Annotated in this window: 87 protein-coding genes and 6 pseudogenes (1 of these 93 running past the window's edge); 35 read left to right on the plus strand and 58 right to left on the minus strand. The window is 67.8% G+C overall.

Features of this window, described 5'->3' with window-relative positions; genetic code table 11:
• From AC0ZLC_RS05075 to AC0ZLC_RS05110, 8 genes are all read right to left on the minus strand, one after another.
• Window positions 1-42, minus strand: partial view of an SRPBCC family protein gene (locus tag AC0ZLC_RS05075; RefSeq protein WP_476750639.1) — the start only. 438 nt of this gene lie to the left of the window's left edge; only the first 42 of its 480 coding nucleotides appear in the window; the start codon lies at window positions 40-42; its stop codon lies off the left edge, out of view.
• Between the two features lies 1 nt (window position 43).
• On the minus strand, window positions 44-298 hold the full coding sequence (locus AC0ZLC_RS05080; RefSeq protein ID WP_476750640.1) for an acyl carrier protein: 255 nt from the start codon (window positions 296-298) through the stop codon (window positions 44-46).
• A gap of 35 nt (window positions 299-333) precedes the next feature.
• Complete coding sequence (locus AC0ZLC_RS05085; RefSeq protein WP_476750641.1) at window positions 334-1,584, minus strand: beta-ketoacyl synthase N-terminal-like domain-containing protein; 1,251 nt, start codon at window positions 1,582-1,584, stop codon at window positions 334-336.
• Window positions 1,581-2,849: a beta-ketoacyl-[acyl-carrier-protein] synthase family protein gene (locus tag AC0ZLC_RS05090; RefSeq protein WP_476750642.1), complete on the minus strand. Its 1,269-nt coding sequence runs from the start codon at window positions 2,847-2,849 to the stop codon at window positions 1,581-1,583. Before AC0ZLC_RS05090 ends, AC0ZLC_RS05085 begins: the two co-directional genes overlap by 4 nt.
• The gene (locus AC0ZLC_RS05095; protein ID WP_476750643.1) at window positions 2,846-3,289 is read right to left on the minus strand and encodes a cupin domain-containing protein; all 444 of its coding nucleotides are present in this window, start codon (window positions 3,287-3,289) and stop codon (window positions 2,846-2,848) included. Before AC0ZLC_RS05095 ends, AC0ZLC_RS05090 begins: the two co-directional genes overlap by 4 nt.
• A gap of 71 nt (window positions 3,290-3,360) precedes the next feature.
• Window positions 3,361-4,518: a SchA/CurD-like domain-containing protein gene (locus AC0ZLC_RS05100; protein ID WP_476750644.1), complete on the minus strand. Its 1,158-nt coding sequence runs from the start codon at window positions 4,516-4,518 to the stop codon at window positions 3,361-3,363.
• Between the two features lie 434 nt (window positions 4,519-4,952).
• Window positions 4,953-6,671 (minus strand): FAD-dependent oxidoreductase, encoded by a 1,719-nt coding sequence (locus AC0ZLC_RS05105; RefSeq protein WP_476750645.1) that lies wholly within the window; start codon window positions 6,669-6,671, stop codon window positions 4,953-4,955.
• 613 nt (window positions 6,672-7,284) lie between these two features.
• Entirely contained in the window at window positions 7,285-9,270 is a 1,986-nt protein-coding gene (locus AC0ZLC_RS05110) for a GH39 family glycosyl hydrolase (protein ID WP_476750646.1), read from the minus strand.
• Window positions 9,271-10,472: 1,202 nt separating this feature from the next.
• Between AC0ZLC_RS05110 and AC0ZLC_RS05115 the strand changes: the two genes are divergently transcribed.
• Entirely contained in the window at window positions 10,473-12,131 is a 1,659-nt protein-coding gene (locus AC0ZLC_RS05115) for a right-handed parallel beta-helix repeat-containing protein (protein ID WP_476750647.1), read from the plus strand.
• 403 nt (window positions 12,132-12,534) lie between these two features.
• Here AC0ZLC_RS05115 and AC0ZLC_RS05120 read toward each other — a convergent pair.
• Window positions 12,535-12,702: pseudogene (locus tag AC0ZLC_RS05120) on the minus strand (transcriptional regulator); the annotation flags it as partial.
• A 63-nt stretch (window positions 12,703-12,765) separates the two neighbouring features.
• Window positions 12,766-13,560 carry an SDR family NAD(P)-dependent oxidoreductase gene (locus tag AC0ZLC_RS05125; protein ID WP_476750648.1) on the minus strand — a complete coding sequence of 265 codons (795 nt, stop codon included), beginning with the start codon at window positions 13,558-13,560 and terminating at the stop codon, window positions 12,766-12,768.
• 403 nt (window positions 13,561-13,963) lie between these two features.
• On the opposite strand from AC0ZLC_RS05125, the gene AC0ZLC_RS05130 reads away from it, so the two are divergent.
• A complete protein-coding gene (locus AC0ZLC_RS05130; protein WP_476750649.1) occupies window positions 13,964-14,584 on the plus strand; it encodes a GntR family transcriptional regulator in 621 nt (206 codons plus the stop codon).
• 72 nt (window positions 14,585-14,656) lie between these two features.
• On the opposite strand, the gene AC0ZLC_RS05135 is transcribed toward AC0ZLC_RS05130, so the two are convergent.
• From AC0ZLC_RS05135 to AC0ZLC_RS05185, 11 genes are all read right to left on the minus strand, one after another.
• Window positions 14,657-15,724, minus strand: coding sequence for a (Fe-S)-binding protein (locus tag AC0ZLC_RS05135; protein ID WP_476750650.1), 1,068 nt, complete (start codon window positions 15,722-15,724; stop codon window positions 14,657-14,659).
• A complete protein-coding gene (locus tag AC0ZLC_RS05140; protein WP_476750651.1) occupies window positions 15,721-17,100 on the minus strand; it encodes an FAD-binding oxidoreductase in 1,380 nt (459 codons plus the stop codon). Before AC0ZLC_RS05140 ends, AC0ZLC_RS05135 begins: the two co-directional genes overlap by 4 nt.
• A 140-nt stretch (window positions 17,101-17,240) precedes the next feature.
• Window positions 17,241-17,978, minus strand: a complete 738-nt coding sequence (locus AC0ZLC_RS05145) for a ribonuclease activity regulator RraA (protein ID WP_476750652.1) — start codon at window positions 17,976-17,978, stop codon at window positions 17,241-17,243.
• The gene (locus tag AC0ZLC_RS05150) at window positions 17,975-18,799 is read right to left on the minus strand and encodes an SDR family NAD(P)-dependent oxidoreductase (RefSeq protein WP_476750653.1); all 825 of its coding nucleotides are present in this window, start codon (window positions 18,797-18,799) and stop codon (window positions 17,975-17,977) included. Before AC0ZLC_RS05150 ends, AC0ZLC_RS05145 begins: the two co-directional genes overlap by 4 nt.
• Window positions 18,796-19,956: a mandelate racemase/muconate lactonizing enzyme family protein gene (locus AC0ZLC_RS05155; RefSeq protein ID WP_476750654.1), complete on the minus strand. Its 1,161-nt coding sequence runs from the start codon at window positions 19,954-19,956 to the stop codon at window positions 18,796-18,798. Before AC0ZLC_RS05155 ends, AC0ZLC_RS05150 begins: the two co-directional genes overlap by 4 nt.
• Window positions 19,944-21,884, minus strand: coding sequence for a dipeptide ABC transporter ATP-binding protein (locus AC0ZLC_RS05160; protein ID WP_476750655.1), 1,941 nt, complete (start codon window positions 21,882-21,884; stop codon window positions 19,944-19,946). The genes AC0ZLC_RS05155 and AC0ZLC_RS05160 overlap by 13 nt, the downstream gene beginning before the upstream one ends.
• A gap of 14 nt (window positions 21,885-21,898) precedes the next feature.
• Window positions 21,899-23,470, minus strand: coding sequence for an ABC transporter substrate-binding protein (locus AC0ZLC_RS05165; protein ID WP_476750656.1), 1,572 nt, complete (start codon window positions 23,468-23,470; stop codon window positions 21,899-21,901).
• Between the two features lie 74 nt (window positions 23,471-23,544).
• Window positions 23,545-24,429, minus strand: a complete 885-nt coding sequence (locus tag AC0ZLC_RS05170) for an ABC transporter permease (protein WP_476750657.1) — start codon at window positions 24,427-24,429, stop codon at window positions 23,545-23,547.
• A gap of 11 nt (window positions 24,430-24,440) precedes the next feature.
• Entirely contained in the window at window positions 24,441-25,382 is a 942-nt protein-coding gene (locus AC0ZLC_RS05175; RefSeq protein ID WP_476750658.1) for an ABC transporter permease, read from the minus strand.
• Window positions 25,379-26,569 carry a hypothetical protein gene (locus tag AC0ZLC_RS05180; protein WP_476750659.1) on the minus strand — a complete coding sequence of 397 codons (1,191 nt, stop codon included), beginning with the start codon at window positions 26,567-26,569 and terminating at the stop codon, window positions 25,379-25,381. Before AC0ZLC_RS05180 ends, AC0ZLC_RS05175 begins: the two co-directional genes overlap by 4 nt.
• On the minus strand, window positions 26,566-27,258 hold the full coding sequence (locus tag AC0ZLC_RS05185; RefSeq protein WP_476750660.1) for a GntR family transcriptional regulator: 693 nt from the start codon (window positions 27,256-27,258) through the stop codon (window positions 26,566-26,568). The genes AC0ZLC_RS05180 and AC0ZLC_RS05185 overlap by 4 nt, the downstream gene beginning before the upstream one ends.
• 129 nt (window positions 27,259-27,387) lie before the next feature.
• Between AC0ZLC_RS05185 and AC0ZLC_RS05190 the strand changes: the two genes are divergently transcribed.
• Both AC0ZLC_RS05190 and AC0ZLC_RS05195 read left to right on the plus strand, forming a co-directional pair.
• A complete protein-coding gene (locus AC0ZLC_RS05190; protein ID WP_476750661.1) occupies window positions 27,388-28,857 on the plus strand; it encodes an aldehyde dehydrogenase (NADP(+)) in 1,470 nt (489 codons plus the stop codon).
• 79 nt (window positions 28,858-28,936) lie between these two features.
• Entirely contained in the window at window positions 28,937-29,410 is a 474-nt protein-coding gene (locus AC0ZLC_RS05195) for an ATP-binding protein (RefSeq protein ID WP_476750662.1), read from the plus strand.
• Between the two features lie 160 nt (window positions 29,411-29,570).
• On the opposite strand, the gene AC0ZLC_RS05200 is transcribed toward AC0ZLC_RS05195, so the two are convergent.
• Window positions 29,571-30,956: a sensor histidine kinase gene (locus AC0ZLC_RS05200; protein WP_476750663.1), complete on the minus strand. Its 1,386-nt coding sequence runs from the start codon at window positions 30,954-30,956 to the stop codon at window positions 29,571-29,573.
• Window positions 30,953-31,657 (minus strand): response regulator transcription factor, encoded by a 705-nt coding sequence (locus AC0ZLC_RS05205; protein WP_476750664.1) that lies wholly within the window; start codon window positions 31,655-31,657, stop codon window positions 30,953-30,955. The genes AC0ZLC_RS05200 and AC0ZLC_RS05205 overlap by 4 nt, the downstream gene beginning before the upstream one ends.
• A 419-nt stretch (window positions 31,658-32,076) precedes the next feature.
• Here AC0ZLC_RS05205 and AC0ZLC_RS05210 point away from each other — a divergent pair, with 419 nt between their 5' ends.
• A complete protein-coding gene (locus AC0ZLC_RS05210) occupies window positions 32,077-32,262 on the plus strand; it encodes a hypothetical protein (protein WP_476750665.1) in 186 nt (61 codons plus the stop codon).
• A gap of 134 nt (window positions 32,263-32,396) precedes the next feature.
• On the opposite strand, the gene AC0ZLC_RS05215 is transcribed toward AC0ZLC_RS05210, so the two are convergent.
• Window positions 32,397-32,984 carry a hypothetical protein gene (locus AC0ZLC_RS05215; protein ID WP_476750666.1) on the minus strand — a complete coding sequence of 196 codons (588 nt, stop codon included), beginning with the start codon at window positions 32,982-32,984 and terminating at the stop codon, window positions 32,397-32,399.
• A 493-nt stretch (window positions 32,985-33,477) separates the two neighbouring features.
• Complete coding sequence (locus tag AC0ZLC_RS05220; protein ID WP_476750667.1) at window positions 33,478-35,064, minus strand: CAP domain-containing protein; 1,587 nt, start codon at window positions 35,062-35,064, stop codon at window positions 33,478-33,480.
• Between the two features lie 2,103 nt (window positions 35,065-37,167).
• Here AC0ZLC_RS05220 and AC0ZLC_RS05225 point away from each other — a divergent pair.
• Window positions 37,168-37,473 carry a hypothetical protein gene (locus AC0ZLC_RS05225; protein ID WP_476750668.1) on the plus strand — a complete coding sequence of 102 codons (306 nt, stop codon included), beginning with the start codon at window positions 37,168-37,170 and terminating at the stop codon, window positions 37,471-37,473.
• A 114-nt stretch (window positions 37,474-37,587) separates the two neighbouring features.
• Here the strand turns inward: AC0ZLC_RS05225 and AC0ZLC_RS05230 are convergent, their stop codons facing one another.
• The 3 genes from AC0ZLC_RS05230 to AC0ZLC_RS05240 all read right to left on the minus strand — a co-directional run bounded on the left by AC0ZLC_RS05230 (window position 37,588) and on the right by AC0ZLC_RS05240 (window position 40,409).
• On the minus strand, window positions 37,588-38,244 hold the full coding sequence (locus AC0ZLC_RS05230) for a TetR/AcrR family transcriptional regulator (protein WP_476750669.1): 657 nt from the start codon (window positions 38,242-38,244) through the stop codon (window positions 37,588-37,590).
• Between the two features lie 670 nt (window positions 38,245-38,914).
• The gene (locus tag AC0ZLC_RS05235) at window positions 38,915-39,106 is read right to left on the minus strand and encodes a helix-turn-helix domain-containing protein (protein ID WP_476750670.1); all 192 of its coding nucleotides are present in this window, start codon (window positions 39,104-39,106) and stop codon (window positions 38,915-38,917) included.
• 214 nt (window positions 39,107-39,320) lie between these two features.
• Window positions 39,321-40,409, minus strand: coding sequence for a winged helix DNA-binding domain-containing protein (locus AC0ZLC_RS05240; protein WP_476750671.1), 1,089 nt, complete (start codon window positions 40,407-40,409; stop codon window positions 39,321-39,323).
• 1,071 nt (window positions 40,410-41,480) lie between these two features.
• Between AC0ZLC_RS05240 and AC0ZLC_RS05245 the strand changes: the two genes are divergently transcribed.
• The 7 genes from AC0ZLC_RS05245 (at window position 41,481) to AC0ZLC_RS05275 (ending at window position 50,292) form a co-directional block, all read left to right on the plus strand.
• Window positions 41,481-42,455, plus strand: coding sequence for a LacI family DNA-binding transcriptional regulator (locus AC0ZLC_RS05245; protein WP_476750672.1), 975 nt, complete (start codon window positions 41,481-41,483; stop codon window positions 42,453-42,455).
• A 164-nt stretch (window positions 42,456-42,619) separates the two neighbouring features.
• Complete coding sequence (locus tag AC0ZLC_RS05250) at window positions 42,620-42,829, plus strand: hypothetical protein (RefSeq protein WP_476750673.1); 210 nt, start codon at window positions 42,620-42,622, stop codon at window positions 42,827-42,829.
• Complete coding sequence (locus AC0ZLC_RS05255) at window positions 42,816-44,177, plus strand: ABC transporter substrate-binding protein (RefSeq protein WP_476750674.1); 1,362 nt, start codon at window positions 42,816-42,818, stop codon at window positions 44,175-44,177. The genes AC0ZLC_RS05250 and AC0ZLC_RS05255 overlap by 14 nt, the downstream gene beginning before the upstream one ends.
• Window positions 44,178-44,249: 72 nt before the next feature.
• A complete protein-coding gene (locus AC0ZLC_RS05260) occupies window positions 44,250-45,164 on the plus strand; it encodes a carbohydrate ABC transporter permease (RefSeq protein ID WP_476750675.1) in 915 nt (304 codons plus the stop codon).
• Complete coding sequence (locus AC0ZLC_RS05265) at window positions 45,161-46,060, plus strand: carbohydrate ABC transporter permease (RefSeq protein ID WP_476750676.1); 900 nt, start codon at window positions 45,161-45,163, stop codon at window positions 46,058-46,060. Before AC0ZLC_RS05260 ends, AC0ZLC_RS05265 begins: the two co-directional genes overlap by 4 nt.
• Entirely contained in the window at window positions 46,057-48,084 is a 2,028-nt protein-coding gene (locus AC0ZLC_RS05270; protein WP_476750677.1) for a beta-galactosidase, read from the plus strand. The genes AC0ZLC_RS05265 and AC0ZLC_RS05270 overlap by 4 nt, the downstream gene beginning before the upstream one ends.
• A gap of 57 nt (window positions 48,085-48,141) precedes the next feature.
• The gene (locus tag AC0ZLC_RS05275) at window positions 48,142-50,292 is read left to right on the plus strand and encodes an alpha-galactosidase (RefSeq protein WP_476750678.1); all 2,151 of its coding nucleotides are present in this window, start codon (window positions 48,142-48,144) and stop codon (window positions 50,290-50,292) included.
• Between the two features lie 16 nt (window positions 50,293-50,308).
• Here AC0ZLC_RS05275 and AC0ZLC_RS05280 read toward each other — a convergent pair whose 3' ends face one another.
• Window positions 50,309-50,482: a helix-turn-helix transcriptional regulator gene (locus tag AC0ZLC_RS05280; protein ID WP_476750679.1), complete on the minus strand. Its 174-nt coding sequence runs from the start codon at window positions 50,480-50,482 to the stop codon at window positions 50,309-50,311.
• Window positions 50,483-50,621: 139 nt separating this feature from the next.
• Window positions 50,622-51,455: a helix-turn-helix domain-containing protein gene (locus AC0ZLC_RS05285; protein WP_476750680.1), complete on the minus strand. Its 834-nt coding sequence runs from the start codon at window positions 51,453-51,455 to the stop codon at window positions 50,622-50,624.
• Between the two features lie 120 nt (window positions 51,456-51,575).
• On the opposite strand from AC0ZLC_RS05285, the gene AC0ZLC_RS05290 reads away from it, so the two are divergent.
• Window positions 51,576-52,496, plus strand: coding sequence for a phytanoyl-CoA dioxygenase family protein (locus AC0ZLC_RS05290; RefSeq protein ID WP_476750681.1), 921 nt, complete (start codon window positions 51,576-51,578; stop codon window positions 52,494-52,496).
• A gap of 305 nt (window positions 52,497-52,801) precedes the next feature.
• Window positions 52,802-53,356 (plus strand): TetR/AcrR family transcriptional regulator, encoded by a 555-nt coding sequence (locus AC0ZLC_RS05295; protein ID WP_476750682.1) that lies wholly within the window; start codon window positions 52,802-52,804, stop codon window positions 53,354-53,356.
• Window positions 53,357-53,366: 10 nt separating this feature from the next.
• On the opposite strand, the gene AC0ZLC_RS05300 is transcribed toward AC0ZLC_RS05295, so the two are convergent.
• From AC0ZLC_RS05300 to AC0ZLC_RS05310, 3 genes are all read right to left on the minus strand, one after another.
• Window positions 53,367-54,713, minus strand: a complete 1,347-nt coding sequence (locus tag AC0ZLC_RS05300) for an ADP-ribosylglycohydrolase family protein (RefSeq protein ID WP_476750683.1) — start codon at window positions 54,711-54,713, stop codon at window positions 53,367-53,369.
• A 48-nt stretch (window positions 54,714-54,761) separates the two neighbouring features.
• Window positions 54,762-55,922 (minus strand): glycoside hydrolase 5 family protein, encoded by a 1,161-nt coding sequence (locus AC0ZLC_RS05305; protein WP_476750684.1) that lies wholly within the window; start codon window positions 55,920-55,922, stop codon window positions 54,762-54,764.
• A gap of 235 nt (window positions 55,923-56,157) precedes the next feature.
• A complete protein-coding gene (locus tag AC0ZLC_RS05310) occupies window positions 56,158-57,393 on the minus strand; it encodes a polysaccharide pyruvyl transferase family protein (RefSeq protein WP_476750685.1) in 1,236 nt (411 codons plus the stop codon).
• 294 nt (window positions 57,394-57,687) lie between these two features.
• Between AC0ZLC_RS05310 and AC0ZLC_RS05315 the strand changes: the two are divergent.
• Window positions 57,688-57,873, plus strand: a pseudogene (locus AC0ZLC_RS05315) (helix-turn-helix domain-containing protein); the annotation flags it as partial.
• Between the two features lie 79 nt (window positions 57,874-57,952).
• On the opposite strand, the gene AC0ZLC_RS05320 reads toward AC0ZLC_RS05315, so the two are convergent.
• Complete coding sequence (locus AC0ZLC_RS05320) at window positions 57,953-58,765, minus strand: helix-turn-helix transcriptional regulator (protein WP_476750686.1); 813 nt, start codon at window positions 58,763-58,765, stop codon at window positions 57,953-57,955.
• A 104-nt stretch (window positions 58,766-58,869) separates the two neighbouring features.
• Here AC0ZLC_RS05320 and AC0ZLC_RS05325 point away from each other — a divergent pair, with 104 nt between their 5' ends.
• Window positions 58,870-59,640 carry a phytanoyl-CoA dioxygenase family protein gene (locus AC0ZLC_RS05325; RefSeq protein ID WP_476750687.1) on the plus strand — a complete coding sequence of 257 codons (771 nt, stop codon included), beginning with the start codon at window positions 58,870-58,872 and terminating at the stop codon, window positions 59,638-59,640.
• Between the two features lie 147 nt (window positions 59,641-59,787).
• Here AC0ZLC_RS05325 and AC0ZLC_RS05330 read toward each other — a convergent pair whose 3' ends face one another.
• From AC0ZLC_RS05330 to AC0ZLC_RS05355, 6 genes are all read right to left on the minus strand, one after another.
• The gene (locus tag AC0ZLC_RS05330) at window positions 59,788-60,795 is read right to left on the minus strand and encodes a hydroxyacid dehydrogenase (protein WP_476750688.1); all 1,008 of its coding nucleotides are present in this window, start codon (window positions 60,793-60,795) and stop codon (window positions 59,788-59,790) included.
• The gene (locus tag AC0ZLC_RS05335) at window positions 60,792-62,834 is read right to left on the minus strand and encodes a DUF2264 domain-containing protein (protein WP_476750689.1); all 2,043 of its coding nucleotides are present in this window, start codon (window positions 62,832-62,834) and stop codon (window positions 60,792-60,794) included. The genes AC0ZLC_RS05330 and AC0ZLC_RS05335 overlap by 4 nt, the downstream gene beginning before the upstream one ends.
• Window positions 62,835-62,917: 83 nt before the next feature.
• Complete coding sequence (locus AC0ZLC_RS05340; RefSeq protein WP_476750690.1) at window positions 62,918-64,498, minus strand: extracellular solute-binding protein; 1,581 nt, start codon at window positions 64,496-64,498, stop codon at window positions 62,918-62,920.
• A 130-nt stretch (window positions 64,499-64,628) separates the two neighbouring features.
• Window positions 64,629-65,537 carry a carbohydrate ABC transporter permease gene (locus tag AC0ZLC_RS05345; protein ID WP_476750691.1) on the minus strand — a complete coding sequence of 303 codons (909 nt, stop codon included), beginning with the start codon at window positions 65,535-65,537 and terminating at the stop codon, window positions 64,629-64,631.
• Complete coding sequence (locus AC0ZLC_RS05350) at window positions 65,534-66,475, minus strand: ABC transporter permease (protein ID WP_476750749.1); 942 nt, start codon at window positions 66,473-66,475, stop codon at window positions 65,534-65,536. The genes AC0ZLC_RS05345 and AC0ZLC_RS05350 overlap by 4 nt, the downstream gene beginning before the upstream one ends.
• Window positions 66,476-66,676: 201 nt before the next feature.
• Window positions 66,677-68,008 (minus strand): choice-of-anchor Q domain-containing protein, encoded by a 1,332-nt coding sequence (locus AC0ZLC_RS05355; protein WP_476750692.1) that lies wholly within the window; start codon window positions 68,006-68,008, stop codon window positions 66,677-66,679.
• A 354-nt stretch (window positions 68,009-68,362) separates the two neighbouring features.
• Here AC0ZLC_RS05355 and AC0ZLC_RS05360 point away from each other — a divergent pair, with 354 nt between their 5' ends.
• From AC0ZLC_RS05360 to AC0ZLC_RS05375, 4 genes are all read left to right on the plus strand, one after another.
• Complete coding sequence (locus tag AC0ZLC_RS05360; RefSeq protein WP_476750693.1) at window positions 68,363-69,286, plus strand: helix-turn-helix domain-containing protein; 924 nt, start codon at window positions 68,363-68,365, stop codon at window positions 69,284-69,286.
• A 425-nt stretch (window positions 69,287-69,711) separates the two neighbouring features.
• Window positions 69,712-69,924, plus strand: a complete 213-nt coding sequence (locus tag AC0ZLC_RS05365) for a hypothetical protein (RefSeq protein ID WP_476750694.1) — start codon at window positions 69,712-69,714, stop codon at window positions 69,922-69,924.
• A gap of 3 nt (window positions 69,925-69,927) precedes the next feature.
• Window positions 69,928-71,286 (plus strand): GH1 family beta-glucosidase, encoded by a 1,359-nt coding sequence (locus AC0ZLC_RS05370; protein ID WP_476750695.1) that lies wholly within the window; start codon window positions 69,928-69,930, stop codon window positions 71,284-71,286.
• A gap of 497 nt (window positions 71,287-71,783) precedes the next feature.
• Window positions 71,784-73,067, plus strand: coding sequence for a polysaccharide pyruvyl transferase family protein (locus tag AC0ZLC_RS05375; protein WP_476750696.1), 1,284 nt, complete (start codon window positions 71,784-71,786; stop codon window positions 73,065-73,067).
• 181 nt (window positions 73,068-73,248) lie between these two features.
• On the opposite strand, the gene AC0ZLC_RS05380 is transcribed toward AC0ZLC_RS05375, so the two are convergent.
• From AC0ZLC_RS05380 to AC0ZLC_RS05390, 3 genes are all read right to left on the minus strand, one after another.
• Entirely contained in the window at window positions 73,249-73,593 is a 345-nt protein-coding gene (locus AC0ZLC_RS05380) for a hypothetical protein (RefSeq protein WP_476750697.1), read from the minus strand.
• On the minus strand, window positions 73,590-74,186 hold the full coding sequence (locus tag AC0ZLC_RS05385) for a SigE family RNA polymerase sigma factor (RefSeq protein ID WP_476750698.1): 597 nt from the start codon (window positions 74,184-74,186) through the stop codon (window positions 73,590-73,592). The genes AC0ZLC_RS05380 and AC0ZLC_RS05385 overlap by 4 nt, the downstream gene beginning before the upstream one ends.
• An 89-nt stretch (window positions 74,187-74,275) precedes the next feature.
• Window positions 74,276-75,850 (minus strand): sodium:solute symporter family protein, encoded by a 1,575-nt coding sequence (locus AC0ZLC_RS05390; protein WP_476750699.1) that lies wholly within the window; start codon window positions 75,848-75,850, stop codon window positions 74,276-74,278.
• Between the two features lie 167 nt (window positions 75,851-76,017).
• On the opposite strand from AC0ZLC_RS05390, the gene AC0ZLC_RS05395 reads away from it, so the two are divergent.
• The 3 genes from AC0ZLC_RS05395 to AC0ZLC_RS05405 all read left to right on the plus strand — a co-directional run bounded on the left by AC0ZLC_RS05395 (window position 76,018) and on the right by AC0ZLC_RS05405 (window position 78,677).
• Entirely contained in the window at window positions 76,018-76,242 is a 225-nt protein-coding gene (locus AC0ZLC_RS05395; protein ID WP_476750700.1) for a DUF3311 domain-containing protein, read from the plus strand.
• 90 nt (window positions 76,243-76,332) lie between these two features.
• Window positions 76,333-78,489, plus strand: a complete 2,157-nt coding sequence (locus AC0ZLC_RS05400) for a carbon starvation CstA family protein (protein ID WP_476750750.1) — start codon at window positions 76,333-76,335, stop codon at window positions 78,487-78,489.
• Window positions 78,486-78,677, plus strand: a complete 192-nt coding sequence (locus tag AC0ZLC_RS05405; protein WP_476750701.1) for a YbdD/YjiX family protein — start codon at window positions 78,486-78,488, stop codon at window positions 78,675-78,677. The genes AC0ZLC_RS05400 and AC0ZLC_RS05405 overlap by 4 nt, the downstream gene beginning before the upstream one ends.
• A gap of 196 nt (window positions 78,678-78,873) precedes the next feature.
• Here the strand turns inward: AC0ZLC_RS05405 and AC0ZLC_RS05410 are convergent, their stop codons facing one another.
• Complete coding sequence (locus AC0ZLC_RS05410; RefSeq protein WP_476750702.1) at window positions 78,874-79,788, minus strand: phytanoyl-CoA dioxygenase family protein; 915 nt, start codon at window positions 79,786-79,788, stop codon at window positions 78,874-78,876.
• A gap of 73 nt (window positions 79,789-79,861) precedes the next feature.
• Between AC0ZLC_RS05410 and AC0ZLC_RS05415 the strand changes: the two genes are divergently transcribed.
• A complete protein-coding gene (locus AC0ZLC_RS05415; protein WP_476750703.1) occupies window positions 79,862-80,752 on the plus strand; it encodes a helix-turn-helix domain-containing protein in 891 nt (296 codons plus the stop codon).
• Window positions 80,753-81,196: 444 nt separating this feature from the next.
• Here the strand turns inward: AC0ZLC_RS05415 and AC0ZLC_RS05420 are convergent, their stop codons facing one another.
• The 9 genes from AC0ZLC_RS05420 to AC0ZLC_RS05460 all read right to left on the minus strand — a co-directional run bounded on the left by AC0ZLC_RS05420 (window position 81,197) and on the right by AC0ZLC_RS05460 (window position 94,655).
• The gene (locus AC0ZLC_RS05420; RefSeq protein ID WP_476750704.1) at window positions 81,197-82,243 is read right to left on the minus strand and encodes an ABC transporter ATP-binding protein; all 1,047 of its coding nucleotides are present in this window, start codon (window positions 82,241-82,243) and stop codon (window positions 81,197-81,199) included.
• Window positions 82,240-83,307: an ABC transporter permease gene (locus AC0ZLC_RS05425; RefSeq protein WP_476750705.1), complete on the minus strand. Its 1,068-nt coding sequence runs from the start codon at window positions 83,305-83,307 to the stop codon at window positions 82,240-82,242. The genes AC0ZLC_RS05420 and AC0ZLC_RS05425 overlap by 4 nt, the downstream gene beginning before the upstream one ends.
• A gap of 3 nt (window positions 83,308-83,310) precedes the next feature.
• Window positions 83,311-84,291 (minus strand): ABC transporter permease, encoded by a 981-nt coding sequence (locus tag AC0ZLC_RS05430; protein WP_476750706.1) that lies wholly within the window; start codon window positions 84,289-84,291, stop codon window positions 83,311-83,313.
• Window positions 84,288-85,421, minus strand: a complete 1,134-nt coding sequence (locus AC0ZLC_RS05435; protein WP_476750707.1) for an ABC transporter ATP-binding protein — start codon at window positions 85,419-85,421, stop codon at window positions 84,288-84,290. The genes AC0ZLC_RS05430 and AC0ZLC_RS05435 overlap by 4 nt, the downstream gene beginning before the upstream one ends.
• Window positions 85,422-85,435: 14 nt before the next feature.
• Window positions 85,436-87,109 (minus strand): ABC transporter substrate-binding protein, encoded by a 1,674-nt coding sequence (locus tag AC0ZLC_RS05440; RefSeq protein WP_476750708.1) that lies wholly within the window; start codon window positions 87,107-87,109, stop codon window positions 85,436-85,438.
• Window positions 87,110-87,264: 155 nt separating this feature from the next.
• Window positions 87,265-89,451: an alpha-galactosidase gene (locus tag AC0ZLC_RS05445; RefSeq protein ID WP_476750709.1), complete on the minus strand. Its 2,187-nt coding sequence runs from the start codon at window positions 89,449-89,451 to the stop codon at window positions 87,265-87,267.
• Window positions 89,452-89,568: 117 nt separating this feature from the next.
• Window positions 89,569-90,897 (minus strand): right-handed parallel beta-helix repeat-containing protein, encoded by a 1,329-nt coding sequence (locus AC0ZLC_RS05450; RefSeq protein ID WP_476750710.1) that lies wholly within the window; start codon window positions 90,895-90,897, stop codon window positions 89,569-89,571.
• 156 nt (window positions 90,898-91,053) lie between these two features.
• Complete coding sequence (locus AC0ZLC_RS05455; RefSeq protein ID WP_476750711.1) at window positions 91,054-92,274, minus strand: glycoside hydrolase 5 family protein; 1,221 nt, start codon at window positions 92,272-92,274, stop codon at window positions 91,054-91,056.
• Window positions 92,275-93,065: 791 nt separating this feature from the next.
• The gene (locus tag AC0ZLC_RS05460; RefSeq protein ID WP_476750712.1) at window positions 93,066-94,655 is read right to left on the minus strand and encodes a right-handed parallel beta-helix repeat-containing protein; all 1,590 of its coding nucleotides are present in this window, start codon (window positions 94,653-94,655) and stop codon (window positions 93,066-93,068) included.
• A 1,242-nt stretch (window positions 94,656-95,897) separates the two neighbouring features.
• On the opposite strand from AC0ZLC_RS05460, the gene AC0ZLC_RS05465 reads away from it, so the two are divergent.
• The 8 genes from AC0ZLC_RS05465 to AC0ZLC_RS05500 all read left to right on the plus strand — a co-directional run bounded on the left by AC0ZLC_RS05465 (window position 95,898) and on the right by AC0ZLC_RS05500 (window position 105,089).
• Window positions 95,898-97,385 (plus strand): sugar porter family MFS transporter, encoded by a 1,488-nt coding sequence (locus AC0ZLC_RS05465; protein WP_476750713.1) that lies wholly within the window; start codon window positions 95,898-95,900, stop codon window positions 97,383-97,385.
• Between the two features lie 97 nt (window positions 97,386-97,482).
• Window positions 97,483-98,262 (plus strand): DeoR/GlpR family DNA-binding transcription regulator, encoded by a 780-nt coding sequence (locus AC0ZLC_RS05470; protein WP_476750714.1) that lies wholly within the window; start codon window positions 97,483-97,485, stop codon window positions 98,260-98,262.
• 337 nt (window positions 98,263-98,599) lie between these two features.
• Window positions 98,600-99,649, plus strand: a complete 1,050-nt coding sequence (locus AC0ZLC_RS05475) for an SIS domain-containing protein (RefSeq protein ID WP_476750715.1) — start codon at window positions 98,600-98,602, stop codon at window positions 99,647-99,649.
• Entirely contained in the window at window positions 99,646-100,605 is a 960-nt protein-coding gene (locus tag AC0ZLC_RS05480; protein WP_476750716.1) for an ROK family protein, read from the plus strand. The genes AC0ZLC_RS05475 and AC0ZLC_RS05480 overlap by 4 nt, the downstream gene beginning before the upstream one ends.
• Window positions 100,606-102,137: 1,532 nt before the next feature.
• On the plus strand, window positions 102,138-102,716 hold the full coding sequence (locus AC0ZLC_RS05485; protein WP_476750717.1) for a TetR/AcrR family transcriptional regulator: 579 nt from the start codon (window positions 102,138-102,140) through the stop codon (window positions 102,714-102,716).
• Complete coding sequence (locus AC0ZLC_RS05490; protein ID WP_476750718.1) at window positions 102,713-103,552, plus strand: oxidoreductase; 840 nt, start codon at window positions 102,713-102,715, stop codon at window positions 103,550-103,552. The genes AC0ZLC_RS05485 and AC0ZLC_RS05490 overlap by 4 nt, the downstream gene beginning before the upstream one ends.
• Window positions 103,549-104,034: an SRPBCC family protein gene (locus AC0ZLC_RS05495; RefSeq protein WP_476750719.1), complete on the plus strand. Its 486-nt coding sequence runs from the start codon at window positions 103,549-103,551 to the stop codon at window positions 104,032-104,034. Before AC0ZLC_RS05490 ends, AC0ZLC_RS05495 begins: the two co-directional genes overlap by 4 nt.
• The gene (locus tag AC0ZLC_RS05500) at window positions 104,031-105,089 is read left to right on the plus strand and encodes a saccharopine dehydrogenase family protein (RefSeq protein WP_476750720.1); all 1,059 of its coding nucleotides are present in this window, start codon (window positions 104,031-104,033) and stop codon (window positions 105,087-105,089) included. Before AC0ZLC_RS05495 ends, AC0ZLC_RS05500 begins: the two co-directional genes overlap by 4 nt.
• 312 nt (window positions 105,090-105,401) lie before the next feature.
• Here AC0ZLC_RS05500 and AC0ZLC_RS05505 read toward each other — a convergent pair whose 3' ends face one another.
• From AC0ZLC_RS05505 to AC0ZLC_RS05520, 4 genes and pseudogenes are all read right to left on the minus strand, one after another.
• Window positions 105,402-105,632 (minus strand): hypothetical protein, encoded by a 231-nt coding sequence (locus AC0ZLC_RS05505; protein WP_476750721.1) that lies wholly within the window; start codon window positions 105,630-105,632, stop codon window positions 105,402-105,404.
• A 542-nt stretch (window positions 105,633-106,174) separates the two neighbouring features.
• Window positions 106,175-107,779: a protein-arginine deiminase domain-containing protein gene (locus AC0ZLC_RS05510; RefSeq protein ID WP_476750751.1), complete on the minus strand. Its 1,605-nt coding sequence runs from the start codon at window positions 107,777-107,779 to the stop codon at window positions 106,175-106,177.
• A 79-nt stretch (window positions 107,780-107,858) separates the two neighbouring features.
• Window positions 107,859-108,374: a GNAT family N-acetyltransferase gene (locus tag AC0ZLC_RS05515; protein WP_476750722.1), complete on the minus strand. Its 516-nt coding sequence runs from the start codon at window positions 108,372-108,374 to the stop codon at window positions 107,859-107,861.
• Window positions 108,371-108,836: pseudogene (locus tag AC0ZLC_RS05520) on the minus strand (transposase); the annotation flags it as partial. The pseudogene AC0ZLC_RS05520 and the gene AC0ZLC_RS05515, both read right to left, overlap by 4 nt.
• A 228-nt stretch (window positions 108,837-109,064) precedes the next feature.
• Here AC0ZLC_RS05520 and AC0ZLC_RS05525 point away from each other — a divergent pair.
• Window positions 109,065-109,603 (plus strand): annotated as a pseudogene (locus AC0ZLC_RS05525) (hypothetical protein).
• 31 nt (window positions 109,604-109,634) lie between these two features.
• Here AC0ZLC_RS05525 and AC0ZLC_RS05530 read toward each other — a convergent pair.
• Window positions 109,635-110,327: pseudogene (locus AC0ZLC_RS05530) on the minus strand (IS5 family transposase); the annotation flags it as partial.
• Between the two features lie 953 nt (window positions 110,328-111,280).
• Between AC0ZLC_RS05530 and AC0ZLC_RS05535 the strand changes: the two are divergent.
• Window positions 111,281-111,550: pseudogene (locus AC0ZLC_RS05535) on the plus strand (transposase); the annotation flags it as partial.
• Between the last annotated feature and the right edge of the window lie 159 nt (window positions 111,551-111,709).

Genomic DNA, 111,709 nt, shown 5'->3' on the forward strand with positions numbered 1-111,709 from the left:
CGGCGCCGCGATGGTGATCTCGTTCTGTGTGTGGCCGGTCATCTCACGCTCCTGTCATGAGGGCACTGTTGACGAGGTCGAGGAACTGCCGGGAGGACTTGGAGCGTTCGGCGTCGGTCGGCATCGGCGTGCCGTACCGGTTCTCCAGCTCGCCCACGATGCCCAGCAGCCCGAGCGAGTCCACGCCCAGGCGGTCGAAGGCCGCCCCGTCGCCGCGCAGTTCCTCCGGGGCGACGGTGACACCGGTGCACTTCTTCATGAGTTCGGCCAGCTCTTCCACAGTGATGCGGTCAGTCATGCCATTCCCTTCCTCTGCTGCTCCGCGGCGCCTCGCTACGAGGCGCCGGTGGCGCCGTGCCGCAGCACCAGCGCCGAGTTCGACCCCATGAGTCCCCGGCTCAGTACCAGCGCGGTGCGTACCTCGGCGGTACGCGCCTTGCCGGTCACGAGGTCGAGGTCGTGACAGATGTCGAAGACATTGGGGGTGGGCGGGATCAGGCCGTGCTCCATCGAGAGCACCGCGGCCGCGGTGTCCATCAGCGGCGCCGCGCAGTAGCCCCGGCCGATCCCCGTCTTCGGCGCGGTGACGGGCACCCGGGTGCCGTGGGCTCCGAGGACGTCGGCGATGGCCAGGGCCTCCGCGCGGTCCGCCTCCGGCACCCCGAGAGCGTCGGCGAAGACGACGTCGATCTCCTCGGGGGCGCAGCCGGCCTCCGCCAGGGCGCCCCGGACGGCCTGGGCGAGCCCCTCCCTGGACTCCTCCCAGCGGGAGGCTCCGGTGAAGGTCGCCGCGTGTCCGGCCACGTGGGCCCGCACGCGCGCCCCCCGCGCCCGGGCCGCGCCCTCCGCCTCCACCACGATCATCGCGCCGCCCTCCGCCGGCACGAAACCGCAGGCCCCGGACGTGAACGGGCGGTAGGCGCGGGTCGGTTCCTCGACCGTGCTGAGTTCCTGATAGCCGAGCTGGCAGACCACCGAGTACGGCGCGATCGGTGCCTCGGTCGCCCCCGCCACGATCACGTCGGTGCCGCGCAGCACGGCCCGTGCCGCGTGGGCGAGGGCGTCCAGACCGCCGGCCTCGTCGGCGGCGACGACGGAGCAGGGACCCTTGAAGCCACGGCGGATGGAGATCTGGCCGGTGCTGGCGGCATAGAACCAGGCGATGGACTGGTACGGGCCGACGTAACGGCTGCCCTTGCCCCACAACTGCTGGAGTTCGCGCTGTCCGAACTCACCGCCGCCGGAACCGGCCGCGGTGACCACGCCCACGGAGAACGGCGCGCCGTCGGTCTCGGGCCGGTGGAGCTGGGCGTCGTCCAGCGCGAGGTCGGCCGCGGCCATCGCGAAGTGCGTGAACCGGTCGGTCTGGACGAGGAAGCGCTCCTCGATCGCTGCCGACGGGTCGAAGTCGCGCACCTGGCCCGCCACCCGCAGCGGCAGATGTTCACAGCCGTCCCGGGTGACCCGGTCCAGGACGCTGATGCCCTCTCTGGTGGACTTCCAGAAGGTCTCGGTGCTGGCTCCGTTGGGCGCGACCACACCGATTCCCGTGACGGCCGCGCGCCGTGGTCGGGGTTCGCTCATCGTGTCTTCTCCCTCGGCCGGTTCATGACCACCGCGGACTGGAAGCCGCCGAATCCGCTGCCCACCGAGAGCACGCCCGCCAGCTTGCGCTCGCGGGCCACGCGCGGGACGTAGTCCAGGTCGCACTCGGGGTCGGGTGTCTCGTAGTTCGCGGTCGGCGGCACGACCTGGTGGGTGAGGGCCAGCACACAGGCGACGAGTTCGATCGCTCCGATGGCGCCCAGCGAGTGGCCGACCATCGACTTGATGGAACTCATGGGGGTGTCGTAGGCGTGCGGGCCCAGAACCCGTTTCACCGCGGCGGTCTCGTGACGGTCGTTCTGCTTGGTGCCCGACCCGTGCGCGTTGACGTAGTCGATCTCCGTGGGGTCGAGACGTGCGTGGTCGAGGGCGTCCTCGATGGCCCGGGCCATCTCAAGACCGTCGCTGGTCAGGCCGGTCATGTGGTAGGCGTTGCCGAACGTGGCGTATCCGCTCAGCTCGCAGTACACGTGGGCGCCGCGTGCCCTGGCATGCTCGAGCTCCTCCAGGACGAGCACGGCGCCGCCCTCGCCCATGACGAATCCGTCGCGGTCGGCGTCGAAGGGACGCGAGGCGTGCGCCGGGTCGTCGTTGTTCGGGGAGGTGGCCTTGATCGCGTCGAAGCACGCCATGGTGATCGGGGAGATCGGCGAGTCCGAGGCGCCGGCGATGCAGACGTCGGCCCGGCCCTCCGCCACGGTGTGGAAGGCGTACCCGACCGCGTCGAGCCCGGAGGTGCAGCCCGTGGAGACGGTCTGCACCGGGCCACGCGCCCCGAACCGCTCCGCCACGGTGGAGGCGAGTGTGCTGGGCGAGAAGGCCCGGTGCAGCTCCGGGCCCGCCTCCCGGTGGTCCACGTCCCAGCGCTGCCCCCCGTGGCTGACCAGGACGTAGTCCTTCTCGAGCCGGGTGGTGCCGCCGACCGCGGTGCCGAGCGAGACACCGACACGCCAGGGGTTCTCGGCGCCGAGGTCGAGACCGGAGTCCCGTACCGCTTCGTCCCCCGCGACCAGGGCGAACTGGATGTAGCGGTCGCCCCGTTCCACGTCCCGCACGTCCAGACCGTGGGCCGCGGGGTCGAAGTCGCACTCGGCGGCGATCCGGGAACGCAGACCGGCCGGGTCGAAGAACGTGATGGCCCGTGTCGCCGTGCGCCCGGCCGTCAGGAGGTCCCAGAACGCCGGTACGCCCGTACCACCGGGAGCGACGACGCCTATGCCGGTGACGGCCACTCGTCTCGTCATGACCGGACCTGGCGTCGCTCGGCCGCCTCGGCACCGACCACCGCGGACTCGGCGTCGGTCTCCTCGGTGTCGACGTGGCCCAGCGGCGGGCTGGGGGCCAGCGGACCCAGGTGGAAGACCATCCGGGCCTCCACCTTGCCGACGTTGCGGAAGCGGTGACGCACGTTGAGGGGGATGAGCAGCCCCTGCTCGGCCCGGAGCGGGTGCGGCTCACCGTCCAGGTCCACCTCCAGCTGCCCGCACACCACGTACACGAACTCCTCGGAGTACGGGTGGTAGTGCTCACCGATCCGGTCGCCGGGCTGGATGAGGGCCACGCCCATGAAACCACTGGTGGCGCCCACCGCGGTCGGAGTGAGCATGGCGCGCAGGTCGCCGCCACGCCGGGTGTTGGGCTCGGTCTCGTTGAGATCGATGATTCTGTGACGAGAAGTGATCACGACGTTCCTCCGATGATGTACTGCACCGGTGTGGGAGGGGCGGGGCACCGCCCCTCCCACGCGATGACGAATCAGGCGTCGGGCGACCGGCGGTCGGTGACGAGATCCATGCGCGCCAGTTCGAGGAAGCGCGCGAGACTGCCGTCCTTCGGCGCGGACGCGTTCGCCTCCGCGGCGTCGTCCACGAGCGTCGTCAGCTCGGCGACCTGCCCCGGGTCGGACAGACCCAGGACCTGGGCGGGGTCGGCGGTCTCGAGTCCGCCGCGCAGGTCGATCAGCCGTACGACGACGTCGTCGCGCTGGAAGATCGTGCTGCGCAGGACCGGGCTGCGCGCGTCGTCCGCGGCCGCCTCGTCCTGACGGGCCAGGAGTTCGGCCAGCTTCATGCCGCGGTCCGGCCGGGCCGGGTAGTACAGGGCGTACCGCTCGGCCTGCGCGTTCTGCCGTTCCGCCGTCACGTGGTGGACGGCCGGCAGTGCGGCCCTGGTGAAGAAGACCCGGGCGGACTCGGGGTCGTTGAGGTCCCGGTCCTGCTCCAGATGGGGGTTGATGGCCTCCTCGACCGCACGCACCTCGGGCTGCCTGGCGACGTGGCGCAGCGCGGCCAGCAGGTCGCCCCGCACCTCGACGGCCCGCACCACCCGGTTGCCGTGCATGAACAGCGAGGTGCGGCACAGCCGGGTGGTGTCGTCGACCCGCGGCTCGGGCGAGGCGTAGTCGGCGAGGATCTTGGCGACGATCTCCTCGCTGCCCGGCTTGACCGTGAACGTGAGCGCGTGCCGGATCACGCCGTCGCCGATCCTGGGTGCCGTCTGGAGCCGGCGCTGCGTCCGGTCGGCGCCTGTCGCCGGGCCACCGGTCTCGCGGACGACGTGGAAGCGCAGTGACCGGGTGTCGCGCACGCAGCTGTGCAGCGGCTCGACCATCCGTACGTGCTCCTCGCTGTTGACCCAGGCGAGGAACGGCGGGGCGCTCTCCCACTCGCTGGTGATGAGCCACTGCGAGGGGTTCTCGATCGACTGGCACAGCTGGTCGTTGACATGCCCGGGGACGGACGCGACCTGGTTGCACAGCTGTTCGTAGGCCTCGAGGAACTCCTGCTGGGCCCCGTCGTGGACGTCGACCAGGAGGACGACGCGAAGCGGGGAACCGTCGAACACGGACTGAGACACATGGTGCGACGCCTGTCGCGCCCGCGAACCTGCAACACGTTCGGACGTGGTGGTCATCCTGCGCACATCTCCTTCGCGGAGGGGGAAAGTGAACGTTGGCCGCGGTGAGGCGACGTCAGCGTTCCTCGATCCTGTGCCCGTCCCCGGGCATCGCGCGACTTGGATGAAGTAGGTGAGTGACTGGGCGGGTGGCGGTCGACCCGGATGAGTGAGGACGACCAGGACATCCGCATGGTCCTCAGCCTCCGGGCGCGGGCCCGCGCCCAGGCGACGCCCGCGTCTGCGCCGGCATCCCACCGGTCGCTTTGACGCCACAGCGGCGTCAAAGCGACCGTTCCGGTGATCGCACCGTTCGCGGACGGCCACGAGGCCGTAGGCGATCTGCCCGCAGTCGCCCGCGGTCCCAACACCGCGCGGGCGTGCGGACGGACGAGTGGAACCCGCGGTCTCAACACCGCGCGGGCGGACGGACGAGTGGAACCCGCGGGGGTTCAGACGACTGCCAGCCCCGTCCTCAGGACCCGGCGCAGCACCGCCTCGGCATCCGCCTCCGGGCCCTGCGACCGCCATACGACGAACCCGTCGGGCCGGACGAGTACGGCGCCCCCGGACACCGTGCCGTGGCGCTGGGCCCAGTCGGCGGCGTCCTCGGGCACCAGGTCGGCCCGGGCTCCGGTGCCCACCCGGTACGACGTGAGCGGGAGGGCCAGCCGGTCGGCGAGGCGGAGGGCGGCCTCGTGCCATTCGTTCGGCTCCACGGCGTCACTGAGCAGCACGAGGGACCGCTCGTAGAGGTCGAGCGTCGAGATCCGTTCGTCCCCGCGGCGCACCCACAGGTGAGGTGCCCTGCTGCCGGGTCCGCCGGTCAGGTCCAGGCTCTCGGGCACCACCGGGACCGTGGGATCGGCGTCGACGACTGCGCCCTGCGGATAGCGGTAGCCGAGGGCCACGTTGAGGATGCCTCGCTGAGGACCGCCGCCGCCCGCTCCGGGCGGCGGGGCGAATCCGGGATGGCTGTGTTCGGCCGATCGGGCGGCGGCCCGCGCGCTGGTGGCCTCGGCCACGGGACGGCGCTCGGCGTCGTAGGTGTCCAGCAGCTGCTCGCCCGCCCAGCCGTCGAGCACCGCGGCCAGCTTCCAGGCGAGGTTGTGCGCGTCCTGGATGCCGGTGTTGGATCCGAAGGCCCCGGTCGGGGACATCTCGTGAGCCGAGTCACCGGCCAGGAACACACGTCCCGCCCGGTAGCTGCGGGCGACCCGCTGAGCGGCGTGCCAGGGCGCCTTGCCGGTGATCTCCACGTCGAGGTCGGCGACCCCGACCGCCCGGCGGATGTGCTCGACGCACCGCTCGTCGGTGAAGTCCTCCAGGGTCTCCCCGTGTTCGGGGTGCCAGGGGGCGTGGAAGACCCAGTGCTCGCGGTTGTCCACCGGCAGCAGGGCGCCGTCGGCGTCCGGGCGGGTCAGGTAGCAGACGATGAAGTGACGGTCACCCACGACGTCCGCGAGCCGGCGGGAGCGGAAGGTCAGGCTGACGTTGTGGAACAGGTCCCCGGGTCCGCTCTGGGTGATACCGAGCTGCTCACGCACGGGACTGCGCGGGCCGTCCGCGGCGACGAGATAGTCCGCGCGGATGGTGGTGTGTTCACCCGTCTCACGGCTCTTGACCACCGCGGTGACACCGGTGGGGCCCTCGTCGAACGACATCAGCTCGGTGGCGAAGCGCAGATCGCCTCCGTGCCTGCGGGCGTGGTCGAGCAGGACCGGCTCGAGGTCGTTCTGGCTGCACAGGCACCAGGCGCTGGGGCTGAAGCGGGCCAGTCCGCCGCCCGGGTCGATGTCCCGGAAGAGCCACTCGCCCGCGTCACCGACCAGGGTGGGCGTCTGGAGGATGCCGTGGTTGTCGGCCAGGGTGGCGGCCGCCTCCTTGATCGCCTTCTCCACGCCCGCCACCCGGAACAGTTCCATCGTGCGGACGTTGTTGCCGCGGCCTCGCGGGTGGCGCGAAGTGCCCGCGTGGCGCTCCACCAGCACGTGTGGTACTCCCAGCCGTCCCAGGAACAACGAGGTCGCCAGGCCGACCAGAGAGCCGCCCACGATGAGGACCGGGACGCGGATGGTGCGGGGGTCCGTTTGTTCGGCTTGTTCGTTGAGCACTCTCGCCTCCAGCACGTCGATGCCGCCGACCCGGCCGGATACGGCGGAGATCCTCATGCATGCCCCATGGAGGTGACGGCGGCGCAGGCTTCACCCGCCTGCTTCGCGGCGCCGGGGACCGTCCAGCGCCGGTGGCTGCCGGGAAGACAGGCGGGCGGTTCAGTGCCAGACCTCGAGGACCGCGAAGGGGAGTCGCTCCGCGGTGGGCCGGGACGACGGCTCCTTCCAAGTGGCCAGGCGCCGCAGGCAGGTCGTGCCGGCACCGAAGCCCCAGCTCTTGGGGCAGGTACTCCCACACTGGACACCGGTGTGCAACACGAACAGGATCCCGCGCCGGTCTGCCGGTCCGGCACTCCTGGTCGGGCCCTTCACCCGCTCAGGGCCCGGATCGCGCAGCAACGGCTCAGTGAGCGAACACAGCTCATCCGAGACGGTCCAGGGCCGCGACTGTCCCTTCCCCGCGACGGACCGACCGGCAGACCAGGCTCAGCCGCAAGATCAACAGGTCTAGTCGGAGCCGGGAAGACGGCGCGCGTTCTTCTGTCGCTCCGGCGTTGTGCGAGCTCGGGGTCGAAGATCGATTCCGGCCGAGCCTTCGGAGTCCGTGGGAAGCTCGACCGGTAGTGCATGGGACCGGCCCCCGCCCTGCGTGGGCAGGGGCCGGCAGCCTCTAGAACTCGACGGCGGAACGGTCCGCGATCAGCACGGGAGAGTCGTACACGGGTACGTTCTTGAAGGTGTACCTGTCGCCCTGTTGTGACCAGTCCGAGGCGGGAATGTCGTAGACGGCACCCGTGCGTACATCCACGTAGACCGGATCCTTGAAGTTTCCGGCGGTGAACGTCAGGTCCGTCGCCGTGCGGGTGTTGCTTTCGCTGGGCCTGGCCGCTCCGGACCACACGCCGACGACCTGCCGACCGCCATTGCGCTTGGCGAAAGCTTGCACGGTCAGAGGCGTACTGGGTGAGGCACTCCAGTTGTAGTCAGGAATCGGCGTCACCGTGTTGTCGATGATCGAGGCAACGGTCTGGACCGCGTAGTAAGCGGGCTTCGCGTAGCGAATGCTCTTGTCGCTGTTGGTCTGCAGAAGACCCTTGCTGTTGATCTTCGAGGGGTAGTGAAGGTCCGAAATACTGAAGACGCTGCTGCTGATGCCACGTCCGAGATCGTTCAGAACTCGGCGTAGAACCCACTTCGTCTGGCTGAGTTCGGTCCAGTCCAGATCGCCGAGGGCGCCGAAGCTGCCGGGCCTGCTTGGTGCCCCGTTTTCACCCTGCCGCAGCACTGTCCCGGGATCGTACTGCTCGATCAGTGCCTTGACCCTCTCCACCTGCCCGTAGGTCCAGGCATCGTCGGGGTTGGGGTTGTACGGGTGGTAGCTGACACCATCCAGCAGGTCGGTCTTCTTCTGCTCCGAAAGGCGAACCAGGAAGTCCTTGACGTAGGCCACGTCTATACCGGCTTCAGCGGGCCCGTAGATGATGGACTTGGGTTGCTCTGCGCGGACGAGGTTGGCCGTGCGAATGAAGAAGTCGGTGTAGTCGTTCACCGGGATGCCGGCGAGATTGGGCTCGTTCCAGATCTCCCACTCGGTGACCTTGCCCTTGTAGCGCTTCACCGCGGCGCTCACCCAGGCATCCCACGCGGCCAGTGCTTCCTCTGAGTCGGGGATGTGACCGCCGAGCCCCGATCCGCCGCCGCCGGCGTAGAGGCCATTGCCGTACGACAACTGGACCCAGGGTTTGACTCCACGGCTGGCCGCATCATTGACGATCTTGTCGAGCCAGGTCCAGTCATAGACCCCCTTGGTCTTCTCCGTCCTTGCCCAACCCGCCTGCAGCCTGACGCGAGTGGCGCCAAGCTCGCCCAAGTAGGGAGCGAACGCCTGGTAGTTGGTGTAATCGCGGTCCAGTGTCTCCGCGCCGATGAGCAGTTTGGAGTCACCGACCTGCCGTGCTGTACGGGGAGCGACGGAACCGATGTGTGACCAGCCTTGAGGTGTGCCCTCGGTGACAGTGCGTACGTCATCCAGCCAAGCAGTGCCCGTGTCAGCGGTGGAGATGCCGGCCTGAAGGCCTTCCAGGGTGGTCGTCGTGGTCCGGAATGCCAGACGCGTCGCCTTCCGGGCGCCGTCGATGTACACGTCGGCGGTTGCGGTCGAGGGCTGAGCCACCACTCTGATGTCGTACCACCGGTCGGCCGCATAGGTCCCCAAGTCGACCCTGGTGCGGCCGTCGTACGTGTACAGGCGCCCGTTCGCGCCCATGGCCACGGTGACGCTGTGGCCGCCTGTGCTGTCGAGGTGTACGCCCACAGTCGCCGAGGGCTGGGCGGCGCGCAGCCGGAAACCCGCGATGACCGTCGACGGGGTGGTGCCGAAGGAGACGCTCGCCGTGACGGGAGCGTCGGTGGAGGTGTCTCGGAGACGCAGACTTCGGTCCACCGTGTTGGGGACCTCTTCCACCGTGGCAGCCCCCCCGGCAGTCGTCACAGACCACCCGGAAGGAACGGCGCCCGGCGAGGTGGCCTCAAAGTCGCCCGTGACATCGGAGGCGACCGCGGTTGAGGACGCGGCGGAAGTGATCAAGCCGCCGACCAGTGCGCTGGCGGCCAGGAGCGTGAGGGCTCTCCTGGGTGCAGGGGAGGAGGTGGTCACGTTGTTGCCTTCCTTCTGGGGTCAGCCGCAGACCAGTGGCCCTGGAGCCGGCACGCGGCGGTCCGGTGGGTCGTGTCGGGGAAGAGCGGGGCGGTGCAGTACGCCTTGTCGTCGCTGCTACCCGTGCGGGCACCGCGGCCGGAGATGGAGTACTCGCCCTTCAAGGCGCGCCTACTTCACTGCGAGGTTCAGCGGCATCACTGCTGGAGGCCTTGTGATGCCCGCTGCCCGGTGGGGACTGCTGGACTCGAGTTGGCAGGGGAGACAGCCACGGCCAGGAGGGGTGACGCGCGAAAGGGCAACGACTGGACTCGACGTGGCATGGCGGCATGCTGGTATATCAGGATGCCACGAAACAACCCTCTGGCGTCATGTACTTGAATTCGTGAGGCGCTGCAGCCGTAGCAATGGGCCACGTACGATGCCAAAAAGGGTGCCAGCAGCTGTCCGGCGGAGCGCATGTCATGCCTCAGAGCCGACCTCGCGTGGTAGCCGCAGGCGGCCCGACTCATTGATCAGGTCTGCGAGTTGAGTGAGCATCAGAAGGCGCGGACTGCTTGTCGGCTTCGTGGCGGAACGGGCTGTCTACACACTTTGAGGACACGTGGGCGCTCCGTTCAGCAGCGGCAGCAACGTGGTGACGTCGTTGCGAATGCCGCCGGTCGGCGACAGGGCAGATGCTCTGCCCGTGGGTGAAGACGTGGTGTTCTGCTGTCCGGACGTGCGCGGTCGACCGGGCCGGGCCGGCTTTGTGGCCGCGCCGGGGGCCCGCACACGGGAGGAGTTGATCACCGCAGGTCCAGTGCTGACCGGGATCATTTCCCGGCCACGGTGTGAGGGCGACCATGGCCGGAGTCGGTAGGCGCACGCTCGCACAACGATGTGATGGACAGTCAGAAGACTTACTCACTGTCCCCTCTTGTCGTCGCGGACCGCTTCTGCAACTGTCACCCGCGTAACTTGCGGTGCACAGACGGGACCTGGTCGGAGAGATCGGCGTATGTAGTTTCTCCTTCAGTGCACTACTCGACCCGGACTCCGGCGAACGCCACCGTGCGTACAGCTAGATGAGCCCGACCGGCTGTCCTGCCGAGTCGAGGGGTGCGCTGGTCCTGTCGCGATCGCAACCACCACGCCTGACCTTTGTTGTCGAGGCTGGACCTTTGGCCAAGCCCTGTGGGGTAGCCAAGGTGCATTCCCAAATGAGAAAGGCATCCATGAACCACCGCCGCATGCGCGCCCTGAAGTTGCCTCTGGCCGTCACTGCCGCTTTATTGCCGGCCGGTCTCCTGGCGGGCGCGGGCACGGCAACCGCCGCCGTCCATACGTATTACGTGAGTCCGTCCGGTTCGGACGGCAACTCGGGTACATCCGCTGGAAGGCCTTTCCGGACCCTGCAGAAGGCTGCGGACCTGACGCGACCGGGTGACACCGTTCTCCTCATGAGCGGCACCTTCCGCGAGGCTGCGCGGGGGCACGACGTAGTGAACATCACCCGCTCGGGCAGCCCAGGGAAGCCCGTCACTTACCGCGCAGCTCCCGGACAGAAGCCGATTATCAACCCGGTCCGCGCTTGGAATGGCATCAATATCTCAGGTGCCTCCTACATCACGGTGACCGGCCTCGAGATCAAGGGCAACAGTGCCAATCTTTCCCTGGCGGACGCGGAACGGCGTTCGAAGCCGAAGGAACCGGACTTCAACACCAACTGCCTGAACGCATCGAAGAACACGAAAACGGGAGCGGCGCCCCATCACATCACCATCACCGGGAACCACGTGCATCACTGCCCCGGGGCCGGCATCTCCGCGATCGATGCCGATCACGTGGTGATCGACCGCAACCAGGTGCACTCCAACTCCTGGTACACGGTTTATGCCACCAGTGGCATATCCATCCTGAGGGCGCTGGACTCAGACCGAGGCGACGGCAAGCAGTACAAGATCCGCATCACCGGGAACGTCTCCTACGACAATGAGACGAAGGTGAAGTGGGAATCATGCAACTGCTACTCCGACGGCAACGGCATCATCATCGACACCCTGAAGGGCAAGCCTGCGGGTACCGGCCCTGACTATCAGGGGCGCGTCCTGGTCGCCAACAATGTCTCGTTCAACAACGGCGGCTCCGGAATTCACTCCTTCAAGAGCCAGCATGTTGACATTGTCAACAACACGGCCTACAAGAACTCGCGCAGCACTCGCATGGCGGGCTACGCCGGAATCTACGCCGTCGACAGTCGAGACGTACGGCTTCTGAACAATGTCTCCTACGGGCGCCCCGGCGGACCCACCAACTCCAAGCACAAGAACGTCGACGTCACTTACGACTACAACCTGTACTTCAACGGCAAGAAGCCTGAGGTGCGGGGTCCTCACGACATTGCCGCAAATCCGAAGTTCGAGAAGGAAAGCACGGACCCGGCGTCTGCGGACTTCCGTCTCAAGAAGGGCTCGCCTGCAGCCGGCACCGGTACGCCCTTCCCGCAGGCCGCTACTGACTTCGCCGGAGTCCGCCGGTCGGACACCAGGCCTGACCGGGGTGCTCTGGCTCTCGCCGGCACGGCGTCGACTGATGAGACGGGACTTTCGGACGGCAGTACATCCGAAGCCCCCGCGGACAGGCCCATGACTGAGCCGGCACCGGTGCAGGAAAATGGTACGGGCAAGGAACAGGGCAGCGCCCGCGCTGAGGCGCAGGGCAAGGCCAGGGGAGAGGTGAAGAGCGATGACTCCGGAGACCTGGCGGAGACCGGCGCAGACCTCGCGCCGGCGGCAGCAGGCGTCCTCGTCCTCCTCGGCGGTGCCGCCCTCGTCTTCTTCACGCGGCGACGCAAGAATCCCCGCCACTCGAATCGGTAGGACTACTGACAGCAGCGACATCGCTCCCGGCGTGGCACGCGGCATCAAGAGCTGACTGCATCCACCGAGTTACGGTCCCAGTGCTACGCCGGGCTCACGGTGCATGATCCGTGAAACGGCCCCACTCGTCTGGTCCAGCTGAGGCTGGACCAGACGTTTCCGTACCGACCTCCGCCGAGGGCTTGAAGGTGGCCCCTGCCGGCCGAAGTCCTTCAGGCTCTGCTGTCGGCGGGGCAGCGTCATCCCGGTGCGGAGCGAGTAGTTACTGGCACACGCAACGGCGGCAGGCACCCTGCGCCGACAATGCAGGTCCGCCACGCGGCACGGACGGGTGGGCGAGTATCCGCCGGGACGGGGCCCGCCGGTCTGCGGTGCTCTACTCGTCGGTCTGCTGTTCAGGACGTATCCGGGTGCAGTAGTCGACGCTCACTCCGGCGAGCTGCGCGATCTCCTCGCGGCGCAGGCCCGCGACCCGGCGCCGGCCTCCGAAATCCGGCAGGGCAACGTCTTCGAGGTGTGAGAGGGAGCGGCGGGCGCGGAGGAACTCGCCCAGCTTGCCGGCTGCGCTCACGCGACGACTGTGGCCGGTCGTGATGGGTGGCTGCCCTGACGGGGCCAGGGCAGCCACCCACTGTCAGGAGGCGGGGATGGCGGTCACCAGGCCTCCGTCGACGGCGATGTCCTGGGCGGTGATGTAGGACGACCGTGGGGAGAGGAGGAAGGCCACGGTCTCGGCGATGTCCTCGGCCTGGCCGAGCCGCCTCAGCGGCACCTGGGCGCGGATGGCATCGTGCGAGGCAGGGTCCGGGTTGGCGGCGTCGAACATCTCGGTGACGATGTAGCCCGGGCTGACCGAGTTGACCCGGATGCCGCGCCCGGCGAGATCACTGGCCAGAGTGCGGGCCAGATTGTGGACGGCGGCCTTCGTGGCCGCGTACACCGGTGCGACTGCCAGGCCTCGGTGCAGGGTCCAGGAGGCATTGATCACGATGGAACCGCCACCTGCCACGTCGAGCAGCGGCAGCACCTTCTGGACCGTGAAGAACACCCCCTTGAAGTTGACGTCGACGCTGAGATCGAAGTCCTGCTCAGTGACCTCGCCACTGCGCTGGAACACGCCGACCCCGGCATTGGCGAACACCCCGTCCAGACGTCCGTGGCGTTCACGGATCAGGGCAGCCAAGCGGTCGAGATCGGTGAGGTTGGCGGAGTCGGCCCGGACTGTGAACAGACGGGCGCCCTGGTCGGACGCCTTGTGCAATTGTTCGGCTGCGCGGTCGAGGCGGGTATCGTCGCGGCCGGTGATGACGATATGGGCGCCGGCTTCCAGGAGCAGACGCGAGGTTGCCAGGCCCATCCCGCTGGTTCCGCCGGTGATCAGGACGACACGGTCGTGGAAACCCGTCACATTACTGTTGCTGTCGGTCATGACCACAGCTTCGCCGCGGGCCTTCGGGCCAGCCAGGGCCAGATGAACATGGGTCTCCCGGAGCCCCCTTACGCAGGCAGCCGAGACAGCCTCCACCACACCGCCCTGGACGTCCGACGCCTCGACGCGCACGACCCGTCTCCACGGCAACCCCGAAGGACTTCCGGAGCCAACCACTGCGGGGACCCCGTCCCTCCGCCGCTGCTCGTCTGCGAAGCTGTACAAAACGGTCTCCTCTGCTTTCGCCGAGTGAGAAAAGTGGTCCGTGTAGGTTGCACCTGGCGTCGCGGTATACCACGATCCCAGTATGTCGAACATGGATGCCACCCCGCGGGTCCCGGGCAGCCCCCCAGCCTCTGTCGTTCTCCCACCCCTGCGTCAGCCCGCATCCAGGACGGACCGGGTGCGCGACGCTCTGCGCCAAGCCATCCTTGAAGGCGCCCTCCAGCCTGGTCGTCCGCTGGTGGAGCGGGAGATCGCCGAGTTGTACGGGGTGTCGAAGACACCGGTGAGGGAAGCACTCAAGCAGTTGCAGTCATCCGGACTGGTAGTGATCAACGCCTACCAGGGTGTCAGTGTGCGCTCGCCGGACGACCTGCTCGTTCACGAGCTCTACACCGCACGCGCCACCACCGAACCGGCAGCTGTTCGCATGACGGCTGAGCGTCTGGGAGCCACTCGCCACGACGGCGCCCGTAAAGCGTTCGCGGACGCCGCGGCGCTTGTCGGTGCAGGCGAGACGCAAGGGCTCGGAGCGGCAAACCGCCGCTTCCACCGTGAGCTCTACACAGCTTGCGGTAACACGTTCCTGTGCAACTTCCTGGATCAGCTCCAGGACCTGACCGCATTTGTGGCAGGGCTGGGCTGGCGCTTGCGCGCAACGTTCGAGCAGGAAGCCTCCGAGCACGCAGCCATCCTGGAGGCGGTCGAGCAGGGAGACGCGGAGTTGGCTGAGCGACTGACTCGCCAGCACATCCGCAAGGCGGAAAACACGCTGGCGGGGGCTCTGACCGAAGGAACGTGATCATGATCCTGGAGCCGGGAACGCTGGTGTGGCCACCGCGAGGCGGCCACACCAGCGCGGTGACGGGCGCACTCACTCACGCAGCAGGAGGAAGTCCGCGATGTGAATGGCCCGCACAGCGGAGTGGCGGCGGCGAAGTCCCGTCTGCAACTGCCTGAGACATCCTGGATTGACCGCCACGACGTAGTCCACCTCTGCTGCGGCGATCTCATCGAGCTTGGCGTCCAGAATGGTCCGCGAATCCTTGGGCCTCAGCAGGGCATAAGTCCCTGCGGCACCGCAGCAAGTACCGGCAGACGGCAGCTCCACGTAATCAGCTACCTGCGAAAGCAGAGCTCTCGGCTCGGCGACAATGCCCAGCCCGTTTCGCAGGTGACACGAGTCCTGGAGGGCTACTCGAGCGCGCCGGCCTTCGAGGCGGACCTCTCCCGTGACCGCCTGCGGCGCAAGGTAGGAAGACAGCTCACGTACCCGTTCACGCCCGAGGACCGATGCGATGTGCGCAGCGCATCCACCGGACGTGGTCACGATCGTCCCAGTCAGATCCTGCCCCAGTTGCTTCGCCATGCGCTCGCCGGCTGCAAGATCACCGTTGTGTGCGTGCAGGGCCCCGCAGCAGCCTTGTCGAGCAGGCACCGACAACCCGCGGACCAGCGACCGCGCGGCGCGGCTGACACGCGGGAACAATATCCGCTCATAGCAGCCCAGCATCAGGGAATCCTGGTTGCCCTGGCCGTCGTGGGCAGCAGGTCGTCGGTCCCGTGCTGCCCCGCGAACCATTCCCAAGAGGCGTATGAGGCCGCGACGGGCGGCGATGAAACTCAGCACGGCCGCCAGCCAAGGGCGCTGGGTACCTTGCCATTGGTGATCCCGCCACTGTTCCAACAGGCTCCCGTACTCCACCCCGGCCGGACAGACGGGTTCGCAGGCGCGGCAACCGAGGCAGAACGAGGCCTGCTCTCTCAGAACGGGGTCGTTGGGGGAGAGTTCGCCGTCCTGGAGCGATCGCATGAGTGTGATCCGCCCGCGCGGTGACGAGGCTTCGTCGCCTGTCCGGGCATAGGTGGGGCAGGCCGGCAGACAGAACCCGCAGGAGATGCATCGCGAGAGTTGGTCCGCATTGAAGATCGGGTCCTTCATGAACCAAGCTTTCCGGGGTTGAGGATGCCGGCAGGATCAAAGGCTGTCTTGAGGCGGCGCAGGAGTGACATCTGGGCTTGACCGAGCTGCTGAGCCAAGTACGGCAGTTTGGCCGCGCCGACTCCGTGCTCGCCGGTGATGGTTCCATCCAGTTCCATGGCCGCAGAAAAGATGTCCTTGAATGCGAACTCCGCCCGCTGTACGGCTTCGGTGTCATCTGGTGAGTCGAGTACGCATGTGGGATGGAGGTTGCCGTCACCGGCGTGACCGAATGTCGCGATGGGGATGCTGTAACGGTCGGCGATCTCGCTGATCCGCTCGACCATTTCGGCAATGCGAGGCCGGGGGACGGTGGCGTCCTCAAGGATCGTCAGACCACCGAGCCGAGAGAGGGCGGGCAAGGTGCACCGACGAGCCGCCAGAAGTGCTTCCGCTTCCGTGACCTGCGCCGCGGTCGTGACCTCCAGTGCTCCGGCGACGACGCATGCGTCACTCATGCGAGCCAACGCCCCTTGCGTTGCCTCCGGCTCCCCGTCATCCCCGAAGAGCAGCAGAGCCCCGGCATCGGTCCGAAGCCCCAAGTGCGCGAAGTCCTCGACGGCGTTGATACACCAGCGATCGAGAAACTCGAGGGTCGCGGGCAGTAGACCACCGGCGATGATGGAAGTGACGGCCCGTCCTGCATCTGCCAGAGTGGGAAAGTACGCCACACCTGTGCCGCTGGCCTCCGGTGCTGGACGCAGAGCCACCGTTGCCTCGGTGATGACAGCCAGGGTTCCTTCGGATCCGGTCAACAGGCGTGTGAGGTCATAGCCGGCGACGTCCTTGTTCAGTCTGCCGCCCGTGCGGATGACCTCACCGGTGGGCAGAACGGCTTCGAGCCCCAGTACGTAGTTGCGCGTCACGCCGTACTTCAGGCCTCGAAGCCCTCCAGCGCAGGTCGCGATGGTGCCGCCCACGGTGGCCACGGTGCGGCTGCCAGGGTCCGGCGCCCACAGCAAGTCTTCCGCGGAAGCGGCGGAAGCCAGAGCGGCACTGGTCACTCCGGGCTGCACCCGGGCCAGGAGTTCGGGCGGACTGAGTTCGAGAATCCGGTTGAGCCGAGTGAGAGCCAGGACGATGCCGCCCTGCAGCGCTACGGTGCCCGCGCACAGATTCGACCCGGCTCCTCGAGGAACTACAGGAACTGTGCGTCGCGTGGCCAGCCGAAGCACCGCAGCAACTTCTTCGGTGCTGCTGGGGAAGACCACAGCATCCGGGCGTCTGAAGAACAAGGGAGTGGCGTCACGGCCGTAGGGCGTCAGTTCACCCTCGGAGTCCCGAACGTTGTCGGAGCCGACGATAGACCGCAGCTGTTGGTGGAGTGCAGCATCCATGAGGTGTCTCCGGTGCCGGTCGTTGCTGCGAAAACGCGTGCCTTCGCAGCAACGACCGGCGGGATTGCTAGAGCCGGGCCGTAGCCCAGTGGGTGACAAGGATCAGCGAGTCGTACATCGGCACGTCTCCCGGGCGGACCTCAGCTGCTGACCTCGACCGGCCCCCGAGCCTGGTCGTACGCCTGCAGAGTCCTTGCGTCAGCGGGATAAGTTCCCCGCAGGGGAGCGCCTTCGGCCACTCGCTGCTGCAGATAGGCCTCCAGCTGCTCCTGCTCGGCTGCCGCCCGGGCAATGACCGGCACGAGGTGGCGGGGGACACAGACCACGCCGTCACCGTCACCCACCATGACATCTCCCGGGTAGACCGGAACGCCGGCACAGCCGATGGGTACCTGCAGATCAACCGCGTGATGGAGGGCGAGGTTGGTCATGGCTGCGGCACCGGTCGCAAAGACCGGGAGGTCCAGTCGGCTGATGCCGTCGATGTCACGAAGAGTGCCGTCGGTGACGATGCCGCCCGCGCCGCGCGCTGCCATACGCGTCAGAAGGATGTGGCCGGCTGAAGCGGCGCGGCCGTCTCCGCGGCAGTCGATCACGAGCACCTGACCGGGGCCGACGAGTTCGACGGCCTTGCGCTGCGGGTGATCGTAGTCGTCGAAGACTTCCAGCACATCGATGTCCTCACGGGCCGGGATGTACCGCAGAGTGAATGCCTCACCGACCATCCTGGGAGCGTTCGGGCTCTGGGAGCGCAGTCCTGGAAGGAAAGTGTTGCGCAACCCGTGCTTGAAGAGCTGGGTAGTGATGGTGGCCGTGCTGGCACGGCCGAGCGCGGCGAGGTCGTGGGGGTCGAGCGGGGCCTGCTGCGACTCGGTCATGTGGTGTGCCCTTCGGAAGGAGAATGAGAAGTACTGGAAGCATCCAGAGAGGGGTCGGCTCCGGCAGGCCGGGCCTGAGCGGTGAGTCCGCCGTCCACCGTGATGACCTGACCGGTGACGTATGCGGCGTCAGCCGACGCGAGAAAGGTGACGACGCCGGCAACGTCCTCGCCCGTGCCGACGCGGCCTGTGGGGACCGGGGCTGCACGAGTCTGTTGTTCTTGTGCACTGAGTGCCGCGAAGCGGTCGTTGGCGATCGCGCCGGGAGCAACCCCGTTGACGCGGATTCCTTGCGGGGCGAGTTCGAGAGCGATCGCACGGGTAACCGCTTCCACGGCGCCCTTGGTGGCGTCATAGGCGATGCATCCGCGGTGCGCTCGTGTAGCGCCGATCGACGAGATGTTCACCATGCTGGAACCGGGCGGCATCAGGCGCGCTGCGGCGGCAGAGCAGAGGAACACCCCGCGCGCGTTCACCGCAAAGCTACGGTCCCAGTCATCCGGGTCGAGTTGCAGCAGACTCGTACGGCCGAGCATCGGAACAGCAGCGTTGTTCACCAGGACGTCGAGCCCGCCCAGTTCCTCCTGGGCGTGCACGACGAGTTCTTCGACCTGCCCTGCCTGGGACACGTCCCCGGGACAGGCAGCGGCACGGAAACCACGTCCGCGCAGTGCGGCCACAGCGGCCGCCGCTTCCTGTTCGTTGTCACTGTTGACGGCGACAGCGGCTCCTTCTGCGGCAAAGCGCTCGGCGATGGCGAAGCCGATGTTGCGTGCTCCTCCGGTGACCAGCACGACCTTGTCGTCGAAGCGGCCATTCACGACTGCGCCTTACGGTCCACCACTGCACCTGCGTCGGTCTTCGCCCACGTCAGCGGAGAGGCCGAGTCTTGAACCAGGTCGGGGTCCAGGCGCATGCCGAGGCCCAGGCCGCCCGGTACGTGCAGGTGGCCGCCGACGTAGCTCACCGGCTGCTCGACCACGTCACGTGTGTAGAGCAACGGCCCCACGGGGTCGCTCGGCACTGTCACCGCAGGCATGGCCATCGCCACATGTGCTGCCGCCGCGGTTCCGATCGAGAGTTCCTGAGTGGTGCCGATCAGGCAGGACTTGCCGGCTGCCTCGGCGATGGCGAAGATCCGGCGGGCAGGCGTGATGCCTCCGATGGCGATGACGCTCACATTGAACACATCGACCGCATCGGCGCCGACCAGGTCGAGCGCCCAGCGGTAGCCGTAGACGTGCTCACTGATGGGGACGGGGAGCCGGCCCCTGGCGTAGGCGAGGCCTCGCACGTCGTGATTGGGTGCCGGAGCCTCGACGAGATCGAATCCCACGTCATGGACGCGGTCGACGAAGTTGCAGGCTGCCTTGGAATCCAGCAGATTGGAAAAATCCAAGGACTTGATGGTGATGCGGTCACCGAAACGCTCACGGGCGGTCCGCAGGAACAGCTCATCCAACCGCAGGTCACGCCCCACATAGACCCGGAAGTACTGGAAACCTTCGGACAGCCGGCGCTCGACCATCGCCAGGTTCCGCTCGACGTCCTCTTCTTGCTGCTGGCGGAAGATGGGGTAGGCGATGGGTACCGAGTCGCGCACGGCGCCGCCCAGCAGGTCGCAGACCCGCAGGCCGAGGATCTTCGCCGAGAGGTCCCAGATGGCGATGTCCACACCGCATTTGATGGCGCGGCTCTTGTCGTAGATGTACCCGGCCTGGGGGAAATTGGCCTCCAGGCGGCGCTCGATCTCGGTCAGCTGCAGCGGATTGAGACCGACCAGCAGCTCGTTGAGAGTGGATTCCAGCTCAGGGACATCGAAGTGGAACCGGGGGAGGTGCTGCAGGTCGGACATCTCTCCCAGCCCGACGAGCGAGTCGTCGCTGGTGAAGATTTCCACGAGAACGTGCCCACAGGTGATGCTGTTGTGGCGGGGAGTGTTGATCGAAGTGAGCCGGACCCGAGTTATCTGGGCCATGCGGCGCTCCTTTCCTCATCGGGCGATGCCTGCATGGACGTACGGTCAAGCCGGCCGAGGCCGTCGCCTGCCGTGCCGGGGCTTGCCACCGAGGTGGGGTGGCCCGGCGCCATGGACAACAGTTCCCGGGTGTATTCGTGTGCAGGGGAGTCGTAAATCTGCTCGGCCGGCCCTTGTTCCACGAGCCGGCCGTTGCGCATGACTGCGATCCGGTGGGCTACAGACCTGACCACCGCCAGGTTGTGGGTGATGAACAAGTAGGCGATTCCGTGCTGAGCCTGCAGGTCAGCCAGCAGGTTCAGCACCTGTGCCTGGATCGAGACGTCGAGTGCGCTCACGGCCTCGTCGCAGACGATCAGCCGTGGACGCAACGCAAGGGCACGGGCGATGGCGATGCGCTGGCGCTGGCCTCCGGAGAAGGCTGAGGGAAAGCGGTTCAACGCCCCTGCATCCAACCCCACGTCGGCCAGCAGTCGTGCGAGGTCCGCCTCGGCGTGGTCCAGGCCGTGCACCCGCAATGGTTCGGCAAGCGTCTGCCGTACCGTCATCCGCGGGTCGAGACTGGCGTAGGGGTTCTGGAAAACCACCTGCACCTCCCGCTGGAGGCGCCGCAGTTCGGCTGAGTTCGGCCGGGTGACGTCGATGCCGTCGAAGCGCACCGTACCGCCGGTAGGGCGCTCCAGGCGCAGCAGCATCTTGGTCAGACTGGTCTTGCCCGAACCGGATTCACCCACGAGCGCCAGTGTCTGGCCTGGCATCACTCGCAGGCTCACCTGCTGTACGGCCTTCACATGGCTTGTCACGCGTCTGAAAGGTCCGCTGCGTTCGGGGTAGTGGAGTTCGACGGCCTCGAACTCAGCCAGTGCCTCGTCCGGCTCCGACCGGTTCGCGGAGCCTGCCGCGGACTTTGCCACCGTCATCGACGGGGAAGGAGCAGGGCGGTGAAGCCGCTCTTGTGGAGCATCGGCGAACAAACAGGCAGCCGCGTGATCATTGCTGAGCGGGATCAGCTCCGGCACCTTCTGCGTACAGTCCGACGTGGCGAGGGGACATCGAGGGGCGAAGGAGCACCCCGGGGGCCGCTCAGCCAGGTTCGGTGGCTGCCCTGTGACGGACGACAGGCGCTGCCGCGCGGGCGAATCGAGGCGCGGAGTTGCAGCAAGGAGCGCCTGGGTGTAAGGCATCCGTGGGTTCCCGAGGACCTCCGCGGTGGGCCCCGATTCCACGATGCGGCCTGCGTACATGACACACACACGGTCGGCCTGTTCGGCCACGACCCCCAGGTCATGGGTGATGAGGATCAGACCCATGCCGAGGTCGTCGCACAGGGACCTCAACATCGCGAGGATGCCGGCCTGGACACCGACGTCCAGTGCGGTCGTCGGTTCATCGGCGATCAGCAGCCGCGGGCGTGCGGCGATGGCCAACGCGATCGCCGCACGTTGGCGCATACCGCCGGACAGCTCGTGTGCGTACTGCTTGAGCCTGCGCTCGGGTTCGGTCATCCGGGCCAGCGCCAGCGACTCGATGGCGCGCCGACGTGCCTGGTCCCGGGTTACCGTTTCATGAGCGCGGACCGCGTCCATGATCTGAGTGCCGATGGTCAGCAGAGGATTGAGCGCGGAGCTCGGGTCCTGGAAGACCATGGCCACCTCTGCGCCCCGTGTGGCACGCCAGCCACGGCTGTCCAGGGTGCGGAGGTCGGTGTCCTCGAGGGTGATGCTTCCGGTCGTGCTGCATCCCGGAGGCTCAGGTGTGAGGCCGAGGAGACTCAGCGCAGTCACGGTCTTCCCGGATCCGGACTCGCCGACGACGGCGAGGATCTCGCCGGCGTTGACGTGGAAGGACACGCTGTCGACGGCCCGTACCGGCGGGCCTTGTGTCGGGTGGAAGGTGACTCCGAGGTCGGTGACGTGAAGAAGGCTCATGTGTGGGACGTCCTTCAGGAAGTCAGGTGGGCCTGGTCGAGGCGGACCTGGCCGTCGACGTTGAGAACAACGCCCTTCAGCCTGCTGCTGTTGATCAGAGGCGACTTCGGCTGGTGGAGGAAGATCCAGTAGTTCTGGTCGAGGAGCCGTCGCTGGATGTCGACGTAGATCTTCTTGCGTTCGGCCTGGTCTTCTGTGGTGCGGCCCTTTTCGAGCAGACCGTCCAGCTTGGTGTCCTTGATGCCCGACCAGTTGTTGGGTCCGGCACTGGAGAAGTACGGGTCGAAGGACAGGGAGGGGTCCAGGCGCGGAATGTCGATGACCAGCATGCCGGCGTCGAAGTCGTGCTTGAGGAGGCGCTCGAGCATCGTCTGGAACTCCAGGACCGCGACCTCGACAGTGAAGCCGGCCTTCTTCAGCTGGTTCTGCAACAGTTCGGCGATGGTGGGGTCCGGTGCACGACGCCTGGCCAGGAGCGTCACAGCCGCGCCCTTTCCCTTGGTTGCCCGTTCCAGGGCTTCACGTGCCGCGTCGGGGTTGTACGAGGGGACGGGGAGGCTGCCGTCGTAGAACCAGTCCTTTTTCGTGGCGAACGACGGTGCCACGTCGAACTCATTGCCGGCAGCTGCCTTGCCCACGGCCCGTACGTCGATTGCCTGAGCGAAGGCTGCCCTGACCGCCGGGTTGTCGAACGGAGGACGGGTCGTGTTGAGCGACACGTAATACGCGCGTCGCACACCCTCGTCCTTGATCGAAATGGAACTGTTCGACTCGAGCTGCTGGTACTCCTCCGGGGGGAGGGCGCGTACCAACTGCACTCCATCGGTGGACAGTTCTGCCCGCAGGACCTTCGCCTCGGTGACGAAGCGGTAGATCACCTTGTCCAGCTTGGGCAGCGCGCTGCCGTCGGACGCCTTCGCCCAGTAGCCCTTGTTGCGCTCCGCCGTCAGCTGGACCTTCGAGCGCCACAGCTTGAAGGTGAATGGACCGGTGCCCACGGGGTTGCGGCCGAAGTTGGCACCGTACTTGTCCACAGCCTTCGGGGAAACAATCATGCCGGGTTCATGCGCCAGGTGGGTCAGCAGCAGCGGGTCCGGGCTCTTGAGGCTGATCTTCACCGTAGAAGGCCCGAACGCCTTCACGGATTTGATCTTCGACAGCGCGCCGGCCTTGGTCGACTTCGTGGCCGGGTTCATCACCCGTTCGAGGTTGAAGACGACCGCCTTGGCGTCGAACGGTGTTCCGTCATGGAACTTCACGCCGTCACGCAGGGTGAAGGTGATGGAGCGGTCGTCCTTCTTCCAGCTCTTGGCCAGGGCGGGTTCGAATGAGCCGTCGCGGTCCTGGCGCAGGAGTGTGTCGTAGAAGAGGTTGAGCACGTTGCGGTCGGAGGAGATGGCAGCGCTCATCGCCGGGTCGAGGGTCAGTGGTTCGTTGTCGAAGCCCACTGTCAGGGTGCCTCCCGACGAGGCGCCGCCCGATGACCCCGAGGAGTTGCTGCAAGCGGCGACCGCGGAGATGGACATGGTCGCGAGGGTCCCCGCCAGCACCGTGCGGCGCGGGAGTGGGTTGGCTGGTAGTTGCATGACGAGCGTTTCCTTTGCGCGGTACGGACAGGTGGAGGTGTGGGGGAGGAGGTAGGCCGGGGCGTCCGGAGCGTTCAGCGAGGCGGGGAGAGCTCGGGACGGTGGGCGTCGAGGGCGTCCCGCAGGGCGTCCGCGAGGAGATTGAACGCCGCGACCGTCAACAGGATCGCGAGGCCGGGAAAGACGCTGAGAGCCCAGCTGGCGTTGAGGTGATCGGTTCCGCTGGCCACCATCGCCCCCCAACTCGGCTGGGGGGACTGGACGCTCAGTCCGAGGAAGCTGAGTGCGGCCTCCGCCATGATCGCCGTCGAGACCTGGAGAGCTGCGAACACCAGCAGCGTGCCGGCCAGATGGGGCAGCAGGTGGCGTCGCAGGATGTGGCGTTCCCGGATGCCGACGATGCGGGCGGCGGACACCCATTCCCGGGTTCTCAGCGACAGGACTTCACCACGTACCACCCGGGCGAAACGGGGTGTGGTCACGATGGCGATGGCGATGAGCGCGTTGACGAGTCCGGGGCCGAGGGCGGCTACGACGGTCAGAGCGAGGACGAGTAGCGGGAAGGCGATCAGCCCGTCGGCGGTACGCATGACCAGGGCGTCGACCCAGCCACCGCGATAGCCGGCTACCAGGCCCAGTACCGTGCCCACGACGAGGGCCACCACAATGGTCATGGCGGCGACCTGAAGAGTGACGGCGGCACCGGCCCAGACACGGGCCAGAGTGTCGCGGCCCAGTTCGTCGGTGCCCAGCCAGTGCCGGGCACTCGGATCGGCCAGAAGGTGCGAGGTGTCGGTGTCACTGATCGAGTCGCCCAGGAAGGGCTTCGTCGCTGCGGCGAGCACGATCAGGACCAGGACGGGGAACGCCAGCAGCGCACGGCGGTCATGCACGAGGCGCCGCAGGACGGGCCGCTGGAGCTTGGCATCGGGAGCGGGGGCATCGGTAGAGGTAGTCACCGTCGCGCCTCTCAGTACGTGATGCGCGGGTCGAGCCACGCATAGACGATGTCGGCGAAGAGGTTCACCAGCAGGACGAAGACCACGACCATCAGCACGGCGCCCTGCACGACGGGCAGGTCGCGGCTGAAGATCCCGTTGACGATCAGGGTCCCCATGCCCGGCACGGTGAAGACGGTCTCGGTGACGACGGTGGCGCTCATCAGCGCGCCGATCTGCAGGGCCAGGACCGTCACCACGGGGACGATCGCGTTCCGCAGCGCATACACCGACACGATGCGGCGCCGGGAGAGACCGGTTGCCTCCGCGGTGCGGATGTAGTCCTCGTTGAACGTCGCCAGCAGCGCGGCGCGCGTCTGACGCATTGTCACGGCCACCATCGACAGCCCGATCGTCAGAGCGGGCAGCACCATGTGCTCCAGGTTCGCGCCGGGACTGTCGCTGAAGGGTACGTAACCGGACGGAGGGAGAACCTTCAGCCACAGTCCGAAGACCAGGATCAGGATCGCGGCAAGGTAGAAGTGCGGTGCCGAGAGGGCCAGGACACTGGCCGAGTTGAGGGCGGCGTCCGTCTTCGTGCGCTTGCGTACGGCCGCGATGACACCGGCCGGGATGCCGAGGACGACAGCCAGCAGAAGAGCGATGATCCCCAGTTCCACTGTGGCGGCGAGGCGTTCGCTGATCATGGTCCCGACGGACTCGCTGGTGAGCCATGACTTGCCCAGGTCGCCTCGGAAGAGGCCGGTGAACCAGTCGATGAACTGCCGTGCCACGGGCGCGTCGAGACCGAGGTCGGAGCGCAGCGCAGCGCGGTCTTCGGCACTTGCTTCCTGACCGAGGATCTCCGAGGTGGGATCTCCGGGCATGAGGCGCAGGAGGATGAACAGCACCATCGACACGATGAGCACCACAGGCACCAGCTGCATGAGTCTGCGCAGAAGGTAGCCGGTCATCGGGCGGCCTCCGTTCCGGGGGAGAGGGTGACGCCGTCACCGCGTCGCCCGGCGCGCGGCAGCCGGCGCAGCCAGGACAGACGATCGGGCGGTGCGAGGTCGTAGGCGTACAGGGCGAGAGCGGCACAGGATTGTGTCGCCGTGGCTACTTCGGTCAATTCGGACTCGTTCACTGTGTGCAGGGCGGAAAGACTCCAGCCGGCTGTGACCGTTGCCCCCGTGCGAGTGGCCGCCGACACATCCGCGCGCAGGTCCTTGAGGTTGCCGGCGAGGTTGGTCACGGTCACTCCACCCGCAGCGGCGGCCAGATCGTCGAGGTCGCCTGCTGCCTTCCCGTCGCAGGCATAGGGATTCGTGGTGGTGCGGATGGACACCGGTAGCCGGGGGGCGGCTCCGGCCGCGGCCAGGACGAGGTCATGCGTGACGCGGGCGCGTACACCTCGGAGCAGGGACAGCGTCTCGCTGCCCAGCGCGGCCACCGCGTCTTCCTGCAGGCGATCACTCGGCGGGCGGGCGGAGGCGAACTGACTCCGCAGGGCTCCCCGTACTCGCACCTTGAGTTCCGCCGTGTCGATTCCGGCCGCCGTGAAGTGATCACCGCACGCCTGGCACAGGCACAGGGACAGCAGCCACCGGTCGACCGGACGCAGCGCGACCCCGAACTTGTCGTGAGCGCTCTGGTGGGCCCATCCCAGGTAGCCGAATGCCTCCAGTTCGAGTCCGCTGACCCCGGGCTGGGAAGCCGCGCCGGCGGCCAGGTCACGTGCGTAGCGGATGACTTCCGGCTGCGCCGGGCACAGCGCGTGCTGGTAGCGGTGCCCGAAGACGTTGAGCAGGGCCAGGTCAGGACGTGCACGTGCCAGCGGGGACTGGTGCAGGCCCACGAGCCAGGCTGTCACTCGTATGCCTGTACGAGTCAAGGCGGCGGTCGCCGTGGTTGCCTGGTCTCCCAGTACGGGGAGCGCCAGGGTGGAGCCGGCGGTTCCTCGTGAGTCGGCGGGCGTGAACCAGAGGCCCGCCGTGAAGTCGTCGACGCGGCCCGGTTCGCTGGTACTGAGAAGCCAGCGGCCCCCGTGGTAGGCGTACGCCAGGCGTACCCCGTCGACCCCGCTGCGGGCCAGCGTCTCGGCCTGCGCCGAGGCACCGGCACGGAAGGAGAGCGGATGGGCGAACACCTCGACCTTCATGTGGAAGCCCTCTCGATGTGGTCCAGGGCTGCGAGCACCGTGTGTTTGGCCTTCTCTATGTGGGCGTGCATCAGCCGCTCCGCCATCCCGGCGTTTCCACTTTCGACCGCATCGAGGATGGCCGCATGCTCGGCGGCTTCCTCCTGAAAGGTCGCATGGAGCCGCCAGCCGCGATCAGCGATGACTGCTGTCAAATCCTGGAGCTGGTCCAGGAACAGGCACAGCCGGGTATTGGCGCAGACGATGTACAGGGCTCGGTGGAACCGCCGGTTGGCCATGCCCAGCCCGGTGACGTCCGCGCCGTCCATCAACGCCGCCGCATCACCTAGAGCTCGCCGCGCCGAGTGGTGCACGCCCGCGCCGCGCACGTCGACCGCCATGCGTACAGCGGCGGGTTCGGTGGCGAGCCGGGCCGTATACAGCTGGCGGGCTGTCGCGCGGTCCGAAGAGCGGACGCTTACTCCCTGGAGGGCGTTGACGGAGACGAGTCCCGAGAAGCGCAGCTGCTTCAGGGCTTCCCGCACCGGTGTCTTGGACACGCCAAGCATCTGGGCCAGTTCCCGTTCCACCAGCGGTCGGCCGGGGGGCAGGGTGCCTTCCAGGATGGCTTGCCTCAATGCGTCCCGCACACGGTCGGTGCGCGACGCAGGCCGCCTCAGGGGCGGTAGAAGATCGATCGCAGTGGACACTTTTGCCCCCTTTTGTGTGGGCTCGCTCTCTGGCATGCTGACATCGTGGTATACCAGCATGCCAAGCGCAATACTTTGGTCTGCAGTTCTTTGGACACCTGCCGGAAACGCATCTGTAGTGAGGTTCCGATGACTTCTCAGCCCCTCGTCCCCTCCCAGCACGCACACGCCGACTCCCTCGACGATGTCGACCGTGCGGCCGCCGCGGCGGAATCCGCCGCTCGCGATCCCGCCGCTCTCGGGCTACCCGAGCGGGCCCGCCTGCTCCACGGCCTTGCCGACGCCCTGGCGGCCCAGGCCGACAAGCTGGTCGCGGTCGGACAGCAGGAGACAGGCCTCTCCCACGCACGCCTCACGACCGAAGTGCTACGCACCCAGGTCCAGTTGCGGATGTTCGCCGATATCGCAGAGGAAGGCGCCTTCCTCGACGCCATGATCGATCTGCCGGATCCGGCGGCCCTCCCGGCTCCCCGGCCTGACCTGCGCCGCATGCTGGTGCCGCTCGGCCCGGTGGCCGTCTTCGCGGCATCCAACTTCCCCTTCGCCTTCTCCGTGCTGGGCGGCGACACCGCCAGTGCGCTGGCAGCGGGCTGTCCCGTGGTCGTCAAGGCGCATGAAGGGCATCCGCGGCTCTCCTCCCTGACCGCGGAACTCGCCGCCGCGGTCCTGCCCGCCGGGGCACTCTCGGTGGTCTACGGCCGCGAGGCAGGACGCCGACTGGTCCAGGACCACCGGATACGGGCAGCCGGTTTCACGGGATCCACCGCCGGAGGCAGGGCGCTCTTCGACCTTGCCTGCGCACGTCCTGATCCCATCCCCTTCTACGGAGAACTGGGCTCCCTGAACCCGGTGATCGTCACGCCCGCAGCCCTGGCGGAGCGAGGACCCGAGCTCGCCCGTGAATACATCGCCTCGGTCACCTTCAGCCAGGGACAGCTGTGCACCAAGCCCGGCTTGTTGTTCCTGCCCGAGGGGCACGGCCTCACAGGGGTACTGACGAGCGAGGCGCAGGCGGTACCCGCGGCACCGATGCTCGGCCAGTGGATCTACGACGGATACCTGGCATCCGTCGACGCGGTCGGCCGGCACCCCGCGGTTCGCCTCCTCACCCCACCTGCGGCCCGGGCCGACGATCAGACCCTGGTGACTCCCACGCTGCTCAGCGTCCGCGCCAAGGACCTGTGCGCAGCGCCGGAACTCCTTCGAGAGTGCTTCGGGCCTGCCTCCCTCATCGTGGAGTACGGCTCCGACGAACAGCTGCTCCAGGCTCTCGCTCTGGTTCCGGGAAGCCTCACTGTCTCCGTCCAGGGCCGAGAAGGCCATGACGGCACGCTTGCCCGGCGAGTCATGTCCGCGGTGCCGGCCGGCCGGGTCCTGTGGAACAACTGGCCCACGGGCGTGGCCGTCAGCAGGGCCATGCAGCACGGGGGCCCCTGGCCGGCCACCACCTCTCCGCTCCACACCAGCGTCGGTGGGACGGCCGCAGCCCGGTGGCTGAGGCCCGTCGTCTACCAGAACCTTCCCGATGCGCTGCTCCCCCCTGCCCTGCAGCACGCCAACCCCCTGGACATTCCCCGCTGGCAGTCGCCGCGCACCTGACCCGCTCACCTCCAGCACGGCTCTGCTCACGCAGCCAACCGCCCCGGGGTCGGCGCGGGAGGACCAAGGAGAACGAGACATGCCCATCACCAGGCAACTCACCGCCTCGACCCGGCATCGCCCCTCGCCGGAAGACCGGACAGAGGCACTGCTCCCTCCTCCTGGCTGGCCCCTGGAGGCGGCGGACTTCCGAACAGGCGCGACCCGCGACGCCGCTGCCAAGTCGAGGACGTTCATACGCCGCCGGCTGCAGCGATGGCACCTGCCCAGTGACGTCACCGAGGCCGGCTCCCTCATCGTCTCGGAACTGACCACCAACGCCGTCCTGCACAGCATGGGTAATCAGATCACCGTGCGTATCCGAGTGGTGGCGCGCGGCGTCTTCATAGAGGTCTGCGACAACGGGGTCTGGCGTCCTCATGAACGACGCGCAGCGGAGGGCGACCTCGCCGAGTTCGGCCGCGGCCTGTCGCTGGTGAGTGCATGCGCAGTCGCGCATGGACACCAGAAGACCGCGAAGGGGACACGAGCCTGGGCCGTACTGGCCTGTTGAGGTGGAGCGACCCGGCGCATCTGCGGCACTCGGCGGGTGCGGCCCGCTCTCGGTAGCGCGAGACCTGCCGTCTCCGACGGCGTCTTCGACGCACCCCCGCGAAACCGCCCGGCAATGCACTCCACCGACGGCGCTTCGCCAACGTCGTCCCACGGGGTCCTCAAGAGCGCTTGAAAACGCCCGTACGGTGCCGTCTGCCGCGTCTGGGGCCTCGGGAGGACCGGCGTTTGTCGACCCGGCGGGTTGCGAGGCCGAACTCGACGCGGATACGCGTACCTCCGAGAGGGGATGTTTCGATGCTCATGGAACCGCTGCACACACTCGCGGCGCGTCGGGCGATGTCGAGTCCCAGGCCGGTCGAGCCTTCCGCGCTTTGGCCGCGTGTCAGTGCGTCTTCGGGGTCGCTGATGCCGGGTCCGCCGTCATCGATCAGGAACACCACGGTGTGAGCCGTACGGCGAACGCATACCTCGAAGGGCGTTCTACCGGGTGTGTGCCGGAAGACATTGCCGATCAAGGCGTCGGCCACCGCCGCAAGCTCCTCCACCGGTATCGCCACCGGTGTCGCCTCGCTCGTGATGCTGAGGCCGCACGGCCGCCCTTGGTTGGAGGCCAGCACTGACCAGAACTCCGCCCGCGCGGCGATGACCTGGGCCGCCTCACAGGCGGGGACGTCGGGTGCAGGGGGGCCTATGGCACTGAGGGCCAAGGGGGTCCGCGCCGCGGTGATGATGGCATCGAGCTCCGCCTCGAGGCTGGTGATGGCCGCGTCGAGACCGGTCGCGAGCTGGTCGCCGTGCGTGGCAGTGAGCCGTTCCGACTCCAGGTGGAGAGCCGTGAGCGGGGTGCGCAACCGGTGAGAGAGGTCCGCTATGAGTTCGCGCTCCATCGCGATGAGGCCCGTCATCTGGTCCGCCATGGCGTTGAACGCGGTTCCCACCTCCGCGAGCTCCGGCGGGCCGGCCGGCCGGACTCGTACCTCCAGTCGCCCTTCGCCCAGCGTCAGAGCCGCACGGGAGAGTTCTCGTGATGCCGCCACGACCCGGGTCCCGAGCCGATCCGCCACGAGCAGCGAGCCGGCGACGAGGGCCACCGCGAGCGCTCCCAGGACGGTCCAGGACGCGGTGACGCCGCGGTCGCGTTCCGCCCGGGGAATGAACGATTCGATGACGGCGGTACGGCCCTCCGGCAGGACGACGGCTTGGAGGTAGACAGGCCCGGCGTCGGTGTCGGTGGTGAAGGCCCGGTGCCCGGCGGCTGCCTCTCTCCAGACCTTGGGGGACACCCGTGCCGTGCCCACGAGTGCGCCACCGGGCAGGTGAACGCTGAGCCGGTCGGAGCCGTCCACGCTGGCGGCCGCCTGCGCCACCTGGTCCGGGCGGGTGGTCAGGGTGAGGACGGGGGCAAGAGCCGCAGCGCGTTGCTCGGCCGCGGTGGCGGCCCGGGACCGGGCTTCGCTCTGCACGAGCATGGCGAGAGGGATGAGGAAGGACAGGGCGATCATCGACGTGACGGCCAGGGCCAGGCCGGCCAGTGCCCGTCTCATTCAGGACTCACCAGTTTGATCCCGACTCCGCGTACGGTGTGCAGGTAGCGGGGCCGGGCGGCGCGTTCGCCGAGCTTGCGTCGCAGAGCCGACACGTGGACGTCGAGTGTCTGGTCCTCGACGTACGCCTGGCGCCAGACATCCGTGAGGACGCGTTGTCGGGAGACCACCCGGCCGGAGTGGCGCGCCAGGTACAGCAGCAGATCGAACTCGCGTCGGGTGAGCGGTACCTGGACTCCGTCCAGGTGTGCAGTACGTGCTCCGGGGTCGATCAGCAGTCCCCCCACTCGCACCGCGTCCGATGTGGCCTTCGCATAGGCGGTGCCCTGTGCTGCGCGGGATGTCGTCCTGCGCAGAACCGCACCGAGCCGAGCGAGGAGTTCGCCGCCGGAGAAGGGCTTGACGACGTAGTCGTCGGCGCCTGTGTTGAGAAGACGTATCACCTCTGCCTCTTCGTCGCGAGCAGTCGCGACCAGGACCGGCACTTGTGATATCCCTCGGATCATTCGCAAGACGTCGATACCGTCCAGGTCGGGCAGCCCCAGGTCGAGGATGACGATGTCGGGTGACCTCTGTGTCACCTCTCGGAGGGCCTCGAACCCGTGAGAGGTGCTGCGCACCACGTGACCCTGGCCACTGAGGAAATCGGTGAGGTGGGTGCGTATCGAGGGGTCGTCCTCGACGAGGAGTACGGATGCCATACCGGAGAAGTGTATCGGTGGTGGCCGCCGGGGCAGACGAAGTGTGGCGGCACAGCAGGCCAGTTGTGCGGCAGTATGGGTTGATGCACCGTTACCTGCGCAACGTCTCCCTGTGGGGAGCATGCACCGCGTTGAGCGTGACCGGAGTCAGCATCACAGTTCGCTTCGTCGACGATTCGACCCGGCCGAGTCCTCCGATAGCCGTGGACACACCCGAATCACCCTCGCCGCGGCAGCCCAAGGAGGTGTCTTCCACCTCGGCCCCGGCTCGTTCGACGGCGGCCCCGGTCACACCTCCGGCACGAGCCGCCAAGAGAACCACGCCCAGTGCTGTCTCCTCTCCCGCCGGTACTCCTACGAGCGACGCCTGTGCAGGGGGTGTCGGGGGGATTCGCACGGTGCAAACGACAGGTGGGCGCGTGGTGATGCGATTCGACGGCAATCGCGTGTGTCTGGTCTCTGCCGTCCCCGCCACGGAGTTCACGGTGGACATCAGCCGGTCGCCGCAACGGCTCGTGGTGACGTTCACGAGCCAACGGGCGACTGCCGAAGTCGTGGGCCAGGCGCCGGGAAACCAGGTTTCGATCCGGCAAGAGGCGGGTTGACTGCTGAGGACCAAGTCGGAGAATCGACGGACGTGGGCCCTGATCGCGCCCCTGCCGTACAGCGCCCGGAAGCTGATCCATGCTCTGGAGCTTCAGCTCGTGGCAGGGAAAAGTCCATCAAAGGCTGCGGCCGATCAGTGCTCCGCATAGGAATTGCCGAGATCGCCTTGTCGGGCCATGAAGCTACTCTCCGCTATGACGCGTTCCAGTGCTCTGCGCGCTACGGACGGCGGCAGGCGCTCCATGAGGGAAATGCGTGTGAGTCCGGTGACGCTCAGTTGCAATGTGCGGAGAGCTCGCAGATCCGCAGGCGAACACCGCTCTGTCGCGCCACCGGGATGAGGGCGCTGAGCCACCTTCTGCAGGACCAGAAGGGTCCCGCCGAGACTGTAGGCGTCGACAGCCTGCATGTGCGCGAAGCTCATGGGAGGGCTGGTCGTTTCATCCCTCGCCGCCTTGTCTGCCAGGGACAGCATGGAGGCGCTGACTCCGTACTCGGCGAACTGCACGTTGTCCTGATCGTCGACGAGTACGCACCACTGGTCCAGCCCGCCGTGACAGAGGCCGGCCGAGTGGAGAGCCTCGAGGTGGGCCGCGATCGTCATGGCCAGTTGCGCGGCCTGCACTCCGCACACGTGCGGCGTGCCGCTCAGCCGGGCCCCCAGAGTGAGGGCCGACCCGCGCGGTGTGACCGTCCAGAGGCTGTCGTCCTCGGCGAACACATCGAGGAGGGGGGCTACCAAGGCGGCGCCATCCCGAGCCGCACGATCGGTCTGCTCGCGTATCTTCCGGAGGAGAAGCTCCCGGACGGACTGGTCCGCGTCTGCGGGGAGGCGGTGTCGCCGTAGGGCCACGTGCCTCTGCTGATGGGAGTCCCAGGCGCGGAGGTCGGCATGGCGAGGGGCCCGGGGCGCCGCCTCGATCACGTATCGGCCTGCGGCAAGGACATGCGCGGGGTCCGGCGCTGCTGTCATGGTCGTCTCGCTTTCGAACAGTCAGGTGTCCGTAGGGTTCGCACTGCTCACCCGACCTGTCTCCGCAGGCGGAAGGCAGTGGGGAGGGCAACGGGTCGTGGTGGCGGGGTGGGCTGTGGCGCTGCCCGGCCCATGAGGTGGAAGCTAACGCGGCCACCTGGGGATCCGGTGGATCACACGCAGGTGGCCGCGAGTACCGGCAATGGAGCCGGTCAGGACGTGAGCGGGGGTGCGGTCGCCCTTACCGCCGCGTGCCGAAGTCCTGCGTCCACCACGGGCCGTTGCGGTCGGCGACGAAGCCGATGCCGATGTCCCGGAAGGTGCAGTTCAGGATGTTGCGACGGTGCCCGGAGCTGTTCATCCACGCGCTCATGACCTGCTGAGGACTGCGCTGCCCGCGAGCTATGTTCTCTCCCAGCGAGCTGAACTCGTAGCCGACCTTTCGGGCGCGCGTGGAGATCGTCGAACCGTCGGGGCCGGTGTGCGACAGCACGCCGTTGCGGGCCATGACGGCCGTGTAGGCCTGCGCCGCGCGGCTCAGGGACCGGTTCGTGACCAGAGGGCGGCAACCTGCCGCGCGCCGTTCCTGGTTGACGAGCTTCAGGACCTGCTTCTGCGTTTTGGCCAACGTCCCGGTCGGGGTGGTGGAGGAAGGCTTCGGGCGGGGCTTGGCCGCCTTGGAAGGCTTCGGCTGGGGGTCCGGCTTCTCGGAAGCCTGTGCCCCACCGGCGCCGATCTTCAAGCCCTGACGGGACAGGACCTCTGTGACGGGCTGGAAGAACGTGACGCCGCCTCGACGGCAGTTGCCGTTGCCGCCGGAGGTGAGGCCGACGCCGGAGGAACCGGAGAAGAGGGCGCCTCCGCTGTCGCCGGGCTCGGCGCAGACGTTCGTCTGCACGAGCCCCTGGACACGGCCCTGCGGGTAGGTGACGGTGGCGTTGAGCGCCAGTACAGATCCGGAATGCACGCCCGTGGTGCTGCCACTCCGGGTGACCTTCATGCCCACGAACGCGTCGACGGCCTTGGATATCGGCTGCTTCTTGCCGTTGTACAAGTCGACGGCGGACGGGTGGGAGGCCGCTGGGTTGTCGTAGCGAATGACGGCGAAGTCGTCGCCGGGGAAGCGGCTTTCGACGGTGGTGCCGATGAGCTTGCGCTGGGATGACGTTCCTTCACTCCAGCGAGCGCCGGTGCTTGAGCAGTGGCCGGCAGTGATGAGGAAGGCCTTGTTGCCCTTGGTCGCGTTGAAGCCGGCGGAACAGCGCGCACCGCCTGACACGATGGCGTCGCCGCCACTGACGAACGGCCGGAAGGTGCCCTCGATGCGCTGCACCTTCGTGGTGCCCTTCACGGACTTCAGGATGCGGTTGAGCGCCGTCCACTTCTGCCCCTTCACGGAGGCGTCCGCCGTGACCAGGACCCTGTTCGTCCGCGGCTCGATCGCCCAGGCGGTGCCCGGTATGCGGGTCCGGCTGAGGGTGGAGGCGGTGCGACGCAGGTCCTTGACCGAGTGAGAGACGGAGCGCGGCACGGCTCCCGCTTTGCGGACCGTCTCGGCATCGCCGCCGTCGGTCACGTTGACGACGAGTTCCCGGGTCTTCGGCTTGTAGTAGGCGCCGGCAGCGTCCTCACCCAGTCGCAGCTCCAGCCGTTCGGCCAGGCGCTGCGCCTCGAAGGTGTTGAGTTGTGCAGGTACCGGCGCGGCATCGGCGTGAGGCTGGACCACCGTGATGGTGCCGAGTGCGGCTGCCGCGACGGCTCCGGCACCGACGATCTTCATGGTGCGGGAGCGCCGGCGAGCCCGGAGACCCGATGATGACCTGGGCATGGAAAATCCTGCTCCTTCAAAGCTGAGAGTTGGATGTGCGGGAACGGAGGAACAACTCACCGTCGGCCGCCGGGAACTGTGAAACGGAAACCCGGGAGACGGATAAGTCACGGCCGCTTCCGGCGAAAGGGATCGCTCCGGCGGTGTCGATGCCGGCGACTGGATGACGAGGAGGCGTCATCTGCCCTCACGAACCGGTGCAGTGGCTCCTGTGGCGACACGTCACGCAGGCCTGGGCGGCAGCCCAGGGCATGCGCCGCTGTGTGGCTCGGCTCCGAGTTGTGGTCGTTCGGCGTCGTCTGCGCCTGGTGATGCCCTCGGCGTGACGGTGAGAGGGAGGGAGCATATGGCTTTCTCCGTTGCGTGTTCCGATCCTGTTGCAGCGCGTCATGCTCTGGTGCTAGTCGGTGTGTCGACGCGACGCGCAGTCTGAGTCATCGCTTGTGTGAGTGAAGTACGGGACTTCATGGAGCAACCGCTCCCGCAAGCTCGATGGGGCTGCGGTCGAACCGTAGCGCGGCACTCCGCTCGGATGTCCGGATAAGGCCCCAACTTAAGGTTGCGCTAATACTCCGCTCAGTCAGAGTTCAGCCCTGGAAGGTCGCCCGGTCGGACAAGGCGGGCCAGCGCCCCCTGCGAGCTTTTCCAAGTCTTTCGACGGTCCTCGATTCCGGGGACGCGGCCGTGTCTCCGGGCTGGAATGAGCGTCAGGTGCCGGCCGCCGGCACTGCCGGAAGGTCTCTGCGATCGAGGGGAAGGCTGCTTGCGCGGCCTCAATGCCGGTGTCGTTGCGCCGACGGAATCTGGCGGGGCGTCAGATCGTTGCCCCGTTGTCACGTCTTGCGGCTCCCCACCGCATATGCAAGTGTCACCACGGGACTCGGCCGTGCGGGAGAAGGCAAGAACGCGAGCGAGGCGCCAGGAGCTCGGTTTCGTCACGGTGTTGCGCTTCTCTTGCCAAATCGCCTGATATTCGCGGGAATTGTGCCCGGCTGGTGTCTCCGGGGCGAAACTCAAGCCTTTTCAGGAACGGATGCAGTGAATGTATTCGGAGCTTGTCTCGTAGCCGGGTAGCCGCTCGAGAGCCGCGCCGCTCTGTGCGGAGTCCACCCACACTCTCGTATCGCCATTGACGACTTCGAGTCTGCGCCGCCCCGTTTCCTTGTCGATGTGCAAGCAGACCTGTGATCGTGCTTCGGCGTGGGACGGCGCAGAGCTCGCCGGGGAACGCGCCGGTGCCTTCGACGGGGTGCGGTGAGGGCGGCTGGGCGAGGGCGTGGGTCGTGCGCTGCGAGGTGGGGTGACGGCTTGCGTGGGTGTCCTCGGGGTCACACTGGGCACTACGGGCGGTGAGGAGGGGATCCGGAGGGGTTCTCGCGGCGGCGGCGACTGCTGAGGGGCGCTGTGGGGGGACGACGGTGTCCACATGAGGGTTACTGCAGCCGTCGCCGCGCAGACACCGAGCAGGGCCGGCAGTAGGGGAATTCTCCTGATGGCCACGCGCCTCGACCTTCCCGGCAGGGAGGCGGAGGTTGAGGAGGCGGGTGCGGTCGAGTCGGCCTGCGTGTTCCGGCCGGCGAGGGCGTCGAGGTATTCCGGCCCTCCCCAGGCCAGGAGCCGGCTCGCCAGAGTGGCCCGGGGGGATTCTGCGAGCCGTCTCAGCTCTCGCACCGCATGGGCGCAGCCCGAGCACTCGAGGAGATGGTCCTCGAGGTCGTCGATGGGAGGCCGGCCCGACCACAGGGTTGCTTCGATCAGGCGCTGGAAACCCACACACGTGGATTCACCACTGCTCTGGAGCAGCCTCCTCAAATAGGGCCTTGACAAGGTCTGCACGGCGGACTCGGCGGAGGGGAGTGGGGCGTTCGGTGCGACGCCGAGGTACCGAGCCGTCTCACGAGGAGGTGCCTGCTCGACGACGGTGTACCACAGAGTCCCTTGAACGCGGACGGGCAGTTCGCGAAGGACCGTCGACAGCGTTGACCGGCTGCCCTGTTGCAGTGACGGGGAGAAGAGGGCCGCGTCGGGAGTCGCATGTGCATACTCGGTGAACTCGGATCCCAGCCGACGGCAGCGCGTGTCCGTGGTCCACTCGGCTGCCAATTGCAGCACCAGGGACAGCAGAAAGAGCCTGAAGTTCGTTCTAGGTATGTCACCGCTGCAGGCGAGCCGTTTCACCTGGGCGAACACCTGAGTGCCCAGCTGTTCTGCCGCTGCCGAATCCGCGGCACAGAGCCGCGCGAGCCTGCCGGCGGCTTCGCCGTGGCGCCGTTCCACTTCCTGCATCGCAGGCAGTGCCGTCGGGGCACCGGCACCTACCAGGTCCAGCAGCTCGTCGTCCGGCAGCTCGTGAAATGGCCTTTCCGGCTGCCGGATGGTCGAAGAATGCACGCACCGCTCCTCGTGTGACGTTCGTCGCCGAGGCGGACACCCTCACCCTCGGGCGCGTAGCAGCCAATGAGCGCGTCCTCGGCGATTTCTTCCTGCTCCCGCTGACGCTTCCGCGTCGTCATGGGCCGGCTTTCAGTTTCCGGAGATATCCAGTTCACTGATGACCGCAGCTACTATCCGCGACAGTTTCCGTGCCGCGAGAGTTGGCGCCCAGGCCGGCAGGATGAGGTGACTGATGGTCATGCGCACCGTGACGTCGGCGGCAAGCTCCAGTTGTTCCGTAGAAGCGTGCGGGTAGTGAACCCTGAACCACGCCTGGAGGAGTTCCTGAGCCGCGTCGAAGACCGGGTCGGGACGCGCGGTGAGATAGGGCAGCAAGCTGTCGGAGCCGTGTCGCGCGGCAGCGACGACCGCCTTGACGAGGGGGTTGCGTTCCGCCTCGGTGAGGACGAAGACCATAGCCCCCTCGAGGCTGGCGGCCAGCCCCGCGTCCGGGGCGCCGAGGTGTTCCGCCACACCGTGCAAGAGCTGCTGTGTTTCCTGGAGAACCAGAGCTTGCCCCAGTCCTGCCCGGTTCCCGAACGCCTTGTAAACAGAAGGACGTGAGACGTTGGCGCGTTCCGCCACGGCGGCCAGACTCACATTGTCCCATCCCGCCTCCGAGGCGAGTTGGTGTGCAGCGGCCAGGACTTGGCGACGCGTCTCCTTGCGCCATGCCACTCGTGGCGGATCCGGGGCGTTGTCGTCGTCCCTGGAATCTTGGCGCGCGCCACCTGCTGAATAGCTCATATCGACTTGCTTATCCTCAAGGAACCGAGTGCTGAACGAAGGCGGGGGAGGGGACAGGGGCCTGCCGTCATCGGGCCGCGCAGCTCGTGCGACCTTCAGGTCTTGGAGCGTTTCGCGCGTCATCGGTGGGATCGCACTGAGGAGTTGTTCGCTCCGTCACCACCTGCAGCCCCAACGCGGCTGTGCCGGCACCCCGTCGGCGACCTGGCGGCGGCACAGCGGGATCCGATGTCTCGCACCGGTCACCGTTACTGCGGCCCTGACTACGGAACGACATTTCCAGACGGCGTGTATCCGGGCAAGCAGTGACAGGGCGTCAATATTCTGATGCTGCGTCATACCCTGGACCGGACCATGAGGTTGGTGTACGACCTGACGGAAGCCACCATGACGAGCCCCGGCGGGCCCGGTACCGGTGAGACGACCGGACACGTCCTTGCCGATGAGGACACCGGCGCGGGTGGTGTCCGCGCCCGGGTCGGCTCCTCAGCCGGTTGCACGGTCGATGGGGCGGCAGGGTGGCTGCGGCCGACCGGCCTCGGGCGTCCGCAGGCGTCCAGGAGCTCGCGCCAGGGTTCCCCTCGCGCTGCTTCCTCCACGAGATCCACGATCCGAACGGGAGACCGGGGGGAGGCTCCGGATGCAGCACATGCGGACGGAGTCCCCGTCCTCACGGACCCCCGTGCCGCTGGCGCCACATTCCCGGAGCCATCCCACAGGATTCCGTGAAGGACGCGTAGAACCTGCTGAGGGAGCCGAACCCGGACGCTCCCGCCACGTCCGAGACGGACATCGCGGTGGTCACGAGCAGCCGCTGCGATTCGGCGACGCGGCACTGCGTCAGGTAGGCCTTGATCGTCATGCCGAGGACCGAGCTGCGAGCCGCTCACCAGGTGCACACTCCCGGCGCTTTCTGCAGCGCGGGTGACGTGCCGACTTCCGTATGACCCGTACTCGTGCGTCGTTGCTGTGGTTCACCCGGCTCATCACCCTCACCCTCGGCGGCGGGCCGGCCCGAGCCATGCTTTCCCGCTGCGAGGGCCGTGCCGAGGGTGGACAGAGCTGCCAACGGATTCTCAGGTGCTCTCCATGCGGTGGCTTCCGCCGTCGCAGAGGAACGCGGCCAGCGCCTGCCCCTGTTCGGCGACCGCGGTTCGGTCGGCCCCTGAGAAGGCGCGCAGCGGGGTCGTGGTGACCACGCGGTCCTTGCAGGTCCACGTCGCTGCGACGCGACCGTCGACCAGGACGACACGTTCACCCGAGACGGACAGGTGACGATGGTGATCGTCGATGACGCGGCTGCGGTCGTGATAACCGAGGATCGCGTTGTCGAAGGCCGGAAGGAACCGCACCGGGGCAGGAGCATCAGGGTCCGGGCGTGGCGCGTCGGGAAGATCCAGCAGTTCACGGCCTCGTTCGTCGCGGAAGGAGACGAGTTCCGCCCGTAGTGCGGCGACGGCCGCGGGAAGCCCCGCGAGGCCGCACCAGGCGCGCAGGTCCGACGAAGCGGCGGGGCCGTACGCGGCGAGGTAGCGCCGAACGAGCGCCTGGCCCACCGTATCGTCGGTGTCCAACGGCAGGGGATCGATCTCGCGGCCGAGCCATGTGGAGATCATGACGTTGTGAACGCCTCCCTTCTCCCTCCACAGACCACGCGGTGGCATCTGAACCATCGGGAGCAGGGCGGCGACCAGCATCTCGCTGAGCGGCCGGAGTCCGGGTTCGGGCCAGCGTGCCGCGAGAGCCTTCGCGAGTTCGCTCGCCGAACGTGGTTCGCCGTCCGACATCACCGACCGGCCCGCCTCCGCGAGCTCTTCAAGGTCCACCGAGGCGAGTTCACGGCGGTAGGTGCCGAGCACTCGTTGGCGCAGCATCGCGTCGTGGCGAGCCCGCCATGCCAGGGCGTCAGCGGCGGTGACGAGGTGGACTGTGCGCCGCATGAGGTGGCATCTCACCACACGCCGCCGGAGGAGCAGGTCCGACAGCACGGCGGGGTCGAAGGCGTGCAGCCTGGACCAGAGTCCGACGAAGGGTTCCTGCGGCTCCTGCGCCTGGAGACCACCGAGGTGGGCCACGGCGTCCAGGACCGGGAGGTCGGATCGGGTGAGGAGCAGCTGGCGGGCCAGAGTGGCCCGGCCCAGCGCTCGCGTGCTGAGAACGGTCATCGGCTCGCCGTGTGCTGGTCGCCGTGGTGGGGACTGTTTCGCATCACGAACCGGTCCGGCATATGCAACCTCACTGTTTGTCCCTGCCTTCATGGGGTGCTGTCGGTCGAACCGCTCGTTGCCGGGCATCGCAGGGAACGCTTCTGCCACGAGCGCCGATCCCGGCACGGCGGACGGCGGACGGCGGACGGCGGACGGCGGCCGGCGCGTCGGCCGCCGACGTGCACGGCCTCGGGCGGGGCACGCCGAACCGACGGCGGCACGACGACCGGCGTGCGGACGTGCCTGTGACGACGGCTGTCTCGGTTCTGTTCGCCCCCCGCGATGAACAAGCTCTCAGAGGAAGAGGACAGTTTGCGTCCTCTTCTGCGCGCAGCGCCGAAAGCAGCGGAGATCCGCCTGGTACCTCTCCGGCTCTTCCAGGGGCGACCAGGACTTCAAGGGCGCTGGCCAGCGCCCGAGCAGTCCGGGCGCCGCGCACCGTGCGCCGTGCCGTCGTACGTCGGCGGGAGTCCGGCTCTCCCGCCACCCAGCGTCAGAACCAGGCGCCGGAGCCCGAGCCGCTCCGCCGAGACCGGGGATCACGGGGCGGAGTGGCGGTCGGGCCATGAGGAAACCCCTCGGACACGGGTCCCCAGTCGAGGACTCGGTCCAGTTCGCGTTGGATCCTGCGGGCCTCCTCGCGAACCTGCAGCGGTATGTCGCCGCGTTCAGAGATCAGCTGGGCGTAGATCGGTGCGTCGTGCACGAGTGCGGCTCCCCCTCGGGTGAGTGCTGGCGGCCATTGCAGGTTGCCGCGTCGGGTGATGGTCATGGTCACTGTCCGAGCAGACCCGGAACCCGTGTGTCCTGGGGCATGGCGCCACACGCCCGGCCGACCGGTCGGCCGCGCTCGGGCTGGCGGGCCGCCACGGCCGCGCGGAGCTTTCGGGAAACCCGCGGGCGGCCCGCCCGTAGCGGGGGGCGGCCGCCGCGACTGTGTCGTGTGGTGGAAGCGCTTCCATCGACGGGTCGTGCGTGAAGTAGGGTGACGGCTCGAGAGGAGCGTGGGGAGTGCAAGAGCGGGTAACCATGTCGGACGTCGCACGGGCCGCCGGCGTATCGTCCGCCACTGTCTCCTACGTTCTCTCCGGCAAGCGGCCCGTCGCCCCGCAGACCCGCGAGGCGGTGGAGGCGGCCATCGCCGAGCTGGGGTTCGCCGTGAACACCGCGGCTCGCAGCCTGCGCACGGGGCGGTCCAGCCTGGTGGCGCTCATCGTGCCCGACATCGCCAACCCGTTCTTCGCCCAGCTCGCGGCGACCCTGCAGGAAGAACTGCGGGCTCTGGGCATCCACATTCTCGTCTGCAACACTCGTGCGCGCCGGGACGAGGAGCGGGCGCTGCTCGCCGAGGCGCTGCAGCAGCGCTTCGCCGGCGTGGTGATCACGCCGTTCCGGTTGCTGCCCAGGGACCTGGACGCTCTCCATCAGGCCGGGATACCGGTCGTCGTCAGCGCGGATGTTCCTTTCGGGTCGGCCGACCTGGTGGTTCCCGAAGCCAAGGCGGCGACCCGGCAGGCGCTCGAAAAGGTGAAGGCGGCCCGGCGGCGACGCATCGCGATGATCGCGGGCCCGCGAGACGCCACCGGCGGCGACCCACGCCTGGAACTGCTCAGGACCCTCGCCCCCCAGTTCGGTACCTCCCTGCCGCGGGAGCTGGTCGTCCGTGGCGAACACAGCCGCGAGGCCGGTGCGGCCGGATTCGCCGAGCTGATGAGTCGCCGCTACCGTCCGGACGCCGTGTTCTGCGCCAACGATGTCATCGCGATCGGCGCCATGGACAAGGCGAGCGAGCTGGGCATCGACATCCCCGGTGAAGTGGCGCTGGTGGGTCATGACGACGCCTTCTTCGCTTCCCTCGTGCGGCCGCAGCTGACGACCATCCGGTATCCCGCCGACGAGGTGGGACTGGCAGCGGCCCGGCTGCTCAAGGAGCGGTTCGAAGGCCGCAGTGTGCGTCGTACCGTGCAGGTGAAGGCGGAGTTCATCGCCCGCGCCTCGGTCTGACGGCGCCCCGTCCGACCAACTCCCGTCTGTCCTGCCCCCTGTCGGCCCTGACCGTCGTCTGCCCTGACCTCCGTCGGCTCTGCCCCCCAACTGTCCGAAAAGCGCCCTGCCGGTGTCTCTGCGACACCGTAGCGTAATCGATTCCGCATGACGAGGGTCTTGGCGTGACTTGGCTGGACGTGTCCGAGAAACCGCAGGTCAGAGCGGTCTGGCAAGGACTTTCAGCATCATCTCGACTCGGTCACGAAGCGGGCTCGATGCGGGAAATCCGGTCCGACCTGTTGACTTTTGTGGATTCACGTTGTGATGGTTGCGGCCACCGCTTCGACGAAGCGGATTCCAAGGGCAAGGAGCAACCTCATGGTGATGCGTGATCGCTCTTCACTGGCGGCCAGACGCTGCGCGATCGGTGCAGTGGCCGTCGTCCTCACGGTGACGACCGGATGTGGCGGTGGGACCGACAAGGGCGACGACAACGCGGCGGACTCTTCCTGCAAGCCTGCCTCGGGCAAGGTGTCGCTGCAGTACTGGTCGTGGGTCCCCGGCATGCAGAAGGCGGTGGACCTGTGGAACAGCAAGAACCCCGACGTGCAGGTGAAGCTGAAGACCACGCCGGCGGGCAACGCGGGCACGTACCAGAACATGTCCAACGCCCTGAAGGCCGGCAAGGCTCCGGACCTCGGCCAGATCGAGTACGACTCCCTGGCCAGCTTCCGGCTCAAGGGCGGTCTGCGTGACATCGCCGCATGCCCCGGAGTGGACGACGCCCAGCAGAAGTTCGTCGACTGGACCTGGTCCCAGGTCGGCTTCGGAGCGGACGGCAAGGACGGCGTATGGGCGGTCCCCCAGGACACCGGACCCATGGCGCTGTTCTACCGCAAGGACATCTTCGACAAGCTGGGTCTCAAGGCTCCCACCACCTGGGAGGAGTACGCCGAGGACGCCCGTAAGCTCAAGAAGGCGGGCAAGTACATCACCCACTACTCGCAGACGGACCCGAACTGGTTCACCGGTCTGCTGTGGCAGAACAAGGCCACCATGTTCGAGCGCGACGGCGATGCCTGGAAGGTCACCGTCGACCGGCCCGAGAGCCGTCAGGTCGCCGACTACTGGCAGAAAATGATCGATGACAAGCTCGTCGCCACCGATCTGCAGGGCTTCTCTCCCGCGCTGTACAAGTCCTGGAACTCCGGCGAGGTGGTCACGTGGATCAGTGCCGCCTGGGGCTACAGCACCATTCGTGACAACGCCAAGTCCACCAACGGCAAGTGGGCTGTTGCTCCCATGCCGCAGTGGCGGGCGGGGGAGCAGCAGGCCGGCAACTGGGGCGGATCGACCACGGCGGTGCTCGGCAAGAGCAAGCACCCCGCCGAAGCGGCCGAGTTCGCCCTGTGGCTCAACACCGACCCCGAAGCGCTCGAGATCCTCAACCGTGAAGGCGGTCTGTACCCGGCGGCCAAGGCCGGACTCGACCTTCCGGCCCTCAAGCAGCCTGTCGACTTCTACGGCAAGCAGAAGATCTTCGACGTCTTCGCCAAGGCCTCCGCGAACGTGGACACCGGCTTCACGTGGGGTCCGACCATGACCGACACCTACCGCTTCATCAGCGACGGAACGGCCGGCGCCATCGGCGGCAAGGGCACGCTCGCGGACGTCCTGAAGCAGACCAAGACGCAGAGCGTCGAGTCCCTGCGCAAGCAGAACCTCGACGTAAAAGACTGACGCCGTTCTCCCACTCCGCAGTGTCCCCGCCGCACCCGCGGCGGGGCGGCACCCCTGCCAAAGGCCCTCCCCGTGACAACCTCCACTGCCCCGCCCCGGGCACACCGCAAGCCCGCACGCCGAATCCTCACCCCTTACGCATTTCTCGTTCCCTTTCTCATCCCCTTCGTCCTGTTCACCCTCGTACCCGTGGGCTATGCGTTCTGGCAGAGCCTGCACAAGATCGAACGCACGGGCGGTACCTTCGGCCGCACGGAGTCGGTGTTCGCCGGGTTCGAACAGTACGTCGACGTGGTCAAGGCGCCCTTCTTCGCCGACAGCGTGCTGCGCGTCGCCGGCTTCGCGCTCGTCCAGATCCCGGTCATGCTGCTGCTGGCCCTCGTCCTGGCACTGCTGCTGGACTCCGCAGTGGCCCGGGCCAAGCGGTTCTTCCGGCTGGTCTACTTCGTGCCCTACGGCATCCCCGGCGTGGTGGCCGCCCTGATGTGGGCCTTCTTGTACGACCCACGCCTGTCACCCGTCGTGGACCTGCTCGACTCGGCCGGAGCACACGTCGACCTGCTCGGTCCCGGAGCCATCCTGTGGTCCATCGGCAACGTCGTGACCTGGACGTACACGGGCTACAACATGCTGATCCTGTATGCCGCACTGCAAGCGGTGCCCTCCGACATCGAGGAGGCGGCCCGGGTGGACGGAGCCAACGGCTTGACCATCGCCCTGCGTATCAAGCTTCCGATCATCCGGCCCGCCCTCGTCCTCACCGGCGTCTTCTCCATCATCGGAACGTTCCAGCTGTTCACCGAACCGCAGGTGTTCCGTTCCATCTCCACGAGCGTGACCAGCACCTACACACCGAACCTGGCGGCGTACTCGCTCGCTTCCGGCGACGACTACAGCGGTGCGGCCGCTCTGTCGGTCCTGCTCGCCGTGGTGACGTTCCTGCTGTCCTTCCTGTTCCTGCGCTTCACCTCCCGGAGGCAGGGATGAGCCTGCTGACTCGCACCGAAGGCGCCCACGGGGCCGCCACCCCGGCCAGGGGCCGGCGCCGCTTCAGCGCCTCGACCGTGGCGGCCGTCACCTTCATGGTCCTGGTCGCCTGCTACATGCTGCTGCCGATCTACTGGCTGCTCATCTCGTCCACAAAGAGCCAGAGCGACCTCGTGACCACCGCGGGCTTCCTGCCCGCCGAGTGGCATCTCGGCGACAACCTGTCCTCCCTGTTCTCGCAGCAGGACGGCGTGTTCGCGCGCTGGCTGCTCAACAGCCTCCTGTACGCCGGCGCCGGCGCGGCCGTCGCCACCGTGCTGGCCGCCGCGGCCGGCTACGCACTCGCCAAGTACACCTTCCGCGGACGGGAAGCCGTCTTCTCCCTCGTCCTGGGCGGTGTCCTCGTACCGGCGACCGCCCTCGCCCTGCCGCTGTTCCTGCTGTTCGCGCAGGTCGACGCCACCAACACGTTCTGGTCGGTCTTCCTGCCCAGCATCGTCAGCCCGTTCGGGGTCTACCTCTCGCGCATCTTCGCCGCCGCCTCCGTGCCCAACGAGGTGATGGAGGCAGCCCGGATGGACGGAGCGAGCGAGTTCCGGATCTTCCGCACGATCGCGCTGCGCCTGATGGCCCCGGCCCTGGTGACCATCTTCCTGTTCCAGTTCGTGGTCATCTGGAACAACTTCCTCCTGCCCCTCGTGATGCTGCAGGACGACCGTCTCTACCCGGTGACCCTCGGTCTGTTCACCTGGCAGTCACAGACCAGCCGACTGCCCGAACTGCAGACCCTCACCATCGTGGGGGCACTGATCTCGGTCGTCCCCATCGTCCTCACCTTCCTCCTCCTGCAGCGCTACTGGCGCGCCGGACTCGCCGCCGGAGCCGTGAAATCGTGACCCATGCCCTGACGGAACTCACCCGCCGGCTCGGGGGCATCGCATACGGCGGTGACTACAACCCGGAGCAGTGGCCGCGCGACGTCTGGCGCGAAGACGTACGACTCATGCGCGACGCCGGGGTCAACCTCGTCACTGTCGGCGTCTTCTCCTGGTCCCGCCTGCAGCCGAACCCGGACACGTACGACTGGAGCATGCTCGACGAGATCCTGGACCTGCTGTACGAACACGGCATCGCGGTCGACCTCGCCACCTCCACCGCGGCCCCGCCCCCCTGGTTCACGCACCGGCACCCCGACGCCCGGCCGGTCACCGTTTCGGGCACCCGCCTGGCGCACGGCAGCCGTCAGGTCTTCTGCCCGAGCCACCCCGCCTACGCCGAGGCGGCGGACGCTCTCGTCGCGCAACTCGCGGCACGCTACGGGCATCACCCCGCGCTGGTGATGTGGCACGTCCACAACGAATGGGGCAACCACAACGCCCTGTGCTACTGCGACGTCAGCGCCGCCGCGTTCCGCTCCTGGCTCCGCGACCGGTACAAGACACTGGACCATCTGAACGAGGTGTGGGGGACCGACTTCTGGGGCCAGCGGTACAGCGACTGGGAAGAGATCGATGCGCCCCGTGACACGACGGCGTTCCGCAACCCCGGGCAGGATCTCGACTACCGGCGCTTCTCCTCCGACGCCCTGTTGACCCGCCACAGGGCCGAGGTGGATCTGTTGCGCCGCTTCGCGCCCGACATACCTCTCACCACCAACCACTTGGGGACACTGGAGAAGAAGGTCGACGCCCAGGCCTTCGCCGCCGAGTGCGACTTCGTCTCGCTGGACCACTACCTCCCCGCCGCCGACCCCAAAGGTCACATCGACCTCGCTCTGAACGCGGACCTCGCCCGCGGGATGGCCGCCGGCCGTCCCTGGATGCTCATGGAGCACTCGACCTCCGCCGTCAACTGGCAACCCGTCAACGTGGCCAAACAACCGGGGGAGATGCGGCGCAACAGCCTGACACATCTGGCTCGGGGCGCGGACGGCATCATGTTTTTCCAATGGCGGCAGTCCCGGGCCGGCGCCGAGAAATGGCACTCCGCCATGCTGCCGCACGGCGGGACCAACACCCGCATCTGGCGCGAGGTGTGCGCGCTCGGCTCGGACCTGGCCGACCTAGGCGACGTGATGGGAACGCAGGTGGAGGCGGAGACCGCGCTGCTCTTCGACTGGCACAACTGGTGGGCGCTCGAACAGGAGGCCCGTCCGACCAGCCAACTGCGCTATCTCGACCTGGTGCGCGACTGGTACGAGGCGCTGTGGAGCCTGAACATCACATGCGACCTGGTCGCGCCCGGAACCGACCTCACGCGCTACAAGGCGGTCCTCGCCCCCAACCTCTACCTCCTCGACGAGCAGCACGCCGAAGACCTCACGCGCTACGTACACGAAGGCGGACACCTGGCGATCGGCTGCTTCAGCGGGGTGGTGGACGCCTGTGACCGGGTGCACCCGGGCGCATACCCAGGCGTGCTGCGTGACGTCCTCGGACTGCGCGTCGACGAGTACCTGCCGCTCCGCCCCCAGGACACGATCCGGCTCAGCGACGGGACCACGGCCGATCAGTGGGCGGAGTGGATCGAGCCGACAGGCTCCGTCCCGATGCTCCACTTCGAGGCCACCTCCGAGGGCGGCCCCGCCCGGGGCAGACCTGCCCTCACCCGGCACGCCTACGGGAAGGGAACCAGCTGGTACCTGGCCACCCGTGCCTCGGCGGCCACGATGCGCGCCTTCATGGAACACGTCAGTCACACGGCAGGCGTTCGCCCCGTGGCCGTCGTCCCCGAAGGCGTGGAAGCCCTGCGCCGCACCGGAGCCGACGGGTCCTTCCTTTTTCTCATCAACCACACCGACGCCGTCGTCAAGGTGCCTGTCCACGGCACCCGCCTCCTGGGCACGGCAGACGACGAGTCCTGCGCGGAGATCCCGGCCGGCGGCGTGGCCGTGGTCCGCGAGGGAAAGTCTCTGCCGTAACCCTGACGCCGCACTCCGGTCCCGCACCGCGTTCCACACCCTACGAGGAAGCCACTCATGCCTGCCCAGACATCACAGCCCCCGCGCGGGACGGTGCAGATCGACGACCCCACCGGCACGGTGCTGCTGGGTACGGCCGCCTCCTGCTACGTCCTGCGCGTCGATACCACGGCCGGCACGGTGCGCCACGTCCACTGGGGCAGACCCGTTCCCCTCGCCGACGCCGCTGTGCTCCCCGCGTGGGCTGACCACGACAACAGCTTCGCGGGGCGACTCGACGGGGTGGAGGAGTATCCGGTCGAGGGAGGGGCCCGGTTCGGCACGCCGGCACTCGAAGTACGGTTCGCCGACGGCAGCAGCCCGGTGGAGCCGCAGGTCGAGGGCATCGAGCTCGCCGACCAGAACCACGTCGTCATCTCGCTGACCGACCGGGCCCGGCCACTGGCCTGGAGTCTGCACTACCGCGTTCCGCCCGGCGGGGACGTCATCGAACGGTGGACGGAGATCGTCCACACGGCCCGTGCCGGCGCGCAGCCGCTGCTGCTCCTGCGCTACGCCTCCGCCCACTGGCCGTTGCCGCAGCGACCGGACTGGCGGCTGTCCGCCGTCCACGGTGGCTGGTCTTCGGAGAACCGACTGGAACGGACCCCCCTGGCCGTCGGGGAAACGACTCTGACCAGCAGACGCGGTCACACCGGCCACGACGCGAACCCATGGCTCATGCTCGACCCCGGGCAAGCCGACGAGGAGCACGGGGAGGTCTGGGCGACAGCCCTGGCCACCAGCGGCAGTTGGCGCATGACTGTGCAGCGCACGGCGGCGGAGCGGGTGGGCGTCGTGACCTCGCCGGGCCACGAGGGCGTGGAGATCTCCCTCGCCCCGGGACAGCGGCACACGTCCGCCGTCAGCGTGGGCGTGTACGACACGGGCGGTTTCGGCGGAGCCAGCCGAGCTCTCCACGCCTACGTACGCCGGCACGTGCTGCCGCATCCCGAAGAGGTGCGCCCCGTGCTGTACAACTCCTGGGAAGCCACGTCCTTCGCCGTCAGCGAAGCCAACCAATGGGACCTGGCCCGGCGGGCCGCCGCCCTCGGCGTGGAACTGTTCGTGGTCGACGACGGCTGGTTCGGCGAACGCGTCGACGACCGGGCGGGGTTGGGCGACTGGGTGCCGCACCGGCTGCGGTTCCCGCACGGCCTGCGACCACTCGCGGACGAGGTGCACCGGCTCGGCATGGCGTTCGGCGTGTGGGTGGAGCCGGAGATGGTCAACGCCGACAGCCACTTGTACCGGCAGCACCCCGACTGGGTACTCCACCTGCCTGACCGCCGGGCCACGGAGCTGCGGCATCAGCTCGTGCTCGACTTCTCCCGCCAGGATGTCAATGACTGGGCGTACGCATGGCTCCGCGACCTCGTCCACGACAACGAAGTCGACTTCCTCAAATGGGACTTCAACCGGTCCTTCACGGAGGCGGGAACCCACACGGGGGGACGGGATGCGAGAAGGGTCCACATCGAGCACGCCGAGGGCCTCAACCGCGTACTCGACCGCTTGCGCACCGATATCCCGCACCTGCGCATCGAGACGTGCGCAGGAGGTGGGGGCCGGGTCGACCTGAGCATCCTCAAACGCACCGACCAGGTATGGACGTCGGACAACACCGACGCGGTGGACCGACTCGCCATCCACCACGGCTTCAGCCAGGTCTACCCGGCCGCGGTGATGTCCGCCTGGATTACTGACAGTCCCAATCCTCTGACAGGACGCGTCGTCCCGCTGCGCTTCCGCTTTCACAGCGCCATGGCAGGCGTCATGGGCATAGGAGGTGACCTGACCCGCTGGACGCCGGAGGACTTGGAGGAGGCCACGCAGATGGTGGAGCTGTACAAGGACATCCGCGAGGTCGTGCAGCACGGCCGGCAGTACCGCCTTCTGCCACCGGGACAGGGACCGCTGACAGCCGTCCAGTATTCCGACGCGGGCACTGACCGCGTCGTGGTGTTCGTCTGGCGGCCGTCCACCTCGCACGGACCGGCTCACCCCCCACTGCGGCTGCAAGGTCTCAACCCCGGCAGCACGTTCCAGGACGAGGACACCGGCAGGCAGTGGTCCGGGGCGACGCTCACCGGGTTCGGACTACCGATCCCCGACATGCCAGGCGGTGACCACTCCAGCACTGTGGTCCGTTTGCGTCGTGTCACATAGCCGCCTGCTACTCCTGTCAGACATCGCCGCAACCCTCCACGGACAGGATGGGGACGAGGAGGTCGGCGACGCGGGCCATCCGCACCCGGAGGATCTCGCCGTGGATCGTGCGGCCGAGGAGGGTGGTGAAGCGGTACTCGAGGGCGCGGCGCGACAGGGGTGCGTGGTCGACGACCGCCTGCACGGTCACGGCCGCGTCGGCGTGGTCGCGGATGTGGCGCAGGGCCGCCGCAAGTGACGGGTCGTCGACGGCGACGACGTCGGACGACTGCCGGACCTCGATGCGCAGCGGCAGAATCCGCGGCCACCGCGCACGGCAGTGCCTCCTGCTAGGCGCGGTGCAGTCGACGGTACTTTCCGGGTGTCAGCGTGTTCGCGGCGGTGAAGTGGGAGTAGAAGCTGCTCTGCGAGCCGAATCCCGAGGCGAGGGCGATGTCCGTGAGGGCCAGGTCCGTGGTCACCAGGAGGCGCCGCGCCTCGGCCATCCGGCACTCGGCCAGGTAGCCGTGCAGCGTGGTGCCGATGGCCTCCTTGAACACACGCATCGCGTAGTGCGGGTGCAGGGGAACGGCGGCCGCCACGCGTTCGACGGTGAGGGGCTCGCGGAAGTGCACCGTGATGAAGTGCGCCATCCGGGCCGCGTGCTCGACGGCGCCGTCCCGTGGCAGGTCGTGCGCCCCGCCGTGTATCCGTGCGGTGGTCAGGGCGAGCCTGCGCAGCCGTGCCTCGATCTCCAGCAGTGCGATGCGGCGTGGCTCCTGGTCCGGGTGAGCGAGGTCCTCGGACCACCGGCTGAAGAGCGCGTGGTCGGCGTCCTGCGGGCCCGGCACGCTCTCCAGGAGCGGTACTCCCCGCAGTAATGTCCTGACCACCGGGTCGGGCATCCGCCAGCCAAGGAAGATCTCGCACGGCACGGTCAGCCAGCGCATCGTGCTGTTCGGCGCCGCGGAGACGAGCTGGTGCGGGACAGCGGCCCAGAAGGCGGCGATCCCGCCGCGCCGGAGCACGGTCCTTCGCCCGCGGAACAGGTACACCAGGTCACTGTCGCCCGCGAAGTTGATCTCAATGTCGTCGTGTCGGTGCGCGCGGTCCATGAGGGAGACCCGGCCCTGCCAGCAGGCGAGGCCGAAGTCGTCGCTTCGAGGTTCGTGGGACTGCAGCAAGTGATGATCCAGGAAAGAGAGGTGAGCTGGTCGGAGGAACGGGCTCCTGGGACGTGGTTCGGTGAAGTCATCCCGATCCTGCCAGAGGATTGCGTGTGTCCGACCTCAGGAGAACCACTCGTGAACGGTTTCATCGAGAACTCGGCCTCCCCCTTCCACCTGACGCCCGAGCAGGTGGCGTTCTTCGACGAGAACGGCTACCTCGTCCTTCGTGACCGTGCCCGGGGGGACATGCTGCGCCGCCTGCAGCAGGCGGCGGACCACTGGATCGCTGCGGGGGACGGGCCCATGCGGCACGGTGAGGACTATCACTTCGCCGACCGCCCCAGCGGTCGCGTCCTGTTCCGCATCGACTACGTGCACGCCAAGGGTGACGCCGCGTCCCTGGAACTGCTCGGCTCTCCGGAAGTGCTCGGGATCGCGGAGAGCCTGGCCGGGCGCAACTTCGCCCCCACCTACGAGTCTCTGGTGCTCGAGAATGAGGGCGACGGCGCCCCCGTTCCGTGGCACCAGGACGCCGTCCACCCCCGCGACTACCGCATCTTCAACGTCGACGTCTACCTCGACGCCTCACGCGACGGCGGGGGAGCGCTGCGTGTCGTGCCCGGCTCGCAGCGCCGGAAGGCGGACGTGTGCGAACTCACCGCGCAGTACGACTGGGACATCCCCGGCGCGGTGACGGTGGAGATGGAGCCCGGAGACGTCCTCGTCCACGACGTGATGCTCGTGCACGGCTCCGAACCCGTCCTGGGCAACCAGCCGCGGCGCACCCTGTACTACGAGTTCCGTGCGGCGGAGCAGATCCTGGAACAGGGCCCCTGGGACGAGGCCTGGATCGACGCACGCCTGCGCCTGCTTCCTCTCGCATTGCGGCAGTACCAAGCCGCTCACCCCCAGCGATCCGGCTTCGCGTGGCGCGTCGAGGAATTCCTGCGACCCCGGTCGTCGGGGGACCACGACACGGAACTGCGGCTGGTGCACGACGTCCACACCCCCGGGTCCTTCTGCAGCGCGGGAGATGTCCCCGAACGGACCCCGTGACGGCTTGCAGCCCGGTGGCGCGCGGAGAAATCCGGATTGCGAAAGGCCGTCCTCGTAGGCGAGACACCGACGGCCGGCCGCCCGGCTCGGAGAGGCCGTGGTTCTCCCTCTTCCCCCCGTCGCCGGGCCCCGGTCCGGACGACGGGCAGCTCTTTTTCCTCTTGTCCCGGCGGCACCCGGAGCCGCCGCCGTGACGTGGCCCTCGCACGGACAGGTTTGCCTCTATGCCGATGCACCAGAACCCTGGTCCGACCGCTGCCGTCGAGGCGTCGGCTGATCCGCCTCGTAGCGCATGGCGCAAGGACATGCGCGAGCGGATTCTGGACGCGGCGCACGAGCTGACCTGTGCCGACGGCTGGGACCGGGCGAGCCTCTCGGCCGTCGCGTCCCTGGCGCAGGTGTCCCGCCCGTCCGTGTACAAGGAGTTCGGCAGTCGCGCCTGTCTGGGCCACGCGCTGGTGATCCGCGAGACCCGGCAGCTCCTCGACGACGTCGCAGGGGTACTGGCCACCACGGACCGGCGCCCCCGGGCCGCCCTCGAGACCGCCTTGCTGCTCGTTCTGACGGCGGCTGAGCACAATCCCCTGCTGCGGTCCGTCGTCACCGCCGCACGCCGAGGCTCGGACAGCCTGGTGGCCTACCTCACGGCGCGCACCGATCCGCTCTTCGACGCGGTGCGGGGCCTGCTCCGCGCCTGGCTGGCCGAACGCTTTCCCCACCAGGAACAGGAGGACCTCGAGTTGGTGACCGATGTCGTGGTGCGCACGACCATCAGTCATCTCGTCCTGCCCATTTGGCCGCCGGAGGTGGCTGCGGGCCGTCTGTCCCGCGCCGCGTTCAGGGTGCTGGGGGAGACCTGAACGGTCCTCGTCAGCTCTGTCCGGGGACGCGGGCCGGGAGCGCGGCGATGCGGTCGGCGGTCCTGGCCAGAGACAGTTCGTGGAAGCCGGCCAGCCGCGTGTGCAGGACGTCGCGGAAGGGGGTGATCCAGCGTTCTTCCAGGTGGCCGGGGCCGAAGTACACGCCCAGGATGGAGCCCGCCGTCGCGCCGTAGCTGTCGGTGTCGTTGCCCTGGCTGACCTGCTTGCAGATCCCGTCGCCGACGTCCGTGGCGAAGCGCAGGGTGTTGATCAGCGTCCCGCTCTCCTGGAAGACCCGGCAGTGGCCGTAGGCGGAGTACCGGCCGTGGATGGCGCGGTAGCCCTCCAGCCAGTCACGGGCCCCGGCCACGAGTTCCAGCGAGTCGCTGACGACGGCGAAGAAGCGGCTGCGTTGCGGTACGTAGCGCAACGCGGTGGTGAAGATCTCCAGTGGGCCGCTCGCGGTGAAGGCGGCGGAGATGGCGGCCGCGGCGAACATCGCGCCGTAGATGCCGTTGCCTCGGTGCGTCAACGACGCGTCGCGCCATGCGAGTTCGGCGGCGAGGCCGGGACGGCCGGGGCAGGCGTACCCGTATGCGTCGGCACGGATCATGGCTCCGCACCACTCGTCGCCGGGATTGAGCCGGGCCGGCGCCGCCGCCAGTACCTCCTCGTCCAGCGCCGGCCAGTCGTCCATGCCCATCGCCAGCCCCTGCCGGGTCAGGAAGGTGCGTTCGGGGCCCCAGGTTTGGCCCAGCGGGATGTTGTCGAGCCACAGGCGGCACAGGTCGGACTTGGTGAAACCGGCTCCGTGCTGTTCCAGCACCATCATGCCCAGCAGGGTGTAGTTGATGTCGTCGTCCGGAACGACCCGGGTGATGTTCTCCCGCACCGTCCCGGGCCAGTCGGGATGGAACGCGCGAAATCCTCCGTCCGTGCACAGTCGCGCGGGAATGTAGTCCCGCAACGGCCACTCGCCCGTCCGACGCAACGCGTCGCGCAGTTCGTCGAGGGTCGGCATGACCTCCACCGGCTTGCCCAGGATGCATCCGGCCACCGAGCCGAGGAACCCCGCGCGTACCCGATCTCCCGCACCGGGCGGAGGGGGCGCGGACGGATCCTCGGCGGGACGCGCCTGCTCCGCCCGGATACCGTCCAGGTCGCTCGGCTCGAAGTACGGCCAGTCCTCGCGCATCGGCGCCGTGTCGATGGCGGCAGCGAGGTCCGCGACGGCTTGGTAGTCGTCCGGCAGATGCGCCAGCCGCTCCGCGATGCCGGTGACGTCCCTGCCCTGTTCCTCCTTGTCCCGCAGCATGACGCGGAGTTGGCGGTGCAGTACGGGAAACGGTGCGAACACGGAGGGCTCCTCGGGCGTGGAATGGCATGTACGGGTGCGGGGGAGGCGTCAGAAGTGCACGAGTCCGGTGATGCCGCGGGCGGACAGATGAGCCGCGTCGTCGGCCCTCTCGCTCGTGACCAGCGCGGGCCGGACCCCCTCGTCCACGAGGGCGAAGAAGCGGTCTGCGACCTGGAGCCCCAGTTCCCGGGAATCCGGCAGGACCAGTGCGACCGGGCGGGCGGCGGGCCGGACCGGTGTGTCACGTAGTTTCTTGATCAGGTCGCGGAGCCGGGCTCCCGTCGGCTTGATGTCGTTGTCGACGGTGAGCAGGCCCAGGTCGTACTCGTACTCGGCGAAGCCGGTGAACCGGCGGTCGATGTCGTGGCTGCCCCACCAGGTGCAGCCCCATATGCCGCCGGAGGACAGGGTATTGCGCACGAAGGACGCGGCCCATTGCGGGATCGAGTCCGCCGGCCGTTCCGTCGGCGAGGCACCGAACTCCTGAAGCCACTTCTCCCGCCCGCGGACGGGGGAGAAGGCCTCGGCGAGCTCGGCCATGTACTCGCCCAGGTGCAGGACGCCGGTGCCGTCCGGCCCGTAGCGCTTGATCGCACCGGTCCAGTACGGGTAGGTGTGCAGGACGCTGGCACGGCCCTGGGCAGCTGCCGCTGCCTGCGTGAACGTCCGTGCCTCGAACCAGGGTTGATTGTCGATGCCGTTGACGTGGAAGCGGCCGGGTGCGATGCGCTCGCAGTGGTCCAGGAGCAGCGCGGCCCACTGGTCGCCTCGCTCCGCGGGGACGTCGCCGTTGGGCACCGACAGCTCGTTGCCCAGGTCGAAGCCGAGGAAGCGCCGATGGCCGCCGATGTGTCCGGCGAGCGTGTCGAGGAGCAGCAGCTCGGCGCACACCACGTCGCTGTCGGTGATCATGCTGCGGCCGGACAGCCACGCGGGAAGGAACGTGAACCCGCTGAGCCATCCGTCGAGGACGCAGACCGAGACGTCCAGCGAGACATCGGGGTGATCGGCGAGATCCAGCAGATCACGCAGCCGCTCCAATGCCACCGCACTGACGACCGACGGATCGGGCTGGAACACGGGCCACAGCAGTTGCACGCGAATGTGGTCCATTCCCAGGCCGGCGATCGCCCGCAGGTCCTCGAGGACGGACGCGGCGTCCCACTCCAGCCAGGAATACCACCAGTGCTTGCTCGGTACGTAGTTCACGCCGAACCGGGGTCCCCGGTCATGCCCTGCCGACATGTCTGCTGCCTTACGGTCGCTCACGGATACGTCTTACGAACGGACGAAAGCCGGTTCTTCTCCGGACGGTTGCGCGGGGAGACGCCGTGTCGTGGCGCCTCCCCGCGGCCCTTCCCAGCAGGGACGTCCTGTGCCCGGGATCGGCAAGCGGGGGCAGTTGTGCCGTCCCGAGGGCCGTCCGCCTGCTCGCCGGTCGTTTTTACCTCCGGTTGCGGAGCAGATCTGCCAGGAGCCCCATGGACTCTTCGTGGTGCCGCCGTACCGCGTCGCGGGCCGATGCGGCCTTCGTGTGCGCCCCCACGGGGTCCTGCGCCATGTGCAGGACCGCCGCGGCGATCCCGCTCCTGGACTCCTCGTAGTCGTGGTCGAACAACCAGTCGCCGAGCCCGATGTCACGCCACATGTATCCCTTGCTGGTCTGCTCGCTCCAGCGGCAGACGACCGCCGGGATTCCCCGTCCGATCGCCATGATCGGCGAGTGCATCTCGTTGCCGAAGAGACCGGCGCTTCGCGCGTACACGCTCAGGGCTTCGTCGGTGAGCCAGAACGAGTCGCGCAGGACGACACGGCCGCGGACACCCTCGGGAAGCTTGTCGTAGACGTCTTCGCGCAGGACCTTCAGCTGCGAGCGGTCCTCGGGGCACAGGAGAACCTTGAGGTCGGTGTGGCTCACCACTTCCTCGATCGCGGCACGCAGCGGCGCGTGATCGCTGTCCTTCATGCGCTCGTTGTAGGCGTGGACCTTCACGTCCTGGTCGGTCATGGGCCGGGGGTACATCTCCCACCAAGGGGTGTAGCGCAGACGCCCCAGGCAGCAGAGGAACTTCTTGTCCTCAAGCCCGTTCTGCGCGAGGAAGGATGCCGCCGCCTCGTCGTCGAGCACGTCCGTGGCAAAGGCTGCGTCCGGCGTGAATCCGACCACCGGCGCGGTCAGGCCCACCTCGAGTACGGCCTTGTTGAGGGAGACCGAGTCACGGAAGTAGACGAACTCGGCCCCGCTCAGCAGCTCCACGGTGGCTTCGTCGGAATCCCAGAACGTGATTCCGTAGACGCCGTACGGCTTGCCGGTCTCCCTCCACATACGGAGCTCCGGGGCGCCCATGAGCCTCGGTCCGGAGCCGTGCAGGAAGAAGTCGTTGTCCGCGATGGCTGCCGCGGCCTCCTCCGCTTCCGGCGGGTCGTTCATGATGCGCAGCTTGGGGAACCTGCCGCGGATCATGGTCTTGACCTCTGGGCCGGGGCCGAGCGCGCTCGCCCACAGGGTCACTTCCGCATAGGGAATCCACTTCTCCAGCAGGGCCAGAATTCCCGGCGTGTGAGCGATGTCGCCGACGTTCGCGGTCTGCCAGGAGGAGCGCAGGAGGATGCGGGGCGGCCTCGGCGAGGCATGGGCATCGATTCCTTCCGACGGGGTTTCCGGATGGCGGTCATTCATGATCGGGGTCTCGTTTCAGGGACGCTGGGCTCGCGACTGCCGACCTTGTCAATGGAACCGCTGTTCGCGTTCGGATTCCTCCTGCTGGCTCCTTCGACCTTCCTGGATCCTCCGCGGGGCGGCTGTCCCGGATGTGACCGGACAGGAGAGTTCGGCCGATGACCCGCCCGCGGTTCACTCCCCGCTCCCGATCATGGCCAGTCCCATCCGTGGCACCGGCAGGCGGTGCAGCCCGGCGGGGGAGCGCGGTTCGGTCGCGGCTGATCACAGGCAGAGCGCGGCCGACTCCAGCGCAGCAACCTGTCGCTCGCCGAGATCGCGGCGGAGTACGGCTTCAGCAGTCCATGTCACTTCTCACGCCGGTTCGCGGCGACCTACGGGACTCCGCCGGGCGCTTTCCGGCGCACCCAGTCCGCGGCCGACGCGATGCGGCCCGTGCGGCAGGCCGGGCTGCTGCCGCTGGCGCACCTGCTGCCGTGAGCGACCCCGCCGGACCCCGGCCGGCCGGCGTGGAAGCCGGCCGCGCGGCTCGGCCGGAGAACATTCGATCCTCGCCCGCTCATCCCGTTCCCCGCCGGTAGTCACTGGGCGGCATACCGAAATGGGCGTGGAAGCGGCGCGAGAAATGAAACTCGTCGTTGAAGCCGAAGTGCCGGGCGATCTGGCGGACGGTCATCGTGGTCATACGCAGCAGGCTCGCGGCACCCCGGAGACGGTGTCCATTGCGATAGGCGAGCGGAGCCTGGCCCACCTCGGCCGCGAACCGCCGGCGGAACGTGTCATAGGGAAGGTCGACCGCGGCGGCCACCTCGCGCAGGTCCACGGGGGCCCCGAGGTCGGCGGTCAGCAGGATGCGCGCCTGCTCGATCGGGCTGCTCGGGGCCGAGTCGGCCGTCGGTCCGGCGTCGACGAGCCAGTCCGCAAGGGCGAGCAGCTGGTGCTCACCGACGGTGGCGTGGCGGGCGCCGAACACGGTCCTGAACACGGTGGCGGACAGCGGCGCCCGTAGGGGACGCGGGCCGTTGCCGACCAGGATCCCGACGTTGGCGAGCGTCGTGAACAGGGGGCCGGTGACGACGGCGAACTGCTCGGTCCACCGCCCCCCGGGCAGCGTTCCGTACGTATGGGGTACGCCCGGTGCGACCACGGTGAGGGTGCCGGGAACGATCGGCTCCTCGCGCCCGTCGCCGTGCCGGTAGGTGCCGCTGCCATCGGTCACGTACGACAGGACCCAGCCCGGCTGGGTCCGTGGCCCCTCCAAAGGGCCCGGGTCGGCGTCGGACACCTCACCGGCCAGCAGTATCCGCCCAAGTCTGGTCTGCGGTCCGTCGACCATCAGGATGCGGGTACCCGGCGGCGTCTGCCAGAACATACATGCCTCGATCAGTATCTCTATTCACAGAGCTCCGTGGGCGCCATAGCGTTCCTTGTCCCGGATCCGGACAGCGGATCACACTCATCAAAGGAAAGCCGGATATGACCTCCATCGAGCAGGAACGCACTTCACTGGTGACGAGGGAAATGGCCGACCAATACCGTGAGGAGGGATTCTTCGTCATCGAGGGGGCGCTGACGCCGGAGCAGCTGGAGCTCCTTCGGAGCGGCGCCCAGTATTCGGTCGACAAGGCCGACGCCGCGATGGACGCGGAAGGGGTCGACCGGCTCGGCATCAACGCCCGGGGCAAGCGGTACTTCGGGCACATGATCTACCAGGACCTGCCGCAGCTCAGGGCGTTCCTGTTCGGCGAGACGATGGCCGAGATCTGCCGGGCCACTCTCGGCCCGGAGGCGTACCTGTTCTGGGAGCAGTACGTCATCAAGGCCTCGGACAAGGACACCTCCTTCTCCTGGCACCAGGACTCCGGCTATGTGCACGAGGACCACGAGCCGTACCTCACCTGCTGGATCGCACTCGACGACGTCACCGAGGAGAACGGCGCCGTCCATCTGCTGCCCTACTCCCGGGTCGGAGTCCGTTCCTACGTCAAGCACATCAAGGACGAGCGGACCAACGACAAGGTCTGCTATTTCGGGTCCGATCCCGGCGTCCCCGTCGTCGTCCCCGCCGGTTCCATCGCCGTCTTCTCCAGCACGGTGATGCACCGCAGTGGCCCGAACCTCACCGACAACTACCGTCGCGTCTATGTGGCCCAGTATTCCGGTGAGGTGATCACGAAGAAGGGCAGCCAGGAACCCGTCGGCTCCTTCGAGCGCTTCCTCACGGGCAACGAGGTCGTTAATTCGTGAGCCCGCGTGCCGCCCCGGTGTCAGGTCCGGGGCGGCCGCACCCGCGACAGTGCGAGCGGGTGTCATCGACCCACAAGGCCGAAGATTTCGCGGGGCGGACTTCGCGGGTGGACGGGACGTGCTGCTCTGCTGCCACGGGCGGGGGCGTCAGGCGATGTGAGCGAGGTCCGTCGACGACACCACGTACCGGAGCGGGAGTCCGTGGGTGAGGCGCTGCAGTTCGTCCACCGCCGAGCGGCCGAGCCGGGTCAGTTCGTTTCCGAGGGCGCCCGCGAGGTGCGGGGTGAGCACCACGTTGGGAAGATCGTAGAGAGGGGAGTCCGCCGGGAGTACTTCGGGCTCCGTGACGTCGAGGAAGGCGTTGATCCGGCCCGAGACCAACTCGTCGGTGAGCGCCGGGAAATCGACCAGCGCGGACCGCGCCGTATTGATGAGCGTCGACCCGTTGGGGAGCAGGCCGAGGCGTCGCCGGTCGAGCATGTTCTGCGTCTGCCGGGTCGCCGGCGCGTGGATGCTGACCACCGAGCACTGGACGAGCAGATCGTCCAGCGGAACTGCCCGTGCGAGGAGTGCCGTTGCTTCGGCATCGTCGAGATAGGGGTCGTACACGCAGACGGTAAGGTCGTGCGGACGCAGCAGCTCCATGACACGGCGCCCGATGCGTGACGCGCCGATGATGCCGACCTTTCGGTCGGCGTTGCCGATGTCCGGGTAGTCGGCTGCCAGGTCCAGGGCCCGTCGCTCTCGCGCGTAACGATGCCGGATGGCCGGAACGCCCTTGCCGGCCAGAAGAATTGAGGCGAGCGTGTACTCGGCGACGGGTCGGGCGTTCGCGTCCGCGGCCGTCGTCACCGCCAGGCCCCGCTCCCAGCAGACTTCCCTGACGTGGCCCTTCACCGACCCCGCGGCATGCAGGATCGTACGCAGTGAGGGGGCACGGTCCAGCACGCTCTCGTCGATGACCGGACAGTCCCAGCCGGTGACGAGGACGTCGACGGTGCTGAGGACACGCGTTGCCAGCGGGCCGTCGAAGTCGGTGAGCGGTGCCGGTGCGAGGTCGCACAGGCTTTCCATCCGTGCCCTGTCGGCAGGGCTGAAAAGCTTGCCCGGCAGGTCACTCCGCATGGCCAGGGCGGCACGCAGTCGACGGTTCACCGACTCTCCTTCGGGTTGTCCGAGCTGGGCGGGTCGAGGCGCACCACATCGCGATGTCCGTCCGGCCACGTGACGTACACGGCGCTGCCCCACGCATCGTTCGTGATCTCCACGTCGACCTCCTCCGCGAAGGAGGCGACAGCGGGCGTGCCGGCCAGGACCAGCACGGCTGCGTAGACCTCGCCGAAGCGCAGGTCCTGGTGGCCGGTGACCGAGGGGACGGCCGCGTGCGGGCCGTACGCGTTGGTGCCGTCGGCGTTGTCGACGGCCGCTTCGTCCAGCCCATGCAGACCGATCACTCGGCTGACGAGCCCGCCCTCGGAACGCACTTCCGCTCTCGCGGGACCGACGCCGGCGTGCACCGGCTTCTCGTCGGCCACGGGCAGTCCGCTCATCCTGAGCTGCCAGGGACCGGGGTCCGTCGGGCCGTCGGCGCCCGGTGCCGCTCCGGGCACCGTGTGCCGGGGGTGCCATGCGTCGGCGCGCGCCAGGCGCACTTCCACACCCCGGTGCAGCACCGACGCCGTGGTCAGGACCGGACCGCCGGTGAACTGCGTGGAGTCCGGGACGAAGTAGTCGGGTGTCTCCCCATCCAGCCAGTGGGCCCGGTGCCGCGACACGCCGACGCGTCCCTCGAGCCGAATCCGTTCCCACGGCCGGCGCAGCGAGGGGTTGCCGTCGGCACGGAGCAGGCAGACATGGGCGTCCATCGGGCGTATGTCGGCGGAGCTGCCGACCGCAGGGCCTGCGGCCGTCGCGTAGGCATGGCGCGCGTACACGCTGTCGTCGGTCTCGAGGAAGCGGGGGTCGGCGTGGTCGCCGCCGTGCTGGACGAGCCGCACGATGCCGTCGTCGCGCGTGCCGGAGACGAGCCATCCAGGCGCGGGAAGCGGGAACTCGGTGTCCGTCTGCTCGACGGGCAGGGGTTCCTCGGTACTGGTCCATACCGGGTGATCGGCGGGTAGGAGGAGTCCCGCGAAGCCCTTGCTCGCCCAGTAGGGGGACGCCGGGCCGGAGTAGGGCTGCCGGATGGCAGGGAAAGCCCCTCGCCACCCGAGGGACAGCAGCCCCCGCTCGTCGACGCAGCCACCGTCCAGGAAGTAGCGCAGGACGCCGCTGGTGAGTCGCCGGGTGACGCCCGGGTTCAGTGGGCTGGCGTCGAAGAGCGCGCCAACCCAGAACGGCGCCGTCGTCGCGAAGCGATAGGTCAGCGAGCGGCCGTGGAACACCGGGGCGCCGTCGCTTCCCACCAGGTGGACGGCGTCCTGGAGGTAGCGGGAGAGCCGGTCGTGGTACTTCTTCTCCTTCTCGTCGTATTCGCTGCTCCCCGCGATGCGGCAGAACCACGCCGGGTAGAAGTGCATGGCCCACCCCGAGTAGTAGTCGAACCGGCGGTAGTCGGCGGTGCGGTCCGTACCGTCCGCGTACCAGCCGTCACCGACGTAGAACTCCTCGTTCAGTTCCATGACGGCGGCCACGTCGGTCGGCGACCACGGGCCGCCGACCGACCGGAGGAAGGCATTGGTGACAGCCTGGAACCACGCCCAGTTGTTGCGGCTCGGGGTTGGGCCGACGGCGTCCGCCAGCCAGTCGACGACCCTCTGTCGTACCGAGTCGTCCAGGCGGTCCCAGATGTACGGGCGCGTTTCGTGCAGCGCGACGACGATCGAGGCGGCTTCGACCTTCGCCTGGCCGTTCTCGTGAAGGGTGGGCCAGCGTTCGGGAGACGACGGGTCCGTTCCTGCCGCCAGGCCGCGGGCGTACCACTCGGCGAGGCCGGACGGGTCCCGGTCCCCTGTCCTGGCGAGGCGGAAGGCCGCCAGCAGGAAGGTACGGGCGAAGCCCTCCAGCCCGTCACTCAGCCGCCCCGCCCGTCCCACCGGGCCGGGCAGGTCGATCAGTGCGTGTGTGATCGAGGCATAGGGGCGCACTGCCGCGAGCAGGCGGTCGGCCGTGTGCTCCCAGTGCGCGCGTGTCCAGCCGGTGCGGGGCGACAGGACGCGGTCCTCCGGAGGCAGCGGGGCGGCTGCGGGAGCCATCTCGGTACTCCTCTTTCCTGTGGGTCAAGCCGACTCTATGGACTTCATGAACTCGTCCCGGATCTGATCACCTTTCCTGTGGGTCAAGCCGACTCTATGGACTTCATGAACTCGTCCCGGATCTGATCACCGCCGCGCTGACGCCATGTCTGCACGGTGTCGTCCCACGAGGAGACCGGCTTGCGTCCCTGGATGATCTCGCTCTTGGAGTCGGTCAGGAGCTGGTCGAGCTGGGCGCCCTTGCGGCTGAGCGCGGACGAGTAGTGGCCGTACACGGGGTTCTCGACCGCGGTCTTGAAGAACCCGTCCTCGAACTTGTGCATGCCCCGGACGACGTCGGGCTCGCTGGGGTAGTAGAACGTGAAGGGGCCGTCCGTGACGAAGCCGAGGCCCATCCCGAGGATCTCGCTCTTTCCCCGATCGTTCTGAATCGGGTCCCCCTTGGAGTCGACCGTGTGGTGGACTCCCTCGAGGCCGTACTTGCGGAACAGGTACTCCTGGCTGCCGAACGGGGCGGCCAACCAGTTGGCGATTTCCAGGAGCTCCCTGGTGCGGTCCTTGCTGCTCTTCTTGACCGCGGTCAACCCGTTCCAGAACGAGGGCTCCTGCAGCCACGTGGCCGCCTTCTGGCCCTTGTGGAAGGAGAACGCCGGCCGGCCCGTGATCTTGAAGGAGTCGCCCGCGACGTTCGAGTTGAAGAAGGACATCCAGCCGTTGTTGGGGTCCACCGTGAAGGCGACCGTCCCGGAGTTGAACCACTGCTGGTTGGGGGCGGTCCCCACAAAGGAATCGGGGTGGAGCAGACCCGCCTTCTTGATTTTCACCAAGGCGCTCAGTGCTTCCTTCGTCTCCTCCATCTCGACCGTGCTCACGAGCTTGCCCTGGCGCACGTCCCAGTTGTTCGGCATGCCCAGCATCATCTGGACCATGGTCAGGACTGCCATCGGGTTGGCCGCCGCCCACCGGTTCTTGGCGGGGTCGTTGAACTCCTTCATCACCCCGAACCACTCGTCGAACGTGTCGGGCGCGGGGTTGATACCGCGGGATTCGAGCAGGTCGTCCCGGCTGAAGAGGGCCAGGACCGCGCGGGGGCGGGGGATGGGGAGCCCGTAGAGCCCGCCGTTGTAGATGGTGCTCTTCCAGCAGATCTGCGGCAGGTTGGCGAGGTTCGGGAAGTTCTTGATCTCGTCGCCGGACAGGAACCCGGTGAGGTCCTGGCACTTGGCCTCGAGGAAGGGGCCCAGCTCGGGAACGGTGCCGCCGCCGAGGATCTGGATGAAGTCGGGAAGGTCGTCACCGGCTGTGAGAGTGGCGATCTTGGTCTTGTAGTCCGAAGCCGCGGCGATGTTCATCCGCAGGTCGGCATTCAGCTTGCCGTTCAGCTCGCGCCAGTACTTGTTCCTCGACGTAGCGGGCGGGGCCGGGGTGTAGGTCTGTACGAAGGCCGACACCTTCCCGCCCTTACCGGGTGCCCTCCGCACGGTCTTCGGGTGCTCGGCCGGGTAGTGCAGGTACCCGTCGATGCCGTCGGGGTGGACACGCGGCAAGTCCGGCCTCGGCACGGCCTTGTTCGGCACGTGGGCGGGAAGCTTGACCACCGCGTTCTGCGCGGCCGCCTCCTGGCCGCCACCGCCGGAACAGGCTGTCAGGAGCGGACTTGCCACGCCGGCAGAAGCCGCAGCGGCCACGGCACTCCGGAGCACGGTACGACGGGTGGGTCGGTTGCGATTGTCGCTCATTATTCCTCGACTTCGGTTGCGGCGCAAAGAGGGGGCGCTTATGGGCAGGGCGGCGTCAGCCCTTGACGGCTCCGGTCAGCATGCCCTTGGAGAAATGGCGCTGAAGGAAGGGATAGACGAGCAGGATGGGAACGATGGAGACGACGAGGATCGCCATCTGGATCGACTGCTGCGGAGGCAGTGATTCGGCAGCTGCGTTGAGCTGGTCCACGCCCATCTCGGTGTTGTTGACCACATAGGTGCGCAGGACGAGTTGCAGTGTCCATTTGGAACTGTCGTTCAGATAGAGCATGGGCGCGAAGAACGCGTTCCAGTAGGAAACGGCGTAGAACAGCCCGACCACTGCCAGTACGGCCCGCGACAGCGGTAGGACGATGCGCGTCAGAATGACCGTGTCGCTGGCCCCGTCGATTCGGGCGCTTTCCATGAGCTCTTGCGGTAGCTCCATGAAGAAGGCGCGCATGACGATGACGTTGAATCCGTTGATCATGGTCGGCAGAATGAGCGACCAGTAGCTGTCGATCAGCCCCAGGTTCTTCACGAGTAGATAGCTGGGAATGATTCCGGGCGTGAACAGCAGCGTGAACAGCACGGTCATCAGCAGTGGCTTGTGCGCGAAGGAGCCCGGCCGGCTGAGGCTGTAGGCGAGAAGCGCCGTACATGTCAGGCTGAGCGCCGTGCCGGTCAGCGTGACGAACACGCTGACACCGAGTGCGCGGGTGACGACTCCGCCATCGAACAGCACCACATAGGAGTCGAAGGTGGGTGATTCCGGCCACAGTACGAAACCGCCCGACTCGGTCACCTGCTGACGTGAGGCAAGGCTGGTGGAGGCGATTCCCAGAAACGGAACGAGGACCACCGCACAGGCGAGAGTAAGAGTGACTCCCTTGACCAGGCTGGTCGTCCTGGAGGCGATGCGCAGGGCGCGTGGAGTGCGAGAGCGGATGGTGGAGGATGTCATGACTGGTAGATGCCTCGCTCTCCGAACATGTGGGCCACCTTGTTGGCACCCAGGACCATGGCCACGCCGACGAGACCCTTCACCAGGCCGACGGCGGCACTGACGCCCCAGTCGCCGCCGACGATGCCGTTGTTGTAGACGTAGGTGTCGAGCACTTCGCTGGCCTCACGCCCTACCGGTCCCTGCTGCAGAACGATCTGCTCGAAGCCGACGGATACCGCGTCTCCGAGTCGGAGAATGAGAAGCAGGATGATGATGCTTTTCAGGCCCGGCAAGGTGACGTGCCACATCTGACGCCATTTCCCTGCCCCGTCGACGCCGGCGGCCTCATAGAGCGAGGGGGGAATCTGCGACAGCGCCGCAAGGAACAGAATGGTCGCCCAGCCTGTGTCCTTCCATATCACCTGGCTGGTGAGCAGCCCCTTGAAGAGATCGACGTTTCCGATGACATCGACGGAGCCGAGGTCGTGCGACCGCAGCACCGTGTTGAGGAGGCCGGCGTCCCCGAGGAACTGCTGGAAGATGGAGACGATGATGACCCAGGAGAGGAAGTGCGGGAGGTAAAGGACGCTCTGTACCAGGTGCTTGAGTCGTTCTGATGCCAGCGTGTTGAGTATGAGCGCCAGAGCGATGGGGGCAGGAAAAACGAGAAAGATCTGAAGAGCAAGGATGGTCAGCGTGTTCTGCAGGGCGGTGACGAATTGCGGATCCCCGTTGAAGATGACCTCGAAATTCCGAAGCCCGACCCACTCGCTGTTCTGGATGCCAACGAACGGCTGATAGTCCTGAAAGGCAATGACATTGCCCAGCAGTGGAACGTACTGAAAAAGCAGCAGGATAGCGATCCCCGGTACCGCGCAGATGAGCAGTAGCCTGTCCCTGTGGAACCGGCGCAGTCTTGTACGACTCGCCCCACTCGGTGGCTTCGACGATGGCATATCCTTGACGGAGCCGGACCTGCGTGGTTGTTCCAGACTTTTGAACATCAAGGCCACCTGTTTTCCACGGTTTCCCTGTACCGGGCCGGCAGCATCACACAGGGCGCGGAAGTCGCACCGTGATCCTGCCGGCCCTTGTTTCGGGCGGACGGTCGGTCGTGCATCGCAGCGGGCTGCCCGGCAGGGCGTCAGTCCGCGCCGTCAGCGGGCGGCGTACTCGTACGCGCCCCGGTCCCAGCCGGAGCCCTGCGGCCTCGGGATTCCCTGGTGGTCCACGGAAGTGCCGGTCCTGGTGCCCGTGTCGACCGCCGGTGAACTCTCCCGGAGACGGAAGTCCGAGTCGGGTGAGGTTCCGGGATCCACCAGCTTCGGGTCGGCGACCACGTCGTGGGGGCCCATGACCTCGGGTGTGAGCCCGCCGTAGTAGATGTTGTAGTCGTAGGTCACGTCGACGTTCCGGTCGGTGACGTTGGTCTTCTCGCCTGGGCGGACGTAGGAGACGTTGTTGAGGATCCGGACGTCCCTGCTCTTCAGGGCGAAGATGTTGCCGTAGCTCTCCATGCGGCTGCTGCGACTGTTGTAGTACGCCGTGTTGTGGCGGATGTCGACTTTGCTGGAGCTGAAGGCGTGGATGCCGGATCCGCCGTTGTCGAACGACACGTTGTTCTCGACCAATATGCGGCCCTGGTAGGGGCTCCCCCCGTCCTGGAGGTGCAGGGTGTCGTCCACGATGATTCCGTTGCCGTCGGAATAGCACCCGCACTGGGCCCACTTCACCTTGGTCTCGTTGTCGTACACGACGTTTCCGCGAACGATGACTTTCGTCGACCTCGACTTGTCGACGTCGACCGGATGGAGCACGGAGATCCCACTCGTCGCGTAGGACGTGTACCAGGAGGTCGAATGCACACGGTTCCTCTCGATCAGGAGGTGGTCGGCCGTGTCGGAAGCGATCCCGCTGCCGGGGCAGTCCCAGGCGCGATTGCCGCGAACCGTCACGTGATGGGGAACGCGACCGGACTCCTTGTCCTTGCGGATGAAGATGCAGTTCGTGTTGAACGCGGGCCCGGTCGGCTTCGACCCGACCTCCGCGTCCTCCAGCGTGAGATCGTCGCTCGGGCCGCGGACGCTCAGGCCGGAGATGGTGATGTAGGAGGCGCCGGCGACGAGTACTCCGTTCCAGCCGGTCACGGGTGCGATCAACGGATCGTGCCCCGGAGCCGGACGGTAGGTGATGGGCCTCCCTGGGGCGCCGGAACGAGTGATCTGCACGACGCCCTCTCGGTTCAGGTCGCCGTACTTGCCGGTCATCAGGTAAACGGTGTCGCCGGGAAAGGTCTGGTCGGCGGCCTTCTGGATCGTCTTGAAGGGCTGTGTCGCCGAGAGGCCGCTGTTGGTGTCCGAGCCCGTCAATGCGCTGACGTAATAGGTCCGCCCGGCGGCCTGCGCCGTGGGCGCCGCCACGACGGACGTCAACACCAGGGCGGTTGCGGCAGATAGTGCTCCCAGTATTCTGGTCGAATCAGCGGCCATGCCAATCGGCTCCTTGTGCGGGCAGGCGGAGAACCACTGGGTGTGGCTCCGTTGGCTTTGTTCCCTGAGGGAAATCACGCGCAGGTTCCGTCAGGACGGCGTATCCCGTTACGCCGTGGGCGGCTCGTGCCAAGGACCCGGCTGAAGTACGTCGGAGTGACGCGTTCGCGTCCTCCGGGCCTTCCTGATGTCCGTACCTGTCAGGTACTTTCCCGGGGTGATAGGGCCGTGGAGGCGGCCTCATCCCTTGGTCGATGCGGTGACCGGAAGTGAACGCTGCGGTCGACCGCCATACAACTCCTGCACACCTCCGGGTGCCTCCTGTGGGCTCCTCCGACCTTCCAGGATCCTCAGATGGACATGCTGACCCCGCGGAACGACGTCTCGATGCTGGCCTGCTGGCACGGGACGCCCACCCCCATGGACCGGGCCCATCGGCATGACGACATCGAAGTCAACCTCTCGACCGACTCCGAACTGGTCTACCTGCTGGGAGGCCGCCGCGTGGTCGTGCCCCCCGGGGAACTGGTCGCCTTCTGGGCAGCGATACCGCATCAGCTGATCGAGGCCCGACCACTTGCTCCGATGTACTGGCTGAACGTGCCCCTGCGGACCTATCTGGGCTGGCGGCTGCCTTCCGCCGGCGTAAGGGCTCTCCTGCGTGGGCAGCCGATGCGGGCCGATCCCCACGAGTACCACCGGGACGACGCCGGGCTGCTGAAACGCTGGCAGCTCGACCTGTCGACGGGCGACGCTGAACTCCACCGAATCTGCCAGATCGAAATCGAAGCGCGGCTGCGCAGACTCACCCACGGCGCTCTGGGCGGCGTACTCGGCCCGGACGAACCGAGTGGTCACCGGTCGGTGGAACACGCGGCGCGGATGGCCGAGTTCATCGCCGCGCACTTCCGCGAGCCGATCACCGTCGAGCACATAGCGAGCGTGGTGCCCCTGCACCCGAACTACGCCATGTCCCTCTTCAAGGAAGTGCTTGGAACGACCATCAATGCCCGCATCACACAATGCAGGATCGCGGAGTCCCAACGCCTCCTGATCACCACGGAACTGCCGATCTCCGAGATGATTTCCGCCGTCGGATTCGGCTCGCAGAGCAGCTTCTACTCGAGTTTCACGGAGCTCTGCGGTACCTCGCCCGGCAACTACCGCCGTGCCCATCGCAGCAACACGCCGTCGAACGAAGTCGCCGGAGTGGACCCGGCAGTGGCGCGGGCCATGGCCCAGAGGTCCCGGCCGGTGCCTGGTCCGGAGAGCATCTGAGAATCCTGGAAGGACGAAGGGGCCAGCGGGAGGAAACAGCAGGCGAACGGCGATGTGATGGAGCCCGCCGGAACCGTGAGTGAACGGAAAGGCGGCAGCGACGTCGGCGAGCCTTCAGTGGTGGTCCAGAAGTCGCACGTCCTGCGTTGTTTCCCCTGCGACGAGAGAAGTATCCCGGTGGATGCGCCCCTCCCGACCAGCCCTGGTCCTCGATCGGTCACTGGCCACTTCCCGCTGCTGTTCCCAACCCCTGACGGCGACCCGCAGCGCCGGGCGACCACGCTGCTCCTCCGGCAGGCATCCGACGAACTGCCCGTTGTCATGTGGTGCGGTGCGTATCCCGGCCCGGACGGAGAGGCATGGAGCGCGGAACAAGGTGAACAGGCCGCCTCAACATCTGGGAAACGGTCCGGTTCCGGCACGACATGGCCGAGCTGATCGAACTCGCCGCAGAGGTGGGCGCCGAGCGATACGTCCTGAACGAGGGCTGGTTCCGCGGCCGGAGATCTGACCGGCCGGCCTGGGCGCCTCGTGGGTCGACGAGTCCGTCCGCGCACGAACGTCGTGCCCCCGGCCGACTTCCCCACACATACGCCGTCGCGCTCGTTCGCGGCATCATCCATCTCTCCCGGGAGTGACCCATGCAGTCCATCCAGTCCTTTCCCCCCGAGTTCCGCTGGGGAGTGTCCACCGCCGCCTACCAGATCGAGGGGGCAGCCGATGCCGACGGGCGAGGCCCGTCGATCTGGGACACGTTCAGCCGTGTTCCCGGGGCCGTGGCCAACGGCGACACCGGTGACGTCGCCTGTGACCACTACCGGCTCTGGCGGGACGACATCGCCCTCATGCGGAAGCTGGGCGTCAGCGACTACCGCTTCTCCGTCTCCTGGCCGCGGGTCCTGCCTACCGGCAGGGCCACCGTCAACAAGGCAGGACTGGCCTTCTACGACCGGCTGGTGGACGGCCTGCTCGAAGCGGGCATTCGCCCCTACGTCACCCTCTACCACTGGGACCTGCCGCAGGCGCTCCAGGACGCCGGCGGTTGGCCGGAGCGCGCCACCGCCGAGCACTTCGGCGACTACGCCGCAGTGGTGGCCGACGCACTGGGTGACCGCGTGCAGGACTGGGCCACCCTGAACGAGCCCCTTTGCTCCGCGTGGCTGGGGTACCTCGAAGGCGTCCTGGCACCCGGGGCGAAGGATCTCACCGCCGCCGTGCGGTCCTCCTACCACCTCCTGCTCGGACACGGCCTCGCCGCCCAGGCGCTGCGGTCACACGCGGCGATCAAGCCCAACGTGGGCCTTGTCCTCAACATGACTCCCTGCGAACCGGCCAGCGACTCGGATGCGGACCGACGGGCCGCGCGACGCGCCGACGGGCACAACAACCGCTGGTGGCTCGACCCCGTTCACGGCCGCGGATTCCCGGCGGACATGCGGGAGATATACGGCGTCGACCTGCCGGAGCGCTCCGGCGACGCGCAGACCATTGCCGCCCCGCTCGACCACCTCGGCCTCAACTACTACTTCAGGCAGATCATCCAGGACGCCCCCGAGCTGCGCGCGCCCTCCTACCGGGTGCTTCCCGTACCCGGCGCACCGACGACGGCGATGGGCTGGGAGGTACACCCCGACGGTCTTGAGCAACTCCTCATGCGGCTGCACGACGAGTACGCTCCCGCGTCCATTCTCGTCACCGAGAACGGCTCGGCCTACGACGACGAGGTCGGCGCGGACGGCAGCGTGCACGACCCCGACCGCGTGGCGTATCTGGAGCGTCACCTCGAAGCCGCCGCTTCTGCGGTCCGCCGGGGCGCGCCCCTGCACGGCTACTACGCCTGGTCGTTGATGGACAACTTCGAGTGGGCTCTCGGATACGGCAAACGCTTCGGGCTCGTCCACGTCGACTATGAGACTCAAGGACGCACGATCAAGGCGAGCGGTCACCGCTACGCACAACTGATCGCCGACCACCGCACCGTGACGGCTCCCCCCGCCTGACGCCATGGGAACCGGTACTCGAGCACACATGGGGCCAAGCGCGCTTCCAGCGCCTGGCGCAACTTGCCGGAGTGGACCTCGTCGTGGGGCTGCCACGGCCGGCCTGGCAAAAGAGTCACGGCTTCGTCAACACGAGCGCCCAGTAGAGCTGGTGGGGCGACGCGGCGAGCGAGCCGCGGGGCATGGGGGACATAACCGGTGACGCACGGCGAGACGGGGAACGCCGATCGGTGGGGAATTCCTGTCAACCGAGTCGACGGTACGAGCAACTCTTGTGTGCAACGCTGAAGTTGCGGGACCGGGGAAGCCGGGCTGCAGCGGGTGGGTGTAGCGCCGCATGGTGTCGGCACGGTTCCAAGTGCCATTGCGGCTCCACAGCCCTCAGGAGCGTACTTCCCATCAGTCGGCCCCCAGGTCTCGCGTTTCTCCCACTGACACACGGGATACACCCGCGAGCGCTGGACGGTCGGCACCGGATCAGTCGGAGTACCAGGGAGATGAGCGACATCATGGAACGACGGACGTTCTTGGGAGCCGCGGCCGGCGCGGGGCTGGCCGCAGCGCTGCAGGCGGCCTTGCCGGCCTCCGCTCACGCGGCGGGCCGGGCTCCGCGCATTCTGCTGCGGTCGTCCTGGCAGACCGTGAACATCGGCGACGTGGCGCACACCCCCGGGATACTGGCCCTGCTGGAAAAGCACCTTCCGCAGGCGGAAGTGCAGCTGTGGCCGTCGTCGGTCGGGAACGGCGTGAAGGAGATGCTGACCGCGCGCTTCCCCGGGCTCCGGGTGATCGACAAGTCTCCGGCGGGCGTGCGGGCGGCTCTGGAGCACAACGACTTCCTCCTGCACGGCTCCGGGCCCATGCTCCTGGGCATGGAGGAGGTCGACCGCTGGCGGCGGGAGACCGGCAAGCCCTACGGGGTCTACGGCATCACACAAGGAACTCCGGACAACCGCACCCTGCCGCTTCTCAACGGGGCGAGCTTCGTGTACCTGCGCGATTCGGTGTCACTGGCGGCCGTACGCGCGGCCGGGGTGAGCGCGCCGATCGTGGAGTTCGGCCCTGACGCCGCCTTCGCCACGGACCTGCGGGACGACGCGGCGGCCGAGGCGTATCTGCGTGACCACGGGCTGAGGGAAGGGAAGTTCCTGTGCGTCCTCGGCAGGCTGCGCAAGACGCCCTACTGGGAGATCTACGGCCGTGAAATGACCGAGCAGGACAAGATCGACCATGCCTACAACGAGAAGATGAAGGAGCATGACCATGCTCCGTTGCGCAAGGCGATCGCCCAGGTGGTCCGGAACACGGACATGAAGGTGCTCCTCTGTCCGGAGGACGAGTCGCAGGTGGAGGTCAATCGGGAGAACCTCTACGATCCGCTGCCCGCTGATGTGAAGGAGCGCGTCGTCCTGCGTCGCACCTTCTGGCTGCCGAGTGAGGCGGTGAGTACGTACGCACGCGCTGCCGGCCTCATCAGCAATGAGATGCACTCACCGATCCTGGCGGTCGGTCATGACGTTCCGGCGATCGTCTGTCGTTGGAAGGAGCAGACGAGCAAGGGCTTCATGTGGGCGGACATCGGTCTGGGTGACTGGCTGTTCGACATGGACGACAGCGACGACCTCCACCGCATCGCTCCTGCCGCTCTGTGGATCGCCAGGAACCCCGCGACGGCCAAGGCACAGGCACGCAAGTCACGCAAGTACGCGGCGAATCTGCACCGGCAGAGCATGGTCGACCTCAAGCAGCGACTCGACAGGACACGTCGGTCCTCATCCTGAGTTCGCCTTACGCAGGGCTGGCGTAAGGAGGGCTGGTACGTCCCTTCCGAGCGGGCACGGAATTTCCTCGCACTTACGTGATGGGCCGCCGACGGAGTCGGCGGCCCATCACGCTGCCGTGACATGCAGTCCAGGCGTCACGCCCGACAAAGATCCGGACGGCCACGAGGACAGGCCACTGTCAGCCCGGCCCCGTCCCCGCCGCCGTGCCCCCGACACCCGAGTAGACGACACCGGACCCGGCCGTCGGTGTCTGGTTCAGGACCCACAGGCCGATCAGGGTCGCGAGGGCGAAGACAACGGCGATCAGGACTGCGAGGACGAGTCGACGCCGACGTTCACGACGCAGCCAGTCGGCTCGTGCGCTGCGGTACACGTCGGGCGCGGACCGTACCCCGCCCGCCAACGCCTCCAGAGCCGCCTGGAGCTCCAGTTCGGTGCGGATCTCAGCTGCTGTCCGCTCCTGTGAGGCGTCCGAAGTCTCCGGTGCGGCACCCGACGTGGTCTTGGGAGAGGTGTTGTTCATCGCCGGGCCTCCATCGCCTGGGTCAGGGCGGCAAGGCCGCGCGCCGTGTGAGTCTTGACCGAGCCGGCGGAGATTCCCATGGCGGCGGCGATGTCGCTCTCCTTCAGCCCCAGCCAGTGTCGCAGGACGAGCGCCTCGCGCTGCCGGGCGGGTAGTTGCTGCAACGCATCGATCAGTGCCCGCTGATCGTCGTGGAGCAGAGCGGTGCTCTCTGCCGAGGCGACCAGCTCGTCCGGTGAGTTCTCCACATGCTTGCGGACGACCTGCAGGTGCCGTATGCGCATTCGGGTCAGGTTGCAGACGGTGGAGCGCAGATACGCTTCCGCCGCCGCGATGTCGCGCAGCCGCCGCCACTTCCGGTAGATCTGGTAGTACGCCTCGGCGACCACGTTTTCCGGATCATCGGCGCCGAGCAGCACGGCGAGACGCAGCATCGACGAGTAGTGAAGTTCGAACAGCCGGGCCAGTCCCGCCTCCCGCTCCAGCTCGGCGGAGTCGGTCAGGGCGGTAAGAGGTTCGGGTGGTTCCGCCGGCAGCGGCTCCGCGGAGCCAGGGCCGGACTGTGTCACGGGCGCCGCTGAAGCCTGGGTCATCGGTTCCGCAGGTGTGTGGACCAAGGATTCCGCGGGGGCATGAGCCATCGCAGGGGGCCACGGTACCGGCATGGTGTGCTGCTCGCGTATCACGGGTTGTGCGCTCCCGTCTCTGTGCGCCGCCTCATGGTCAGGCGGGACGGTAGGTCGGTCTTGTCGGTGCCGCGTGGGACATGGAAACGCTCGAGGGCCGCGGTTCCCGCCACGACCACGAACAGGTTGAGTACAAGGGCCGCCAGGCCCGCGTAGACCTCCAGCGGCTGGTCGGCCGGACCGAACGGCACGATGGAGGAGAAACCCTCCCGTACCACCATGCAGGTCCCGCCCACCATGCCCACGGCCCACCCGGCGAGCAACGCCCGCGAGTGCAGCCGGCTGGTGAAGAGACCCACGGCGACGGCCGGGAAGACCTGCAACATCCACACTCCGCCCAAGAGTTGGAGGTTGATGGCGTCCTGGTCGCGCAGTCCGAACACGAATGCCACCGCACCCACTTTCGCCGTGAGTGACACAGTCCTGGCGATACGTACCTGCCGCTTGGGAGTGGCCGACGGATTGACATACTCCACGTACACATTGCGTACGAAGCTCGTGGCGGCCGCGATCGACATCACGGCGGCCGGGACCAGCGCGCCCACGGTGATCGCACCGAACACCAGGCCGGCGAGCGGTCCCAGCATCAGACGGTCGACGAGCATCGGCACGGCGGCCTCGGCGGTACCCTCGGGGGCCTGAACGCCGGCTGCCAGGGCTGCGAGCCCGAGAAAGCCGAACAGCGCCAGCAACGCCGTCCAGGCGGGCAGTGCCACCGTGACCTTGCGCACGGTGCGTGCACTGTCGGCGGCGAACCCTGCGGTGAGCACGTGCGGGTACATCAGCAGGGCGAGGGCCGAGCCCAGAGCGAGGGTGGCATAGGCAGGCTGCTGCTCGGTGGACAGCAGCAGAGCGGATCCGTCGGCGGTCAAGCCCCCGTCCGTGCCGTCCAGTCGTCGCGCCGCCCCCTCGAACACCGCGCCCGGTCCCCCGAATCGGACGAGCACCGCCCAGCACACGGCAGTCAGCGAGAGGAACACGGCAACCGCCTTCAGTGCCGAGATCACGGTGGGTGCGCGCAGTCCGTGCCGGTAGGTGGCCACGGCCAGCCCCGCGAACAGCCCCACCATCACCAGGTCTCCGGCCACACCCCTCGGATAGACGCCCCCGGCCGTGAGCACCGCCTTGATACCGAGCAGCTGCAACGCCAGATAAGGCATCGTCGCGAGGATCCCGGTCAGCGCGACCACGAGTGCCAGCAGCGGCGAACCGTAACGCCCGCGTACGAAGTCGGCCACTGTGATGTATCCGTGACGGCGGGCCACGGCCCACAGGCGGGTGAGCAGGATGAATGCCAGCGGGCTGACGATCACTGTGTAGGGCACCGCGAAGAATGCCGGCGCGCCGTTGCCGTACGCCAGTCCCGGTACGGCGGTGAAGGTATACGCCGTGAAGATGGTGCCGCCGAGCAGCAGCCACGTCCACACCGGGCCGAGGCTCCGGTCGGCGAGCGCCCAGCCCTCCAAGTTCGGCAGCCGGTCGACGGGGCGCAGACGGCGCGCGGTGACGGCGAGCAGCGACGCGCCGCCGATCACGGCGAGAAACGTGGCGGTCATGGCGACATCCGCCATGGGTCACCGTCCTTGTGTGTCTGAGCCCTCCGCTGTTGGTTGCTCGGGCGGCCGCATCGGAGGACAAGAAACCGGCGGGAAATGTTCTGGAAATCGGCTGTCAACCAGTCTCAGCAAGTGGGCAACTCTCCCACAGACCATCACCGATCGGGAGGGGAGAGCAGGGCATGGCACGAACCGGTCGGGACCGTCTACGCAGAGTCGTCGTCGTCCTGCTTCTCCTCCTGCCCGCGGCAGCTCTGCTGTGGGTCCCCTGGTACGCCGGAGCGAGCCCGAGCCTGGGCGGGACGCCGTTCTTCTACTGGTACCAGCTCGTCTGGGTGCCGGGATGCGGTCTCTGCCTCCTCGTCGCCTATCTGCTGACCCGGCAGGACCACCGTCACGACCCCTGATCAGCGCCGACCGGTACCGCCGCGTCACCCGACACCGCCGCTCAGGCAACACCGCCGCTCAGGTAAGGAGCCGCCATGCCCACATCAGTCATGCCCGAAGCCTCCCTCCCGGGACCCGAGGGACCACCGCCCCGGCGATCCCGGATGAACCCGAGATCGATCCTCGTGTGGACGGCCGTCGCCCTGGTGGGCGCAAGCGGATGGGCCGTGCTGGCCCTGTCCCGTGGGGAGGAGATCTCCGCCATCTGGCTGTTGATGGCTGCCCTCGGTTCCTATGCCGTCGGCTACCGCTTCTACTCGAAGTTCATCGCCCGCCGGATCCTCGAAGTCGATGACACCCGTGCGACCCCGGCCGAACGCCTGGAAGACGGTGTCGACTTCCACCCCACGGACCGCCGGGTGCTCTTCGGACACCACTTCGCGGCCATCGCCGGCGCCGGCCCGCTGGTGGGCCCCGTACTCGCCGCGCAGATGGGATATCTGCCGGGCACCATATGGATCATCGCGGGCGTCATCTTCGCCGGCGCCGTCCAGGACATGATCGTTCTGTTTCTCTCCATGCGCCGGGACGGCAAGAGCCTGGGCCAGATGGCGCGTGACGAGATCGGGAAGGTGGGTGGTGCCGCCGCGCTGATCGGTGTCTTCGCCATTATGATCATCCTGCTCGGTGTCCTCGCGATGGTCGTCGTCAACGCGCTGGCGGAGTCCGCCTGGGGCACCTTCTCGGTCACCATGACCATTCCCATCGCCCTCTTCATGGGTTTCTACCTGCGGTATCTGCGGCCAGGGCAGGTCGTGGAGACCAGCCTCATCGGTGTGGCGCTGTTGCTGCTCGCGATCCTGGGCGGCGGCTGGATCCAGGACTCCTCGCTCGCGGAGCACTTCATCTGGAGCCCCAAGACGCTGGTGTTCTGTCTGGTCGGCTATGGCTTCGTCGCCTCCGTCCTCCCCGTCTGGATGCTGCTGGCGCCGCGTGACTACCTGTCCACCTTCATGAAGGTCGGCACCATCGCGCTGATGGCCATCGGTGTCGCGGTCGCCGCCCCGAACCTCGAGGCGGAACCCGTCACCGAGTTCGCTTCCACGGGCGCGGGACCGGTCTTCGCCGGGTCTCTCTTCCCCTTCCTGTTCATCACCATTGCGTGCGGTGCCCTGTCCGGCTTCCACGCGCTGGTCTCCTCGGGCACCACCCCGAAGCTGATTCAGAAGGAGTCCCAGGTCCGGCTGATCGGATATGGCTCCATGATCACCGAGTCCTTTGTCGCCGTCATGGCGCTGATCGCGGCCTGTGTCCTCGAGCCGGGTCTCTTCTATGCCATGAACTCCCCGGCCGCGCTGCTCGGTCCGACCGTGGACACCGCCTCGGAGGCTGTGAAGGGCCTCGGCTTCAGCATCACCCCGGAACAACTGACCGCCGCGGCCAGGGCGGTCGAGGAACAGACGCTGGTCGGCCGCTCGGGAGGCGCGCCGACGCTGGCCGTGGGCATGTCGGAGATCTTCGCCGGAGTGTTCGGTGGCGCCGGGATGAAGGCGTTCTGGTATCACTTCGCCATCATGTTCGAGGCTCTTTTCATTCTGACCACGGTGGATGCGGGCACCCGCGTGGGCCGCTTCATGCTTCAGGACATGCTCGGCAACGTCTGGAAGCCGATCGGCCGGGTCACTTGGAAGCCCGGCATCTGGATCACCAGTGCCCTGGTGGTGGGCGCCTGGGGCTACTTCCTCTACGCCGGTGTGACCGATCCGCTGGGCGGAATCAAACAGCTCTTCCCGCTGTTCGGCATTGCCAACCAGCTGCTGGCCGCAGTCGCCCTTTGTGTCACCACGACCATGCTGATCAAGGCCGGCAAGCTGCGCTGGGCCTGGGTGACCGGCATCCCGCTGGTCTGGGACGTCGCCGTCACCTACACCGCCGGTTGGCAGAAGATCTTCTCCGCCGACCCGAAGATCGGCTTCTTCTCCCAGCGAGACGCGTACGCCGACGCCATGGACGCGGGCAAGCTCCTGCCGGGCGCCGCCGACACGGATGACATGCGCACCATCGTTCTCAACAACACGGTGAACGGCGTGATCATGGCGATCTTCCTCCTGCTGGTCCTCATCGTCCTGGTCAACTGCGCGGTGGTCTGCGTCCGGGCCCTCCGGGCCTCCGAACCGCTGCCGACGACCGAGGCACCGTATGTCCCATCCCGTATCGACGTGCCGGAGCACGGGGGCAGCAAGCCGCTGGTGGAGGCGAACGCGTGAACACCGTCCGCAAGGCGCTGAGCGCCGTGCTCTGGTACGCGCGGGAACTGACCGGCGAGGCGGAGTACGACCGGTACTGCCGGCACCACCACCGTCGCCACCCGCACGCACCGGTGCCCACCCGCCGGGAGTACCAGCTTCTGCGTACCCTGCGGAGCGAGGGTGAGTCCCCGGGCCGTTGCTGCTGACGTCCGTCCGCACGACCGATCGTCCGCGCTGTCGCTGATGTCCACGCAGCGCCACGACCGCGTGGCGGGCATGCCTTCCCAGCCCTGACGGCATGCCCGCCACGCATCACCGCCCGCGCGGTTCGCCGCACCACCACTGCATCAGGCAAGGGAGTCGAGGTGACTTCGACCCGTCGGCGCTCGTGGGTGTGCCCGCTCACTCGGCAGCGGGCACATCTCCGGCGCTGCAGTACGACCCGGGAGTGTGCACCCTGTGCGCGATCCTGAGTTCGGTCTCCGTGTCGTCGGTCGGCTCGGGCCGCAGGGTCTCCGGCGGATTCCACTCGAACCCGGGCCGTCCCGGATAGCGGTCGTGGAAGGCGCGCAGGGCGACAGGCACGAGCCGCAGCCGGGCGTCTATCCAATCGGCGTCCCATGGGCCTTCGCTCAGGATCTGCTGTGCCGGGCGGAACTCGTAGTAGACGGTGCGGCGCAGCCTGTTGCCCACCACCGGCTCGGACCCGTGCACGAGCATGACGTCATGGAGGAGCACGTCACCCGGTTCCATCTCCACCACCGTCGAGTTCGGGACTTCCCAGCCGAAGCGTTCCTCGATGGCGCACACGTCCGCCTTGGAGCGATGGGAACCGGGGACGACCCGCAGAGCACCTTCTCCGGCCCGGGACGGATCCAGGTAGACGTCCACATTGAAGATGCGGTGCCTGCGGGGGTGCACGGCGTCCTGGTGCCACGGGACCGCCACTCCGTCGCCCTCGTGCTTGAAGACGAGGGCTTCGTAAGTGGGCACGAAGTCGGGACCCGCGAGGCTCTCCGCGACACCGAGGACCTCCGGGCATCCCAGCAGTTCGAGAGAGGCGGCTTCCTTCTTGTTGTGCAGGTAGTCCACGCGCCACATCACCCGGCCGGTGGGCCGGTCGGCGAACAGATAGTCCGGGTGGTCGGGGTCCTCCGAGCCGGCCGCGATCCACCGGTCGGCGGCTTGCCGGAGGCGCTCGACGAGCTCCGGGGCGAGGAGCTGCCGCAGGACGAGGTATCCGTTCTCGTCGAAGGACTCGATCTGCTCAGGACTGAGGTGGTAGGCGCGGGTTGGCGCTCCTGTAACGGTTGACATCCGAAATACTCCCAGGTTCGGTGGACGAATTGCGTGCCCTGGCACGACGACCAGCGAACCAGGTCCATGCGCTGTGTTCTTCTCGTTGCCTCTCTACTCTTTCCCGGAAGCTCAGATGACTTTTTCGCCCGTCCACCTTGTGGATCAGGTGTATGACTTGTCCTGCTGGCAGGCCGAGGCGATGCTGATGGACCGTGCGCACCGGCATGACAACATCGAGTTCAACCTCGCGGTCGAGAGTGAACTCACCTATCGCTACGGCGGCCGGAGGCTGACCGTCCCGAAGGACGCGACCGTCATGTTCTGGGCGGCGGTTCCCCACCAGCTCATCGAGAGGGCGCCGGGCACCATGATGCGGGGTGTCAACGTGCCCCTCGGAGTGTTCCTGCGCTGGCAGCTCCCGGGCGCGCTCGTCATGACGCTCCTCAACGGCCGTCCGGTCATCACACCGCCCAGTCCGCGCAGGGAAGTGGACGCGGCACTCTTCGGCCAGTGGTTGCTGGACCTGGAGAGCGGAGACCTGGAGCGCAGACAGACGGCGTCCCTGGAAATGGAGGCCTGGGTGCGCAGGCTGGCGGGCGAGGCCGTCACGGCGCGTCTGCCGGGCACCGGAGCGCCCAATGAAGGCACGGTGCGACACGCGGTCTTCATGGCACGGTTCATCACGCGGCACTTCCGCGAGCAGCTGACCGTCGAGCAGATCGCGACCGCGGTTCCCCTTCATCCGAACTACGCGATGACCGCATTCCGGACGGTTCTGGGCATGACCATGAAGGCCTATCTCACGCAGTGCCGCGTCGCCGAGGCCCAGCGGCTGCTCGCGACCACGGGCATGTCGGTCTCCGATGTGGCCGCGATGTCGGGATTCGGCTCTCAGAGCAGGTTCTACGCGAGTTTCACGGAGGCCTGCGGTGTGGCTCCCGGGGCTTGGCGCAAGGCACACGGCGCCCATTCCGAAGGTTGACGCACAGCACGTGGCGGTCTTGGAGCCGCTCGCCCGCCCCCATCCGGCCGGCAGGCGGCAGACCTCTGCTATGACAGGCTCTCGTCGCCGGCTGCCCCCGGGGCCGAGTGAAGCCGCCCTGGCCGACGGCAGCAGCACATCTGGGCACAGGCCAGCACGCGAGGAGGGCAGCGGGTCGCAGCCGTGTTCCACGGCTCCGAGGCCTACGAGCTCACGGCCCGCACCGCTCGGGTCCTGCTTGCAGCGGACACTCGACGGCAAGGCCACGCCCGGTTTCCACACACCCGCATCCGCATACGGCTCCAGCCTCGTCCTCACCATCCCGCACATCAGCAGTCAGGACCTTGCCCGAGAAGACCGCACAACGAGGCGGCTGCCCGATCCGGCAGCCGCCTCGCTCGGTGCGTCCTAGGTGGAGCCACGCGAGTCCGACGCGAGACCGGGTCAGGGAACGTGTGTCGTCGCAGTGGGTCCCGGGGCCGAGGCCGGTCCCGGGGCCGGGTGGTGGAGCCAGCACGCCACGGACCGGTCGGGTGCGCTCTCCGGCGCGGCCAGCAGCGGTACGTGACGGTCGCACGGGTCGAACGACTTCCCGCAGCGCGGGTGGAAGACGCAGCCCGACGGCATGGCGGCGAGGTGAGGCGGCGAGCCCGGGATGCCGGTCAGCTCCCGGCGCGGGCCGTGCAGGGCCGGAAAGGAGCGGAGCAACCCGTCGCTGTAGGGGTGGCGCGGGTCTCGGTAGATGTCCGCAGCGCTCGCCTGCTCGACGATGCGGCCGCCGTACATGATGGCGACGCGGTCGGAGAACTCGATCAGCAGCGAGATGTCGTGCGTGACGAAGACGACCGAGAAGCCCAGCTCGTCGCGGAGTGCCGCGATCTTCCGGAGGATCTGGCGCTGCATCACCACGTCGAGGGCCGTGGTCGGCTCATCCATGATCACGATCTCGGGCTCCAGAGCCATGGCCATCGCGATCATCACGCGCTGGCGCATGCCGCCGGAGAGCTGGTGCGGGAAGGCGGTGAGCCGGTCGCGGGAGATGCCGACGAGGGCGAGCAACTCCCCGGCCCGGGCGGTGCGCTGGGCCGCCGACATCCGTGGGCGGTGCGCCGCGAGGACATCCGTGAGCTGGCTGTGCACCGTGTGCACGGGATTGAGGGCGTTCATCGAGCCCTGGAAGACGATGGACAGCTCCTGCCAGCGGAACGCGCGCAGCCGACGCGGCGTGAGCGCGAGGATGTCCACCGGGTCTGCGCCGTCCTGCGGCGGGTGGAAATGGACGTCGCCGCCGGTGATCACTCCGGGTGGGGACAGCAGGCGGGTCACGGCGTAGGCGAGCGTGGACTTGCCCGAACCGGACTCGCCGGCGAGGCCGAGAATCTCGCCGCGGTGCAGAGTGAGGTTGATGTCGCGCAGCGCGTGGACGGCGGCGGGACCCGTGCCGTAGTCGACGTGCAGTCCACTGATGGTCAGAACGGGGCGCCTGGTCACGCGTGGGGCTCCTTGTCGTGCGTGCGGGCGGTGGTCGGCTGCGGCGTCCGCACGGCCCTTGGGGGACCGCCGGAGACCGCTTCGCCCCCAGGTCCGGCGCCGTTCGTCCGCCCCGTGCGGGCCACCGGCGTGAAGCCCACCCGCATCCGGACCTTGCGGGACGTGCCTGCCGCGGTGCGCAGCCGTGGGTTCACGAACTTGTCGATGCCGAAGTTGATCAGAGCCAGGGCCGTGCCGAACAGGGCGATGCACAGTCCGGCGGGCACGAACCACCACCAGGCGCCCTGGGCGAGGGCCTGGTTGGACTGCGCCCAGAAGAGCACGGTTCCCCAGTTCCAGTGGGAGATGTCCGCGACGCCGATGAAGGCGAGGGTGATCTCCAGCAGTACGGCGAAGATGACGGTACCGATGAAGCCGGAGGCGATGACCGCGGTGAGGTTCGGCATGATCTCGAAACCGATGATGCGCCACGTGGGTTCACCGGTGGCGCGGGCCGCCTCGACGTAGTCCCGCCGCCGCAGTGACAGGGTCTGGGCACGCAGCACGCGGGCGCCCCAGGCCCAGGAGGTGAAGGCGATCACCACGGCGATCAGCAGGTCTCCCGCGTCGGTGACGAAGCTGGCGATGATGATGACCAGGGGCAACGCCGGGATGACGAGGAAGATGTTGGACAGCGCCGACAGGATTTCGTCGACCGCGCCCCCGAGGAAGCCGGCGCTGACGCCGATCAGCACGGACAGGACCGTGGCGAGGAACCCGGCGAGAAAGCCCACGACGAGTACGCCCCGGGTGCCGACGAGGATCTGGGAGAGCACGTCCTGACCGGTGTGCGTGGTGCCGAACCAGTGGTCGGCCGACGGCGGCTGGAGCAGTGCGTCACTCATCGCGTCGGGGTTGTACGGGGCGATCCACGGCCCGATGACGGCGAGCACCGTGAAGAAGCCGAGGATCGAGAGGCCCGCGATGGTCTTCCTGCCGCGCAGGAAGCGCAGCCGGGCGCGCTTGTCGCCCGGCGGGGCCGGAGCCGTATCGAGGACGGCGATCTCGGCCGAGGGGAGTGCCATGGCTCAGGCCTCCTTTCTGGTACGCGGATCGAGGAGCATGTAGACCAGGTCGGCGAGCAGGTTCGCCGCGAGGACCGACAGCGTGATGATCAGGAAGACGCCCTGCATCAGCGGGTAGTCCCGGGCACCGACCGCCTGGAAGAGCTGGAAGCCGATGCCCGGATAGGAGAAGACCATCTCCACCAGCAGCGTGCCGCCGACGACGAAGCCGAGCGAGAGGGCGAATCCGGAGATGTTGGGCAGGATCGCGTTCCGCGCGGCGTAGGAGAACATCACGCGGCGCTCGGACAGCCCCTTGGCCTGCGCCACCATCACGTAGTCCTCGGACGAGACGGTCACCATCATGTTGCGCATGCCCAGGATCCAGCTGGCGACGGCGCTGAGGACGATGGTGATGCCCGGCAGGAAGCCGTGGTACAGCGCGCTGGAGACGAACGGTACGTCGAAGGCCGGGACGAGCGAGTTGTCGTAACCGCCGGCAGCCGGAAAGATCGGCCATTTCACGGCGAACACGGCAATGAAGATGAGACCGAGCCAGAAGTAGGGGACGGAGGAGACGAAGGTGGTGACGGGCAGCAGACCGTCCATCCAGGAACCACGCCGCCAGCCGGTGCAGACCCCCAGGCCGGTGCCGAGCACGAAGCTCAGCAGCGTGGTGACACCCACCAGCACCAGCGTCCAGGGCAGCGACTGCGAGATGACCTCGCTGACGGGCGTGGGGAAGAAGGTGAAGGAGAGACCCAGGTCGCCCCGCAGGAGCTGGCCCCAGTAGTCGGTGTACTGCTGCCAGAGCGAGCGCTCTTCGTCGAGGCCGAAAAGCACCTCGATCGAGGCGATGGCACTGGTGTCGAGCTGCCCCTGGAAGCGGGTGAGCAGTGCCTGGAGCGGGTCGCCCGGCATCAGCCGCGGAATCAGGAAGTTGATGGTGATCGCCGCCCACGCGGTGACGGCGTAGAAGAAGATGCGCTGGAGTACGTACTTCACGGGGCCGTTGCCTCCGTCATGGTCTCGGCCGCACCGGAGGCCGAGGTGCCGGCGGACGCAGCGGCACCGGGGATCCGGGTGGTGACGGGGCGGTCCTCGTACAGCCAGCACGCGGCCCACTGCCCGTCGTCGCCGATCTCGAAGCGGGGCGGGAGTTCGGTGCGGCAGCGCTCCATCGCCTTGGGGCAGCGAGGGTGGAAGCGACATCCCCCCGGCGGGGAGATGAGTGAAGGGGGCTCGCCGCTGCCGGTCTCCTCCTGCTCCCGTGGATCGGCGATGCGGTCGGGGTCGGGGGCCGAGGCGACCAGCAACTGGGTGTAAGGGTGTGCGGGCCGCTGGGTGACTGTCTCGCTGTCACCACCTTCGACGAGGCGGCCCGCGTACATGACGAGGGTCGTGTCGGCGAAGTACCGTGCGGACGCGATGTCATGCGTGATGTAGAGGATGGCGAGACGCAGCCGCTCCTTGAGGTCCCGCAGCAGATTGAGGACGCCGAGCCGGATGGACACGTCGAGCATGGAGACCGGTTCGTCCGCGAGGAGCACCTTCGGGTCGGCGCCCAGCGCCCTGGCGATGGCCACGCGCTGGCGCTGGCCGCCCGACAACTCGTGCGGGAATTTGTTGACGTACTCGTTCGGAGGGCTCAGCTGCACCCGCTCGAGGAGTTGGTACACCTCCGCGTCGGTGGCCTGCTTGCCGTGGATCCTCAAGGATCGGGTGAGGTGGTAGCGCACCGTGTGGACCGGGTTGAGCGAGGCGAACGGGTCCTGGAAGATCAGCTGGACCTGGCGTGCGTAAGCGCGGAACGATCGGCCGCGCCCAGCCTTGACCGGGACGCCGAGGAGCCAAATCTCGCCCTGGGTGAGGGGGTAGAGCTGGGACAGCAGGCGGGCCACCGTCGACTTGCCCGAGCCCGATTCCCCCACCAGGGCGGTGACGCTGCCGCGCCGCAGACACAGGGAGATGTCGTCGACGGCCCGGACGGCGCGGCGCCGACGGCCAAGGACTTCACGGGCGGTCCGTCTGACGGGGAAGTGCTTGGTGACGCCGCGTGCTTCGAGCACGGTGTCGCCGGCCTCGCCGGGATGGGTGCCGACATGCTCCGTCACTTCGCGATCGTGGTTGGTCATGGGCCGGTCCCTTCTCACTTCGCGGGCTTGAGGCGCAGCACGATGTCCAGTGCGTTCGGCTGGGTCGGCTGCGGGGGACCGTACGGGTCGGACTCGGTGGGCCAGCCCACCCAGTTCTTCGTGGAGTACTCGGCTCCCAGGTGCGCACCGGCCGTGGGGATGACCGGCACTTCCTCCACCATGATCTTCTGCAGGGTGTCGAGCGCCGTGGTGCGCGTCGCGTCCTCCGTGGCGTTGGCGTACTCCTTGAGCGCCTTCGTCGCCCGAGGGCTCTTGAAGCGCCCGTAGTTGCCCAACGGGGCGCTCTTGCCGACGGGCTGGAGCAGCGTGCCGTCCATGATGTTCTGGTACATGTCGTACGGCGTGGCACCGCTGTTGGTCCAGTGCAGCGTGGCGTCGAAGTCGCCGTTGGCCACACTGGCGGTCCAGACCTCGGCGCTCTGGGTCTTGACCTTCGCGTCGATGCCCAGGGGCTTGATGTTGCTCTGGATGATCGACAGGCCGGTGATGTAGTCGTTCCAGCCTGCCGGGTCCGTGAGGGTCAGCTTCACGGCCTTGCCGGCGGGGTCCCTGAGCACGCCGTCGGCCAGGCGGTATCCCGCCCTGTCCAGGAGCTTCTTGGCGCCGGCCAGGTCGGGCTTGTTCGTCATGCCCTTGTACTCGGAGGCGAGGAAGGGCTCACCTGCGGGCAGGGGTATTCCGGTCGGGTTGGTGATCTCCGGGTAGAGCGAAGCCTGCGCCTGGACGTGGATGGCCCTGCGGTCGATCACCATGGCCATCGCCTTGCGCAGCGCCGGATCGCTCAGCGGACCCCTCGTGGTGTTCAGCCACAGACCGTGGATGCCGATTCCGGCGGGAAACCAGAGCTTGTGGTGCGCGGGGTCCTTGGCGACGTACAGCTGCTTGTGGTTCGGCATGAAGACGCTCGACCATTCCGACTTGCCGTTGGCGAGCGCCGTGGTCTGTGCGCTGTTGTCGTTGTGGGAGGTGAAGCGGAGTTCCTTCACCCGCGCCTTCCCCTTCCAGTAGGAAGGCGCGGCTTGGAGTGTGGCGGTCTGCGGGGTGAAGGTCTTGAGTGTGTAGGGCCCGGAGCCGAGAGGCTTGCGGTTGGGCCAGGTGGCGGGGTCGTCGACGGTCTTCCAGATGTGCTTCGGCACGATGAGCGTACGCAGGATCTTGCTCTGGTTGACGAACTGCGATTCCTCGAAGGTCAGGACGACCTTGCCGGCTTCCACGGCTATTCCGCCGTAGGTGACGCCGTAGACGTTCAGCGCCGGATACTTCTTGATCAGGTCGAAGGTGAACGCCACGTCCTCAGCGGTCAGTTGCTTGCCGTCGGACCACTTCGCGCGCTCGTCCAGGGTGATGGTGACCTTGGTGAAGTTGGACTCCCACTTCCAGTCCTTCGCCAGCCAGGGCGTGCCCTTGCGCTCAGGTCGGATGTCGTTCGGCATCACCAGCGGCTCGTAGATCATGTGACGGTAACCCAGAGTCGCGGCGGCCGACGTGCCGAGGAACGGGTTGCTGTTGTTGGTCTGCGGACCGTTGACCATGCCGACGTTGAGGACACCGGCGGCGCTGCCGCGTGACGAGCGGTTGGCGTCGGAGTTGGCGGAGGAACATCCGGTGACCAGGGCCGCTACGACGGTGGCGGCGCTCAGCGCCCGGAAGGTGTGGTGTGCTGACACGGTGACTCCAGTGAGGAAAGGTGCAATGTCGCCCTGGGAGGCCTGATGCCGGGGGCCCCGGTGTGGTGCGCTGTGATCGCGTCGTCGGTCGCTGCCGTCTGCCTCCGGCGGATGTGGGTGGCGACTCTTCGGGTGGGTGGGCTTCGAGCCCGGCGTCAGGCCGCCTCGACGAGGAGCAGCACGACCTGGAGCGGACTCAGTGGCGGGAGGGTGATGCCGAGGTGGCCGAGTGCCGCGCCGGACAGCAGTGCGCCTTCTTCCGGGAGCGGGGGGATGTGGTCGGCGCGGGAGACCGTGGCCTGTGCCGCAGGGCGCACGGCCCGGATCCGGTACTCCTTGTCCGGGAGCAGTCCGGGGATGGTCAGCCGCGCGGGCGTCGTGTTGAGTCCGTCCTCGAACTGGACATGCGCCATGAGGGCGGCCGACCGGTCGTGGGCGACGACGCCGTGGCTCCAGGCGCGGTCGTCGCTCGTGTCGCCCCTGACAGTCCTACCGTTGTGCAGCAAAGACCGGTGCTCTTTGTAGAGGTGGACCCAGCCCTTGAGGACGGCCAGGTCCTCGGCGCTCGCCTCCCGGATGTCCCACTCGATGCCGAAGTGCCCGAAGAACGCGGTCGCGGCCCGGAAGTCCAGGGGCATGTAACGCCCTGTGTACATGGAGAAGGGGGCGGAGACGTGAGCACCGAGATACTCCGGGGGCAGCAGCTGGCCCGTCCAGCGCTGGATCGAGTGGCGGGCCAGGGCGTCGGTCATGTCGGAGGTCCACACCCGCTGGACGCGCTGGAGAACCTCCAGGTCGATGCGGGCTCCGCCGGCCGAACAGGACTCCCAGTCCACCCGTGGATGCCGTCGGAGCAGTTCGTCGAGCAGGGTGTAGTAGGCGACGGTCTGCGCGTGGATCACCGGTGCGCCGCCGGTCCGCCCCGAACCTCCGTCCAGCACCGCGCGGTTGTGGTCCCACTTGACATAGGAGATGTCGTACTCGGTGAGCAGGGCGTCGATGCGCTCCATCAGGTACTGGACGACCTCGGGCCGCGACAGGTCCAGGACCAGCTGGTTGCGTTCCAGCAGTGGTGTCCGTGACCCGGTGGACAGGATCCAGTCGGGGTGCTCGCGGTACAGGTCCGAGTCCTGGCTGATCATCTCCGGTTCGAACCAGAGGCCGAACTCCATGCCCAGCTCCCGGACGCGGTCGACCAAGGGCCCGAGCCCGTCGGGGAAGACGCTCTCGTCGACCCACCAGTCACCCAGACCGGCCCGGTCAGATCGCCGGCCGCGGAACCATCCGTCGTCCAGGACATAGCGCTCGGCGCCCACCTCGGCGGCGAGTTCGGCGAGTTCGATCAGCTCCGCCGTGTCGTGCCGGAACTGGACCGCCTCCCAGACGTTGAAGTTGACCTGCCGCGCGGAACCGGGGTGCGCGGGCACGGAGCGCAGGTAGTCGTGGAACCGCGCCGCCAGTCCGTCGAGTCCCTCGTCGGAGGCGGCGACGTAGACCCAAGGAGTCCGGTAGTTCTCGTCCTGGGCGAGGACCACCTCACCCGGAAGCAGGAGTTCACCGCCGCCGATCGTCAGGACCCCGTCCAGGAGCTCAGTGCGGTGGACGTGGTTGCCGCTCCAGCCGACGTGCACGCCCCACACCTCGCCGGTCGCGAACCCGAAGCCGGGGGTGCCGACGATGTTCAGCGTTGCCGCGTCGTGCCCGGTCCTGCCCTTGCGGTTCTCCCGCAGCCACAGCCCGTCGATCACCTCCCGGCGCTGGGGAGTCCTCTCGTGCAGGATCCGACCGGTGAAGTCGAGCCCCTCCCGGGCCCGGGACGGCACCGGGACGACGACGTCCAGATGGTCCACCACGTAGGCACCGACGCCGGTATTGGTGAGCGTGTGACGCACCCTCAACGCCCCGCCGGGCAACGACTCCACCTCGGTGACCAGGGCCAGCCCGGCGACGTCGTCCCTGGCCCGCAACGCCAGAACCGAACTCTCGACGAGCGCGCTTTCCAGGGTGAACGACGGGGCCCAGTCCCGGCCGCCAGGCGGAGCGCCTGCTGCCTCGGCGAGGCGGTGACCGCCCAGCCCAGGACGCCCGAACCAGCCCCGCCAGTGCTCCGGCAGCAGCGGCACTGCCGACTCGACGCAGGCTGCCCGTTCTCCCTGCTCCGCGTTCCAGGCGACTCCATCCGGGCCAGGAGCGATGCCGCACCACATGACAGCGGGCAGTTCGTCGGAGGCCTGCCGCAGGAGAAGTGTGGTGCGCCGCTGTGCGACGGCGTCCGCGGCCGGGAACAGCATCGGGAAGCCCGCAGTACCCGATCGAGGGCCGGGGGAGAGGTCGGAATCCACTGACTGACTTCTTTCGTAAGAGGGAAGGGTGCAAGGCGCCTGCGCCCCCGACCCCTGGCAGTCGCCCGGACGGTGGGCCGGACGACCGCCAGAGAACGCCACGACAGGGTCGTGGCTTCAGTGCTTGATGTAGTGCCTTCTGAACTCGTAGGCGCCCCGGTCCCAGCCGGTGCCCTGCGGCCGTGGCGTGCCCGCGTAATCGGCCCGGGTGCTCGTGGCGACGCCGCTGTCGATGGCGGGAGAGCCGGCGGCGAGCCGGAAGTCCGGGTGCCGGCCGTCCGTGCCCGGGGCGACCAGCCTCGGATCGGCGATCACATCGTGCGGACCTCGCACCATGGCAGCGGTGCCGCCGTAGTAGATGTTGTAGTCGTACACGACGTTGCTGTTCTCGAAGGTGAAGTTGGTGGGCTTGCCCGGCCGTGCCACCGAGATGTTGTTCAGGAGCCGGACGTTCGAGCTGTGCCAGGCTCCGATGTTCGGGTAATTGATCTCCCTGCCGCGGGAGTTCATGTAGGCGGTGTTGTGGACGATGTCCACGTTGCCGGAGCTGAACGAGTGGATGCCCGAACCGCCGTTGTCGAAGGCGAGGTTGTTCTCGACCAGGATGCGGCCCTTGTACGCGATGCCGGTGTCCTCACGGTGCAGGGTCTGGTCCACGATGATCCCGTTGCCGTCGGAGTAGCAGGAGCAGACGTACCACTTGACCTTGCTCTCGTTGTCGTGGACGACGTTCTTCCGAATGATGATCTTGTATCCGGTCCTGTTGTCCACGTCCACGGGTGTGAGCACGGAGATACCGCTGGTGGCGAAGGCCGAGTACCAGGCGTTGGAGTGCACCCTGTTGTGCTCGATGAGAAGGTGGTCGGCGTAGGTGCTCCCTATACCCGCGCCCGGGCAGTCCCATATGTGGTTGTTGCGGACAGTGATGTGGTGCGAGGACCGACCGGAGGGGGAGTCCTCCCGAATGTGAATGCAGTTGGTGTTGAACGCCGGTCCCGTGGGCTTCGACCGGGCCTCCGCGTCTTCCAGCCGCAGGTTGTCGCTGTCGCCCCGGATGTCGAGGCCGGTGATCGTGATGTACGACGCTCCGATGACGACGATCCCGTTCCAGCCGGTCACCGGCGCGAGGACCGGCCTATGTCCCGGAAGGGGCCGGTAGGTGATGGGCATGCCCGGTGCGCCCGAGCGGGTGACTTGGACGACCCCCTCCGGCGAGACATCGCCGTAGGTCCCGTTCATGATGTACACGGTTTCGCCGGGAAGGGTCTTGTCCGCTGCTTTCTGGATGGTTTTGAACGGTCTGCTCGTCGAACGCCCGTCGTTGGCGTCCGACCCCATGGAACTGCTGACGTAGTAGGCGCCCGGAGTGGCCGTGGCCGAGGGGGCGGCGGTGAGGAGAGTGGCGAGGAGCAGCAGTGCCGCTGTGAGTACACATGGCCAAGTCAAGCGGTGGGGTTTCGTCATAGCTGGTTCTCTCCTAGTGGATGGAGAAGTCAAGGCCGGACGCGACGCGGTTCCCTCCTTCGGTCATGCCGGTTCGCAGGGCGTCCCTGTGAGGGGCGCACGGAGCGGTCGGTGATGGAACGGGGTGCTGAGGGCTCGTCAGCAGTGGACGAGTTCGGTGATGCCGCGGGCGGACAGGTAAGCGGTGTCGTCCGCCCTGTCGTGGGTGACCAGCGCCGGCCGGACCCCCTGGTCCACGAGGGTGAAGAAGCGGTCGGCGACCGTGAGCCCGAGCTGCCGGGAGTCCGGCAGGACCAGGCCCACGTGGCGGTCGACGGGGCACACCGGTGTGTCGCGCAGTTCCCTGATCAGGTCCCTGAGCCGGACGCCGGCCGGCTTGATGTCGTTGACCACGGTGAACAGTCCCCGGTCGTACTCGTAGTCGGCGAAACCGGTGAAGCGACGGTCGATGTCGTGACTGCTCCACCAGGTGCAGCCCCACATGCCCTTCGAACTGAGGGTGTTGCGTGTGAAGGAAGCGGCCCACTGCGGAATCGTGTCCGCTGGCCGCTCCATCGGCGAGGCACCGAACTTCTGCAGCCACTTCGCGCGCCCGCAGGCCGGGGAGAACGCTTCGGCGAGCTCGGCCAGGTATTCACCCAGGTGCAGGACACCGGTGCCGTCCGGCCCGTACCGCACAGTCGCACCGGTCCGGTAGGGATAGGCGTGCAGGACACTGGCACTGCCGTAGGTGGCAGCCGCGGTGGGTGAGAACGTCCGTGCCTGGAACCAGGGCCGATGGTCCACGCCGTTGACGTGGAAGCGGCCGGGTGCGATGCGTTCGCAGTGGTCCAGCAGGAGGGAGGCCCACCGGTCCCCGGATGCCAGTGGGACATCGCCGTTGAACGCCGACAGTTCGTTGCCCAGGTCGAAGCCCAGGAAGCGCCGGTGGTCGCCGATGCATTCGGCAACGGCGTCGAACAGGGTCAGTTCCGCGCGGACCACGTCCTCGTCGGTGATCATGTTGCGGCCGCTGAGCCATGCCGGGAGAAACGTGAGACCGCTGAGCCGGCCGTCGAGGACGCTGACCGAAACGTCCAGCGAGACGTGCGGGTGATCGGCGAGATCCATCAGCTCGCACAGTCGCTCCAGGGCTCCCGGATTCACCACCGAAGGGTCGGGCTGGAAGGCGGGCCACAGCAGTTGGATGCGTATATGGTCCATTCCCAGACTGGATATGGATCGCAGGTCGTCGAGGACCGACGCGGCGTCCCACTCCAGCCACGAATATAACCAGTGCTCACTGGGGACGTAATTCACCCCGAACCGTGTGTTCGTGTCGTGGATCGCCGCCATCGCTGCCGCCTTTCCGTTACCCATGAGCGGAGAATTTGTCGCGTCCATTCCCGTGACCCACGCTCCCCGAGGGCGGGGTCGAGGGTGAAGGCGGGTGGCAGAGCGCTGACCACCGCCATAGAACCGCTGTTCGGCTGAAGGTTCCACCTGATGGCTCCTTCGACCTTCCTGGATCCTCAGATGCCCGAAGCGCTCAGCCCTCGGCGGGTCCTCGATGCTGGCGTATCGGCACGCCAAATCGGCGCTGATACAGCCTGTGCGTCGATACGGCGACCCCTGAGTGCATTTCGCCAAGGTGATGAACTGGACTTCCTCAGGGGAAGGCGGCTGACTCACCTTTGCCCGGGACGGATCGAGTTCGCCGGGGAAGTCGAGGCGCGGCAGCCGCAGACCGCTCTTCAGAACTGGGTCAACCCGCTGACCGCAGCCGTACTCGGGCTCCTCATGACCGGGGCGGACCTGCCCAACGCCGTCCGTACTTCATCGCCGTCGAGTGAATCGTCAACGCCGACGTGGGCACCACGAGCGCATTGCTGATGATCGCTGCCTATTGTGCTGGTCTACTGCTGCCGTGCTTGCTCATTCCCTGGGGCTGGACCGGCGTACTGCTGGACGTTGCGCGTTCCTCGTCGCGGCCGTCGGAGAATCTCCCGCTCGGCCCGGTGTGAGTGAGGCCAAGCGACTCGACTTCATCACGGTCCACGCGGGATGGGGACGTCCACGCCCGCGAGGACGCTGGCATTCGACGTTGGAGTAAGCCCGCTGCCCGGGCTGGGGGATGCCCGGGCAGCGGGGGTCGCGTCGGAACGAGGGCGTCAAGAGCGCTTACGGCGGATCAGCAACATGATCGCGGCGCCGAGTACCAGCGCTGCGGCGCCGATGCCGAGGGGTACTCCGACGCCGGCTCCGGTCGCTGCCAGCGGTTGGCTGTCACCGTTGGTCCGGGCGTCGTTTCCGGTGCCGGCGTCCGTCCCGTCCGTGACGTTCGTGTTCCCCTCGGTGATCCCCTTTGTCGGAGCCTGGGATTTGTCGTTCTTGGTCTCCGCCGTGGTACCGGCTCCCGTCTTGCCCACCTTGGTAGCGGCACCGGTCGCGGTCGAGGCGTAGGCTCCGCGGTCGGGTGCGCCGGTGGCCCGGCGGGCGCCGGTGATGTCTGTGGGGACCTGGTGCAGGGGCTTGCCCGAGCCGATGGCGGGGGAGCCCTTGCGCAGTCGGAAGTCGGCTCCGGTGCCGGTGCCGGGCTTGACGAAGCGCGGGTTGGCCACGATGTCGTGTGGGCCCTTCACCTCGGGGGCCTTACCGCCGTAGTAGACGTTGTAGTCGTAGGTGACGTCGGTGTTCTTGCTCTTCGAGTTGGTCATCTGGCCCGGGCGGCCGGAGGCCACGTTGTTCAGGATCCTGACGTCCCTGCTGTCGTGGGCGTAGATGTTGCCGTAGCGCTCCATGCGGGTGCTGCGGCCGTTCTGGTAGGCCGTGTTGTGCAGGATGTCGACGTGTTGGCTTTTGAAGGAGTGGATGCCGGAGCCACCGTTGTCGTAGGACACGTTGTTGGCGACCAGGACCCGTCCCTGGTAGTCGGGGCCCGACGCTCCCGCCTTGGCCTTGTCCTTGAGGGTGTCGATGATGATGCCGTTACCGTCCGAGTAGCATTTGCACTGCTCCCACTTCACCTTGGTCTCGTTGTCGTGGACGGTGTTGTTGGTGACCCGGATCTTGTACTTCCTGCTGTCGCCCCGATCGATGTCGTGTGCGGCCAGGATCGAGATGCCGCTGGTGGCGAAGACCGTGTACCACGAGGTGGAGTGGACGTGGTTGCGGTCGATCGTCATGTAGTCCGCGCCGCGCGATCCAATGCCCAGGCCGGGGCAGTGATGCACGGTGTTGCCGATGATGTCGATGTGATGGGGCCGGGCACCCGAGGACTTGTTGGGCTCGGCCCAGATGCAGTTGGTGTTGTACTTCCCCTTCCTGGTGCTGGCGCCGCGCTCGGCTTCGGCGAGGGAGATATTGGCGTTGTTGCCCTTGACCTCCAGTCCGCGCACGACGATGTGCGAGGCGCCGTTGATGCGGATGCCGTTCCACGCCGTGACGGGATTGATGACGGGGTGGTGCCCGGGGTGGGCCCGGAAGGTGATGGGGGCCCCGGCCCGGCCGGAACGGGAGATCACCATGACGTCCGCGCCTCCGCGTCGTTCGCGGTAGGTGCCGTTCATGATGGAGACGATGTCTCCGGGCGCGGTGCTGTCGGCGGCCTTCTGAAGCGTGCGGAACGGCTCGGCCTGCGAGGTTCCCGAGTTGCGGTCGGAGCCACCGGGGCTGACGTAATACGTACGGGAAGCGGCCTGTGCCGTCTGCGAACCTGCAAGCCCCAGGGGTATCGCCGAACCGATGAGTACTGCTGACACTGCGTATGCGCTGGTGTGTTTCATTGCTGCCTTTTCTCCGAGGACGCTTGCGCGGACGGCTGCCTGCCCCTTCGTCCCGTCTGCCCCGGTCGGAGCGACGGGGCCGCCATCCGTCTCACGCAAGGGTTGGGGAGGTGCCAACGTAAGTCCGATTCAGGGCTCTGGGTGCTCTGTGCAGTCTTTGCTCAGGAACCCCTAAGACTGCGCTAAGACTGCGTGTAGAAGGTGCTCGTGATGTCTTGCATCCGTGGCAGAAGTCTGCCAACGTCACTCCCGCAACTCGCCCCCACGGAACGAACTTGCGGGCGACGCCACGGCGGGCAGCCGTCGACACGTCAGCACTGGCCGCTACTCGCGATCCGCAGGCCGGCTCGGCCGGTCCTGATCGATCGTGAGCCGCCGCGTTCCGGGTTTGCTCGCAGCGCACCGGGGCCGCGGCAACGGCCTCATGTCCCGTGCCGGGCCGCAGTGTTCAGCGGGGCATGTCTCAGGTGGGGCTGCGCGGCGTGGTGTCTCCGTGCTTCGATCGCTTGTGACGTCAGAGTCGGCGGCAACGCGACCCTAGGCCGATGTCGCGGTGCAGCCCTACAACGGCAAACCGGACCGCAGAACGTGCGCGAGCGCCGAATCAGCCGACGCCGACCGTCCCTGACCTCGCCATTGGGGCCGACCCTCTCGCGCGCATCCGGGTGTGCAGCGCCGGAGCCTCCGGGGCCTGGGCCGCGCCGGCGTCAGCGGCCGGTTGACCCCGTCGTGGAAGGCGGCGCAGGCACCGAGCACCACCGCGTTGCCCCAGCCGAGGACCGGAGGCTGCGGCAGCCGACAGCCTTCGGCGGGCAGCACCTGCACGAGCTGTTCGCACGGGTCCGCACGGCTCGCGGTCGGTCATGCTCGTCCGGGACCACGCGTGCCGCCATGCGCTGCCGGGTGCGGAGAGAGCATCGCTCCGAAGACCCAGCGTGTCCGGACCGGTGCCGGTCCAGCTGTCGTCAGCGAACACGGATACCTCCACCCGGTTGCCGGAGGAAAGCGTGCACGAACATCTGCACGCTGATGGGCATTGACCGCACGCATTCGTGCAGCCCAAACTCCGACCAAGTGCAGGCGTGTCCGCGGAACGCGAGCGGACCGACGGCTACACACCGACCGCAAGCGCGAGGGGTGCGCCACATCGAGGGCCTCTTCGGCACTGAGTTCGTACGCGGTCTCTCGGTACCTCAACCATCACACGAGGACGGTCTCATGCAGCCTCATCCCGACGCGCTCTCGGGCGTCTCTTCTGCCCACCGGAACACGGGGCAGGACCTCGCCCGGGCCGGCGCCGACGATCCCGCCGCAGTCCAGCCTTCGGCCGCCGACGCACGACTCACCTGGTACGTCTACCTGGTCATTGCCGTCAGCACCCTCGGCGGTCTGATCTTCGGATACGACATCGGAGTGTCCGGAGGCGCCGGCGGCTTCGTCGCCGACGAGTACCGCCTGTCCAGCTTCATGGAGGGCCTGGTGGTCAGCACGTCCCTGATCGGCGGCATGATCGGGGCGATGGCTGGTGGTCCGCTGGGCGACCGGTGGGGCCGTCGGCCCACCCTGCTGCTGTCCGGGGTGCTGTTCGCAGCCGGTGCGCTGATCTCGGCCTTTGCCCCGACCCTCTCCGTGCTGCTGGGCGCGCGAGTCGTTCTCGGCGCGGGCGTGGGGGCAGCCTCGGTCCTGGTGCCGGTGTACATCGCCGAGCTGGCACCGCCCCGCCTCCGTGGTGCTCTGGTGGCGGGCTTCCAACTGCTGACCACCCTGGGCATCCTGCTCGGCTACGGTGCCAACGCCTTGTTCTTGGAGAGCCAGGCATGGCGCTGGTCTCTGGGACTGGCTGCTGTGCCGGGGCTCCTGCTGGCAGGCGGTGCATTCTTCGTGCCCGAGTCGCCTCGGTGGCTTGTGGCACGCAGCAGGGTGGAGGCCGCCCGGGGTGTGCTGCGCAGGGTGCGAGGCAGTGGTGACGTGGAGTCCGAGCTGAGCGAGATCAAGGCCATTCACGCGCGGGAGGCAGGCGAGAGCGCTCGGGGCTGGCGGGAGCTGACCGTCGGGTGGGTGCGACCGATGGTTCTGGTCGGCGTGCTCGTGGCGTTCTTCGCCAACGCCTGCGGCATCAACCTGGTGATCTACTTCGCCCCCCAGATCCTGCAGTCCGCCGGCATGGGTTCAGGTTCCTCGCTCCTCGCCACGGTGGGACTCGGCGTGGTCAACGTGCTCTTCACACTGATCGGCATGGCCCTGGTCGATCGTATGGGCCGCAAGCCGCTGCTGCTGGCCGGCGCCGTCGGAATGACCTTCGCCCTGGCCGCCCTAGCGGTGGTCATGTCCGTCCCGGGCCTGCCGGGTGCCGACTGGATGTCCTTCTGCTTCCTCAGCCTGTACATCGTGATGTACGCCGTCAGTCCCGGCCTGGTCGCCTACGTGGTGATCTCCGAGGTCTTTCCGCTGCACGTGCGAGCCAAGGCGACCGGCGTGGCCACGTTCGTCATCTTCGCCGTCAACCTGATCATCGGCCTCACGTCCCTGCCCATGCTGGACCGGCTCGGCGCGGCCACCACGTTCTGGCTGTTCACCGCGGTCTGTGCGCTGTTCATCGTGTTCTGCCTGCGCATGCCGGAAACCAAGGGCCGCACCCTGGAACAGTTGGAGGAGGACTTCCGCGCAGCCGCCCAGGCGCGAGGGGCGGGCGGGCACCGGGTATAGGGATCCGAACCGACGCACGGTACCGTGCGGAATGGCTGCATGCGCCGCAGGCGCCGTGCAGTTGTTCCGCACGTTCGACCGACAGCTGAGGTGAGTCTTGTCCGGGTCTTCGGCCGAGCGCCGCCGTGCCATCCTCGAACGCGTCCGTTCCGAGGGGTACGCGGGCGCCGCGGAGCTTGCCGACGAGTTCGTGGTCGACAGTTCCACCATCCGTCGCGACCTCGCTCAACTGGCACACGCCGGCCTGGTGCGGCGTACCCGGGGCGGCGTCCTGCCGGCAGACCCGGCAGAGGCCGTGGACCTCCCGTACGACGTGCGGCGCAATTCGCGCGCCGCGGAGAAGCAGGCACTCGGAGAAGCCGCTGCCGAGCTGGCGCAGGACGGACAGTCGGTCATCATCGACAACGGGTCCACCACCTATCAGGTGGCGTCGGCCCTGAGAAGCCGCCACCACCTGACGGTGATCACCAACGACCTCATGGTCGCCCTGTGCCTGTCCGAGCACCCCACCCACAAGGTCCACATGACGGGCGGCGTCATGCTCGACACCGTCTACACGCTGGTCGGCCCGACAGCCGTGGCCTCCCTGCAAGGACTGCACGTCGACTGGGCCTTCCTCGGAGCGGAGGGGGTGGACCCCGAGGCCGGCGTGACGAACGTCAACGTGGTGGAGCTCGACGTCAAGCAGGCCATGATCAAGGCGGCGGGGCGCCTCGCCGTCGTGGCCGACAGCTCCAAGTTGGGCCGCCGCTCCCTCGCCCCGGTCTGCCCGCTCTCGGACGTCTCCGTGCTCCTCACCGACGACCAACTGCCCCCAGAAGAGCGCGAGGCATACGGACCCGCCCTGCGCTGCGTGTCCACCGGCCAGAACCGCTGAGACGCGCTACGTCCGGCGCGCTGGACAGCGGTCCCGCGGACCGGGCAGGGGCAGGGCGGCCGATACTGCCGCTCTGCTGTGCCTGAAGCCGTGCGCCGGCCGGTTCGTCGTGGGTTCCCGCTACGCGGTCGTGCGGGCCCTTCGTCGGTCCGCATTACTACCGCACCCCGTCTGGGCGTCGCGGAGGTGCGGGCGGCCGATGGGCGGCACGAGAACCCGTGCGGCAACCGTGCACGATTAACTGCACGCAAGCAGGCGTTGACGCACGCTTTCGCGCATGTTGGGGTGGTGAAAGTCGGGTATCGATGCCGACACCTCCTCTCGAACGGTGACTCTGATGACCGACCTCGCGCCGTCTCCCGCCGGGTATCTGCGGGACATGGACGCCCAGCCCGACGCGCTCCTCGACCAGGCGAACAGCACACTGCCGGCCGCACTCGCAGGGCTCGATCCGCGTACCTACGACCGCATCGTGCTCACCGGAATGGGCTCGTCGTGTCATGCGTTCGTGCCGGTGGAACGCGCGTTCGCGGCCGCGGGACTACCCGTGCTGCGGATCGACACCGGTCAGCTGCTGGACGTACCGCAGCGACTGACCCGCCGTACGCTCCTGTGGGCCACCTCGCAGTCCGGCCGCAGCGGCGAGCTGGTCAGTCTGCTCGACCAGTTCACGGACGAGACCCGGCCGCACACCATCATGGGCACGACCGATGACACGGGCAGCCCACTGGCCGCCGCTGCCGACATAGTGATCCCGCTGCACAGCGGCCCGGAAGCGACCGTGTCCACCAAGAGCTATCTCAACACCCTTGCCGCACACCGCCGGGTGGTGGCCGCACTACGCGGCGAGGACGACCAAGTCGTGACCGGCGACCTGCGCCGGACCGCTGCCTCACTACGCACGTGGCTCGCCGACTCCCCGGTTCCGAACGGCATTGCCGCGCAGGCCCTGAGCGCACCGCATTCCCGCTTCGCTCTCATCGGCATCGGCGATGACGCGGCCACCGCACTGACCGGGGCACTGATCACCAAGGAAGCGAGTCGGGTGGCCGCCGAGGGCTACATCGGAGGGACGTTCCGGCACGGCCCGCTCGAACTCGCGGGCCCGGGCATGACCGCGCTGCTCTTCGGGCCCGGTGATCAAGGGGATGCGGCCCTGCCCGCCCTGGCCCGGGACCTGTCCGCGGCCGGCTCCACCGTGCTGACGGTGGGCCCGCGCCCCTACGCAGGCAGTGGGCACCTGGCCATCCCGGCCGGGGGCACCGCGTTCGACCGCCTCACGTTCGGCATCGTCCAGGTCCAGCTGCTCACCGTGGCACTGGCCCGCGCGGCAGGCATCGTCCCCGGTGAGTTCCGCTTCGGCCGCAAGATCACGGACACGCTGTGAGCGCCCGCACCATCGCCTCCACGTCCGGCGGGCCGGCCGCCATGCTGACGGTGGGAGTGGACCTGGGCGGCACAGGCACCCGGGTCATCGCCTGGCGGGACGGCAGGGTCGTGGGGCGCAGCCAGGCCCGCACGGCTGAACTGGGAGCCGCAGCGGTCCCTGATCGCGTCGCCCGCCTCGTCCGGCTGATCGCCGGCATCGTGCCGGAAGGCGAGTCTCCTGCCGCTGTGGGCATCGGAGCCAGCGGCCCCGTCGATGTCGCCATCGGCGTCATCCACAACCAGGACACCCTGCCCTGGTTCTCCGACTTCCCGCTCGTCACTCTGCTGCGCGGCACCCTGGGTGTCCCGGTCGCCATCGACAACGACGCGGTGACCGCAGCCGTGGGCGAACACGAAGCCGGGGCGGGCCGCGGCTGCGACAGGATGCTCATGGTCACCCTGGGCACCGGTATCGGCACGGCCATGCTCCTCGACGGCCGGCCCGTGCGGGGGCTGGACGGGCGTCACCCCGAAGGCGGGCACCTGCCGATAGCCGGTGACCCACGGCGTTGCTACTGCGGACTGACCGGCTGCTGGGAACAGGCCGCGTCCCGCACGGTCCTGCAACAGCGGCTGCGCAGCCACCTCGGCGACGACCACCCCGGACGAGAGACGCTCCGAAGGGGCATCGCAGCCGCCGACGACCCGGAGGTGCGGAGGATCTTCGCCCGCTACGGCACCGTCGTGGGCAGGGGTCTTGCCGCCCTGCACGCCTTGTACGGACCCCGGGTCACCGTCCTCGGCGGAAGTGCCGCGGACTGCCTGCCCCTGTTCGTGGGTGCCATGAATGACACACTGACCCGTTCCGCCGAGTACCAGGTCCCCACCGAAGTCAGGCCGGCCGCGTTGGGGGACGACGCCGGTGCGGTGGGCGCCGCCATCCTCGCGCGGCGGGCCCTGCCCGTAACCGCCTGACATCAGCCGCGGACCGGTGGCCTTGCCCTGACACCTTGCGGGTGGCAGCGCTGCCGTTCAGCTCGGCGGTCGGTGCCCCGGGACCTGACTACCGCAGGACGCAGGGGCACTGGCCGCCCCGCACGGCGAGGCGACGGTCAGCACGTGGCCTCTCGCTCCCTACTTGATCCCGATACCGACTTTCAGTGCACGCGCCACAGAGCTGTGGCGGTTTCCGCGGTAGCAGCCGTCCGGCTCGCCGTCCGACGAATGCCGGTATACGTGAGCGCAGTTGGGACGCCCCGCGGTCGCGCTCGACTGGAGGCACAGCGGGGCAGGTTCCCCGACGACCGAACACCTCGGAGTTCCCCTGGCCTCTGCTGTGTCCGAGGCAGGGTTCAGGGGGCGTCGTTGCCGCGTAGGCCAATCACGCTTCTCCGGGCCAGCTTCCGCGGTGACTGCTTCACAAGGGTGCCGTCGTCAAGCATCGCCTGCACGGCAGGCTGGCGCCGTCAGGGGGGACTTTCGGCGGAGCAGGGGGAGAAGACGCCTCGGTGCGTCACCAGCGCCGCGGTAACCCGATCGGGCGGCAGCGCAGAACCGGCTCCGGTCTGCCCTGACGGCCCCCTGCCACCGCTGGCTCGGACACCGGATCTGGTGGGCGAGCGCTGTCAGCGGCCTTCCGCAATGGTCTGATCGGCGAAGTCGTTGGATCGCCGGCGGAGCCGAAGGGCTGACGTGGCAGTTTCGAGAAGCCGCCTGTGACGTCTGCGAACCAGCGAGAGCGAGCGGTATCGCCGATCGAACGGGTACCGCTGACACTGCGTATGCGCTGCTGCGTTTCACTACTGCCGTTCCTTCGGGGGATGCTCACGCGGACCGCCGCGCCTCGCCTGGCCGGAGCGCCACCTGTTCCGCGCGAGGGTGTTCCGCGCGAGGGTCTTACGAGCATCGGAGAACCGGAGACGTTGCCTCACGCCCGCAGTCTGCCGGGAGAGCCGCATGCGCCTCACGGCCACCTTCAGGCGTGCGTGCCTCATGCGCTGCGTGCGCACGGGTGGCGTTGCACCTGGCCATCGCTTGAGCCCGGTGAGAGCTTGCACGCTGACCACGCGGCGTCAGTCGATCGAGGAGTCCCCAGTCGATGCCCGCGATGTCGCTTGTCAAGTCCCACATTGCGGGCCAGTTGCGTAAGCGACGGTCGCAGACTCCGGATGCCGACACAAGGTGGGACTTGCTATAAACGTTCTGACACTCCGTCAGTTCGGATTTCCGTCGTGAGGGGATGCCGGCAGGCTTCACTTTCGGCAGACCCATCAGGAAGGAGTCCGTCATGCTCCCGTGGACGTCGGTCTCGGCGCCGGGCGGGGCGCACCGTGCGGAGAACCGGCGGAGCCGGTCGCGCGGCGGCGACCTCGTGATCGGGGGCCGGTGGCATGGCGCCGGCCCTCATGAGTTGCCGCGTGCCTTTTCGGGGAGGGGTGTCGGCGCTGATGCGGGCGAGTGGCGTAGAGCGGATTGACCATCTGACGTTTCATGCATAGAGTGTCAGCATGTCTGATGCTGACCGGCTCCACACCATCCTGCAAGCCGCCTACACGTGCTTCACCAGGCATGGAGTGCGGCGCACGACCATGGATGACCTCGCCCGCCAGGCAGGCATGTCACGCCCTGCCGTGTACCAGTACGTCCGCAACAAGGAGGACGCCTTCAAGCGGCTCGTCCAGCACCTCCTCGACGACGCGCTAGCCGCCTCACGGGCGGCGATCATGAACGAGACGGATCTTGCGGCGCAGCTCGGCGGTGCTCTCGAGGCCAAGCTGGACCTGGTGGCCAGGGTGTGGCGTGACAGCCCTGCCCACGCGGCGGAACTCCTCGCCGTCGACGCCCGCCTGTCCGCCGACCTACTGGCCGCCTACGACGAGGCGATGACCGGCCTCCTCGCCGGTGCACTGGCCCAGGAGCGCCCCCTCGCCGACGCGGACGAGGTCGCCCACCTTCTTCTCGCCCTCACCCGCGGTCTCGAAGCCGATCTCACCGACCCGGGTACACCCCGCCGCCGCCTGCACCTGGGCGTCATTTTGATCGTTTCCGGCCTTGCGGCCGCCGACACAACCAAGGACCATCGATGACCACCACCGCCGTTCTGATCACCGGCACCTCCTCCGGCATCGGGCGTTCGGCAGCCGAACTCCTCAGCCGCCGCGCGGACCTCGCCGTCTACGCCACAGCCCGCAACCCCCAGGCCATCGCGGACCTCGCCGCCGCCGGTGCGCACACCCTCGCGCTCGACGTCACGGACGAAGACTCCATGACGGCTGCCGTAAAGACCGTTGAGGAGCGCCACGGGCACGTCGGCGTCCTTGTAAACAATGCCGGTTACGGCGAGTACGGGACCATTGAGGAAACCGGTCTGGACGGCGTCCGCCGCCAGTTCGAGACCAATGTCTTCGGACTCGCCCGCATGACCCAGTTGGTCCTGCCCGGGATGCGTGCCGCTGGAACGGGCCGCATCGTCAACATCGGCTCCATGGGCGGACGACTCGTCTTCCCGGTCGGCGGCTACTACCACGCCAGCAAGTACGCGGTCGAGGCGATCACCGACGCGCTGCGCTTCGAGGCAGCCCCCTTCGGCGTCAAGGTCAGTCTGATCGAACCCGGTCTGATCCGCACCGGGTTCGGCGAGGTCGCCGCAAAGACCCAGGCGTCCTCGGCTGTACCGCACGGCCCCTACGGCGCTCTCACCGCAGCGAACGAGGAACAGATGCGCACCTCTTACGATTCTGCGTTGCTCTCCGCCCCGCCTCAAGTCGTAGCCAAGGCCATCGCGCACGCCGTCACCGCCCGCCGCCCGCGCACCCGTTACGTGGTGACCCCCGCGGCCAAGGCCCTCGTCCACTCCCGCCGCATCCTCGGCGCCCGGGCCTTCGACTCCTACCTCAAGCTGCAATACCGCAACGCCGCATGACCGTCACCGATCCCTGGCCTTGGCCGCCGACGCACCAGCCTGCCCGCAGCGCGCTCGCTGTGCACAACGAGGTGACCACCGACCTGTCTCCGCACGACCTCTGGCCCGTCCTCATCGACGCCGCCAACTGGCCGGCCTGGTACGCCAACGCCCGTGACGTCGTCCTCCCACCAGGCATCCGTCACCTCACCCACGGCACCACCTTCACCTGGACCACGTTCCACCTGCGCGTCGAGAGCACCGTGCGCGAATGCGTCCCGAACTACCGCCTGGCCTGGGACGGCCGAGCACTCGGCGCCGGCGGCTATCACCGCTGGGCACTGCACCCCACCGCCGACGGGGGCACCCATCTCGTCACGGAAGAGGTCCAAAGCGGCCCGGCCGCACGCCTGGCAGCACGCGCAATGCGTCGCGCCCTGCAGCGTCAGCACCAGATCTGGCTGGAAGGCCTGGTACGCCACACCCGAAGGAACCTCGCATGAGTTCGACCGCACTGATCTACGGCGCCACCGGCTACATGGGGCGCCTGACCGCCCGCCGTGCCACCGAAGCAGGCATGCGTCCCCTGCTCGCCGGCCGCGATGCCACCGCTCTGGCTGGCGTCGGCCGTGACCTCGACCTGCCCGTCCGCGCGTTCCCCCTCGACGATCCGGCGGCCGTGCGGAACGCCATGGACGGAGTCTCCGTCGTCCTCAACAGCGCAGGCCCCTTCGACCGGACGGCTGCACCGTTGATCGACGCCTGCCTGCGCACGGGCACCCACTACCTCGACCTCGCCGGCGAAGTGCCGGAGTTCCGCCTCGCCGCCGACCGTGACCGAGAGGCCAGGGACAGCCACGTCATGCTGATGCCCGGTGTCGGATTCGGTGTCGTCCCCACCGACAGCATTGCCGTGCATCTGCATCGGCGCCTGCCGGAGGCCGACCGACTCGAGATTGCCTTCCGGACCGTTGGTGGCCTCTCCCGCGGTACCGCCGCAACCCTGTTGCGCGACCTTCCGCGCACGGGTGTCCGCCTTGCCGACGGCGTCTACCAACGGCAGCGGGCAGCGGCCACCACCAAGAAGATCGACTTCGGCACCGGGCCCACCACCGTGGCCACCAACCCATGGCGCGCGGACCTCCTGACCGCCGCCCATTCCACCGGCATCTCCACCATCGACACCTACACCGCCCTTCCGGCACCCGTACGCGTACTCATGTCCGTCGCCGCAAGAGTCCCCGCCGTGTTCACCTCCGCTGCCTGGCGGGCCACGGCGAACGCTCTGGTCCGGCGCCTGCCCTCGGGTCCCAGCGAGACCGACTTGGCGAAAGGCAGCAGCCATGTGTGGGCCCAGGTCACCGCCCCCGACGGGCGGCAGGCCACGGCTGTTCTCCACGGCCCCGAGGCCTATGAATTCACCGCGCGTACCGCAACCGTCACCCTGCAGCAGGTCCTTGATGGCCGATACACGCCCGGCTTTCAGACACCAGCATCCGTATACGGCCCGGATCTCGTCCTCAACATCCCCGGCGTCACCCGCCACGACATCGAATGACAGCTCCCCTCGGTGCTCTGGCGGCCCGTGCAGCTCCCCGCGGAGGGACGCTGACAAGTTGGCGGAGGGTGGCCGGGTGCAGTCCGCACTTCCGGCCGATCCCCACCTTCTGAATCCCCTGCTGCCGCAACTGGTCGGCGACACGGTGTCGTTCACGGAGCCGAGTCACGATCTTCAGCTCAATCGGCAGCTGGACTACCTGCCGTTCTTCCATGGCGTCTGCGTTCCGCAGGCTGTTCGGTCAGACGGTGGCGATGACCGTTCACTGTCTTCTCGACCGCCTGGCCGAGATTCACCCACAGGTGATAGCGATCAGCGACCTGCTCGGCCTGTGGCGCTTCGATGGGAGCTCTCCGCGTAACCGCTGGACCGGTCCCGGCAGTGCACCTTCACCTCGGGGTGGTCGCGGAGCCAGGCGGCGAGGTCTTCGCCCTCGCGCCCCTCGTAGAGAGACGGCGGACGGTGAGTGACCATGTCGATCAGCACCGTGCCGTCGTGACGGCCCCTGCGGAGGGCGGAGTCGTCAACGGCGAGGATCTCCACCTCGCTGGCTCCGGTTCGGGCAGGGCCCTCATCAGCCGCAGCAGCGTGTCCTTGCCCACGGTGATGCCGACCGCGGAAGCCAGGTGGTTTCCTGCCCGACTGGCCAGGGCCAGTCCGATCCGCGTCACCACTCCGCAACAGCGGGGTCTGCCGACGGTACGGGGTCGTCAGTCCCATGATCTGTTCGGTGAACATCACCGTCGTGGGGGCAGTGTTCTGGCGGCGGAACCGGCGTATGGGTAACTCGATCACCACGCTGAGCCCGCCCACGGCGACGTCACGTAGCTTGCGTACGTACCGGCCGTGCACAAGAGCGGAGCTTTGACCGTAGCGACAGGATCCGCTCGCCCGCACCCGCGTCCTCAACACCAACTTGCCCGTCCGTCGCTCGACCTCCTCGATGAGCAACGCCGACCGGTTGGGAAACAGCTCTAAGAACCCCTAGGACGCCGCACCGCACGCCAACAGTGGTGCAGGGCCATATCTGTAGCCGGCCCCCCTGGTTGCCAACTTGGGGGGCCGGCCGGCTGTGCAGTCCGCGGTTACGGCTTCCACCAGGCCGCGGAGGCATCGCGGAGGGTGTTGGTGCCGCAGTGAATCTCGCCCATACCGATGTGGTACGTGTACCAATCGTCGACGTACGAGACCTTCAGGCCGGCGCGCTTGTACGCGGCCGTGACGCCTTTGGTGAAGATGTCTCTGCCATTGATGACAGGGCCCCACTGGCGCGGGGCGAGGTAGTGCTCACGGGAGAGCAGGATGCCGTTCACGGCGCCAGGGACGTACGCGCTGGTCGAAACGGTCCCAGGCGCGGGTGCCGCTGGGGCGCCGCTGCCGCTGTCTGCGCTGCCGTTCCCGCCGAGGAACTTCTGCTGTCCATGCTCTTCTATGGTTTTCGGGTCGACGCTGGTGCCGAGACGCCGGAGCAGAGGCATCTGCGGGCCACCGTCGTTGGTGCCCGTACCGCGGGTGTAGAGGGCAGGTACCTTGACTATCTCGTCGTCGGTGACCCCCGTCTCCCGCTTCAGAACTTCCAGGTTCGCCGCTATTTTCTTTGCGGCCATCCTGTTGTCAGACACGAGGTACCGGGAAGCTAGGGCCTGGTCGATCGTCTCCTTCGGGGCTGACGCGCCGTCGAAGCCCGGCACCGAGAACATCTTGGTCGCGCCATGGCCGTCGTGCTGGGCCTCGCGGAGCAGCTGCAGGCCGACCTCAGGGTCGGCGACACCGATCTGCCAGCCGCGCGGAGTGTTGGCCGGGAGGAATTGGATGAACTCGTCGACGTGACCGACGTCCAGCCAGGACGTGTCCAGAAGCAATGGGTCCTGCAGGCCCTGGGACCGCAACAGCGTGCGGATCTCCTTCGAGGGTGCGATCCCGCTGCCGTCCTTGCGCTCACCCATGATTATTCGTCCGGCCGGGAATGCGCGGCCGCCGTGGGCGTAGGGCGGGATGGTCTCCAGGTTGCCGTAGGAATTCAGGGTTTCCCAGCCCTGCGTGTCACGACCCTTGGCCTGCACGACGCCGATGTTCGGGCCGCGGAGCTTCTCGTACAGTTCGCGGCCTGCCTCACGATCCTGGGCGGAGCGCAGCATAACGCGCATCGTCTGCCGACGTCCGTTCGCGCCGGTCATGCTGAGATAGGCGGGCTCGACGAAGTCCTGAGCCCAGATGTCGTCGTACTTTTCAAGGGTCACCAACGGCTTGGCGATACCCGCTTTCTGGGCCTCCTGTGCCAACGTCGCTACGAACTTGCGCTGGTGCTTGGCCCAGGCGTTGTTGCCGAGCACCTTGGTGACGAGCAACTGCTGTGTGTCTTGCAGAGCGTGGTGGGTGAGCAGTGGGGCGGCGCGCAAGGTAACGGTGTCAGAGGCGACGCCAGAGCCGGACGTGACCTTCATCCGGATCGTCGTGCGGCCATCCCACTGCGCGCTGTCTCGGATGACGTCCTTTCCCTCGATGCCGAGCTCGACGCCGGCGCGCAGCTCGGCTCGAGTCAGCCGGGTCTGCGAAATGACAGGCTTCCATGTGCCGCTCTGCTTGACGAAGACCCTCGTGTGCGCTGCCCCCCTGATGACCTTGGCCGCGCCTGAGGAAGTGATGGCATAGCCGGGGCTGCTGTCCTTCGAAGGCGCTGTGCCGGGCAGTGCGTGACGTCCCCGACCGGCAGGTGCCGCAAGCTGCACCCGCCCGGTGAGCAATCGTCAAGACCTGTGGGGCGTGGGGTCAGCTGATCGTCAGCTGCCATTTGATCTCTCCGTCGTGCCACTGGTTGGTGGGGGTGAGGCCGGCTGCGGCGGCGACGGCGGCGGATGCCTTGTGGTCCGGGTGGATGTGGGCGATGACCGTGTGCACCGGGTGTGTGCGGAGCCAGTCGACGAGTCCTTGGGCAGCTTCGGTGGCGATGCCTCGCCGCTGCCAGGGGCTACCTACCACCCAGGCGATCTCTGCGGCGGCTCCGCGGTCGTCGGCGGTGACCGTCGCCTGAACATAGCCGGCCAGGCAGGCGGCGTCGCGGAGCTGGATGATCCAGTTGCACCAGGATTCGCCGGCACTGCGTGAGCCGGCCACCAAACGTTCGTAGCGGGCGCGCAGATTTTGGGCAGTGTCCGGGGTGCCACCGGTGAAGGTGTGCAGGCCGGGGTCGGACAGCACTGCGGCCATCTCGTCGGCGTGCTCGACCTGCAGGGGAAGCAAGGCCAGCCGGTCGGTGTGGATGGGTTCGGGCTCGAGGACGATCACGCTGCCTCCTGGTTGGGACGTTCGACGAGTATCCCGCGCTCGAAGGGGCACCGGCCCGGACCGGGGCAACGAGGTGGGCGCGTTCACCGCGCGCCACCGGTTCTGGGCGGACCCGACCAGTTTGAACACCATGGCCAGAACGGCGGCCATGCTGCCTGCTCCCTTGGTGACCTTGGTGACCTTGGTGACCTTGGTGACCTTGGTCCGCAGCCGAACGCTGGCGAAGGCCGACTCGATGGGGTGGGTGGTTCGCAGGTGGGTCCAGTGCTCGGCCGGGAAGTCGTAGAAAGCCAGCAACTCGTTCTGGTCGTCGGTGTTCTTCTTGACCACCTTGGGGAACCTCGCCCCGTAGAGCCTGGCGAGCGCCTTGATGGCCTGCTCGGCGTGCTCGCGGCCCTCGGCGTCGTAGATCTCCCACAGGACCTTCTTCGCCGCCGGCTGGGCGGACCTGGGGCACGCGCTGCCCCCGCCCCCGTGGGGGCACGGCGCCACACATCCGTACGGTGCAACTGGGCGCAGTTCCGCGGGCTGGCGCGCGGCCCGCGTTACCCGCGGCGCAGCCCGGCCCCAGTCCGTGTTAGAGGCCGTTCTCTTTCCGAATGCCGTGTGCGGATTCCGCTGGTCAGGCATGAGATTGCGGCTGTGGCGGGAGTCTCGACTCGTTGCTGATCGAGTCGGTGGGGGTGGCGGATGCCGTCGATGCGGGCGGTCCTGGAAACGCGGCGGAAGGCCACTGCCGTGCGGGTGGATGAGCTGGAAGCCGAACTGAAGCGGGTGCGGGCAGATTTGGCGGATGCCGAGGAGGTTCTCAAGCTTCGGACGATCGGCCTCGAGCAGTATCTGGAAGCGCTCGCCGAGGAGGAACAGCCGGCCGAGACAGTCGTTGGCCCGTCGCCGAGGACGCCGGTGGGCCCGCGCCGTGCGGTGCCGCATCTACAGAACGCGGCCGGGGTCGAAGACCTGTCGGTGGACTACCAGGCGGCGATGGCAGCCGCGGCCGAGGCCGGGAACGACGGGCTGGTTGCCCGGCGGGCGGCCGTGGTGCCTGGCTGGGACAGTGCCTCGGCCTCACGCGTCGAGGGCGCGAGAGCACGTCTGAAGAGGCTGGTGGAACGGGGCTGGCTGGTGGAGACGAAGCCCGGGAGGTTCACCCGCCGTCAGGACTGCAGGCCGACGAGATCGTGCGGCCAGGCGGCGGCTCATCAGGGCGATCATCGACCAGCGGATGACGGCTTCGCTCGTGTCGGGGCGGCGTTCGTAGTCCCTGACCAGGCGGCGGCTGCGCAGAAACCACGCAAAGGACCGTTCGACGACCCAGCGGCGGGGAAGGGCCTGGAAGCCTCGGACGTCCTCACTGCGGCGGACGATGTCGAGGACGAGGCCGAGGTGCTGGCTGGTCCAGTCGGTGAGGTGGCCGGTGTAGCCGCCATCGGCCCAGACCCGGGCCAGCCGCCGGAAGCGGCCGGCCGCCGCTGGCAGAAGGGACCGGGCGCCGTCCCGATCGGTCACGGACGCCGGTGTGACCAGCACGGCCAGGAGAAGTGCGAGCGTGTCGGTGAGCAGGTGCCGCTTGCGACCGTTGCTTTTCTTGCCCGCGTCGAAGCCCCGTGAGCCGAAGGTGACGGTGGCGTCTGCCTTCACCGACTGCGAGTCCACGACCCCCGCGCTCGGCTCGGCGCTGCGGCCTTCGCCGGCGCGGACGGCTTCCCGCAGCCGGTCGTGCAACTCGGTGACCAGTCCCGTGTCCCGCCAGCGGGCGAAAAAGGCGTAGACGCGCGGCCAGGGCGGGAAGTCCGCGGGCATTGCCCGCCACTTGATGCCGTTGTCGACGAGGTAGCGCACTGCGTCGATCATCTGCCGGTGGCAGTAGCCCTCCGGACGCCCGCCGCGGCCCGAGAGCCAGCCCGGCACCGGCAGCAGTTCCCTCACCACGGCCCACTCGGCATCGCTCATGTCCGAGCCGTATCGGGGCCGGCGCTGCGGCCGGTCGACCGCGTTCCCGAACCTGTGGGCGAGGCAGTCACACCCACGAGTGGACGAACTGGACTCGGCGACCACGACCACGCGACACTTCGACAACAGGGCCTCTTGCTTCTCGCTGGACTCGACATCCGCGAGCTACCAAGAGGCCCTTCCTTCATGCACCCGCCCCGGACAACTCACCCGAACCAGGACCTCGTTCGAACCTGCCCGACCGCGCGAGCGGATAGAGAACAGGCAGTTACCACGATTCCAGCTCAGGGGGCTTGATGGGGAAGCAGTCGACCGCGGTGAGGGCGGAGTTCGCAGCCGCGACCAAGCGGCTACTGGGGCAGCGAGCTGCGTACCGCTGCTCCAACCCCGGGTGCGGGGTGCTGACGATCGGCCCAGGTGCTGGCGGCGCGGATGTGGAGATAACAGGGACGTCCTCACACATCTATGCGGCAGCCGAAAGAGGCCCGCGCGGTACCGGCGGGCTCAGCGTGGAGGTACGCAGCGACTCCCGAAACGGCACCTGGCTCTGTGCCCGTTGCGGTTGGCTCGTCGATACCAACGATGGTGGCGCTTACCGGGCCTCACTCTTGCGGGGCTGGCGCGACCTGCAGGAAACACGTGTTTGTATGGAGCACGGAGGAGTTGCCCGTCCGTTCGGCTGGGTCCACTCCATCGAGATCATTGATGACGTGTGGTTGTTGGCTGAGCCCACAACGGTCCAGTTCTCGCGTTGCAACATGTTCATCGGCCCCAACGACGTCGGCAAGACACTCTTTAGTACTCCAGCAGCGCTTTGCTATCTGTCCTGCTCAGAGGCATCGTCGGGAGTGTAGTTGGCTGCTGGCATGTCAGGGGCGGTCTTGCCGGACCGCCCCTCCAACGAATGACATCGAGAACTGTCTGCGCGGTGATGAGGGCAGCTTCTCCGCGTGATCGACGACCTTGCCGACGCGACCTGGGACCGTGAACTCGACGACCTCTTCTTGCGGATCGGCCACCGTTTCGGCCGCGCCGACCTGCGGCGACGCACGCGTGACTACGTCCGCGCCCTGCTCGGCCCGGTCGGCCGCAAAAACGGCTGGCAACTGGCCGAACACGCAGGCCACCGCACCCCCGACGGCCTGCAACGGCTCCTGAACGGAGCCACCTGGAACGCCGACGACGTCCGCGACGACCTGCAGACATACGTCGCTGACAAGCTTCGGCGAGGCCGACGGAGTTCCGCGCCCTAGGTCCGCCGCGTGCGCGAGCGAGTCTCTGGAAACCCTCAAGTCCCTTGCGTGACAGGGGATACGACCGGGACGGTGACCCTCATGGGAGCCTTTGGTGCACTGAACAAGAAGCACGACTTCGTGCTGGTC

Source organism: Streptomyces sp. GLSS-08, assembly GCF_056387915.1.

Excerpts from the sequence above, each read along its gene's own strand:
- AC0ZLC_RS05200 (WP_476750663.1), bottom strand. The coding sequence starts at position 30,956 with ATGAGACGGGCACTGGCCGGCCTGGCCCTGGCCGTCACGTCGATGATC.
- AC0ZLC_RS05295 (WP_476750682.1), top strand. The coding sequence starts at position 52,802 with ATGCGCGAGCGGATTCTGGACGCGGCGCACGAGCTGACCTGTGCCGAC.
- AC0ZLC_RS05140 (WP_476750651.1), bottom strand. The coding sequence starts at position 17,100 with ATGGATGCTGCACTCCACCAACAGCTGCGGTCTATCGTCGGCTCCGAC.
- AC0ZLC_RS05190 (WP_476750661.1), top strand. The coding sequence starts at position 27,388 with ATGACTTCTCAGCCCCTCGTCCCCTCCCAGCACGCACACGCCGACTCC.
- AC0ZLC_RS05085 (WP_476750641.1), bottom strand. The coding sequence starts at position 1,584 with ATGAGCGAACCCCGACCACGGCGCGCGGCCGTCACGGGAATCGGTGTG.
- AC0ZLC_RS05245 (WP_476750672.1), top strand. The coding sequence starts at position 41,481 with ATGTCGGACGTCGCACGGGCCGCCGGCGTATCGTCCGCCACTGTCTCC.
- AC0ZLC_RS05240 (WP_476750671.1), bottom strand. The coding sequence starts at position 40,409 with ATGACCGTTCTCAGCACGCGAGCGCTGGGCCGGGCCACTCTGGCCCGC.
- AC0ZLC_RS05395 (WP_476750700.1), top strand. The coding sequence starts at position 76,018 with ATGGCACGAACCGGTCGGGACCGTCTACGCAGAGTCGTCGTCGTCCTG.
- AC0ZLC_RS05115 (WP_476750647.1), top strand. The coding sequence starts at position 10,473 with ATGAGAAAGGCATCCATGAACCACCGCCGCATGCGCGCCCTGAAGTTG.
- AC0ZLC_RS05490 (WP_476750718.1), top strand. The coding sequence starts at position 102,713 with ATGACCACCACCGCCGTTCTGATCACCGGCACCTCCTCCGGCATCGGG.
- AC0ZLC_RS05105 (WP_476750645.1), bottom strand. The coding sequence starts at position 6,671 with ATGAGGATCTCCGCCGTATCCGGCCGGGTCGGCGGCATCGACGTGCTG.
- AC0ZLC_RS05485 (WP_476750717.1), top strand. The coding sequence starts at position 102,138 with ATGTCTGATGCTGACCGGCTCCACACCATCCTGCAAGCCGCCTACACG.
- AC0ZLC_RS05205 (WP_476750664.1), bottom strand. The coding sequence starts at position 31,657 with ATGGCATCCGTACTCCTCGTCGAGGACGACCCCTCGATACGCACCCAC.
- AC0ZLC_RS05320 (WP_476750686.1), bottom strand. The coding sequence starts at position 58,765 with ATGTTCTGGCAGACGCCGCCGGGTACCCGCATCCTGATGGTCGACGGA.
- AC0ZLC_RS05230 (WP_476750669.1), bottom strand. The coding sequence starts at position 38,244 with ATGAGCTATTCAGCAGGTGGCGCGCGCCAAGATTCCAGGGACGACGAC.
- AC0ZLC_RS05165 (WP_476750656.1), bottom strand. The coding sequence starts at position 23,470 with ATGCAACTACCAGCCAACCCACTCCCGCGCCGCACGGTGCTGGCGGGG.
- AC0ZLC_RS05375 (WP_476750696.1), top strand. The coding sequence starts at position 71,784 with ATGAGCGACATCATGGAACGACGGACGTTCTTGGGAGCCGCGGCCGGC.
- AC0ZLC_RS05100 (WP_476750644.1), bottom strand. The coding sequence starts at position 4,518 with ATGACCACCACGTCCGAACGTGTTGCAGGTTCGCGGGCGCGACAGGCG.
- AC0ZLC_RS05335 (WP_476750689.1), bottom strand. The coding sequence starts at position 62,834 with ATGGCTCCCGCAGCCGCCCCGCTGCCTCCGGAGGACCGCGTCCTGTCG.
- AC0ZLC_RS05195 (WP_476750662.1), top strand. The coding sequence starts at position 28,937 with ATGCCCATCACCAGGCAACTCACCGCCTCGACCCGGCATCGCCCCTCG.
- AC0ZLC_RS05380 (WP_476750697.1), bottom strand. The coding sequence starts at position 73,593 with ATGAACAACACCTCTCCCAAGACCACGTCGGGTGCCGCACCGGAGACT.
- AC0ZLC_RS05175 (WP_476750658.1), bottom strand. The coding sequence starts at position 25,382 with ATGACCGGCTACCTTCTGCGCAGACTCATGCAGCTGGTGCCTGTGGTG.
- AC0ZLC_RS05180 (WP_476750659.1), bottom strand. The coding sequence starts at position 26,569 with ATGAAGGTCGAGGTGTTCGCCCATCCGCTCTCCTTCCGTGCCGGTGCC.
- AC0ZLC_RS05425 (WP_476750705.1), bottom strand. The coding sequence starts at position 83,307 with ATGGCACTCCCCTCGGCCGAGATCGCCGTCCTCGATACGGCTCCGGCC.
- AC0ZLC_RS05220 (WP_476750667.1), bottom strand. The coding sequence starts at position 35,064 with ATGCCCAGGTCATCATCGGGTCTCCGGGCTCGCCGGCGCTCCCGCACC.
- AC0ZLC_RS05475 (WP_476750715.1), top strand. The coding sequence starts at position 98,600 with ATGACCGACCTCGCGCCGTCTCCCGCCGGGTATCTGCGGGACATGGAC.
- AC0ZLC_RS05255 (WP_476750674.1), top strand. The coding sequence starts at position 42,816 with ATGGTGATGCGTGATCGCTCTTCACTGGCGGCCAGACGCTGCGCGATC.
- AC0ZLC_RS05275 (WP_476750678.1), top strand. The coding sequence starts at position 48,142 with ATGCCTGCCCAGACATCACAGCCCCCGCGCGGGACGGTGCAGATCGAC.
- AC0ZLC_RS05385 (WP_476750698.1), bottom strand. The coding sequence starts at position 74,186 with ATGACCCAGGCTTCAGCGGCGCCCGTGACACAGTCCGGCCCTGGCTCC.
- AC0ZLC_RS05465 (WP_476750713.1), top strand. The coding sequence starts at position 95,898 with ATGCAGCCTCATCCCGACGCGCTCTCGGGCGTCTCTTCTGCCCACCGG.
- AC0ZLC_RS05125 (WP_476750648.1), bottom strand. The coding sequence starts at position 13,560 with ATGACCGACAGCAACAGTAATGTGACGGGTTTCCACGACCGTGTCGTC.
- AC0ZLC_RS05310 (WP_476750685.1), bottom strand. The coding sequence starts at position 57,393 with ATGAATGACCGCCATCCGGAAACCCCGTCGGAAGGAATCGATGCCCAT.
- AC0ZLC_RS05360 (WP_476750693.1), top strand. The coding sequence starts at position 68,363 with ATGGACATGCTGACCCCGCGGAACGACGTCTCGATGCTGGCCTGCTGG.
- AC0ZLC_RS05235 (WP_476750670.1), bottom strand. The coding sequence starts at position 39,106 with ATGACGATCAAGGCCTACCTGACGCAGTGCCGCGTCGCCGAATCGCAG.
- AC0ZLC_RS05435 (WP_476750707.1), bottom strand. The coding sequence starts at position 85,421 with ATGACCAACCACGATCGCGAAGTGACGGAGCATGTCGGCACCCATCCC.
- AC0ZLC_RS05365 (WP_476750694.1), top strand. The coding sequence starts at position 69,712 with ATGGCCGAGCTGATCGAACTCGCCGCAGAGGTGGGCGCCGAGCGATAC.
- AC0ZLC_RS05410 (WP_476750702.1), bottom strand. The coding sequence starts at position 79,788 with ATGTCAACCGTTACAGGAGCGCCAACCCGCGCCTACCACCTCAGTCCT.
- AC0ZLC_RS05135 (WP_476750650.1), bottom strand. The coding sequence starts at position 15,724 with ATGAAGGACCCGATCTTCAATGCGGACCAACTCTCGCGATGCATCTCC.
- AC0ZLC_RS05265 (WP_476750676.1), top strand. The coding sequence starts at position 45,161 with ATGAGCCTGCTGACTCGCACCGAAGGCGCCCACGGGGCCGCCACCCCG.
- AC0ZLC_RS05350 (WP_476750749.1), bottom strand. The coding sequence starts at position 66,475 with ATGCCATCGTCGAAGCCACCGAGTGGGGCGAGTCGTACAAGACTGCGC.
- AC0ZLC_RS05090 (WP_476750642.1), bottom strand. The coding sequence starts at position 2,849 with ATGACGAGACGAGTGGCCGTCACCGGCATAGGCGTCGTCGCTCCCGGT.
- AC0ZLC_RS05160 (WP_476750655.1), bottom strand. The coding sequence starts at position 21,884 with ATGAGCCTTCTTCACGTCACCGACCTCGGAGTCACCTTCCACCCGACA.
- AC0ZLC_RS05155 (WP_476750654.1), bottom strand. The coding sequence starts at position 19,956 with ATGGCCCAGATAACTCGGGTCCGGCTCACTTCGATCAACACTCCCCGC.
- AC0ZLC_RS05325 (WP_476750687.1), top strand. The coding sequence starts at position 58,870 with ATGACCTCCATCGAGCAGGAACGCACTTCACTGGTGACGAGGGAAATG.
- AC0ZLC_RS05345 (WP_476750691.1), bottom strand. The coding sequence starts at position 65,537 with ATGACATCCTCCACCATCCGCTCTCGCACTCCACGCGCCCTGCGCATC.
- AC0ZLC_RS05355 (WP_476750692.1), bottom strand. The coding sequence starts at position 68,008 with ATGGCCGCTGATTCGACCAGAATACTGGGAGCACTATCTGCCGCAACC.
- AC0ZLC_RS05455 (WP_476750711.1), bottom strand. The coding sequence starts at position 92,274 with ATGGGTAACGGAAAGGCGGCAGCGATGGCGGCGATCCACGACACGAAC.
- AC0ZLC_RS05495 (WP_476750719.1), top strand. The coding sequence starts at position 103,549 with ATGACCGTCACCGATCCCTGGCCTTGGCCGCCGACGCACCAGCCTGCC.
- AC0ZLC_RS05390 (WP_476750699.1), bottom strand. The coding sequence starts at position 75,850 with ATGGCGGATGTCGCCATGACCGCCACGTTTCTCGCCGTGATCGGCGGC.
- AC0ZLC_RS05500 (WP_476750720.1), top strand. The coding sequence starts at position 104,031 with ATGAGTTCGACCGCACTGATCTACGGCGCCACCGGCTACATGGGGCGC.
- AC0ZLC_RS05400 (WP_476750750.1), top strand. The coding sequence starts at position 76,333 with ATGCCCGAAGCCTCCCTCCCGGGACCCGAGGGACCACCGCCCCGGCGA.
- AC0ZLC_RS05370 (WP_476750695.1), top strand. The coding sequence starts at position 69,928 with ATGCAGTCCATCCAGTCCTTTCCCCCCGAGTTCCGCTGGGGAGTGTCC.
- AC0ZLC_RS05080 (WP_476750640.1), bottom strand. The coding sequence starts at position 298 with ATGACTGACCGCATCACTGTGGAAGAGCTGGCCGAACTCATGAAGAAG.
- AC0ZLC_RS05145 (WP_476750652.1), bottom strand. The coding sequence starts at position 17,978 with ATGACCGAGTCGCAGCAGGCCCCGCTCGACCCCCACGACCTCGCCGCG.